The organism is Oceanicaulis sp. (assembly GCF_965249665.1).
Lineage (GTDB): Bacteria > Pseudomonadota > Alphaproteobacteria > Caulobacterales > Maricaulaceae > Oceanicaulis.
In genome coordinates this window covers 1,932,385-2,044,064 of the sequence record NZ_OZ252247.1, presented here as the reverse complement: position 1 = coordinate 2,044,064, position 111,680 = coordinate 1,932,385, and the positions used below count along the sequence as shown (strand labels likewise).

The 111,680-nt window shown below is 61.8% G+C and carries 112 protein-coding genes and 1 other RNA gene (2 of these 113 only partly in view); 53 read left to right on the top strand and 60 right to left on the bottom strand.

Annotation, left to right across the window (positions count from 1 at the left end; translation table 11 throughout):
- The 5 genes from recA to fliQ form a co-directional block, all read right to left on the bottom strand.
- Positions 1–696 carry the 5' portion of a recombinase RecA gene (recA, locus tag ACP154_RS09840; protein WP_107712816.1) on the bottom strand. Its footprint begins 387 nt before the window's first position, so only the first 696 of its 1,083 coding nucleotides appear in the window; the start codon lies at positions 694–696; the stop codon falls past the left edge of the window.
- Positions 697–841: 145 nt separating this feature from the next.
- The gene (locus tag ACP154_RS09835; RefSeq protein WP_421859602.1) at positions 842–3,439 is read right to left on the bottom strand and encodes an ATP-binding protein; all 2,598 of its coding nucleotides are present in this window, start codon (positions 3,437–3,439) and stop codon (positions 842–844) included.
- Positions 3,440–3,574: 135 nt separating this feature from the next.
- The gene (gene flhB / locus ACP154_RS09830) at positions 3,575–4,651 is read right to left on the bottom strand and encodes a flagellar biosynthesis protein FlhB (protein ID WP_107712815.1); all 1,077 of its coding nucleotides are present in this window, start codon (positions 4,649–4,651) and stop codon (positions 3,575–3,577) included.
- A gap of 10 nt (positions 4,652–4,661) precedes the next feature.
- The gene (fliR, locus tag ACP154_RS09825; protein WP_107712814.1) at positions 4,662–5,420 is read right to left on the bottom strand and encodes a flagellar biosynthetic protein FliR; all 759 of its coding nucleotides are present in this window, start codon (positions 5,418–5,420) and stop codon (positions 4,662–4,664) included.
- Positions 5,421–5,425: 5 nt separating this feature from the next.
- Positions 5,426–5,689, bottom strand: coding sequence for a flagellar biosynthesis protein FliQ (gene fliQ / locus ACP154_RS09820; RefSeq protein ID WP_107713679.1), 264 nt, complete (start codon positions 5,687–5,689; stop codon positions 5,426–5,428).
- Positions 5,690–5,892: 203 nt separating this feature from the next.
- Between fliQ and ACP154_RS09815 the strand changes: the two genes are divergently transcribed.
- Entirely contained in the window at positions 5,893–7,764 is a 1,872-nt protein-coding gene (locus ACP154_RS09815) for a DUF885 domain-containing protein (protein ID WP_421859605.1), read from the top strand.
- A gap of 220 nt (positions 7,765–7,984) precedes the next feature.
- Positions 7,985–11,086 (top strand): TonB-dependent receptor domain-containing protein, encoded by a 3,102-nt coding sequence (locus ACP154_RS09810; protein ID WP_421859607.1) that lies wholly within the window; start codon positions 7,985–7,987, stop codon positions 11,084–11,086.
- 76 nt (positions 11,087–11,162) lie between these two features.
- On the opposite strand, the gene fliE is transcribed toward ACP154_RS09810, so the two are convergent.
- The 3 genes from fliE to flgB are packed head-to-tail and all read right to left on the bottom strand — an operon-like array spanning position 11,163 to position 12,381.
- Entirely contained in the window at positions 11,163–11,480 is a 318-nt protein-coding gene (fliE, locus tag ACP154_RS09805; protein WP_107712812.1) for a flagellar hook-basal body complex protein FliE, read from the bottom strand.
- Positions 11,481–11,517: 37 nt separating this feature from the next.
- On the bottom strand, positions 11,518–11,934 hold the full coding sequence (flgC, locus tag ACP154_RS09800) for a flagellar basal body rod protein FlgC (protein WP_022699962.1): 417 nt from the start codon (positions 11,932–11,934) through the stop codon (positions 11,518–11,520).
- A 30-nt stretch (positions 11,935–11,964) separates the two neighbouring features.
- Positions 11,965–12,381: a flagellar basal body rod protein FlgB gene (gene flgB, locus ACP154_RS09795; RefSeq protein ID WP_107712811.1), complete on the bottom strand. Its 417-nt coding sequence runs from the start codon at positions 12,379–12,381 to the stop codon at positions 11,965–11,967.
- A 149-nt stretch (positions 12,382–12,530) separates the two neighbouring features.
- Here flgB and ACP154_RS09790 point away from each other — a divergent pair, with 149 nt between their 5' ends.
- The gene (locus ACP154_RS09790; protein WP_421859609.1) at positions 12,531–12,905 is read left to right on the top strand and encodes a flagellar biosynthetic protein FliO; all 375 of its coding nucleotides are present in this window, start codon (positions 12,531–12,533) and stop codon (positions 12,903–12,905) included.
- Complete coding sequence (gene fliP / locus ACP154_RS09785; RefSeq protein WP_421859611.1) at positions 12,902–13,678, top strand: flagellar type III secretion system pore protein FliP; 777 nt, start codon at positions 12,902–12,904, stop codon at positions 13,676–13,678. Before ACP154_RS09790 ends, fliP begins: the two co-directional genes overlap by 4 nt.
- On the opposite strand, the gene ACP154_RS09780 is transcribed toward fliP, so the two are convergent.
- The 5 genes from ACP154_RS09780 to ACP154_RS09760 all read right to left on the bottom strand — a co-directional run bounded on the left by ACP154_RS09780 (position 13,679) and on the right by ACP154_RS09760 (position 19,884).
- Positions 13,679–17,032 carry a tetratricopeptide repeat protein gene (locus ACP154_RS09780; protein WP_421859613.1) on the bottom strand — a complete coding sequence of 1,118 codons (3,354 nt, stop codon included), beginning with the start codon at positions 17,030–17,032 and terminating at the stop codon, positions 13,679–13,681. It abuts the gene before it with no gap.
- Positions 17,013–17,705, bottom strand: a complete 693-nt coding sequence (locus ACP154_RS09775; protein ID WP_421859615.1) for a MotE family protein — start codon at positions 17,703–17,705, stop codon at positions 17,013–17,015. The genes ACP154_RS09780 and ACP154_RS09775 overlap by 20 nt, the downstream gene beginning before the upstream one ends.
- 23 nt (positions 17,706–17,728) lie before the next feature.
- On the bottom strand, positions 17,729–18,127 hold the full coding sequence (locus tag ACP154_RS09770; RefSeq protein ID WP_107712806.1) for a DUF6468 domain-containing protein: 399 nt from the start codon (positions 18,125–18,127) through the stop codon (positions 17,729–17,731).
- Positions 18,124–19,158, bottom strand: a complete 1,035-nt coding sequence (fliM, locus tag ACP154_RS09765; protein ID WP_421861497.1) for a flagellar motor switch protein FliM — start codon at positions 19,156–19,158, stop codon at positions 18,124–18,126. Before fliM ends, ACP154_RS09770 begins: the two co-directional genes overlap by 4 nt.
- Positions 19,159–19,293: 135 nt before the next feature.
- Positions 19,294–19,884, bottom strand: coding sequence for a flagellar basal body-associated FliL family protein (locus ACP154_RS09760; protein ID WP_421859616.1), 591 nt, complete (start codon positions 19,882–19,884; stop codon positions 19,294–19,296).
- Positions 19,885–20,148: 264 nt separating this feature from the next.
- On the opposite strand from ACP154_RS09760, the gene flgF reads away from it, so the two are divergent.
- The 6 genes from flgF to ACP154_RS09730 all read left to right on the top strand — a co-directional run bounded on the left by flgF (position 20,149) and on the right by ACP154_RS09730 (position 24,352).
- Positions 20,149–20,883, top strand: a complete 735-nt coding sequence (gene flgF / locus ACP154_RS09755) for a flagellar basal-body rod protein FlgF (RefSeq protein ID WP_133725247.1) — start codon at positions 20,149–20,151, stop codon at positions 20,881–20,883.
- 27 nt (positions 20,884–20,910) lie between these two features.
- Positions 20,911–21,696, top strand: a complete 786-nt coding sequence (flgG, locus tag ACP154_RS09750; RefSeq protein ID WP_107712802.1) for a flagellar basal-body rod protein FlgG — start codon at positions 20,911–20,913, stop codon at positions 21,694–21,696.
- 14 nt (positions 21,697–21,710) lie between these two features.
- Positions 21,711–22,658: a flagellar basal body P-ring formation chaperone FlgA gene (flgA, locus tag ACP154_RS09745; RefSeq protein WP_107712801.1), complete on the top strand. Its 948-nt coding sequence runs from the start codon at positions 21,711–21,713 to the stop codon at positions 22,656–22,658.
- Positions 22,659–22,661: 3 nt separating this feature from the next.
- The gene (flgH, locus tag ACP154_RS09740; protein WP_421859618.1) at positions 22,662–23,462 is read left to right on the top strand and encodes a flagellar basal body L-ring protein FlgH; all 801 of its coding nucleotides are present in this window, start codon (positions 22,662–22,664) and stop codon (positions 23,460–23,462) included.
- 9 nt (positions 23,463–23,471) lie between these two features.
- The gene (locus tag ACP154_RS09735; protein ID WP_421859620.1) at positions 23,472–23,852 is read left to right on the top strand and encodes a hypothetical protein; all 381 of its coding nucleotides are present in this window, start codon (positions 23,472–23,474) and stop codon (positions 23,850–23,852) included.
- Positions 23,853–23,998: 146 nt separating this feature from the next.
- The gene (locus ACP154_RS09730) at positions 23,999–24,352 is read left to right on the top strand and encodes a hypothetical protein (protein WP_424993782.1); all 354 of its coding nucleotides are present in this window, start codon (positions 23,999–24,001) and stop codon (positions 24,350–24,352) included.
- Positions 24,353–24,372: 20 nt separating this feature from the next.
- On the opposite strand, the gene dksA is transcribed toward ACP154_RS09730, so the two are convergent.
- Together dksA and ACP154_RS09720 are read right to left on the bottom strand one after the other, a co-directional pair.
- The gene (dksA, locus tag ACP154_RS09725; protein WP_107712797.1) at positions 24,373–24,795 is read right to left on the bottom strand and encodes an RNA polymerase-binding protein DksA; all 423 of its coding nucleotides are present in this window, start codon (positions 24,793–24,795) and stop codon (positions 24,373–24,375) included.
- A gap of 162 nt (positions 24,796–24,957) precedes the next feature.
- Positions 24,958–25,377 (bottom strand): flagellar assembly protein FliX, encoded by a 420-nt coding sequence (locus ACP154_RS09720; protein ID WP_421859622.1) that lies wholly within the window; start codon positions 25,375–25,377, stop codon positions 24,958–24,960.
- A gap of 232 nt (positions 25,378–25,609) precedes the next feature.
- Here ACP154_RS09720 and ACP154_RS09715 point away from each other — a divergent pair, with 232 nt between their 5' ends.
- Genes ACP154_RS09715 through ACP154_RS09705 form a run of 3 tightly spaced genes read left to right on the top strand, consistent with a single transcriptional unit; the run spans position 25,610 to position 27,476 of the window.
- Positions 25,610–26,713 (top strand): flagellar basal body P-ring protein FlgI, encoded by a 1,104-nt coding sequence (locus ACP154_RS09715; RefSeq protein WP_107712795.1) that lies wholly within the window; start codon positions 25,610–25,612, stop codon positions 26,711–26,713.
- The gene (locus ACP154_RS09710; protein WP_133725242.1) at positions 26,713–27,039 is read left to right on the top strand and encodes a rod-binding protein; all 327 of its coding nucleotides are present in this window, start codon (positions 26,713–26,715) and stop codon (positions 27,037–27,039) included. Before ACP154_RS09715 ends, ACP154_RS09710 begins: the two co-directional genes overlap by 1 nt.
- Positions 27,039–27,476 carry a flagellar basal-body protein FlbY gene (locus ACP154_RS09705; protein ID WP_107712793.1) on the top strand — a complete coding sequence of 146 codons (438 nt, stop codon included), beginning with the start codon at positions 27,039–27,041 and terminating at the stop codon, positions 27,474–27,476. The genes ACP154_RS09710 and ACP154_RS09705 overlap by 1 nt, the downstream gene beginning before the upstream one ends.
- A 68-nt stretch (positions 27,477–27,544) precedes the next feature.
- Here ACP154_RS09705 and ACP154_RS09700 read toward each other — a convergent pair whose 3' ends face one another.
- Complete coding sequence (locus ACP154_RS09700; RefSeq protein WP_421859624.1) at positions 27,545–30,310, bottom strand: hypothetical protein; 2,766 nt, start codon at positions 30,308–30,310, stop codon at positions 27,545–27,547.
- A 112-nt stretch (positions 30,311–30,422) separates the two neighbouring features.
- Positions 30,423–31,208 (bottom strand): glycosyltransferase family protein, encoded by a 786-nt coding sequence (locus ACP154_RS09695; protein ID WP_166643822.1) that lies wholly within the window; start codon positions 31,206–31,208, stop codon positions 30,423–30,425.
- 134 nt (positions 31,209–31,342) lie between these two features.
- On the opposite strand from ACP154_RS09695, the gene pseB reads away from it, so the two are divergent.
- Entirely contained in the window at positions 31,343–32,434 is a 1,092-nt protein-coding gene (pseB, locus tag ACP154_RS09690) for a UDP-N-acetylglucosamine 4,6-dehydratase (inverting) (protein WP_421859626.1), read from the top strand.
- 3 nt (positions 32,435–32,437) lie between these two features.
- Positions 32,438–33,067: a pseudaminic acid biosynthesis-associated methylase gene (locus tag ACP154_RS09685; RefSeq protein WP_421859628.1), complete on the top strand. Its 630-nt coding sequence runs from the start codon at positions 32,438–32,440 to the stop codon at positions 33,065–33,067.
- Here the strand turns inward: ACP154_RS09685 and pseC are convergent.
- From pseC to flbT, 9 genes are all read right to left on the bottom strand, one after another.
- Entirely contained in the window at positions 33,064–34,239 is a 1,176-nt protein-coding gene (gene pseC, locus ACP154_RS09680; RefSeq protein WP_421859630.1) for a UDP-4-amino-4,6-dideoxy-N-acetyl-beta-L-altrosamine transaminase, read from the bottom strand. The genes ACP154_RS09685 and pseC overlap by 4 nt on opposite strands.
- Positions 34,240–34,359: 120 nt before the next feature.
- Positions 34,360–35,193: a flagellin gene (locus tag ACP154_RS09675; RefSeq protein ID WP_421859632.1), complete on the bottom strand. Its 834-nt coding sequence runs from the start codon at positions 35,191–35,193 to the stop codon at positions 34,360–34,362.
- Between the two features lie 203 nt (positions 35,194–35,396).
- Positions 35,397–35,780 carry a flagellar protein FlaG gene (locus ACP154_RS09670; protein ID WP_107712786.1) on the bottom strand — a complete coding sequence of 128 codons (384 nt, stop codon included), beginning with the start codon at positions 35,778–35,780 and terminating at the stop codon, positions 35,397–35,399.
- Positions 35,781–35,908: 128 nt separating this feature from the next.
- Positions 35,909–36,736, bottom strand: a complete 828-nt coding sequence (locus ACP154_RS09665; RefSeq protein WP_107712785.1) for a flagellin — start codon at positions 36,734–36,736, stop codon at positions 35,909–35,911.
- Positions 36,737–36,845: 109 nt separating this feature from the next.
- Entirely contained in the window at positions 36,846–37,670 is an 825-nt protein-coding gene (locus tag ACP154_RS09660; RefSeq protein ID WP_107712784.1) for a flagellin, read from the bottom strand.
- 110 nt (positions 37,671–37,780) lie between these two features.
- The gene (locus ACP154_RS09655) at positions 37,781–38,605 is read right to left on the bottom strand and encodes a flagellin (protein ID WP_107712783.1); all 825 of its coding nucleotides are present in this window, start codon (positions 38,603–38,605) and stop codon (positions 37,781–37,783) included.
- A gap of 349 nt (positions 38,606–38,954) precedes the next feature.
- The gene (locus tag ACP154_RS09650; protein WP_107712782.1) at positions 38,955–39,782 is read right to left on the bottom strand and encodes a flagellin; all 828 of its coding nucleotides are present in this window, start codon (positions 39,780–39,782) and stop codon (positions 38,955–38,957) included.
- A 226-nt stretch (positions 39,783–40,008) separates the two neighbouring features.
- Positions 40,009–40,359, bottom strand: a complete 351-nt coding sequence (gene flaF / locus ACP154_RS09645; RefSeq protein WP_107712781.1) for a flagellar biosynthesis regulator FlaF — start codon at positions 40,357–40,359, stop codon at positions 40,009–40,011.
- Between the two features lie 15 nt (positions 40,360–40,374).
- Positions 40,375–40,776 (bottom strand): flagellar biosynthesis repressor FlbT, encoded by a 402-nt coding sequence (gene flbT / locus ACP154_RS09640; protein ID WP_022699994.1) that lies wholly within the window; start codon positions 40,774–40,776, stop codon positions 40,375–40,377.
- A 167-nt stretch (positions 40,777–40,943) separates the two neighbouring features.
- Here flbT and ACP154_RS09635 point away from each other — a divergent pair, with 167 nt between their 5' ends.
- Positions 40,944–42,743: a tetratricopeptide repeat protein gene (locus tag ACP154_RS09635; RefSeq protein ID WP_421859635.1), complete on the top strand. Its 1,800-nt coding sequence runs from the start codon at positions 40,944–40,946 to the stop codon at positions 42,741–42,743.
- A 3-nt stretch (positions 42,744–42,746) separates the two neighbouring features.
- Here the strand turns inward: ACP154_RS09635 and ACP154_RS09630 are convergent, their stop codons facing one another.
- Entirely contained in the window at positions 42,747–43,394 is a 648-nt protein-coding gene (locus tag ACP154_RS09630) for a class I SAM-dependent methyltransferase (RefSeq protein ID WP_421859637.1), read from the bottom strand.
- Between the two features lie 90 nt (positions 43,395–43,484).
- Between ACP154_RS09630 and pseI the strand changes: the two genes are divergently transcribed.
- The 5 genes from pseI to hisF are packed head-to-tail and all read left to right on the top strand — an operon-like array spanning position 43,485 to position 48,045.
- Positions 43,485–44,546 carry a pseudaminic acid synthase gene (pseI, locus tag ACP154_RS09625; RefSeq protein ID WP_421859638.1) on the top strand — a complete coding sequence of 354 codons (1,062 nt, stop codon included), beginning with the start codon at positions 43,485–43,487 and terminating at the stop codon, positions 44,544–44,546.
- The gene (locus ACP154_RS09620) at positions 44,543–45,625 is read left to right on the top strand and encodes a DegT/DnrJ/EryC1/StrS family aminotransferase (protein WP_421859640.1); all 1,083 of its coding nucleotides are present in this window, start codon (positions 44,543–44,545) and stop codon (positions 45,623–45,625) included. The genes pseI and ACP154_RS09620 overlap by 4 nt, the downstream gene beginning before the upstream one ends.
- Complete coding sequence (locus tag ACP154_RS09615) at positions 45,622–46,620, top strand: hypothetical protein (RefSeq protein WP_421859641.1); 999 nt, start codon at positions 45,622–45,624, stop codon at positions 46,618–46,620. The genes ACP154_RS09620 and ACP154_RS09615 overlap by 4 nt, the downstream gene beginning before the upstream one ends.
- 13 nt (positions 46,621–46,633) lie before the next feature.
- Entirely contained in the window at positions 46,634–47,266 is a 633-nt protein-coding gene (hisH, locus tag ACP154_RS09610; protein ID WP_421859643.1) for an imidazole glycerol phosphate synthase subunit HisH, read from the top strand.
- A complete protein-coding gene (gene hisF, locus ACP154_RS09605) occupies positions 47,260–48,045 on the top strand; it encodes an imidazole glycerol phosphate synthase subunit HisF (protein WP_421859645.1) in 786 nt (261 codons plus the stop codon). Before hisH ends, hisF begins: the two co-directional genes overlap by 7 nt.
- A gap of 144 nt (positions 48,046–48,189) precedes the next feature.
- Here hisF and ACP154_RS09600 read toward each other — a convergent pair whose 3' ends face one another.
- Entirely contained in the window at positions 48,190–48,921 is a 732-nt protein-coding gene (locus tag ACP154_RS09600) for a WbqC family protein (protein ID WP_421859647.1), read from the bottom strand.
- 120 nt (positions 48,922–49,041) lie between these two features.
- Here ACP154_RS09600 and ACP154_RS09595 point away from each other — a divergent pair, with 120 nt between their 5' ends.
- The 5 genes from ACP154_RS09595 to ACP154_RS09575 all read left to right on the top strand — a co-directional run bounded on the left by ACP154_RS09595 (position 49,042) and on the right by ACP154_RS09575 (position 54,343).
- Complete coding sequence (locus ACP154_RS09595; protein WP_421859648.1) at positions 49,042–50,274, top strand: N-acetyl sugar amidotransferase; 1,233 nt, start codon at positions 49,042–49,044, stop codon at positions 50,272–50,274.
- On the top strand, positions 50,271–51,494 hold the full coding sequence (locus tag ACP154_RS09590; protein WP_421859649.1) for a DUF4915 domain-containing protein: 1,224 nt from the start codon (positions 50,271–50,273) through the stop codon (positions 51,492–51,494). The genes ACP154_RS09595 and ACP154_RS09590 overlap by 4 nt, the downstream gene beginning before the upstream one ends.
- A gap of 2 nt (positions 51,495–51,496) precedes the next feature.
- Positions 51,497–52,222 carry a pseudaminic acid cytidylyltransferase gene (gene pseF / locus ACP154_RS09585; RefSeq protein ID WP_421859651.1) on the top strand — a complete coding sequence of 242 codons (726 nt, stop codon included), beginning with the start codon at positions 51,497–51,499 and terminating at the stop codon, positions 52,220–52,222.
- A gap of 79 nt (positions 52,223–52,301) precedes the next feature.
- Positions 52,302–53,144, top strand: coding sequence for an AAA family ATPase (locus ACP154_RS09580; RefSeq protein WP_107712769.1), 843 nt, complete (start codon positions 52,302–52,304; stop codon positions 53,142–53,144).
- Positions 53,145–53,155: 11 nt separating this feature from the next.
- Positions 53,156–54,343 carry a vWA domain-containing protein gene (locus ACP154_RS09575; RefSeq protein ID WP_421859652.1) on the top strand — a complete coding sequence of 396 codons (1,188 nt, stop codon included), beginning with the start codon at positions 53,156–53,158 and terminating at the stop codon, positions 54,341–54,343.
- Here ACP154_RS09575 and ACP154_RS09570 read toward each other — a convergent pair.
- Positions 54,340–54,918: a TetR/AcrR family transcriptional regulator gene (locus tag ACP154_RS09570; RefSeq protein WP_421859653.1), complete on the bottom strand. Its 579-nt coding sequence runs from the start codon at positions 54,916–54,918 to the stop codon at positions 54,340–54,342. The two genes, ACP154_RS09575 and ACP154_RS09570, sit on opposite strands and share 4 nt — an antisense overlap.
- Before the next feature lie 118 nt (positions 54,919–55,036).
- Between ACP154_RS09570 and ACP154_RS09565 the strand changes: the two genes are divergently transcribed.
- Entirely contained in the window at positions 55,037–56,044 is a 1,008-nt protein-coding gene (locus ACP154_RS09565) for an alpha/beta fold hydrolase (protein ID WP_421859655.1), read from the top strand.
- A 61-nt stretch (positions 56,045–56,105) separates the two neighbouring features.
- Here ACP154_RS09565 and ACP154_RS09560 read toward each other — a convergent pair whose 3' ends face one another.
- Positions 56,106–56,729, bottom strand: a complete 624-nt coding sequence (locus tag ACP154_RS09560; protein WP_421859656.1) for a glutathione S-transferase family protein — start codon at positions 56,727–56,729, stop codon at positions 56,106–56,108.
- A 102-nt stretch (positions 56,730–56,831) separates the two neighbouring features.
- Here ACP154_RS09560 and ACP154_RS09555 point away from each other — a divergent pair, with 102 nt between their 5' ends.
- Complete coding sequence (locus ACP154_RS09555) at positions 56,832–57,176, top strand: chorismate mutase (RefSeq protein ID WP_421859657.1); 345 nt, start codon at positions 56,832–56,834, stop codon at positions 57,174–57,176.
- Here ACP154_RS09555 and ACP154_RS09550 read toward each other — a convergent pair.
- Complete coding sequence (locus ACP154_RS09550) at positions 57,173–57,487, bottom strand: Hpt domain-containing protein (RefSeq protein ID WP_107712766.1); 315 nt, start codon at positions 57,485–57,487, stop codon at positions 57,173–57,175. The two genes, ACP154_RS09555 and ACP154_RS09550, sit on opposite strands and share 4 nt — an antisense overlap.
- Before the next feature lie 155 nt (positions 57,488–57,642).
- On the opposite strand from ACP154_RS09550, the gene ACP154_RS09545 reads away from it, so the two are divergent.
- The gene (locus ACP154_RS09545; protein WP_421859658.1) at positions 57,643–57,903 is read left to right on the top strand and encodes a CBU_0592 family membrane protein; all 261 of its coding nucleotides are present in this window, start codon (positions 57,643–57,645) and stop codon (positions 57,901–57,903) included.
- 31 nt (positions 57,904–57,934) lie between these two features.
- Complete coding sequence (locus ACP154_RS09540; protein ID WP_421859660.1) at positions 57,935–58,387, top strand: MaoC family dehydratase; 453 nt, start codon at positions 57,935–57,937, stop codon at positions 58,385–58,387.
- Positions 58,388–58,487: 100 nt separating this feature from the next.
- Here ACP154_RS09540 and ACP154_RS09535 read toward each other — a convergent pair whose 3' ends face one another.
- Positions 58,488–58,982 (bottom strand): MarR family winged helix-turn-helix transcriptional regulator, encoded by a 495-nt coding sequence (locus ACP154_RS09535; RefSeq protein ID WP_107712763.1) that lies wholly within the window; start codon positions 58,980–58,982, stop codon positions 58,488–58,490.
- A gap of 2 nt (positions 58,983–58,984) precedes the next feature.
- Positions 58,985–60,049: a 4-hydroxyphenylpyruvate dioxygenase gene (hppD, locus tag ACP154_RS09530; protein ID WP_107712762.1), complete on the bottom strand. Its 1,065-nt coding sequence runs from the start codon at positions 60,047–60,049 to the stop codon at positions 58,985–58,987.
- Positions 60,050–60,201: 152 nt separating this feature from the next.
- Here hppD and maiA point away from each other — a divergent pair, with 152 nt between their 5' ends.
- Positions 60,202–60,846 (top strand): maleylacetoacetate isomerase, encoded by a 645-nt coding sequence (maiA, locus tag ACP154_RS09525; RefSeq protein WP_421859662.1) that lies wholly within the window; start codon positions 60,202–60,204, stop codon positions 60,844–60,846.
- Here the strand turns inward: maiA and ACP154_RS09520 are convergent.
- A complete protein-coding gene (locus tag ACP154_RS09520) occupies positions 60,843–61,238 on the bottom strand; it encodes a gamma-glutamylcyclotransferase family protein (RefSeq protein WP_421859664.1) in 396 nt (131 codons plus the stop codon). The two genes, maiA and ACP154_RS09520, sit on opposite strands and share 4 nt — an antisense overlap.
- Complete coding sequence (locus tag ACP154_RS09515) at positions 61,238–62,452, bottom strand: DUF418 domain-containing protein (protein ID WP_421859665.1); 1,215 nt, start codon at positions 62,450–62,452, stop codon at positions 61,238–61,240. Before ACP154_RS09515 ends, ACP154_RS09520 begins: the two co-directional genes overlap by 1 nt.
- 184 nt (positions 62,453–62,636) lie before the next feature.
- Between ACP154_RS09515 and ACP154_RS09510 the strand changes: the two genes are divergently transcribed.
- Entirely contained in the window at positions 62,637–62,954 is a 318-nt protein-coding gene (locus tag ACP154_RS09510) for a hypothetical protein (RefSeq protein WP_107712758.1), read from the top strand.
- A 127-nt stretch (positions 62,955–63,081) separates the two neighbouring features.
- Entirely contained in the window at positions 63,082–65,208 is a 2,127-nt protein-coding gene (locus ACP154_RS09505) for a hypothetical protein (protein ID WP_421859667.1), read from the top strand.
- Positions 65,209–65,284: 76 nt separating this feature from the next.
- Here the strand turns inward: ACP154_RS09505 and ACP154_RS09500 are convergent, their stop codons facing one another.
- Genes ACP154_RS09500 through ACP154_RS09480 form a run of 5 tightly spaced genes read right to left on the bottom strand, consistent with a single transcriptional unit; the run spans position 65,285 to position 70,041 of the window.
- On the bottom strand, positions 65,285–65,920 hold the full coding sequence (locus tag ACP154_RS09500) for an ABC-type transport auxiliary lipoprotein family protein (RefSeq protein WP_421859668.1): 636 nt from the start codon (positions 65,918–65,920) through the stop codon (positions 65,285–65,287).
- Positions 65,917–66,873: an MlaD family protein gene (locus ACP154_RS09495; RefSeq protein WP_421859670.1), complete on the bottom strand. Its 957-nt coding sequence runs from the start codon at positions 66,871–66,873 to the stop codon at positions 65,917–65,919. Before ACP154_RS09495 ends, ACP154_RS09500 begins: the two co-directional genes overlap by 4 nt.
- A gap of 9 nt (positions 66,874–66,882) precedes the next feature.
- Positions 66,883–67,659 carry an ABC transporter ATP-binding protein gene (locus tag ACP154_RS09490; protein ID WP_421859672.1) on the bottom strand — a complete coding sequence of 259 codons (777 nt, stop codon included), beginning with the start codon at positions 67,657–67,659 and terminating at the stop codon, positions 66,883–66,885.
- Positions 67,656–68,810 carry an ABC transporter permease gene (locus ACP154_RS09485; protein ID WP_107712753.1) on the bottom strand — a complete coding sequence of 385 codons (1,155 nt, stop codon included), beginning with the start codon at positions 68,808–68,810 and terminating at the stop codon, positions 67,656–67,658. Before ACP154_RS09485 ends, ACP154_RS09490 begins: the two co-directional genes overlap by 4 nt.
- Positions 68,811–68,859: 49 nt before the next feature.
- The gene (locus tag ACP154_RS09480) at positions 68,860–70,041 is read right to left on the bottom strand and encodes an MFS transporter (RefSeq protein ID WP_421859674.1); all 1,182 of its coding nucleotides are present in this window, start codon (positions 70,039–70,041) and stop codon (positions 68,860–68,862) included.
- A gap of 108 nt (positions 70,042–70,149) precedes the next feature.
- Between ACP154_RS09480 and ACP154_RS09475 the strand changes: the two genes are divergently transcribed.
- Genes ACP154_RS09475 through ACP154_RS09465 form a run of 3 tightly spaced genes read left to right on the top strand, consistent with a single transcriptional unit; the run spans position 70,150 to position 73,270 of the window.
- Positions 70,150–71,451: a glycosyltransferase family 4 protein gene (locus tag ACP154_RS09475; protein WP_421859675.1), complete on the top strand. Its 1,302-nt coding sequence runs from the start codon at positions 70,150–70,152 to the stop codon at positions 71,449–71,451.
- On the top strand, positions 71,448–72,170 hold the full coding sequence (locus ACP154_RS09470; protein ID WP_107712750.1) for a class I SAM-dependent methyltransferase: 723 nt from the start codon (positions 71,448–71,450) through the stop codon (positions 72,168–72,170). The genes ACP154_RS09475 and ACP154_RS09470 overlap by 4 nt, the downstream gene beginning before the upstream one ends.
- Entirely contained in the window at positions 72,167–73,270 is a 1,104-nt protein-coding gene (locus ACP154_RS09465) for a hypothetical protein (RefSeq protein ID WP_133725207.1), read from the top strand. Before ACP154_RS09470 ends, ACP154_RS09465 begins: the two co-directional genes overlap by 4 nt.
- On the opposite strand, the gene ACP154_RS09460 is transcribed toward ACP154_RS09465, so the two are convergent.
- Positions 73,239–73,871 carry a class I SAM-dependent methyltransferase gene (locus ACP154_RS09460; protein ID WP_107712748.1) on the bottom strand — a complete coding sequence of 211 codons (633 nt, stop codon included), beginning with the start codon at positions 73,869–73,871 and terminating at the stop codon, positions 73,239–73,241. The two genes, ACP154_RS09465 and ACP154_RS09460, sit on opposite strands and share 32 nt — an antisense overlap.
- Complete coding sequence (locus ACP154_RS09455; RefSeq protein WP_133725205.1) at positions 73,871–74,509, bottom strand: hypothetical protein; 639 nt, start codon at positions 74,507–74,509, stop codon at positions 73,871–73,873. Before ACP154_RS09455 ends, ACP154_RS09460 begins: the two co-directional genes overlap by 1 nt.
- A gap of 125 nt (positions 74,510–74,634) precedes the next feature.
- Between ACP154_RS09455 and pip the strand changes: the two genes are divergently transcribed.
- Positions 74,635–75,609, top strand: a complete 975-nt coding sequence (gene pip / locus ACP154_RS09450) for a prolyl aminopeptidase (protein ID WP_421859678.1) — start codon at positions 74,635–74,637, stop codon at positions 75,607–75,609.
- Positions 75,610–75,683: 74 nt separating this feature from the next.
- Here the strand turns inward: pip and ACP154_RS09445 are convergent, their stop codons facing one another.
- The 14 genes from ACP154_RS09445 to ACP154_RS09380 all read right to left on the bottom strand — a co-directional run bounded on the left by ACP154_RS09445 (position 75,684) and on the right by ACP154_RS09380 (position 90,661).
- Positions 75,684–77,033 (bottom strand): sodium-dependent transporter, encoded by a 1,350-nt coding sequence (locus tag ACP154_RS09445; protein ID WP_424993781.1) that lies wholly within the window; start codon positions 77,031–77,033, stop codon positions 75,684–75,686.
- A gap of 132 nt (positions 77,034–77,165) precedes the next feature.
- Positions 77,166–78,311 (bottom strand): rod shape-determining protein RodA, encoded by a 1,146-nt coding sequence (gene rodA, locus ACP154_RS09440; protein WP_107712744.1) that lies wholly within the window; start codon positions 78,309–78,311, stop codon positions 77,166–77,168.
- Positions 78,312–78,314: 3 nt separating this feature from the next.
- Positions 78,315–80,192, bottom strand: a complete 1,878-nt coding sequence (gene mrdA / locus ACP154_RS09435; RefSeq protein WP_421859680.1) for a penicillin-binding protein 2 — start codon at positions 80,190–80,192, stop codon at positions 78,315–78,317.
- A gap of 27 nt (positions 80,193–80,219) precedes the next feature.
- The gene (locus tag ACP154_RS09430; protein WP_421859682.1) at positions 80,220–80,729 is read right to left on the bottom strand and encodes a hypothetical protein; all 510 of its coding nucleotides are present in this window, start codon (positions 80,727–80,729) and stop codon (positions 80,220–80,222) included.
- Positions 80,729–81,574: a rod shape-determining protein MreC gene (gene mreC, locus ACP154_RS09425; RefSeq protein ID WP_107712741.1), complete on the bottom strand. Its 846-nt coding sequence runs from the start codon at positions 81,572–81,574 to the stop codon at positions 80,729–80,731. The genes ACP154_RS09430 and mreC overlap by 1 nt, the downstream gene beginning before the upstream one ends.
- 77 nt (positions 81,575–81,651) lie before the next feature.
- Positions 81,652–82,692 (bottom strand): rod shape-determining protein, encoded by a 1,041-nt coding sequence (locus tag ACP154_RS09420; protein WP_009801441.1) that lies wholly within the window; start codon positions 82,690–82,692, stop codon positions 81,652–81,654.
- Positions 82,693–82,748: 56 nt separating this feature from the next.
- A complete protein-coding gene (locus ACP154_RS09415) occupies positions 82,749–83,540 on the bottom strand; it encodes a TVP38/TMEM64 family protein (protein ID WP_421859684.1) in 792 nt (263 codons plus the stop codon).
- Positions 83,541–83,662: 122 nt separating this feature from the next.
- On the bottom strand, positions 83,663–84,652 hold the full coding sequence (ilvC, locus tag ACP154_RS09410; protein WP_421859685.1) for a ketol-acid reductoisomerase: 990 nt from the start codon (positions 84,650–84,652) through the stop codon (positions 83,663–83,665).
- Complete coding sequence (gene miaA, locus ACP154_RS09405; RefSeq protein WP_421859687.1) at positions 84,652–85,596, bottom strand: tRNA (adenosine(37)-N6)-dimethylallyltransferase MiaA; 945 nt, start codon at positions 85,594–85,596, stop codon at positions 84,652–84,654. The genes ilvC and miaA overlap by 1 nt, the downstream gene beginning before the upstream one ends.
- Positions 85,597–85,605: 9 nt before the next feature.
- Positions 85,606–87,012, bottom strand: a complete 1,407-nt coding sequence (locus tag ACP154_RS09400; RefSeq protein WP_421859689.1) for a Do family serine endopeptidase — start codon at positions 87,010–87,012, stop codon at positions 85,606–85,608.
- Between the two features lie 159 nt (positions 87,013–87,171).
- Positions 87,172–88,053 carry a protease modulator HflC gene (gene hflC / locus ACP154_RS09395; protein WP_107712736.1) on the bottom strand — a complete coding sequence of 294 codons (882 nt, stop codon included), beginning with the start codon at positions 88,051–88,053 and terminating at the stop codon, positions 87,172–87,174.
- Between the two features lie 2 nt (positions 88,054–88,055).
- Positions 88,056–89,222, bottom strand: coding sequence for an FtsH protease activity modulator HflK (hflK, locus tag ACP154_RS09390; RefSeq protein ID WP_107712735.1), 1,167 nt, complete (start codon positions 89,220–89,222; stop codon positions 88,056–88,058).
- Positions 89,223–89,324: 102 nt separating this feature from the next.
- Entirely contained in the window at positions 89,325–89,846 is a 522-nt protein-coding gene (locus ACP154_RS09385; protein ID WP_421859691.1) for a dihydrofolate reductase, read from the bottom strand.
- 2 nt (positions 89,847–89,848) lie between these two features.
- The gene (locus tag ACP154_RS09380) at positions 89,849–90,661 is read right to left on the bottom strand and encodes a thymidylate synthase (protein ID WP_421861500.1); all 813 of its coding nucleotides are present in this window, start codon (positions 90,659–90,661) and stop codon (positions 89,849–89,851) included.
- A 188-nt stretch (positions 90,662–90,849) separates the two neighbouring features.
- Here ACP154_RS09380 and ACP154_RS09375 point away from each other — a divergent pair, with 188 nt between their 5' ends.
- The 3 genes from ACP154_RS09375 to ssrA all read left to right on the top strand — a co-directional run bounded on the left by ACP154_RS09375 (position 90,850) and on the right by ssrA (position 93,954).
- Positions 90,850–93,105, top strand: coding sequence for a heavy metal translocating P-type ATPase (locus ACP154_RS09375; RefSeq protein ID WP_421859692.1), 2,256 nt, complete (start codon positions 90,850–90,852; stop codon positions 93,103–93,105).
- Positions 93,106–93,195: 90 nt separating this feature from the next.
- Positions 93,196–93,573, top strand: a complete 378-nt coding sequence (locus tag ACP154_RS09370; RefSeq protein WP_421859693.1) for a VOC family protein — start codon at positions 93,196–93,198, stop codon at positions 93,571–93,573.
- Positions 93,574–93,597: 24 nt separating this feature from the next.
- Positions 93,598–93,954: a transfer-messenger RNA gene (gene ssrA, locus ACP154_RS09365) on the top strand.
- Between the two features lie 377 nt (positions 93,955–94,331).
- Here the strand turns inward: ssrA and ACP154_RS09360 are convergent.
- Positions 94,332–96,083 carry an ATP-binding protein gene (locus tag ACP154_RS09360; protein ID WP_421859695.1) on the bottom strand — a complete coding sequence of 584 codons (1,752 nt, stop codon included), beginning with the start codon at positions 96,081–96,083 and terminating at the stop codon, positions 94,332–94,334.
- Between the two features lie 255 nt (positions 96,084–96,338).
- On the opposite strand from ACP154_RS09360, the gene ACP154_RS09355 reads away from it, so the two are divergent.
- The 6 genes from ACP154_RS09355 (at position 96,339) to ACP154_RS09330 (ending at position 102,461) form a co-directional block, all read left to right on the top strand.
- A complete protein-coding gene (locus tag ACP154_RS09355; RefSeq protein WP_107712730.1) occupies positions 96,339–96,797 on the top strand; it encodes a ClpXP protease specificity-enhancing factor SspB in 459 nt (152 codons plus the stop codon).
- Complete coding sequence (locus ACP154_RS09350; RefSeq protein ID WP_421859697.1) at positions 96,794–97,237, top strand: PaaI family thioesterase; 444 nt, start codon at positions 96,794–96,796, stop codon at positions 97,235–97,237. Before ACP154_RS09355 ends, ACP154_RS09350 begins: the two co-directional genes overlap by 4 nt.
- Positions 97,230–98,441, top strand: coding sequence for an MFS transporter (locus ACP154_RS09345; RefSeq protein ID WP_421859699.1), 1,212 nt, complete (start codon positions 97,230–97,232; stop codon positions 98,439–98,441). The genes ACP154_RS09350 and ACP154_RS09345 overlap by 8 nt, the downstream gene beginning before the upstream one ends.
- Before the next feature lie 123 nt (positions 98,442–98,564).
- A complete protein-coding gene (locus ACP154_RS09340; protein WP_107712727.1) occupies positions 98,565–100,238 on the top strand; it encodes a methyl-accepting chemotaxis protein in 1,674 nt (557 codons plus the stop codon).
- Positions 100,239–100,417: 179 nt separating this feature from the next.
- Positions 100,418–101,071 carry a hypothetical protein gene (locus ACP154_RS09335; protein WP_133725184.1) on the top strand — a complete coding sequence of 218 codons (654 nt, stop codon included), beginning with the start codon at positions 100,418–100,420 and terminating at the stop codon, positions 101,069–101,071.
- Positions 101,072–101,249: 178 nt separating this feature from the next.
- The gene (locus ACP154_RS09330; protein WP_421859701.1) at positions 101,250–102,461 is read left to right on the top strand and encodes an alginate export family protein; all 1,212 of its coding nucleotides are present in this window, start codon (positions 101,250–101,252) and stop codon (positions 102,459–102,461) included.
- 57 nt (positions 102,462–102,518) lie between these two features.
- On the opposite strand, the gene ACP154_RS09325 is transcribed toward ACP154_RS09330, so the two are convergent.
- On the bottom strand, positions 102,519–102,878 hold the full coding sequence (locus ACP154_RS09325) for a RusA family crossover junction endodeoxyribonuclease (protein ID WP_421859703.1): 360 nt from the start codon (positions 102,876–102,878) through the stop codon (positions 102,519–102,521).
- A 324-nt stretch (positions 102,879–103,202) separates the two neighbouring features.
- Here ACP154_RS09325 and fumC point away from each other — a divergent pair, with 324 nt between their 5' ends.
- Positions 103,203–104,594, top strand: coding sequence for a class II fumarate hydratase (gene fumC / locus ACP154_RS09320; protein WP_421859704.1), 1,392 nt, complete (start codon positions 103,203–103,205; stop codon positions 104,592–104,594).
- A gap of 53 nt (positions 104,595–104,647) precedes the next feature.
- The gene (locus ACP154_RS09315; protein WP_107712721.1) at positions 104,648–104,845 is read left to right on the top strand and encodes a DUF4169 family protein; all 198 of its coding nucleotides are present in this window, start codon (positions 104,648–104,650) and stop codon (positions 104,843–104,845) included.
- 87 nt (positions 104,846–104,932) lie between these two features.
- Here ACP154_RS09315 and ACP154_RS09310 read toward each other — a convergent pair whose 3' ends face one another.
- Together ACP154_RS09310 and ACP154_RS09305 are read right to left on the bottom strand one after the other, a co-directional pair.
- Positions 104,933–105,481 carry a cyclic nucleotide-binding/CBS domain-containing protein gene (locus tag ACP154_RS09310; RefSeq protein ID WP_421859705.1) on the bottom strand — a complete coding sequence of 183 codons (549 nt, stop codon included), beginning with the start codon at positions 105,479–105,481 and terminating at the stop codon, positions 104,933–104,935.
- 137 nt (positions 105,482–105,618) lie between these two features.
- Positions 105,619–107,733, bottom strand: a complete 2,115-nt coding sequence (locus ACP154_RS09305) for a TonB-dependent receptor (RefSeq protein WP_421859707.1) — start codon at positions 107,731–107,733, stop codon at positions 105,619–105,621.
- Positions 107,734–108,034: 301 nt separating this feature from the next.
- Between ACP154_RS09305 and ACP154_RS09300 the strand changes: the two genes are divergently transcribed.
- The 5 genes in view from ACP154_RS09300 to ACP154_RS09280 are tightly spaced (at most 42 nt apart) and all read left to right on the top strand, a layout consistent with a single transcriptional unit that may run on beyond the window.
- Positions 108,035–109,135 (top strand): NADH:flavin oxidoreductase, encoded by a 1,101-nt coding sequence (locus tag ACP154_RS09300; RefSeq protein WP_421859708.1) that lies wholly within the window; start codon positions 108,035–108,037, stop codon positions 109,133–109,135.
- A gap of 5 nt (positions 109,136–109,140) precedes the next feature.
- Positions 109,141–109,359: a ribbon-helix-helix domain-containing protein gene (locus ACP154_RS09295; RefSeq protein ID WP_107712717.1), complete on the top strand. Its 219-nt coding sequence runs from the start codon at positions 109,141–109,143 to the stop codon at positions 109,357–109,359.
- 42 nt (positions 109,360–109,401) lie between these two features.
- A complete protein-coding gene (locus ACP154_RS09290) occupies positions 109,402–111,054 on the top strand; it encodes a chloride channel protein (protein WP_421859709.1) in 1,653 nt (550 codons plus the stop codon).
- Between the two features lie 40 nt (positions 111,055–111,094).
- Complete coding sequence (locus ACP154_RS09285) at positions 111,095–111,382, top strand: type II toxin-antitoxin system RelE/ParE family toxin (RefSeq protein WP_421859710.1); 288 nt, start codon at positions 111,095–111,097, stop codon at positions 111,380–111,382.
- An 11-nt stretch (positions 111,383–111,393) separates the two neighbouring features.
- On the top strand, positions 111,394–111,680 hold the 5' portion of the coding sequence (locus ACP154_RS09280; RefSeq protein ID WP_421859711.1) for a HigA family addiction module antitoxin. It continues 28 nt past the right edge of the window; the window shows 287 of its 315 coding nt (coding positions 1–287); it begins with the start codon at positions 111,394–111,396; the stop codon falls past the right edge of the window.

Sequence of the window (111,680 nt, the reverse complement as noted above, 5' to 3'; positions counted from 1 at the left end):
GCGCACGGAGGAGTAGAATTTCAGCGCATTGCCGCCGGTCGTGGTTTCGGGGCTGCCGAACATCACGCCGATCTTCATGCGGATCTGGTTGATGAAGATCACCAGACATTTTGATTTGGAGATCGAGCCGGTGAGCTTGCGCAGCGCCTGGCTCATCAGGCGGGCCTGAAGACCGGGCAGCGAGTCGCCCATATCGCCTTCCAGCTCCGCCCGCGGGGTCAGGGCCGCCACGGAGTCGATCACCAGAACGTCAATGGCGCCCGAGCGCACCAGCGTGTCGGCGATTTCAAGCGACTGCTCGCCGGTATCAGGCTGGGAGACCAGAAGCTCGCCCACATCCACGCCCAGCTTGCGCGCATAGACCGGGTCCAGCGCGTGCTCGGCGTCCACGAACGCCGCGACGCCGCCGCTTTTCTGGGCTTCGGCGACGGTGTGCAGCGCCAGCGTGGTCTTACCGGAACTCTCCGGGCCGTAAATCTCGACGATGCGGCCTTTCGGCAGGCCGCCCACGCCCAGCGCGATATCCAGGCCCAGAGAGCCGGTGGAAATCGCCTGAATGTCCTGGTCCGGCTTGGCGCCCAGCTTCATCACCGAACCTTTGCCAAAGGCGCGATCAATTTGAGTCAGGGCCGCTTCAAGCGCTTTTTGTTTATCCATGTCGCCGTCTTTCACCACGCGCAGATTTGACTGTGCCATCAGGTCGGCCCTCCTTATTTCACGCCCGACCGAGTCGGGCAATGAAGGTGACCGTACTTATTTTGTTCCCGGAACACAAGCGGAACATTTAGCGCGAACGCCGCTTTCTCGACAGCTGAGCGCAATCAGCCGCTTAGCATGAAGACTAGGCGCGTTGCCGCGCCGCCAGCTCCTGCTTCACCCGTTCAGCCAGCTGCTGGATGTCGAAGGGCTTGGGCAGGAAAGAAATCTCGAGATCATCAGACAAAGTGTCGGAAAACTCTTCCTTGGCGTAACCGGAAATGAAGACGATTCGCGCACCGCCCAGAAGGTGACGCGCTTCTTTGAGCAGGCCGGGGCCGTCGAGCCCGGGCATCACCACGTCTGAAATCAGAAGATCAAAGCTCTCGGGCTCATTCTCCAGAATCTCGAGCGCCTCTTCGCCGTCGCACGCTTCCACAACCTCATAGCCGCGGCGCACCAGCGTCTTGGCTGCGATGGCGCGCACTGCGTCTTCATCCTCGACAAACAGGATGCGGCCGCGTCCGGCGAGATCAGAAGGTTCAGGCTCGGCGGTCTTGGCCGCTTCCTCACGGGCGAGCTCGGTTTCCTCTTCCTCGCTCGGCACATGGCCGGGCAGATAGATGTGGAAGGTCGTGCCCTTGCCCAGTTCAGAATCCACAAACAGGAAGCCGCCTGATTGCTTGACCACGCCGTACACGGTCGCCAGGCCCAGCCCGGTGCCCTGTCCGGCCTCCTTGGTGGTGAAGAACGGCTCGAAGATCTTCTTCAGCGTCGCCTCATCCATGCCCGTGCCCGTATCGGACACATGGATCGCCGCCCAGTCGCCATCTTTGGGATTGGGCGCGCCGGCGCGCGCCACGTCTTCAGCGGTGACCGCCTCGGTGATAATGGTGAGAACGCCGCCGCCCTGAGATTTCATCGCGTCACGGGCGTTGGTGGCGAGGTTAACCAGGATATTGTCGATCTGGTTGCGGTCCGCCCGCACCAGCGGCAGATCGCGGCCATGCTTGATGTCGAGCCGAACGGTCTCTTCCAGGATCTGGCCCAGCATGATCGAGCAATCAGACAAGACGTCAGAGACATCAAAGACGGTGTTGCGGAACGTTTGCTTGCGCGAGAACGCCAGCAGCTTGCGCACCAGCCCCGCCTGGCGGGTCACGGTGGAGTTGATCTGCTGCAAGTCCTGATAGGACGGATCGCCCACCGGGTGCCGGTTCAACAGCTCGCCCACATTCAGCCGGATCGCGGTGAGCATATTATTGAAATCATGCGCCACGCCGCTGGCCAGCTGGCCGACCGCCTGCATCTTGCCGGCCTGGGCGACTTGTTGCTCCAGCGCTTTCCACGACGACACGTCCACCACATAGGCGACACGCTTGCCATCGCGAGACGGAGACAGGAAAACCTGCACGGCGCGCTCGCCATCCTCGCCCGCTCTCAGGCGCACTTCGCTGGGCTCGCCCCGTCCCGCCAGCGCCGCCGCCAGCACATTGTCGATACGGCCGTCATCGCCGAAATCAAACAGGTCTTCAAACTTCGCGCCTGGCACGGCGGCGCCGCCCGAGAGCTTGAGCAAGGCCGGGTTGGCGTCTTCGATCACGGCAACCGCAGGATCGGCGTCGTCCAGACGCGCGACGCCAAACGGAGCGGTGGCGAACATTTCATCAAACGAGCCGCCCGCCAGCGCGCTGGCGCTCGACGACGCATCTCCCGGCTCAGCCGCCGCCACAGCGGGAGGCGCGCCGGTGGCGGACAGCTCATAAACCACGGCGCGCGCCCTGGATGGTCGCTCATCGCTCCAGCTGACGCAGATCACCACCGGGCTTTCCTCGCCATCCACGCGCTTGAGACGGGCGTCGAGCCGGATCACCCCGTCCGCGCCCCGCGACTGGGCAAAGGCGTCAGCGGTGTCGCCAGTGGTGATGTCTTGTAATTTCAGCGCCATGTCTTCGCCGACCCCGACCCAGCTGCGCAAGGTGGCGTTGGCGGCCAGCACCCGGCCCTCGGCATCGGCGGAGAACAGGCCGACCGGCGCATGATCGGTCCAGTCCGGCGCCGTGTCTGCGTCCAGCGAACCGTCATCGCGCAGCTCGGAGAAGCGCCAGAGGGTCGCGCCATCGTCCAGTGCCGAGATGTCGGCGCTGTAGACCACGCTTTCTCCGCCGCCCAACGGGATGCGTCCGACAATTTCATGGGCCGTTTCGCCTGCGCTCGCAGCCCGGTTGAGACGATAGACCGCCCCCGCGCCGGCGCCGCTGAACAGGCGCTCGGGCACTGCGGGCGTCCCTGCGCCCTTGGCCCCGATCAGCGTATCCGCCAATTTGACATAAGCCGGATTCGCCCAGGCCACCCGGCCTTGCGCATCCGTGATCAGAACCGGGTCAGGCCAGAGCCCCATGGCGGTGGCCGCAGCCCCGCCCGCACGCTTGCGCTCACCGCCTTCAAGCAAGGAGCGCCCCGCGGTTTCACCCGCCGCCAGCGCATACATCAAGAGCAGCGCGACAGAGGCGATGCCGGACAGCAAAATGACACCGTTCCACCCCGCGCCTGCGCCGGCGACAATCGCCACAGCCGCAGCCGCCAGCGCGCCCAGGCTCGCCACCCAGAAGATCAGCCGGGTCAGGGGCCGGGTCAGCGCCCCCTCGCCCGCCGCCGGCCTTGCAGCCGGTGCAGACGCCGGATCAGCGACGGGCTCAGCCACAGCGTCGGCGCGTTGGGCGGAAAGCGGGAGGTCTGACATGACAGGCTCCGATTGGTGCAGGCCGACACGCCAAATGACGCACCGGCGGATCCATGATTCGAACACGCAGTCTCACAGGTTAAAGTTAACCATATTTCAGCGAGACGGTACGAAATCGTGCGTTCAGCGCCCGGATCAGAACTTCGGCGCCTTGCCCGCCAGCGTCAGCACATAGCCGATGACCTTGGCCACTGCCGTGAAATGCTCGGGCGGGATCACTTCCTCAAGCTCCACGCTGGCGAACAATCCGCGCGCCAACGGCGGGTCCTCGACGATGGGGATGTTGTGCTCCTTGGCCAGTTCGCGAATGCGCAGGGCGACATCATCGGCGCCCTTGGCCACACAGATCGGCGCGGGCGTGCGGCCTTGCTCATACTCCAGCGCCACGGCGTAGTGGGTCGGGTTGGTGATCACCACAGCCGCGTCCGGCACCCGCGCCATCATGCGCCGCTGGGCGCGCTCCTGACGAATCTGGCGCAGTTTCGCGCGCACCATCGGATCGCCTTCGGTGTCCTTCATCTCATCGCGGATTTCCTTGCGGCTCATCTTGTTGCGATCGATGTACTGCTTGCGCTGAAACAGGAAGTCGAGCACGGCGATGGCGGTGTAAGCGATCAGGGCAGCGATCATCAGCTGGATGGCGGCGGTATAGACCTCTTGCAGAATACCGATGGGCGCGACGCCCGGCATCACCGCCAGCTCGTTGCGCCGCGGCCAAAGCGCCAGGGCGATGGCGAACCCGACCACCGTCATCTTGGCGACGCCCTTGAAAAAGTTCATCCAGCCTTCAGGGCCGAACATGCGGGTCAGGCCCTTCACCGGATCGAGTTTGTCGAGCTTGGGCGCGATTTTCTTGGGCGTGAACATCACGCCGGTCTGGACCAGATTGCCGAAAATCGCCGCGACCAGAAGCATGGCGAAAGCCAGCCCTGTCACCACCACCAGACGCAAGGCGGTCGCCGCCGCCAAGGTCACCGCGCCTGTGGGATCCACCGCCAGTTCATGCGGCTGCGCCAGAAACACCTGCATCATCTCCGCCAGGCTGCGTGACATCCCCGGCGCCAGAAAGGCCATCATCGCCAGGCCAGCTGTCAGGGTGAACCAGCCTGACACCTCCTGAGATTTGGGAACATCGCCTTCCTCGCGCGCCTGGCGGAGTTTTCGGTCTGTCGGTTCTTCTGTCTTTTCTGACTTGTCTTCGCCTTCCGCCATGACGCCCGCCTCAGTTCAGCGTCGCGGTGAAGCGCTCATAGCGCTCCGCCCACACCATCACCATGGCGCCCAGCGACATGGCCATAATGGAAAAGCCGATCAGGATGTTGAGCGGCATGGCGATGAAGAAGATTTGCGCCTGCGGCATCAGGCGCGACAACACGCCCAGGCCCAGATAGAACACCAGACCGAACACAATCAGCGGGCTGGCGATCTGAACCCCGATGATGAACGCGTCGATGAACAGGCCCAGCGCCCAGAAGGCCGCATCCCCCCACATCGGCGCCTCGCCAGCCGGCATCAGCTCGTAAGAGCCCGCCGCCGCCAGCAACATCTGCTGATGCAGCGGCGTGATCAGAACGATGACGATGAAGATCAGGTTCAAAAACTGGGCGGGCAGCACGCCGGCCTGACCCTGGGCGGGGTCAAAGGACTGCGCCATGGCGAGGCCGGTCTGGTAGCCGATGATCTGGCCCGCAATCGCGCCCGCAGTCAGAAGGATGCGCGACGCCGCACCGATCATCACCCCGATCAGGGTTTCAAGCGCCACAAGAACGCCGACCCCCGCCAGCGTTTCCGGCGGCGGCGGCAGCATGGGCGCTATGGACGGGCCGACCACAAACGAGAAGGCCAGCGCGAACGCCAGACGCAGGCGCACCGGGATCGAGGTTTCACCAATGCCGGGCATCAGCATCAGGATTCCGCCCATGCGCGCAAACACCATGGCGGCGGCGAAAATTGTGAGCGAAAGATCAAAACCGGCCAACATGGCCGTCAGCCTGCGATGATTCGGTCGGCAATGGTTTGCATGAAGCCGGCCAGAAGCGCGCCCATCATCGGCAGGAAGATCAGAAGCGCCAGAAAGATCACGATGATTTTCGGCACGAAGACCAAAGTCATTTCCTGCACTTGGGTCAGGGCCTGAAACAGGGCGATCAGAACGCCCACGGCCAAGCCGATCAGCATGACCGGCGCCGCCATGCCCAGCATCACCCAGATCGCTTCTGCGCCAATGTCGAGAACCTCGCCTGCGGTCATGATGGCTTCCTTTTGTTGCGCCCATAGCGCCGCACTGACTGCATGCACGGATTCTGTGCCAAAGCGCAAAACGTCCCGGGTATAGTTATATGCGTCGCGCTTCGTTTAACGATTTGTCATGTTGGCGCGCATTGGCGCAATCGCCGTCAGGGTGCAGCATGAAGCGTTATGTGGCGGGGTCTATCCGCCTTGGGGAGACATTCATGTTCAAGACACTTCTTTGCAGCGCCGCCTCGGTCGCGCTTCTGACCGCCGGGTCAGCGCTCGCCCATGACGGCGCGCACGTCAACGCCGCTCTGGTCAACGTCGCCAGCGTCACTCAACAGGCTGAGCTAACAGAAACCGAGCGCCTGTATGAGGCCTTCCAGGCAGCCTTCATGGAGGAGGTGTCGCGCTCTCCGGAAACCCAGACCTATCTGGGCCTGATCGCGGACAGCGACGCCTATGGCCGTTGGGATGACCGGTCTGACGCGCGCCAGATTGAGGATTATGAACGCGGCCAGGCCCGCGTTCAGCAGATGCAAGCCGACTTTGACCGCGATCTGCTGACCGACGCCGGCAAGGTGTCTTACGATCTCGCAATCAGCCTGGCCGAGAACGAGGCGCGCCAGTTCGCCGTACGCGACAGCCGCTATGTTTTCTCACCCATGGGCGATGCCGTTTCCGGCCTGACCACCTTCCTGATCAACAATCATCGCGTCGGCACGCAAGGACACGCCGAGGCCTATGTCTCACGCCTGGAAGGCATTGGCGCAGTGATCGACACGCTGACTGAGCGCGCCGAGGAACGCGCCGCCAACGGCGTAACCCTGCCGCTCTTCGCCTATCCACGCCTGACCGCCGCGGCCCAGTCGCAACTGACCGGCGCCCCGTTTGAAAACGGCGCCGAAGACAGCGCGCTGTTCGCCGACTTCAAAGCCAAGGTCGACGCGCTCGACATTGGCGATGACGTCAAGGCGGATCTGGTGATGCGCGCCGAAGATGCGTTGTTGAACATTTATGTGCCGGCCATGCAGCGCTATATGGCGGCGCTCGATCGCATGGAAGCGATCTCTGATGATCGCGCCGGGGTGTGGAAGCTGCCCAATGGCGAAGCCGCCTACGCCGCCTCTCTGGCGCAGTTCACCACCATTCCCGACATGACCGCCGAACAGATCCACGAGCGCGGCCTCGCAGAAGTCGAGCGCATTCATGGCGAGATGCGCGAGATCATGGCTCAGGTCGCGTTTGAAGGCAGCGTGCAGGATTTCTTCGCCTATATGCGCACCGCCGAACAGTTCCAGCTGCCCAACACGCCCGAAGGCCGCCAGGAGTATCTCGATCGCGCCACAGTCGTGATTGAAGACGTGATGGAAGTCGCGCCGCAGTATTTCGACACTCTGCCCGAAGCGCCGCTGGAAGTGCGCGCAGTCGAGCCCTGGCGTGAAGCGACAGCCACCGGCGCCTTCTATAACCCGCCCGCGCTCGATGGCTCGCGACCGGGCTATTATTACGTCAACCTGTCCCAAATGCAGGACAATCCCACCTATCTTCTGGAAAGCCTGTCGCTGCACGAAGGCGCGCCGGGCCACCACTTCCAGATCGCGCTGACCCAGGAACTCGAAGACGTGCCGATGTTCCAGCGCTTTGCGTGGAATTCCGCCTATGGCGAAGGCTGGGCGCTCTATACCGAATGGCTGGGCAAGGAGATGGGCTTTTACGAAGACCCGTATTCGGACTTTGGCCGGCTCTCTTATGAAGTCTTCCGCGCTGCGCGGCTGGTGGTCGATACCGGCATCCATCACTATCAATGGGACCGCGAGCAAGCGATTGCGTACATGCTGGACGCAACCCCGATGACCGAAGGCGACATCACCCCTGAAGTCGAGCGCTACATTGTCTGGCCTGGCCAGGCCGTGTCTTACAAAATCGGCATGATCTTCATCCAGGACCTTCTGTCCCAGGCTCAGGAAGAACTCGGTGACGATTTCAGCTGGGGCGGCTTTCATGACGCGGTTCTGACCGCAGGCCCCCTGCCCTTGCCCATGCTGGAAGACCGCGTCAACGCCTGGATCGATACTGTGCAAGCAGGCTAACCCCCTCACCCCGCCTGCTTCACAGCAGAAACCCCGCAAGGCCTGCAGCCTTGCGGGGTTTTTAATGCTCACTTTTGGAGCATATACGCATCACATTAGAGCACACATTACTGAATATTCATATTTGCGGCGGTGCACGATTGCCTCCCTGTTCCGAGTGCGCAGTCTTTTCTGGTTGGCCTGAAGTCTAAAAGACCAGGCTCTAATTGGGGAAAGACACATGAACACCTTTGTGAAAGACCGCAGCTTGCGTGCGCTTGTCCTGGCGGGGGCCTCGCTGAGCGCGCTGATGGCGGCGCCGGCATATGCACAATCTGAAGCGGAAAGCGCAGACGAGCGGTCCTCAAGCGACACGATCATCGTGACCGGCTCGCGGATCCAGACGGATAACACGCTGGACGCCCCCAGCCCGGTTGTCGCACTTGGCGGGGATGATATTCGCACGTCCGGTCAGCTGGATATCGGCGCCCTTCTGCGCGAATCTCCGCAATTGCAAGCCTCGCTGCCCGGCAGTTTCTCGGCGTTCAATGGCACGCCCCTGGGCGCCAGCCTCTTGAATTTGCGCAATCTGGGCACCGTGCGAACTCTGGTGCTCGAAGATGGTCGCCGTCATGTGTCTGCGATCGAGGGGACGGGGTCTGTCGACGTCAACACCATCTCCACCGGCCTGCTGGCCCGAACAGAAGTCCTGACGGGCGGCGCCTCGGCGGTCTATGGCGCTGACGCTGTCTCCGGTGTCGTCAACTTCATTCTGCGCGACGGCGGCTCCTTTGACGGGCTTGAGGTGCGCACTCAGGCCGGCATTTCAGGCGAAGGCGACGCTGAAGAGTTCTTTATCTCTGTCGCCAACGGCTTTGAAAGTGCGGACGGTCGCGGCTCCATGGTTTTCGCCGGCGAGTATCAAACAACCGAAGCGATTTTCGCAGGCGACCGCGACTTCGCCGGTTCCGGTCTGTTCAGTTTTGTGCCTAACAATCAGGCGACAGTGGCGGCGTTTGGTGTGGACCCTCGCTTCGCCAACACCTGGGTTCCTGATTTCCGTCTGCCGATTTCATCAGCTGGCGGCGTGATCTCGCTGTCAGGCAGCGCCTTTCTGGATGCTGCATTGTCAGGCGGGGTCCCGGGCTGTGATTTTCCCCTGGGATCGCAAAACATCCCCACCTGCCAATTCTTTGATGGTTCGACGCTGCGTCCGTACAATCCGGGCGATGTCTTCATCACGGCTTTTAACGCTAGCGGCGGTGACGGCGTACCGGCCGAACCTGATGATGAGTTGATACTGCCTGAGACCGAAAGGATGCTTTTCCAGACGGTGATGGATTACGACGTGACCGAGAACATCCGGTTCTTCGCAAACGCCAAATACGTCTTTACCGAAACCACCGAAAGCAATCAGGTCAACGGGTTCAACGACGACATTCCGATCGCTCTGGACAACCCCTTCATCCCTGCCGCGCTTTCCGCGCAGATCAGCCAGTTGCAAAGCGAAGGCGTGCCGGTCGATCTCGTCGTTTCTCGCGATGTCCTCGACACGACGGCGCGTTCAAACCCCGTAGCGGAACGCAAGATGTTCCGTATCGTCACCGGTTTTGAGGGCTATATCCCCCAACTCGGCCTCGATTACTCCGTGGCTTACAATTATGGTCGCACAGATGCGGACATCACCTCTCGCGTCCGTCTCGAGGATCGGTATTTCGCCGCGATCGACGCGGTGGTGGACCCCACAACGGGTGAAATCGTCTGCCGTTCGGATCTGGATCCGTCAGCTGTGCCGCCCACCTCGCCCTTCCCCTCCGCCAACAGCAATTTCGGCTTCAACACGTTCAATGCCGGTGACGGTCAGTGCGTGCCGATCAGCATTTTCGGGCCGAACTCCATCTCCCAGGAAGGGGCTGACTTCATCTTCCAGCCCGCCACCTCCCAGAACGAGATCGAGCAGGAAAATATCATCGCCAGCATCGCCGGCGACACATCCGCCTTCTTGACCCTTCCCGCAGGTCCTATCGGCTTTGCGGCGGGTTATGAATGGCGCAAGGAAACAAGCCGTTTCACGCCAGACAGCTATTCGTCAGCCGGTCTGACCTTCGGAACGCTCGATTCACGCTCCGGCCCCACCAACCCGTCCTCGGGCAGCTATGAGGTGACTGAGTTCTTCGGCGAATTGCTGGTGCCGGTGTTGTCGGACCTGCCATTCATTGAAGAGCTGGAGCTGACGGGCGCCTACCGTTATTCCGATTATGATCCGTTTGGAGAGACAGACACCTGGACCATTGGCGGCCGCTGGATGCCGGTGGAGACCCTGACCTTGCGAAGCACGTTCTCGCAAGCCGTGCGCGTCCCCAATATTGGTGAAGCCTTCGCCCCGACATTTGCGGCGACGCTGGGCGCGGATGACGACCCCTGCAATCAGAACTTCATCAATGCCGGGTCGCAATTCCGGGAAGCCAATTGCATCGCCCTGATCGGTAACGCCGTCGCCAACGGCACTTACGACTCCACGCAATTCCTGTCCGCTTTCGTGTCCGGCACAACGGGCGGCAACCCGGATTTGAGCCCCGAGGAAGCTGAAACGCTGACTGTCGGCGCGGTGTGGCGTCCTGATGGAGAGTTTGACGGTTTCTTCGACGGCCTGATCGTCACACTGGATTATTATGACATCCAGATTGACGGCCTGATCGACAGCCTGTCAGGCTTCGACATTGCGTCTAACTGCGTGGACGCACCCACCATCAACAATCAGTTTTGCGACGCGGTGGATCGCGACCCGACCAACGGGTTCATCACCGACTTCCGCTCGGGCTTCATCAACCTGGCGGCTGTAGAGGTCAGCGGCGTCGACTGGCGTGTGGATTACTCGTTTGATGCGCCCAGCTTCCTGCCTTTTGAGGATCCGGGTGTGATCACGCTCTCCACGTTGGGCACGCACTTCATCCAGAATGATGAAACCCGCGATGTGTCAGCACCCGAAGAAATCACCGACGTCCAAGGCACGTTCACGCGTCCGGACTGGATCTTCAACCTGAACGCAGACTGGATGATCGGCAATCTGTCTCTTGGCTGGGGCGGGCGCTATGAGGGCGACCAGCTGCTGCCGGGGCTTGGGCTTGAAGACATTGCCAACGACCCTGACTTCGTGGACCGGACTCACACCGGTTCCTCCTGGGTCCATGACTTCTCCATCGGGTATCTGATCACCGAAAAGCTTGAACTCTATGGCGGCATCAACAACGCCTTTGATGAAGAGCCCTATCTGGGCACGCTGTCGCGTCCCGCCGGGCCGCGAGGCCGCTTCTTCTATGCGGGCGTGAACGCAACCTTCTAAAGAAGGCCAGCGCACAAAAAGACACCCCCGGAGCCTTGGCTCCGGGGGTGTTTTGCATTCAGCCTTGCGAGACCGCCTAGATCGGCATGCGCAGGATTTCCTGATAGGCGCGGATGACCTGGTCGCGCACGGCGACAACGCTTTCGAGCTGAACTTCAGCGGCGGCCACAGCGGTGACCACATCCACCAGCTCCGCCTGCCCCGTGGCGGCCTGGGCGCTGAGCTGTTCAGACTGGCTCAGTGTCTCCTGAACCGATTGAACCGCGTTCATGACCATATCGCCGAAATCACCGCCCTCAGCCTGAGCAAGCTCGGCGGCGTTATTGGTCGAAGGCGTCACGCCAGCGGCCTGCTGGGCGGCGGCGGTATAGGCGCGGATAGCAGCGAGATCCATAAGTCAGCCCCTTTCTAGAGCCGGCGAAGCCAAGCGATTAACGGCGCAACAGGTCGAGCGTGCGCTCAAGCATGCGGCGCGTGCCTTCCACCATGGTCAGATTCGCCTCGTAGGAGCGCTGTGCATCACGCATGTCCATCAGTTCGACGAGCGAAGACACATTGGGATATTTCACATAGCCTTCGCCATCGGCCGCCGGGTGGCCCGGCTCATAGACCATGCGGAAATCGGACTCGTCGAGGGTGACGTCATTCATGCGCACGAGCTCGGTGCCGACCTGACGGTCAAACTCGGACTGGAACACCGGGATCTGACGCTGATACGGATCTTCATCCGCTGTCCGCGCCGTCGATTGAGCATTCGCGACGTTCTCGGCGATGACCCGCATGCGCGAGGACTGCGCGCGCAGGCCCGCTGCGGAAATCTGCAGGGTTTCAGAGACGCGATCGACCATAGCCGTCTGCCTTTCTGGCGTTGCTTAAGATCACTGACCCGGCGAGCGGCTCGCCATACGGATCATGTTCAGGCTCTTCTGATACAGGCTCAACGCCGTCTCAAACCGCATCCGGTTATCATTGGCGTCAACCATCTGCTCCTCGATGACGACCGAATTGCCGTTCGAGGTGGTTTCACTGTCCGGCGCCGTCTCGGTGCGGAATTGCCGCGAACCGGAGGCGCCGCCATCACCGCCATAATGCATGGCGTGCGTGGTGCGCAGCCCGCCTGCGGCCTGGGCCTGACCTGCGAGCACGCGTTCAAACTCGCTGCGCGGAACATCCTTTGGCGTGTATCCGGGCGTGTTGGCGTTGGCCACGTTTTCCGCAATGACGCGCTGACGGGCGCCGTGATAGCCCATCGTGTCACGCAACATGGACAAGAGCGGTATGTCGTCAGGGCGCATCGGCGCCTCCGCCAGAGTTAACTTTGCATTCATCACCCTGCGCCGCGCCGGTTAAGGAGAGCTTAACTCGCCCGCCGACTCTCGTTAGGGCTTTTGGTGAGGATGCGCCTTGGCGCCGCGCCAGCTTTTGATAACGGGACGAAGCGACTTTGGACCAGCTTGATATCATACGGTATTTCGCCGCCCTGATCTTGGTGCTCGGGCTTTTAGGCGGATTCGCGGTGGTCGCCAGACGCGCGGGCTGGATGGGACCGATGCCGGTGCTGGACCGCTGGTCCGCACCGACGCGCAAGCGACGCCTGTCCATCACCGAGTCCTTGATGCTCGATCCCCGCCGCAAGGTGGTGATCGTGCGCGTGGACGACGCCGAACATGTCTTGCTTCTGGGACCCGAGCGCGAGCAAGTGCTCGACCGCGCCCCCGTCAAAGAGGAGCCGGTCTTCGAACCGGTCGCCCCGGACGCCCTCGACGCTGAAGCGGAGAACCCCGGCGCCTCCATCACACGTCTGGGGCAGACCCCATGAAAGCCGCGCGATGGATTTATCACGGCGCCCTGATCGCGCTAGCTCTGGGGCTGGGCCTGATCGGCGCGCCGGACGCGCATGCTGCGGCCGGGCCGGGCCTGTCGATCTCGCTGGGCGGCAATGACACGGCGTTGACCGAACGCGTCCTGCAGATGATCGCGCTGTTGACGGTGCTGAGCCTGGCGCCGTCCATCCTGATCATGACCACCAGCTTCATCCGCATCGTGGTGGTGTTGTCCTTGCTGCGGACCGCGATCGGCCTTCAGCAAAGCCCGCCAAACGCCGTGCTGATCTCATTGTCGCTGTTTCTGACCGCCTTCATCATGGCGCCGGTCTTCACCCAGGCCTATCAGGACGGTGTGGAGCCGCTGCTCAATGGCCAGATCAGCAATCAGGAAGCGTTCACCGCCGCCGCTCAGCCCGTTAAGGCCTTCATGCTGGCCCATACCCGCGAAGAGGATCTGGGGCTGTTTCTGAACATTTCCGGCGAAGAGCCGGAAACCCCCGAAGCCACACCGGTCTATGTGGTGGCGCCCGCCTTCATGATTTCAGAATTGAGGCGCGCCTTCGAGATCGGGTTTTTGCTGTTCATCCCCTTCCTGATCATCGACCTGGTGGTGGCCAGCATCCTGATGTCCATGGGCATGATGATGCTGCCGCCGGTGATCATCTCACTGCCGTTCAAGCTAATCTTCTTCGTGCTTGTGGATGGCTGGACTTTGGTGATCGGCTCGCTGGTGCAAAGCTTTGACCGAATGCCGCCCGGCGGCTGATCAGCTTTCAGGGCCGGCTTGTTCGTCATACCGGCCGAACCCCGCCATTAGCGCATCGGTGCGCTGGACGTTGGCGATCTGCCCCACCAGCGAGCTCAATCGGCTGTCACCCGGCGCCACCGAGCGGTTGGCGACGGTGCTGAAGGCGGCGGCGTGTTCGGTCTCGCCCATCTGTCGGCCATAGCGCGCGACAACCCGGTCCATACCCGCCTCATCGGACACCAGCGCATAGGCGATCAGGGCGCGCAATACATCATGGGATTCTGCAGCGCTGAGCGCCCGGTCAGAGCGCCAGCGATCCCCCAGAAGCGCTTCCATCAGGCGTCCGGCTTCAGACCAGTTGCGGCCTTCCCAGGCGATATCCGCGCGTAAGCGGTCCGCTTCAGGGCCCTGATCATAGGCGACCAGCTCCAGCGCATGCTCGGTGCGGCCCAGCGCCGCCAGAGCGCGCGCCTGCAAGACGCGGCGTTCATCCACCAGCTCTGTGGGCAGCCCTGCGATGCGAGTGCTGTCGAGCGCGCGCAAGGCGTCAGAGGCGCGATTATCGATCAGATAGACCCGCGCCAGATCGGCGGCCACTTGCGCCCGCGCCAGCGACGTCATGGTGACCCGACGCTCAAACACCTGGTGCGCCAAAAGCTCGGACGCCGGCTCCAAAAGATCCACGTCCACCAGTCGGGCGGCGATGCGGCGCGCCATGCGCAAGCCATCCGGCCCAGGCGGCGTCAGATCCTGATGCTCGTACCAGAGCGCCAGCGCCTCCATCGGATCCATCCGGTCGCCCAGCCCGTTCAGGAAAATGTCGCGGAACAGAGTTTCCAGCCGCACGCTCAACCGGCGCGCCTCGGGCGTGTTGGAAAACCGCGACAAGGCGCTGGACATGGTGTTCAGCGCCTCAGGGAACCGGCCTGCATCCGCATAGACCTCGCCCAGCATGGTGGAGGCTTCAACTTCCACATCATCGCCGCGCCAGCGAAAGCGCAGACTTTCAAGGGTCTCGACCGCTTCATCGGGGGCGACGCGATCATTGGCGAACTCCAGCCGGACTTTTTCCAGCAAAGCCCGAGCGCGAGCAGGACGCCAGTCAGAGCGGCTCAGTGCGTCATAGAGCGCAATGGCCTGATCCACATCGCCTGACGCTGCGGCGAGACCGGCCTCAACCATCGCGGCTTCCGTACGCGCCTCAAGATCGAAATCTTCCGCCGCGACCACATTGAGCAAAGGCTCGACAGCACCCAGATCATTGGTCTTGAGCACCGACATGGCGTGCAGGGCCGACAGGCGCGCGCGCCAGACCGGGTCGAAGAAATAGATCGCTTCACGCCCCTGCTCGAACCGCCGTCGCGCCTGCGGCCAGTCGCCCAATTGGGCGGACACGGCGCCGCGCCAGGATTGCGCCGCAGGATCATTCAGAAGCACCGGATGGGACAAATAGCGATCCGCGTCTTCATAGCGGCCCATCATATAGCTGGCGACACCGCGCAAGGCGGCGATTTCCGGACTGGCGTCCAGCGAGGGGTTTTCCTCAACCGCCAGCTCGACCAGGCCCAGCCCTTCAGGCGCCAGCTGCCATCCCAGTTTGAAGCGCGCCAGATTGAGAATCGCCGCTGGGTCGAGCTCTGACGCCCGGCGCTGCAAGACCACCATCGTGTCGCGGTAATCGCCTTCGCCCCGATACGCCGCCAGATCCAGAAAACCCGGCGTGACGGGACGGTCGAGCGAGCCGGACAGCCCCGGCGTGGCCGCTCGCGTCAGGGCCAGCCCCCCCGGTCGGCTGAGATCGGCGCCCCCCGCGCGCACGGTGAAGATCAGATCATCCGCCAGAGGCTGCAAGGCCACGCCTTGCGTGGAGGGCAGCATGACCGCCTCCACATATTGGCGGGGTGAAATCACTCCGTATTTCTCGCCATCGCTGGTCAGCACCAGAAGATCATCGCCCACGACAGGGTCGGACACGGTGCGCACGCTGCGGGCGCCATTGAAATTGAAGCGCAGGCGCGCGGGGCGGTTCACCCCCGTCTCGCGCGTCACGCGGATCGGCGCAGGCGGCTGGTCCACAGTTTCGCTGAAGGTCAGAACCCAGCTTGTTCCCACGGGACGCACATCGGTCTGGGTGGAGTTCGGCGCTTCGATCCGCATGGCGGTGTAATCCGCCCCGCGCATCACGTCATGATCGCGAATATGACGTCCAGCCAGCGCGGCCATCTCCCCGACATCCAGCTCGGCGCTGGCGTCAAACACCACCCAGATCGCCTGGCCGCGACGAAACACGGCCGCGCCCGGCAGCGAGGCCCAGGGAATGTTGAGCACCACATCCGTACCGTTGCGCCGTGCTTCAACCTGCACGATCCCACCTTCAGGCACAGGGTCTGGGCTTGCTACGGCGTCAGGGCGCGTCAAGACCGGCGCGTCCGGCTCGGCGTTGGTCAGGAGAGCGGTCTCAGCCCCCCCATCTGCCGAAGCATCGCTTTGCGACGCGCTCGATGTCTGCGTCTCAATTTGATCGGCATAGTCTGAGAGAGCGGCCAGAACCGACTCAGCGCCGCCCGTCGCACCCATTGAGACGTCAAGCACGACCCGTCCCGGCTCATCAGACCAGACCCGCGCTTCCGCGCCCGGCCCCAGCAGAAACGCCAGCGACAGGCTGTCAGCCCGGCGTTCAGTCACAGCGTCGATGAAACGCGGCGGCGCAGCGGTCAGCGGCGCCAGATTGAGCTCGGCCGCCCGTGAAAAGGTCAGCACGGCGCGCCCATCCGCCTGTTCCAGCGAATAAGTCACCGGCTCGGGCCATTGAAACACGATGCGCGAATACTCGGCCGCTTCGCCAATGCGCATGTCCACCGGCAATGCGGGAGGCGCCGCGGCTGCGGCGGCGGCGTCTGCAGCGGCCTGGGCGCGCGCCTGACGGGCGCGTTCAATCTGGGCCAGCTCATAGGGGCTGACCACATCATCAAGCGGCGGCGCGCCGGGCGGCGCAATATCAATGGCGATGACATTGTGAGACACCGACACCCGGCTTTCCAAGGTCTGGTTCAGGGCCAGCCGCAAAGTGCGTCCATCAGGGTCCAGCCGCGCCATGGCGATGTAATCGGGCGCCGCGTCGATGATCTCGGAGACGTCCGCCTCGATCGGCTCGGACAATCGCGCCACCAGAACAGCGCCAGCGGCGACTTCCGCCTCAGCGCTCAGCCCGTCACCGTCAATTTCGGGCAGGCTGATCTGGAGGCGGGTCGTCTGGCCCTGCCTCGACACATCGATTTGCGCCGGCGACTGGGCCAGGGCCGACGCCGACAGCACGACGCCCAGCGCCGCACTCGCAAATAGAGCGAGCCGCTTATCCTGCCGCCGCGTCAAGGCCGGCCTCCGCTTCCGCGGTTGTTTCTGGCGGTTCAGCGCGCATACGCAGCATAAAGGTCAACTCGGCGGCGAAGCCGGGCTCCATCTCCGCCATGACGCTGGCGAATTTACGCGCATTTGTGGTTTGCAATTGCTCAGCGACGAGCAGCAGCGTGGTCTCATCGGTTTCACGCATGGATGTCAGAATGCGCGCTGCGGCATCCGGCTCGAGCTGGGAATAAACCGCGACGATGGCGTCCACCTGCTCTTGGCGACGGTCATCAAGCATGCCCAGCAGGCCGCGCACTTCATCGCGCAGGGCTTCCAATTCGGTCACGCGATCATCCACGCGCAACTCCGCCACGGACAATAATTGCTCGCGCGTATCAAGCTCGGCCTCGCGCTGATCCAGCGTCCGCCGGCGTTCAGCCAGGCGACGCTCCAGCCCCAGCTGGGCCGTTGTTGGCGCCGCGCGCGGCGCAGGCGCGGCCGAAGGCGGCGGCGCAGCAGGCGGCGCAGGGCCCTCATCCACTTCTTCTTCAGGCTCGTCGCCGCCCTCATCGCCATAGCCGTCGTCGGCCGGCGGCGCGGCCGCCGCCTCGGCGCGTTCGACAAACAGCGTTGACGCCTCATCCACCAGGGACAAGGCCTTCAAGCCCAGCAAGCCGCCAAGCACGACTGTCAGCAACATGAGAGGACGAACGGATCTCATGGTCAGCGCAGCGCCTTCAACGCATTCAAGCGACGACGTGAGCGTGCGGTTTCAGGATCTTCATCGTCAGCGCGCGGCGCCTCACGGCGCGGTCGCTGGGTCAGACGCTGCGCGCTCATATCCGCTTCACCAGACAGAAAGCGGAGTTCATCAGCCAGCTTTTGCGCCCGCTCAGTCTCCTTGCGCAGACTTTCCCCGCCATCACGGCTGGCGCGGTCCAACGCTCCTAAAGTGGCGCGCGCACGCTCCACCGCATCATTCAGAGCGGAGATGGTCCCTACAAGGCCGTCCTGGCCATTGCGCAAGGCGCGCAGGCGTCGGTCCACACGCCAGCACATGACGACCGCCATGGCCAAAAGGATGCAGACAAGTGCTTCAAAGGCGAAACCAGCGAGCGTCATGAGAACCCCATCAAACTTTTCTTCGCCATCGCACTCAGCGGACGATCCAGGCGAACCCCTATGTTGTGCCCGATTCGGCCCATATGACCGTGTGTCAGCGGAACATCATCACAGCGCAACTCGATCAGCCCGTCCGGGCCGGCGTCCAGCATCAAGGTATCGCCAACCTTCAGGTTCATCACTTCACCCAGAGGCTTCTGCATCTCATCAAGGACGGCGCTCACCTCCATTTTGGTGGACCACAATTCGGTGGCGAGGTGGCTTTCCCAGATATTGTCGCGGCCGAACTTCTCGCCCATGAACTGCTGCAGCAGCATTTTACGGATGGGCTCGAGCGTGGCGTAAGGCAGTAGAAGCTCGATGCGCCCGCCGCGATCTTCCATGTCGATGCGCAGCTTGACGAGGATCGCCGCGTTGGCAGGTCGGGCGATGGCGGCGAAGCGCGGATTGGTTTCGACCCGGTCGAGATCGAAATCCACCTCCGTCAGGGGCGCAAACGCCTGGCGCGCATCCGCCAGCACCACTTCGATCATCCGCTGCACCAGCGTGCGTTCAATGGTGGTGTAGGGCCGCCCTTCAACGCGCATGGCCGAGGTGCCGCGTCGTCCTCCCAGGAGAACGTCCACGATCGAATAGATCAGGTTGGAGTCCACCGTGAGCAGGCCGTAGTTGTCGAGCTGCTTGGCGCGGAACACCGCCAGGATCGCCGGCAGCGGAATTGAGTTGAGATAATCGCCGAACCGGATGGACGAGATGTTGTCGAGGCTCACTTCCACGTTGTCGGACGTGAAATTGCGCAGGCTCGTCGTCATCAACCGCACCAGGCGGTCAAAGACGATCTCCAGCATCGGCAGGCGCTCATAGGACACCAGAGCCGAATTGATGATGGCCCGGATGCCCGAGCGCTCATTGGCGTCATCGTCAGACACCGAGAAGCCCAGAAGGGAGTCGATTTCATCCTGATTGAGGATGCGCTCGGGGCCGGAAGACTGCTGGGCCGGCAGGAAGGTTTCACCATCCCCGTCGACCATGGCTTCCCATTCGGACGCCAGGTCGTCGCCGTCATCACCCAAGGAGTCAAAGTCAGGCTGTTCGCCCGCAGCAGCGGCCTCCCATTCAGCCGCCATTGCATCCTGATCGATATCGTCGTCCAACGCAGGTCTCCGCTATTGCTGCATCACGAAACTGGGCAGCAGAACGCCATCCACAGTCTTGGGGGCCAGCACCAGATTGGTGCGGCGGATCAACTCCATCCGAATGCGATGTGATCCGGTCGAGCCGTCAATGTCTTCAACCCGCAATGCGCGGAAAAAATCCACATATTCGTCGCGCAACAGGATCTGAACGTCTTCGCGCGTCAACAGCTCGGCCACATCAGGGTCGGAATAGGCGAGCGCGATCTGAACTTCCAAAAGCACCGACCTGTTGTCCGGGCCGGACATGTCCACGATCAGCGGTTCTTCAAAGCGAAACAGCTCCGCAAGATGCTCCTCGGTCGCCTCCGCGCCATAGCCTTCGCCATGACCATCAGCGGACGCTTCCCCGTGCTCTTCGCCATATTCCCCCTCGGCGGCAACCTCTTCGTCACCACCGCCCAGGAAAAACAACGCGCCCGCCACCCCGGCCAGGATGACGAGAATCACAGGCAAGCCGATGAAAAGGATCATCTTCTTGAGGCCGCCTTTCTTGGCTTCCTCCTCGCCCTCTTCACCTTCGGCGCCCTCTTCGCGCGTTTCGTCTTCGGTGTCTTCAGCCATGAAGCTGATTCCCTCGCCTTACGGATTGGCCCAATACCGCCAATGATTAATCAGTGCTGCGGTTAACGATCCGTTTGGAAACGGCTTCGGTGGGCAGATTTTTCCCCTTCCATAGGGCGCGACAGGCAAGGCTGGCCGCCCAAAAGCGCCACCCCTTCAATCACCTGTATATTTTTCAACATGTTAACCATGGCACGGTGTTTGCCATGAGTCTGGGGACGCTGCCAGAAGTCGCAGCAACCGCCTTCAGAAGGACGCCTGGCGATGGACAACACCATGCTGATCGGACTGACCCGCCAGCTGACCTTGCGTCGGCAGATGGATGTGGTCGCCAACAATATCGCCAACGCCTCCACCCAAGGCTTCAAGGCCGAGCGCATGATGCTCGAACCTGACACCGCCTTTCGCGCCCGCCATCAAGACGGCCCCGAACGCGCCCAGTTCGTCGATGAGTGGGCGATGGGTCGGGACTTCTCCCAGGGCGCGCTCACCCAGACGGGCCGCCCGCTGGACCTGGCCTTGCAAGGAGACGGCTTTTTCATGGTGGAGCAGGACGGAGTCGAGCGGTTCACCCGTGACGGCGCCTTCACCTTGAACCCTCTGGGCGAACTGGTCGCCAGCGACGGCGCGCAAGTGCTGGACGCCGGCGGCGCGCCGATTGTGCTCGACCCTAACGCCGGTCAGATCGTCATCGGCGAGACGGGCGAGATCACGCAGAACGGGCAGGTCATCGCACAAGTGGGCGTCGCCCAGTTCGCCAATCAGGGCGTTCTGACCAAAATCGGCGACAACCGGTACACCGCGCCCGAAGACGCCGAACGCGTGATCGAAGAGCTGCCGCAGATCAAGCAGGGCTTTCTGGAAAGCTCGAATGTGCGGCCCATGCTCGAAATCACCACCATGATGGAAGTGAGCCGCGCCTATGCGTCGGTCACCCGCATGATCAAAGACACCGACGAGCTCAGCCGCAAGGCGATTGACCGCCTGGGTCGTCCATAACGCTCTATTCTGAAGGAGGCCGCAGTCATGCGCGCATTGTCCACCGCCGCCACCGGGATGGAAGCCCAATCACTGGCCGTCGAGGTGATCTCTCACAACCTGGCCAACATGAACACGATCGCGTTCAAACGTCAGCGCGCCGAGTTCGAAGACCTGCTCTACCAGACGGTCTCCCAGCCCGGCGCCAATTCCTCGGACGCGGGCACCATCGTACCGACCGGCGTCCAGGTCGGCCTCGGCGTCAACGCCGGCTCGGTCTATCGCATCGCCGAACAGGGCGGCTTGAGCGAAACCGGCAACAGCTATGACGTCGCGATCTCCGGCTCTGGGTATTTCCGCGTCCAGCTGCCTGACGGCAATGACGCCTACACCCGGGCCGGCAATTTCTCCCTGAGCCCGAACGGCGAAATCGTGACCGCAGACGGCTATTCCGTCATGCCGGGCATCGTGGTGCCCGCCGAGGCGCGCCAGGTGGTGATCAACACCCAAGGCCAGGTCCAGATCCTGCTGAACGGTCAGCCGGCCCCGCAAGTGGTGGGCCAGCTTGAGCTTGCGACCTTTCCCAACGAAGCCGGCCTTGAGCAGATCGGCGACAATTTGATGCTGGAAAGCGCCGCGTCGGGCGCGCCCAATCTGGGCGCCCCCACCGATCCCGGTTTCGGGCAGGTGCGCCAGGGCTTTGTGGAAGTGTCCAATGTGGACGCCGTCACCGAAATAACGTCTCTCATCCAGGCCCAGCGCGCCTATGAGATGAACGCCCGGGTCATCACGGCCGCGGACGAGATGCTCGCAACCTCCTCCAATCTGCGCTGAGGAAAGGCTAAGCCATGCTTCGCACCCTCACCCTTGTTCTGGCGCTCTCGACGGGCGCAGCGACGGCGCAGGAGGTCAGCACGTCCGTGGTGCTCAAGGAGCGCCTGGTCAGCGCCGACGCCGTCATCACCCTGTCCGACCTGTTCGACATCACCGGCGAGGCCGGCGACATCCAGCTCGCGCGCGCTCCGGCGCCCGGTCGAGCGATTTCGCTAGACCCTGATTATGTGCGCAACGCGGCGGCGCGCGAGGGCTTTCACTGGGCGAACGCCGGCGGCGTTCTACGCGTCACCGTCGAGCGCGAGGCCCGTCCGGTCAGCGCATCCGCCATTGCCGATCTGGTTCAGGAAGCGCTCTATGTGGAGACGGGCCACGCCTATGCGGTCAATCTCTCCAATATGCGCCAGGAGTTGTTCGCGCCCGCTGACGCCCTGGGCGGACCGGAGCTGATCAGTTTTGACCATGACGCCAGCTCCAATCTGTTCCGCGCTCAGATCGCCGCCTATCCGGGCGGCGACCCCCTCACTGTGTCAGGCCGGGCGCAACGCGTCGCCAATGTGCCGGTGCTCAATCGCACCATTGCGCGCGGCGAGACCATCACCGCCGCAGACGTGGACTGGGTCCGGCTGCCTGAAAGCCAGGTGCGCGGCGAAATCCTCTTGGCTGAAGCTGATCTTGTGGGCATGTCCGCCAAGCGCGCCCTCAGCCCCGAGCGCCCCTTGCGTAGCTTTGACGTTGAGCCGCCCATCGTGGTGGCGCGCGGCGAGCTGGTCTCCCTGGTCTATCAGGTCGGCCCGCTGATGCTCAGCGCCCAGGCCCGCGCTCTGGAGAACGGCGGAGAAGGCCAGTTCATCCGTTTTCTGAACCTTCAATCGAACCGCACGGTCGAAGCCTGGGTCGAAGCCCCCGGCCGCGCCAGCATCCAAGGCGGCCGCAGCGCCGCACGCCCAAGCGAGTCCTGAGCCATGATGTCCAAACGCTTCTTGATGTGCAGCGCCGTTATTCTGGGCGCCCTGTCTCTGACCGCTTGCGCGACCACGGACCGCTTGTCCTATGTGGGGCAGACGCCGCCCATGAATGATATCAACAACGCCGCAGCGCTGACCGGTCAGGCAGGCGCCAACGGCCCCACCGCCGGCCAGGCGGAAGCGGCGCGACTGGCCCGCGCCCGCGCCATCGCCGAAGCGCGCGCCCAGTCCGCAAATCCCAACTCGCTGTGGCGCTCCACCAACTCCACCACATTCTTCGGTGATCCGCGCGCCGCGCATGTGGGGGATATTCTCACGGTGAGCATCGACATCGCCGACAGCGCGACGGTGTCCAATCAGACCACGCGCTCGCGCACCACGTCAGAAGACGCAAACCTGACCAATTTCTTTGGCGGGGAAGCCGCGCTCAACCAGTTCTTTAACGACGCTGTCGATCCCGCGAGCCTTGCGAGCTTCGGGTCCGCCTCCTCCACCCAAGGGGCCGGCAATATCAACCGCTCTGAAAGCATTTCGATGACCGCCGCAGCGATTGTTGTGGACGTATTGTGGAATGGCAATCTGGTGATCCACGGGCGTCAGGAAGTGCGCATCAACAACGAAGTGCGCGAACTTCTTATTTCCGGCATTGTCCGCCCTCAGGACATCGCGGCGGACAACACTATCGATCATGAACAGATCGCCGAAGCCCGCATCTCCTATGGCGGCCGCGGACACATCTCCGAAATGCAGCGCCCGCCCGTGGGTCAGGAACTCTACAATCTCCTCTGGCCGTTCTAGGGGCCCCGCATGAGCATGACCTTCACGCGGACCGAGCATTCAGACGGCCGCGTCTTGAGCATTCACATGACGGGCGTGAACACTGCAGCGCAGAGCCTTGCGAATGCGCCAAAGCTCGGCCAGCGCGTGCACGATCACGGCTATTCGGGGCTGATCATGAATTATCAGGGCTGCCGGTTTGACCATACGGTGGGCCAGTTCGCCAAGGTCGCGGAAGCCCTGAGCGAGGCCCTGCCCGCGCATGTCCGGGTCGCTTATGTCTATGATCACAGCAACCTCATGCATGCGGCCTATATCACGCGCCTTATGAAATCAGCAGGATTTGTCACGCGAGCGTTCGAGGACTTTGACGCGGCGCTATCTTTTGCGACGAACGAGGACGGTGAATAACGCCCCGGCCCAGGCCGCCCGATCATCTGATTAAGGAAATCGAAGCCCGGTTCGGGGCACGCTTGGCAGAGATTTTTCGCTGCCGACAGGCCTCTCTCAGAATGAGAACGTACTCACTTGAACGCATCGAGCTCCCTGAGATCGGTGTGCTGCGATATAATATTACAGGTTTGGAGACAAACGCCGAGACGGAACCCGGCTTGGTTGCGATTTGCCAGCGACTGGAGGCAGACCCTCAGTGGACTGGCGTGCTCTTTGATCACAGCCAGTCCCAAATCAGCTACACACTGACGGAATTTAATGAACGTGTGGAGTACGCGATCCGGCATTTCCCTCGGCGGGTCAAGCTCGCTTACGTCTACAATCCAAGCACGCTTGTGATCTCGGCGCGAACGACAAAACTGCTCAACGCAGCAGGCATTAACGCGCAAGCCTTCGCCCACGCCGGGGAAGCGCTCGAATTTCTCAAGAGCCGTGAAAGCTGGTCGCGTCAGGCCTGAAAGACCTGACGCCAGCGTCTCTAATTGTCGCGGTGGACACGCTCGGAGCGTTCGTGACGCTCCTGGGCCTCAAGGCTGAGCGTCGCCACAGGACGGGCGTCCAGACGCGCCAGAGAGATCGGCTCGCCAGTCTCCTCGCAATAGCCGTACTCGTCTTCCTCGATTCGGCGTATCGCCGCTTCGATCTTGGAGATCAGCTTGCGTTGGCGGTCTCGCGCCCGCAGCTCCAGCGCGCGATCGGTTTCCGTCGACGCCCGATCCGCAAGGTCGGGCAAAGCGCCAATATCTTCTTGAAGGTTTGAAAGTGTCGAACGGCTCTCACGAAGGATTTCATCCTTCCAAGCCAACAACTTCCGCCGGAAATATTCTTTCTGGCGTTCATTCATGAAGGGTTCGGACTCGCTGGGACGGTAGCCCGTCGGCAGCTCGATGCTTGAATCCATAACACTCATGAGACCGTCTCCGTATGCAGCCCCCGCCGGCCTGAGCGCGGCGGAGAATATCGACCGTCAAGTTCAAGTCAATCTGCTCATACGGTGACAGAGCAAATTCACCTCGACGATGATGAAGATGTGACGGTCGCACCGCCCCCTCTGGCAATGCGATCAGGCGCTTAGCTTGGCCAATTCAACAGCAGCGCGAATTTCCACTTCGTCCAGCGCCGCTTCCAGGCGTGGGTCATGGGTGGCGTCGCGGCGTGATTGCAGCGTCTCCATGAGCTTGACCAGCGTAGCTCGTGGCAGCACGCCGTCCAGAAGCGCCAGTTTCAAATCGTCCAGAATATCAAGAAGAGAGAAGGCCCGCTCGGTCGCCAGGCGTTTGGCGGTGACCGCGTCGCCTGCGCCCTGAAGCGCCAGCAAGGCGTCAACCGAGCCGATGGCCGAGGCCCCGCTCAGCGCTGAGGCCGAAACAGATCCGCTTGGTGACGACGCGCTCTCAGGTGAAAAACCCGACGCTTTCGACGCTTCATTTTTGCGCTTGGCGCCGGACGCCCCCTGTACGGGCCGGGATGAATTAACCTTCATGATGCCCTTCGAATCCTCTCAAAGCATGAGACAACTGTGCTTAATCAAACTTAATGAGTGCTTAAAGCGCTCACTCGGCAGGATTTGCCCTCGCCCCATGCAATACTGCGGCCTCGGCAAGGCTTTCCCAGCCACCCTCTATATTTTTCAACACGTTGACGGACAGCAAACTGGCATGGTTCTCGCAATGGGACAGGTGTAGAAACCTGACCCGTCGGAGAATTCCGCCAGCATGACCCGCCTGTTAATCGCTTGCCTCACGCTTTTCTGCCTCGCAGCGCCGCTTGCCGCGGCCAATCCGCGAATCAAGGACATCGCGGATGTGGAAGGCGTTCGCGATAACCAGCTGGTGGGCTATGGCCTGGTGGTCGGGCTGGACGGCACCGGCGATACGCTGCGCAATGCGGTGTTCACCCGGCAGGCCCTCAATTCCATGCTGGAACGCTTCAACATCAATGTGAGAGAAGCCGATCTGCGCACGGGCAATGTGGCGGCTGTGATCGTCACCGCCGAGCTGCCGCCCTTTTCCATGCAGGGCTCTCGTGTCGACGTCACGGTGTCCGCACTGGGGGATGCAGACAGCCTTCAGGGCGGGGTTCTGATCGCCACGCCGCTGATGGCCGCGAATGGCGATGTCTATGCCGTGGCGCAAGGCTCTCTGGCTGTGGGCGGGTTCGCCGCCGAGGGCGACGGGGCCTCGATCACTCGCGGCGTGCCCACCAATGGCCGGATCGCCAATGGCGGCGTGATTGAGCGGGAACTGGACTGGGATCTGGCCGGACAGGCGCAAATCCGCCTGGCGCTGCGCAATCCCGATTTCACCACCGCGCGCCGCATGGCCCAGACCATCAACGCCTTTCTGGGCGCTGAGGCCGCAGCGGCGCAGAACCCCTCCACCGTCGCGCTGACCCGCCCGCTCTATTTTGAAGGCGACATGGTTGCGCTGATCGCCGAGGTCGAACAATTGCGCGTCGAGACCGATATGCGCGCCCGCGTGGTCATCGATGAGTCCACCGGCACCATCGTGATGGGCGAAGATGTCCGCGTCTCCACCGTCGCGATCGCTCAGGGCGGACTGACCATCACGGTCACCGAGAGCCCGCAAGTCAGCCAGGCCCTGCCCTTTGCCGATGGCGGGGAAACCGTCGAAGTGCCGCGCACCAATGTGAATGTGGAAGAAGAATTGCGCGAAATGGGCGTGCTGAACGGCACGGTCAGCCTGCGTGAACTTGTGGATGGGCTCAATGCCCTCGGCGTCAGTCCGCGCGACATGATCACCATATTGCAAAGCATCAAGGCCGCCGGCGCGCTGCAAGCTGAAATCGAGGTGCTCTAATGGACGGATTGCTTGACGCCCAGATGCAAAACGCGCTGCTCGCAGCCCGCGGCCCGGCCTCCACATCCCGGTCGAGCGCGGCCCAAACCCCTGACCAGATCCGCAAGACGGCTGAGGATTTCGAAGCAGTGTTTCTGTCCCAGATGATGGAGCAGATGCTGGGGGAGACCACCGAGTCGAGCTTTGGCGGCGGCCCCGGCGAGAACGCCTTCAAATCCATGCTCAATGAAGAATACGCCAAGGTGATGGCCAAGGCGGGCGGCATCGGCCTGGCTGATTCCGTCATGCGCGAAATGCTGGCCATGCAAGAACAAGGAGGTGCGTGATGACTGAACTGGCGGCTGCAAACCCGACCGAACGCGCCCAGGCGCTGATCCAGCTGACGGGCCGGCTGACCGAGTTGCTCGATCAGGAAACCGAGCTGTTTGACGCACACATGCCTCATAAGGCTGTGGACTTTCAGGCCGAGAAAACCAAGCTGGCGACGCTCTATCGCACCGAAACCAAACTCGCCAGCAAGGACCGCTCGCGTCTGGCTGGCATTGATCCCGACCTCAAGGCCAAGCTGAAGACCTCCACCCGGGCGTTCGAAGACGCCCTGGCGCGCAACGGCGCCGCGGTTGAAGCCCTGAAAGTGCTGACTGAAGGCCTGGTCAAAGCCATTGCGGATGAAGCCGCCCGCCAGCAACAAACCCAGGTCGGCTACGGCCCTGGCGTCAAAGCAGGCGGCGTCTCCGCCCTCGCCTATAACCAGACGGTCTGATCCAAATCTGGACTACAAAAAACCCCGGAGCGCGGCTCCGGGGTTTTTTGTGTGCAGAGCAAACGCTCTTAGAACAGGCCCAGCGTGCTGCCGCCACCACCGCTCTGAAGGCGTTCCAGCCCCGCCTGATAGTTTGAGACCTGGGCTGTGAGGTAGGACGGAACCGTACCGCCGCGTTTGCCCGCTTGCGGGCCGTCCAGAAGCGCCTTCAGCGCCGGATCGGTCGTCAGATCCCGATAGGCGCGCTGGATCACGGACTGGGCCTGGGTCAGGGCTTCCAGCGCCTTCGCTGCGCTATCCTTATCCGAGATCGACAGAGAGGCAGGCAGTTCCAGCGCAAACACCTCAGGCGCATCCGAGGTGGTGTCCTCATCCAGAAGCGACGACTTGCCGATGATCGCCCCCTCAGGGAGACCCAGACCGCTCAGAGCGTTGCGGCCGTCATCCCCGGCGAACAGCTCGATCTTCACGCCTTCCTTGGGCTTGATCCGCAACATGTCGCCATTGGCCGACCGCCGCACATCAGACGTCCCGTCCAGGACCAGCACCGCGTTCAGCTTGAAGGTCAAAGACCGCATGGTCTCGTCATCATCAATGGTGATCTTCTTTTTCCGGCCGCCATCCACGGAAATGTAAAAATGGTCGCCTTCGCGCACGCTCGAGCGCGCGGTGATCACGCGGCTGTCGGCATAGCGCACTTCGCCGGTTGGAAAGCCGAGCTTGTCGAGCGCATTATCGCCCGTGGGATCAACCACCACCGCATTGGCTTCAGACAGTCCGCCGCGCCCGGACAATTGCTGGGTGAAGGTGACCGCGCCGCTGGTGGTGTCCAGCCCTGCGACGAAGGCGTTTCGGGCGCCGTTCTGGGTCTGCCCCGGCAGCGCGCCAGACGTCTTGCCGGCAATATAGGCCACGCCATTGCTGACCGTGACGGAGGTCGCGGAATTATCCTCGGCCGTGCCCAGGAAGGTCGTGAAGTCGACGCTGGCGGTCGGACCGTCAGAGATTTTGACCAGCACGGCGTCGCGTCCGCCAGCGTTCGCTTCAATCGGCGCACTGGGCGAGAAGGCGGGGCCCGCAGCGCCCGCCAGATAGATCGCGCCGTCATCGGCCACGGTGATCTCGCCGATACGGCCATCGTCCAGATCGCCCAGATCCAGCGTCCAGACCGGCGCACCCGTTCCGTCATCGCCAGCGGCGTATTTGGTGAGCACGGCGCTGCCGTTCACTTCGCTAGCGACGATCAATCCGCCGTCAGCCGCTTGGGCGATGGATTTGGCAGCGTCATTCTCGGCGCTGGCGCCCGCAGCGCGCGTATACAGAATCGCGCCGTTTTCATCGAGCGCGCGCAGATACCCGTCCGACTTGCCCGCATTGACCACACCGCCCACAGGCGCGCTGGTCTGTCCCGCGATGTAAATCGTGCCGTCCGCGCCGACGCTGACTGCCGTCGCTTCGTCATCCTTGTTGCCGCCAAAGCGCTTGGTCCACTGCTCAACGCCGTCGGCGGAGAATTTCGAGACCAGGGAATCCGTGCCGCCCAACTCGGTCGTGTCGCCCAACGCGCCCTCGACGGAGCCCGCCACCACCACATTGCCGTTGGCGTCCAGCGCAATCGAAGCGCCTTCCGCCGTGCCGCCCGCACCCAGTGTTCGCGCCCAGACCTGTTTGCCGGTGGTGTCGTAGCGCATCAGGATCAGGTCCTGCTCGCCCTTGATCGACTGGCCCGCCACGCCGTTTTCAGCATAGCCGACCACATACAGTCCGCCATCCGCGCCCTGAACGGAGTCCAGTATGCGCAGCGGATTGGATTCCGTCCGGGTGCGGGTTTCGGTTTCGCCCTCTTCTCCGCCCGGCACGGCGACGTCGGAGGTGGTCACGCTGCCGTCCGCATCGATACGACGCATGAATGCAGCATCGCCGCCATTGGCGATATCGACATATTTGGTCAGCTGGCCGCCTGCGCCGTCTGTATCGCCGGAAACGCCGGCCATATAAACAGCCGGATTGCCGGAGGCGGGCGCAAAACTGAGGGTTTCAGTCAGAATGCCCTTGATCTTGAAGCCGAAATTATTGCCCGGGATGATCCCGTTATCGTCTTCCTCGCCGATCTTCACCCGTTCGATCCGGCTGAGCATGCCCGCGTTTTCAAGCTCGGTGTTGATGAAGGCCGCGACATTGTCGAGTGTGCGCGGCGTCGCGCCCATATTGGCCAGATCTATGGCCACGGGCGTGGTCGCGCCGGACTTCTTCACACTGATGGTGAAGGAGACATCCCCCTGAAAACCGGCCACTTCAGCGTCGAAGGCGCCTGAATGAACAATCGGCGTAACGTATTCGGAAATCCCGCGCGAGATCGCCAGGCTGCTCTCCGCCTTGGATAATTCCTCGCCTTTGAGCACCGTCACCCCTTCCAGGGAGAGATCGCCAAAGAATGTGTTGAGCTGGTTCAGGCCCTCCTGAAAGCGGCGATCGAGAAAATCGCGCCGGCTGTCCGCCGTGCCCTTTTCAGCAGCTTCAGAGCCCAGCGCCTGCAAGCGGCGCAAGCCCTGATACATGGCGAAGAGCTGTTTCTCGTCCTCACCCACATCCAGGCTGGCGAAATCACCAAGCTTTTTGTCAAAGAAGACGCCGTCTGCGAGCGCGCTGCGCTTGAGCACGTCGAGGGCTTCGATCTCGCCGCGCACATCCCAGGGCGGCAACACATCGCTGGAAGACGAGCGGTTCGGGTTTTGAGCATTGGCCGCAGACTGTGAGAACGCCGTCGTCCGAGACAACGCCGTTGCATTCTGCGCGCCATACCAGGCGCTGAGAAGATTGGACGAAATGACCATGGTCTTCGGCCCGAACCTGTAAAGCGCGATACACCTTTTGCACCGACTCGCAGACTAGCGCCCGACCTGCAAACAAACCGTTAGGATTTAAGGTGAACGAGCCGCCAAACTTCTAAGCGGCGAAGGGAAACCGCATGGGCCGCGTTTCAACGCTAGCGCGTTCGGGCGACACCAGTCTCGCATAGTCCACCCGGTCGGCGTTCAATTCACTCAGATCCGGACGGCGCAGGCACAACGCCGCCATCTCGGCGGCGGTCGCCGTCAGCGCCTTCTCACCCAGCTCTGCAAAGATCGCCTGCAGGAAAGCTGCATCCTCTGGCGTCTCCAGCATCCAGCGCAAATGCTCAAGCCCGCCGCCGGGGCCTGTCAGATTGGCGCGGGTCAGATCGGGATTGCGACGCATCCAGCCGGTGACCGAGCGCCGCTCGGCCAGCGTATCCGCCTTGCGGTCCGCTTCATCGAGCAGCAGGGCGGAAAAAGCTTCGCAATCCAGCCCATGCGGGAAGCGCGCCGGCATGGTGTTAGACGCGTAATCAGCGCGCGCATCCGTCAACAGCGCCAAAACGCCGCCAGCAATGACAGGATCGATCACAGGGCACTGGCTGGTGATCCGCACGACAACAGACGCGCCGGCTTCGCGCGCCGCCTGCGCCACAAGGCCCAAGGGGTCAGCTGCGGGGCCGCGCACCACCATCACGGCGCTGTCGCACGCTTCTTCTGCGATCAGATCATGCTCGCGATCATCAGGGACGGCGCAGACCACCAGATCGGCGCCCGGAATGCGGCGGGCGCGTTCAAGCCCGCACGCCAGGGCGGTTCGATCGCCCAGATAAACAAGTTCACGATCCGGAAGGGCGCTGGGTCCGCTGCCAGCCTGAACGATCACAGTCGCGCCCATCATGTCCCCCAAGACTGGAAAGCTTTTGCTTTCTTCGAATCCCAGTATGGATTTACCGCGCCTAACGGGCCGTTAACCGACGCCCCGGATCGTGGCGTCATGAAAGTGTCCATGACCCATGGAAAGTCATCTCAATGAGCCAGCCTCCAAAAACCTCGAAAACTGCGGACGATGACGTCAACCGCCTGTTTCTGGGGCGTGACTTTCGCAATCCGCGGATTGATCTGAATGGAAAGACCATCCTGATCACCGGCGGCACGGGGTCCTTCGGACACCATTTCGTCCAGACCGTGATCAACGAATACAAGCCTAAAAAGCTGATCGTGTTCTCGCGGGACGAGCTCAAACAATATGAGATGGCGCAGCGTTTCAGCCCGGAAGAACACCGCTTTCTTCGCTATTTCATAGGCGATGTGCGCGATGAGGGCCGGCTGGATATGGCCATGCGCGGCGTTGATGTGGTGGTTCATGCCGCTGCGCTGAAACATGTCCCCATCGCGGAATACAATCCGTTTGAATGCATGCGTACTAACGTGTTTGGCGCGGAAAACGTTGTGCGCGCCGCCATCAAGCGCGGGGTGCAGCATGTGTGCGCCCTCTCCACCGACAAAGCCGCCAGCCCCATCAATCTGTACGGCGCGTCCAAGCTGGCGTCTGACAAGATTTTCACCGCCGCCCAGCATATGGGCGGCGAAGACGGGCCGACTTTCTCTGTGGTGCGCTACGGCAATGTGGTCGGCTCACGCGGCTCCGTCGTGCCATTCTTCAAGAAACTCGTTGCTCAAGGTGCGGACCATCTGCCGATCACAGACCCGCGTATGACCCGGTTCTGGATCACCCTGGATCAGGGCGTGAATTTCGTCCTGTCTGCGCTGGACATGGCCAAGGGCGGCGAAGTTTTCGTCCCCAAAATCCCCTCCATGAGCACCGTGGATCTGGCGCGCTCGATCGCGCCCAACCTGCCGCACAAGATGGTCGGCATCCGCCCGGGCGAAAAGCTGCACGAAGTCATGGTGCCCGAAGATGATTCCCGCTCCACGGTGGAGCTTGAGGATCGGTATGTGATCTTGCCGCATAATTCCGAACGGCTGCGGGCGGAATGGTTCGCCGCCGGCGCCGTGCCTGTGCCTGAAGGGTTTGAATACCAGTCGGATTCCAACCCGGAGCGCCTGGACGCGCGCGCCCTGCAGACCATCCTCAACGAAAAGCTTGCGCTGAAAGCCTGATCCATGACCCATGATCCTGTGAACACCTGGTCGGGTGCGTTTGGCGACGAATACACCCAACGCTGTAGCGCAGAAGAGTTCCGCATCCGGGCTCGCACCCGTCTTTGGGCGCGATGGCTGGATGCTTTCGGGACCCGCGAGCCGCAGACGATTTGTGAGATTGGCTGTAATCTGGGCTTAAACCAGCGCGCCCTGCAACGCGTGAGCGATGCCGAATTATTCGCGGTCGAACCCAATGACAGCGCGCGAGAAACAGTGATCCGGGACGGCGTTTTGCCTGAGACGCATGTACGCGCAGGCCGAGGCGAGGATTTGCCGTTTGATGATGCGAGCATGGATCTCGTCTTCACAAATGGCGTGCTCATTCACGTCCACCCTGACAATCTCGGCAAGGTGGCGGACGAGATGTATCGCGTCTCCAAGCGCTTCATCCTGGTGTCGGAGTATTTCAATCCCGACCCGGTCGAAATCGTCTATCGCGGCATGACCGATCATTTGTGGAAGCGTGACTTCGCCGGCTTCTTCCTGGACCGTTTCAACGATCTGGAAGTGGTGGCGGACGGGTTCAGCTGGAAGCGCACCAGAAATCTGGACAACTCGACCTGGGCGCTGTTGGAAAAGCGCCCCGCCTAGAGCCCCAACACTGATCTCAGCGCTGAAACCACCCGGTGCGGATCTGCGTCAGACATTGCCGGATAGAGCGGAAGCGACAGCGTGCGGGCGTAAAAGCGATCGGCGCCCGGCAAGGTCTGCTCGCCGTACAGGGCGATGTAATACGGGTGGTGATGGACGGGGATGTAATGGACCTGAGTCCCGACCCCGTCTGCACGCAGCGCGTCCATGACATCGGCGCGGCTCCGGCCCGCTGCGTCAAAATCGATCCGCACATTATAGAGGTGACGGCAAGGATCGACGCTCTCACGCCCAGCGGGCGACAGCACCAGCGGCGCAAGGCCGGACAGGGCCTCATCATAAAGCTGAGATAGTAAACGGCGGCGCTGCGCAAAGCGCGACAGCTTGTTGAGCTGCGACAATCCTAGCGCCGCATTGATGTCAGGCATGCGATAGTTCCAGCCCAGCGCCTGCATTTCATACCACCAGGGCTCGGCCTGGCCGTCCGCGCGTTCGAACCGGCCCGGTTCGCGCACCACGCCATGAGAGCGCGCATGGGCGATCCGATCCGCTGTCTCGGGGTTCCGCGTGGTCACCATGCCCCCCTCCCCACACGCCAGCGTCTTGACGGGATGAAACGAGAAGACGGCTGCGTCTGAATGCGGACATGCGCCCACTGGCGCACCCGTCTCATCGAGACTCCCCACGGCATGTGAAGCGTCCTCCACCACCGACAGGCCGTGATCGCGGGCCAGGGCGCTCAGCGCGGGCATATCGCAGGCGACGCCGGCCAGATGAACGGGCGCAACCAGCTTCGCCCGTCCCCGGGACCGCTGCAGAGCCTCAGCGAGCGTGTCCGGCGTCATCAAGCCCGTCTCCGGGTCCACGTCCGCGATCACCACATCCGCGCCGCAGTATCGCGCAGCGTTCGCCGTCGCCACAAAGGTCAGTGCTGGAACTATGGCGCAATCCCCCGGCCCCAGCTCCAAAGAGTCATAAGCGAGATGCAAGCCAGCCGTCGCCGAATGGCAGCTGAGGGCATGGGGCGCAGAGACCGCTTGTGCGAAAGCGTACTCGAAGGCGTCGACCCTGGGGCCGGTCGTCAGAAAATCAGAGGTGAGACAGGCGGTGACGGCGGCGATGTCGTCATCGTCGATCCATTGCCGGCCATAGGGCAGAAAACCGTCGCTCATGAATACGCTCCGCTAAGTCCGGACGACATTGTGCTGAGTCAGCCTCGCGCTGAAAACAACAAACCGCCCGACATCGGGAGAAGTCGGACGGTTCGCCGTGGTGGAGATTTCAGGACGGGGTTAGCCGTTAAACAGGTTCAGAATGATCTGAGGTTCTGAGTTGGCGATCGAAAGCGCCTGAACCCCGAGCTGCTGCTTCACCTGCAAGGCCTGTAATCGCGCGGATTCCTTGGCGAGGTCCGCATCAACGAGATTGCCTACACCTTCGGTCAGACTGTCTTCAAGTTTGCCGACGAAGGTCCGGTGCGCTTCCATCTTCTTGAGATCAGACCCCAGATTGGCCAGCGCCTGGTTGACGTTATCGAGGCTGGCCTGGATGGCGCTGACCACATTGCCGGCCAGGGTCACGGTGCCCAGGCTGGAATTGTTCGCGAGGGTGATGATGGAGCCGGAAATCGACAGATCCTGGCCTTCCAAAGTGACCGACCGCGTCGCGTCCGCATCCGCCAGGAAGGCGATGCCGTTCGTCAGGGATCCGTTCAGAAGATTCGCGCCGTCAAATTCTGCATTGGTCAGGATGACTTTCACCTGATCGAGCAGTTCCTTGAAGTCGCTGTCATAAGCCTGGCGGGAGAACGTGTCGATAGACGGATCAAGCGCGGCCGTGGCTTTCTCGCGCATCTGGATCAACAGGTCAGAGATCGACTCGCCCGCCGCAATCGCCACATCGCCAATGGAAACAGCGCGGTCGAGCGAGGATTTGACGGAGCCCAGCGCGCCAATGTCGGAACGCATGCCTTGCGCAACCGCATAGACGGAGGAGTTATCCTTCGCCCCTGTCACACGCAGGCCGGTATTGATCCGGCTCTGGACGCCCTGAATGTCCTCATTGGTTTTGTTGAGGTTTTGCAGCGCGATCATCGCTGAGGTGTTGGTATGGACGCTGAGCGCCATTGGTCTTCTCCCGATTGCATAACTGCGCCGCATTCGACGGCCGCTCGGGAGTATCAGGAGCAATCAGCGGGCCAATCAGGCCATACCGCTGAAAAATGATTTAAAACAGATATTTGCACAAATACGACGAAGCACGCCAGACCTCAGGAGGCGCTGGACGTGGTTAATTCTTGCCGCTGCAAGCGGTCAAATCTGCCGAGAGGTCAAACGCGCTCGTCAACAACGCCGCCCTGCTGGTCTTTCAGAAACGCGACCAGATCCATGTATTTTTCCGGCGGCCATTGACGCATGACTTCACCGGTTTCCGGATCAAACAGACGGTAGATGAACTGACCGCTCTCTTCCTCGCGATCAATCTGGAGCCGGGTCCGCAAGCTGGCGTTGACGCGCTCGCGCAGGGCCTCGATGCGCTCAAGGTCCGCGGATTTCTGCACCACAGCCGCGCCTTTTTCAGCGACGGATTTATCGGTTTCCTCACCGCCGATCTGACCGCGCTTGGCCATGCCGGCGACGGCTTTCTCGGATTGATCTGGCTCCGGAGCGACGCCTTGGGCGTTTGTAACCGGTATGATGTTGCCGATATTCATATCCTTTTCGTCGACGCTTTGGCGGCGTCGGCGCCTCCTATTGTCTCCCTTGCTCTGTCAGGCGTAGTCATCTGAGAAACTGGCCGGGGAGGAACCCCACGTAACGCCCCGGCCAATTCCGCTATGGATTACCGGAAGTAACCCAGGATCGAGCTCGGCGCAGAGTTCGCGATGGAAAGCGCCTGCGTACCCAGCTGCTGCTTGACCTGCAGCGACTGAAGACGGGCGGATTCTTTCGCCAGATCCGCGTCAACCAGATTGCCGATGCCTTTTTCAAGAGCGTCAGACAGTTTGCCCACAAAGCTTTTGTGAACTTCCAGAGACTTCGAACCGGTGCCCAACTTGGCCAGAGCCGTGTTGAGGTTGTCCAGAGAGGTCTCAATCGTGGCCACCAGGCCAGACGCCGCCGCCGCCGTGTCGAACGACGCGGTCGCCGCCACAGTGACATTGGTGCCGCCCAGCGACATCACTTCCTGACCGATATCCAGCGTGTTGGAGCCGTCAGCATTGGCCAGAGCCGAGATGCCGCCGGTCTGGGTGCCGTTGATCAGGTTGGTGCCGTTGAATTCGGCGTTATCGACAATGGTGCCGATCTGATCACGCAGCGCTTTGAAATCTTCGTTCAGAGCGCTCCGCGAGGCGGTGTCCAGAGAGGAGTCCGCGCCAGCCAGCGCTTTTTCCTTCATTTCCACCAGCAGATCGGAGATGGCTTCACCCGCAGCCAGAGCCACGTCCACGGTCGATTGCGCCAGGTCGAGCGACTGGCCCACAGCTGTGTAACCCGCCACGTCGGCACGCATCGATTGGGCGATAGCGAACACGCCGCCATTGTCCTTGGCCGAGCTGATCGCCAGGCCGGTGTTGATGCGCTGTTGAACCTGCTGCAGATCTTTGTTGGTCTGGTTCAGGTTCTGCAGGGCGATCATCGCCCCGGGGTTGGTATTGATCGTCGCCATTTCTTGGCTCCTTCAAATGTTCCGTTTCTACGGTTACGACGCGCTTTTTGCGCATCACTCTTCGAAGGGGCCCCCATTTTCTATGGGGCCCCCATCGAGACTTTAGGGATTACCGGAAGTAACCCAGGATCGAGCTCGGAGCCGAGTTGGCGATCGAGAGCGCCTGAGTCCCCAGCTGCTGCTTGACCTGCAGGGACTGCAAGCGAGCAGACTCTTTGGCCAGATCCGCGTCGACCAGGTTGCCGATGCCTTTTTCAAGCGCATCAGACAGCTTGTTGACGAAAGTGCCGTGGATCTCGAGGGACTTCGAACCCGTACCCAGGCGCGCCAGGGCGGAGTTCAGATTGTCCAAAGAGGTCTCGATGGCGGACACGGCCGCATTGGCCAGCGTCGTCGTGTTGATCTGAGTAGCAGCCGTAATCGTGATCGTGGTGCCGGTCAGGCTCAGATCTTCCGCGGCGATGGTGATGGTGTTGGACCCATCCGCATTCGCCAGAGCCGAGATCGCGGTGGCGCCGTTCTCAATGAGATTGGTGCCGTTGAACTCGGCGTTGGCCACAATGGTGCCGATCTGGTCGCGCAGAGCCGTGAAGTCTTCGTTCAGAGCATTGCGGGACGCTGCGTCCAGGGACGTATCAGCGGAGGCCAGGGCTTTCTCTTTCATCTCCACCAGGAGATCAGAAATCGCCTCGCCGGCAGCCAGGGCCACGTCCGTGGTGGACGTCGCCAGGTCCAGCGATTGATTGACGGCCTTGTAGCCCGCCACGTCGGCGCGCATCGACTGGGCGATAGCGAACACGCCGCCATTGTCCTTGGCCGAGCTGATCGCCAGGCCGGTGTTGATGCGCTGTTGAACCTGTTGCAGATCTTTGTTGGTCTGGTTCAGGTTCTGCAGGGCGATCATCGCCCCGGGGTTGGTATTGATCGTCGCCATTTCTTGGCTCCTTCAAGTTCCGTTTCTACGGTTACGACACGCTTTTTGCGCGCCAAGGCTCCGGCGACGGCTCCATTTTCTACGAAGCCCTCGCCGAAACTGGGGCTGAATTACCGGAAGTAACTCAGGATCGAGCTCGGCGCGGAGTTCGCGATGGAGAGCGCCTGGGTGCCCAGCTGCTGCTTGACCTGCAGCGACTGGAGACGGGCGGATTCCTTCGCCAGATCCGCGTCGACAAGGTTGCCGATGCCCCGTTCAAGGGCGTCAGACAGCTTGGTGACAAAAGTGGAGTGGATTTCCAGAGACTTGGAACCGGTGCCCAAACGCGCCAAAGCAGAGTTCAGATTGTCCAGACCGGCTTCGATCGCCGCCACAGCGGTGGATGCGTTTGCAACGCTGTCAATAGAGCTGGCCGCGCCAATCGACAGCGTACCGCCGGTCAAGCTCAGGTCTTCAGCGCCAATCGTAAGGGTGTTGGAGCCGTCAGCATTGGCGAGCGCCGTAATGTCCGCTGCACCGTTGGAGATCAGATTGGTGCCGTTGAACTCGGCATTGGCCACGATGGTGCCGATCTGATCGCGCAGGGCGGTGAAATCTTCGTTCAAAGCGTTGCGTGACGCCGTATCCAGCGACGCATCCGTGGACGCGAGCGCTTTCTCTTTCATTTCGATCATCAGATCTGAAATGGCTTCGCCAGCCGCCAACGCGACGTCGACAGTCGATTGCGCCAGATCCAGTGATTGCGACACGGCATTATAACCGGCCACGTCAGCACGCATGGACTGAGCGATGGCGAACACGCCGCCATTGTCTTTTGCAGAGGAGATCGCAAGACCCGTATTGATACGTTGCTGGACCTGCTGCAGGTCCATATTGGTCTTGTTGAGGTTCTGCAGGGCGATCATTGCGCCCGGATTGGTATTAATCGTCGCCATTTCTTGGCTCCTGTAACGTTTCTACGTTTGATGTGACGCGCCTTTTGCCCGCCAGACCTTCTGGTCCACCCCTCTAGGAGCAAACCTGGGGCCAGATTCACTCTTTGGAGCCGGGACAAGTCGCAAGCCCTTGTTTTTCTGTAATCTGATTACCTGAAAGCCGTTTACCCTACGGCCAAGGGGCGGCAGTTATTGCCGGTCGAGCTCGGCAGATAATGCCGGGTGCGGCAGTTATTGCCGGGCGGGCGGAGCGCTTCGCCCCATGATTTGGTTAATCAAATGCTGACGCTGCGGCGAGACAAGAAAAAGCCGGGGCCGCGCAGCGCGGCCCCGGCCTGTATCCGTCGCCCTAGCCGAAATAGGACAAGATCGATTGCGGCTGCTGGTTGGCGATCGAAAGCGCCTGAGTGCCCAGCTGTTGTTTGACCTGCAAAGCCTGCAAGGACGCAGACTCCTTGGCCAGATCCGCATCGACCAGATTGCCGATCCCCTTTTCCAGAGCGTCAGAAAGTTTTGTGACAAACGAGGAGTGGATCTCCAGCGCTTTGGATTTCGTGCCCAGACGCGCAAGCGCGGAGTTCACGGCGTCCAGCGAGGTGCTGATCTGAGAGGCGATATTGCTGGCCTGTGTCGCCGTCGCGAACGACGCCGTGGTGGTCACCGATACGATCGAACCGGAAAGCGACATGTTTTCCGAGCTCACAGTGATCGTGTTCGAGCCATCCTGGTTGGCCAGCGCCACGAATGAGTTGGTCGAGCCGTCAATCAGGTTGACGCCATTAAATTCAGCATTGCTTACGATCGTCGAAATCTGATCGCGCAACGCCTTGAAATCTTCATTCAGGGCGCTGCGGCTTGCTGTATCCAATGACGCGTCTGACGCCGCCAAAGCCTTCTCATTCATCTCAATCAGCAGATCCGAGATCGCTTCACCGGCAGCAAGCGCAACGTCAAGCGTCGCCTCACCCCGGTCCAAAATCTGATCAACAACCCCAAAACCGGACACCTGGGAGCGCATGCGCTGGGCGATGGCGTAGATGCCGCCATTGTCCTTCGCGCTGGAGACTTCCAGACCGGTATTGATACGGTTCTGCGTCTGTTGCAGGTCCATGTTGGTTTTGTTCAGATTCTGAAGCGCGATCATGGCTCCAGAGTTGGTGTTCACAGAAACGTTCATTGTGGGGTTCCTCCATTCTGGAAGTGAGCGGCCTATTCTCGGCCGAAGGACATTTTGTCCCGCTCAGGGCAGAGCAATCCCCATGCCGCCGCGCGCACGCGGGCGACATGTATTCAGCTAAATCTTTCAGATGCTTGGAAACAGACCATAGACCACCAGGCGCGCGTGACGCACCTTGCCGGGCAAATTTGTCCGGGCGGGGCGGAATTGCCCAATACGCGCCGGATCAGGAGGGCGACAGCCCCTGCATGATGGTGCGATTGATGTCGATCAGGGTGTCCAGATCCGTCTCACCCCGCATCGCCGAGCTCGTCTCCTTGGAGACGAAGATCGACAAGGAAATGATGCCGGCGCGCAGCGATTCAGGCAGATTATTGTGGTCGCTGGCGCAATCCGCCGCAAAGGCGGACCAAACCCGGCGATTGCGATCGAGCGCCGCCGCTTTTTTGCGGATTTCGGTCTTGGGCGCGTCCTTGACCTCCATCAATCCGCGCGTGACCTCGCCGATCAGACGGTATTCCGTCTGACGCGGGTCCTCGGTGCGCGAAGATGCAGTCTTGTAGGCCTGATACGACATGAACGCTTAGCCTCTTTATGCCTCGTCTGATCCAGCCAAAAGCTTGGCTTCATACTGGATCAGTTTTCTGCAACGCAGCAGCGCCTTGTAGAATTCGCCAGCCATCACTTCGCGGCTGACGGAGACGCACTCTGAAAGAACGTCTGACGAGCCCACTGCGTTCATGAACTCGGTCATCCTCAGAACAAACTCGTCATATAGTCCGTCCTGAGAGGTTGATGAGAGGTACATCATCATGACCGGGAAATAGATCCGCTTCGCCGGCGTATCGACTTCATGCTCATGCATGATGTCTTTCTCGCGCAACACGCTCGCCTTGTTTTGCAGGACAAGCGTCGCCCGGCGATCGCCATTTTCGACCACGGCGCCGTTCAGAACGAACTTTTCACCCGGCTTCAAGGAAAGCTTTAGCGGCATGACATGTCTGACCCTTCATTGTCGGCGCGGCCTGTCGGCATCCGACCTCGCACACTCAAGCAGGCTAGAGTGAAGAAACCGTTTCTGTGACGCCGGCTCACAGTATTAGCAGAACCTTAATCGAAGCATCCATTGTTGGCTCGGTAAACTGCAAGGGATGATGCGCGATGAGCCAATTGCTCGATCTTGATGCGGAACTGGCGGCCGGTGAAGAAGAAGCCGTCCGCACTGTGCGGGTTCGCCGTGACAGCTCCGCCTCGTCTGACGTGCAGCGGGCGCTGTCTTCCAAAAAGTCAAAAGAGGACAACCTGCCGCCCAAGGCGATCGGCCTGCTCAAGCGGGCCATGCGGATTGTCGAGGATGACCGCGAATCCGCCGCCAAGGCCGCCAAGCTGTGCCTGGACGCTGTGGATTTGGCGCCGGAAAGCGCGCTGGCCAATCACGCTCTGGCGATCAGTCTTGAGAAACTGGGGCGGCTGGCGAAGGCGTTGCAGTTTTACGAGCGCGCCTGGCGCTTTAATCCGCAAAACTCTGAAGTCTATCTCAACCTCGCCATGCTGGCGTGGAAGCTCGATATGATGGAAGCGGCGGAAAAGTTTCTGCGCCTGTTTCTTCAAATGTCGCCAAACCATCCCTCGGGCGTGATCAGCCTGTCGGGCGTGCTGCGCGACCAGGGCAAGTTTGACGATTCCGTCGAAATCCTGCGCGCCGCCATTTACGCCAATCCCGAAGAGAAAGACTTCTGGAACTCGCTTGGCACCACCTTGCTGGAAAAAGGCGAGCCCGAGCAGGCTCTGACCTTTTATTCTGAAGCGCTACGTCTGCAGTCAGACTTCGCCCGCGCCCACCACAACACGGCCTTCGCCTATGAATTGCTGGGAGAACCTGAAAAGGCCGTGCACCATTTCCGCGAAGCGCTGAAGACCGCCGCTTCGCATAAAGACGTCATCATCATGACCCATGGCTTGTCGCAATCCCTGCTGGCGATGGGCGAGCTGGAAGAAGGCTGGACCCTTTACAAGTCCCGGCTGGATCCCGATTACACCAACGCCACAAATTTTCTGATCGATGCGCCGCGATGGGATGGCGATGATGTCCAGGCCTTGCGTGGCAAGTCGCTGCTTTGGATCGGTGAACAGGGGCTGGGCGACGAAATCCTGTTCCTGCAGCTTGGTCATGACCTGCTCGACGCTCTTGGGCCGGAGGGCCAGCTCTATATTGCTGTGGAGCAACGCCTGGTGGAGATGGTCCAGCGCACCTATCCGGACGCCATCGTGGGCTCACACCGCACCATCAAACGTGAGGGCCAGGATTTGCGCGCTCCCGTGGGCTTTGATGACGCGGTGACATTTGACTACTGGACCCCCTTCGCCCAACCCGCGAGCGCCTTTCGCACGCAGACGACGCAGTTCCCGACAACCCCCGTCCTGTCTCCGCCAGAGGCGGATATCGCTCACTGGCGCGAACAGCTGGCGAAACTCCCCGACGGCTTGAAAGTCGGCATTCTGTGGAAATCGCTAAAAATGGACGCCAAGCGCTCCAAGCACTTTTCCGCCTTTGAGCTGTGGAAACCCATCCTGAAAACGCCTGGCGTCACCTTTGTGAACCTTCAATATGGCGACGCGGCCGAAGATATCGCCTTCGCCAAGTCCAAATTCGGCGTCGATGTGCATAGTCTGGACGGCATCGATCTGAAGAACGATCTCGATCAGGTGACCGCTCTGGCCAAGGCCTGCGATCTGGTGATCGGCCCGACCAACGCCACCACCTCGCTGGGCGCGGCGGCGGGCGGAAACATCTGGTACATTCACCCGCATGGCCGCATCTGGACGCATATGGGGACCGGGCGATCGCCCTGGTTCACCACGACGCGCTCTTTCTTTGGCAAGGGCTATGCGGACTGGATCAACATCATGAAGCAGGTCGCCAAGGCGCTTGCCGAAGAAACAGCCAGCGCGGACGCCTGATCGCTAAGCCGGCTTAGTCAGATAGAGCTGGAACGCCGCTTCGTCATAGACCGGTCGGCCATTGTTGAGCTCTGCGCCCTCGACCCGCGCCCGTCGGCGATCATAGACTTGGTCGAGCTGGAAATCGGCGAACAGGGTTTTGAGTTCATCCAGAGCGTAAAACACGCGATGGCCGAACACTGGATCTTCCGATCCATCCCCGCGGGCAGCATAGCCATGATCGGTGCTGGCGACTTCGAAAAAGGCGCGGCCGCCCGGCTTCAGGGCCGCATACATCTCTTGCACATAGCGCGCGGCCAGGGGTTTGGGGATGTGTTGCAGCGTGGCGCGCTCGATAATCACGTCTAGCGAGGCTGGCTTCAGCCCCAGAGCATCGCCGCTGACAAACAGGTCCAGGTCGGGGTAGAGCCGTCGCCCCGCGATGAGCGCCTCGGCGGAGACATCGCAGCCTGAAAGCTGCGCCTTGTGAAACACGCTGCGCAAAAAGCCCAGATTCTGGCCATTGCCGCAGCCAAACTCGAACACCCGCGCATCGGGATTTCTCGACAGCGCTATCAGGGCGAACACCACTGCATCCGTATAGGGAACGCGGGTCTGGGAGCTGGCGTAGAACGCATCCCACTGTTTGGCGTTATGCGCGCTTGAGGTCATCGAATGCGGTTCTCCCCCGGGTTTCATTCTTAGTGAACCAAGACTCATCATAACAGTAAACACGTCCATACAATCGGCAGGAGCGTTGTCATGACCGCCCCCTCTTCCGTGTTTGATCAGATCGAAGATCTCAGTCGCCCGCCCGTGATCGTCGCCGAGCTGTCGGCCAATCACAGCGGGGATTTGTCGCGCGCGCTAGAGATCATCTACGCCTGCGCGGAGGCGGGCGCCGATGCGCTGAAGCTGCAGACCTATACCGCCGACACCATTACGCTGGACCATGACGGGCCGGGCTTTGTGCTCGAAGGCGGTCTCTGGGACGGGCGCAAGCTGCATGAGCTTTATGAAGAGGCGCACACGCCCTGGGATTGGCACGCGGCCCTGTTTGAAGCCGGACGCAAGCACGGCATGGAGGTCTTCTCCTCGCCGTTTGATTTCACGGCGGTCGATTTTCTCGAACAGTTCGAGCCGCCTGCCTACAAAATCGCCTCGTTTGAACTGGTGGATTTGCCACTGATCGCTCATGCCGCCCGAACCGGGCGTCCGCTGGTGATGTCGACGGGCATGGCGAGTTGGGATGAGATTATCGAAGCGGTGCTGACCGCCCGTCAGTTCGGATGCGAGCGGCTCTGCATCCTTCATTGCACCTCGGGCTATCCCACGCCCATTGAGCAGGCGGATTTGAAAACCATCCCCGAGCTGATCCAGCGTCTGCAAATCCCGATCGGGCTCAGCGACCATACACCGGGTATTGCGGCGCCCGTGGCTGCGACAGCCCTTGGCGCGCGCCTGATTGAAAAGCACGTTACGTTGCGCCGGTCTGACGGCGGCCCGGACGCGGAATTTTCACTTGAGCCTGATGAGTTGGCGAGCCTTGTGAGAGAGACCCGCAACGCCCATGCGGCGCTGGGCCATGTTCGTACCGGCCTGGCGCAATCTGAAGTGCGCTCGCGCACCGTGCGCCGCTCGCTCTATGTGACCGCTGACATCAAGGCCGGAGAGGTTCTGACTGAAGCCAATGTGCGCTCGGTGCGCCCCGGCGGCGGTCTGCATCCGCGCGACTGGTCTAAAGTTCTGGGACGCACCGCCGCACGCGATCTCGAATTCGGCGAGCCTCTGGACTGGACGATGATTGTGGATGGCCGGGGATGACGACGGCCCCGGCGCTTCAGATCGCAAACGCTTTTGGCGGCGACCACGCCGTTCTGTTCGGCCGGGCGCGCTCGGCCTTGCTGGCTCTGTTTGAAACGCTGGGCCTTCATGGCCGCTCGGTCATCCTGATCCCATCAAACGCCTGCCCCAGCCTGTTCGCCAGCGCCTGGGCCAGCGGATCCGAGGTGCGGTTGGCGCCGGTCAGCGCCGAAACCGGCGTCAATGAGGACGCTGATCTGGCAACTCAAATCAAGCGCCTGGCTCGCACCGGAAGAACGGGCGCAGTGATTCTGACCCATCTGTACGGCTTTCGCCTTGATTTCACTCAGGCGCGCAAAGCCGCAAGCGATCACGGCTGGATCAGCATCGAGAACGACGCCAACGCCTCCAGCTTCACGCCCCAAGCGCCCTTGGAAGATCTGGCTCGCATTGTCAGCTTCGGAGCGGGCAAAGTGCTCGACGCCGGTGCGGGCGGCGCGGTGATCATCCGAGATGCGACTCTGGCGGCTGAACTGGCGCAGCGGGCGACGTCTTATCCAATCCTGGATGACGCCGCCGCCGAAGCCGAAGACCAGCTGATGCTGAAGCGGCGCGCCTTGCGCAATCAGGGCCGCTCTGCCGAGATAGAGCAAACCTTGGTGACTGAGCTGTCTCAGCTGCGCTTCGGGTTTGATCCCAGCGCAGCGGAACCGCTCACCCGAGCGCTCGCCCATTTGCCGGCCCGCCTGACCGAACGCCAAGACCGGCGGGCGTTCTGGCTTGCCGCGCTTCGCGGTTTCGGCCCCGCCCTCACCCCGGTCGCGCTTGATCAGACCGCGCCCTGGCGGCTGATCTTGAAAACCGCGCCGGCTCTGCGCGATCCGCTGATTGAAGCGCTTCGCGCAAACAGCTTTGACGCCGGCACCAATTACCCCGCCCTGACACAATCATTTTCCGAACTGACCGCCCAGGACGCGCACCCCGATGCGGATCTCTGGGCGCAGTCGGTCATCAATCTCTGGCTCGATGAGCGCTATGATAGCGCTAGAATCACCGCGGCCTGCGCCGCGATGGAGCCGGTTCTGGAGGCGCTGACATGACATCCTTGATCATCCGCGTGGACGCCGTCCATGAGACAGGCTTGGCCCACGCCGCGCGCTGCAGCCGCCTGATCGACCTACTGCCCCAACGCCCGCGCGTGCATGTGTTGGGTCAGGGCGAGGCGCTGTCTGAGTTTTTCCCCTACGACAAGGTCGTGCCGCTCAAAGGACCGGTGGACGTTTTCCTGAAAGCTCTGGTGATCGAGACCGAAGCCGACGCGGTTCTGGTCGACCAGCCAACGCATGACCCGGAGCTGTGGGCCGCGCTCGACGCCTTGCCTCAGCTCAAAAGGCTGATGGTGGATGATTTTGGCTCTGAAGCCCCGGCTGACCTTGTGATCAACGGCACCGTTATTGAGGCCTATCACACCTACCCCAATTTACGAGAAGGCGGGCAAGCGCTGTGTGGCGGCGAATACGCCCTGATTGCGCCGGTCTTCGCCAAATCCCGTCACAATGACGCGCGCAAAGGCCCGGTCATCGCCATTTGCGGCGGCGGCGAACGGGCCGCGGACTGGGCCATGAAACTGGCTGAGCATGGTCCGGCCCTGGCGAGGCCTCACCCTTTCATCATGATTGTGGGGTCAAGCTTTCCCGACTTTGAAAACCTCAAGCGGATGACGGTTCTGAACGGTGGAATCGCCAAGCAAGGCCTTCCTGTTCACCAGATCGCCAGTCATCTGGCGCGGGCGCCCGCCGCCATCATGACCGGGGGCATGGTCGTGTATGAAGCGCTGGCAGCGGGCGTACCCTCCATCGTCTTCCCGCAGCTTGAAAACCTCATCCCGGAAATCGACTGGCTCGCGGAACGCGGCGCGCTGATCAATCTGGGCTTCGAAAATGGTGATGGCATTCCGGCCCTGTCAGAACATCTCAAAGACTTGCTGGACGATCCTTCCAAAGCTGCCGCACTGAGTCAAAAAGGCCCAGAACTGATTGACGGGCTGGGCATGACGCGGGCGGCCGAGGCCATTACCCAGTTGCTCTCATCCTGACCGGCGACCTCACATGACAATCGCGATCATTGATTACGGCATGGGCAACCTCACCTCGGTGAGAAACGCGCTCAACCATCTGGGCGCTGATGTGGTGGTGAGCCATGATCCCGGCGTGCTGCGCGCGGCGAAGGGCGTGGTGCTGCCTGGCGTCGGGGCCTTTGGCGAAGGCATGGCGCATTTGCAGGAGCTGGGACTGGCTGCGCTTCTAAAGAACGAGATTGCAGGCGAGCACCGCCCCCTTCTGGGCATTTGCCTCGGCATGCAGCTGCTGCTCGATGAAAGCTCCGAGCATGGCCAGCATCAAGGTTTGGGCATCATTCCCGGCCAGGTGCGCCGCCTCGCCCCGCCGCCCCATGACCCGCCCTATCGCGTCCCGCATGTGGGCTGGAACCATGTGGAAGCGTCCAAAACCGCAGGGCTCTTCAAAGGGCTGCCTGAAAACGAAGCCTTCTACTTTGTTCATTCGTTTGTCTGCGAGCCTGAACGCGCTGACGACGCAGCGGGTTGGTCAGAGCATGGCGAACGCTTTGTCTGCGCGCTGGAGCATGGTTCGGTCTGGGCGGCGCAATTCCACCCGGAGAAAAGCCACAAGGCCGGCCTCGCCCTGCTCACCAACTGGCTGGAGTTCGCCTCGTCATGCTGATGCCGCGCCTGATTCCGGTCCTGTTGCTGATGAACGGCCAGCTGGTCCGGTCTGAAACCTTCACCCAACATCAGATCATTGGGGATCCGCTGCACGAAGTATCGCGCTTTAACGAGTGGAAGGTGGACGAGCTGATTTATCTCGACATCAGCCGCGAAGGCGGGCTGGCGCAGGGGCGACGCGATTCCGGTAATCGCGCCTATGCCGATTCCATGGAGGTGCTCGAAGCGGTGGCGAGCCAGTGCTTCATGCCGCTGACCTGGGGCGGGCGCATCACCTCGCTCGATCAAGTGCGCGAGATCTTTTCACGCGGCGCCGACAAGGTGGCGATCAACACCACCGCTTTCGAAACGCCGGAGCTGATCAGTCAGGTCGCCAAACGCTTTGGCGCGCAAGCCATGGTGGTCAGCGTGGATGTGCGCCAGACCGATGACGGCTATGAAGTGATGACCCGGGGCGGGCGGACCGCCACGGGCCGTGATCCGGTGAGCTGGGCGAAAGAGGCCGAAGACCGCGGTGCGGGCGAAATCCTCTTGCAGAGCCTTGATCGCGATGGTCGCGGCACAGGCTATGACACAGCGCTGGTCGAACAGGTCTCACAGGCCGTCACCATCCCCGTTATCGCCTGTTCGGGCGTCGGGGTGTACGAGCATTATTCAAAAGGCCTTAAAGCCGGCGCCGACGCTGTGGCCGCCGCCAATATCTGGCACTTCAAGGAACTGGCTGACCGGGGCGGCAAGCGCGCTTTGCAACGGGCGGGCTTTGACGTTCGGATGTAGGGCTTATCGGGTCAAGTTATTCTATTCGAACACTCATGAATTCCCGGGCGAGCGTAGCGACGACCCGGGATCTCTCTCTGCTGTAAGCGCAAAATCCTGACGAAGGCCCCGGCTCCGCGCTCCGCTTGGCCGGGGTTTCAGCTGTTATCGTATTCCCAAAGCCGCCTGAGCCACTTCCAGATCGCGTGTCATCTCTCCGCAACTACGCACCAGCTGGGCCGTCTCCGGTCCGAGATTGAACAAGGCGTCGACGATGGAGAGATTGGGCAGGAACGCCTTGCCCTGCGGGTATACAGGCGGCGTGAACGCCTGCCAGTAATGGGTCACCCCCTTGGCGGAAAAGCCCGCCTCGTCCACATAGCTCGCAGCGCCCACATTGGAGAGATAGGCGTCTGCGCCAGCGGCGTGGCACAGCGAGACCAGCCTGTCCTGACTTTCGCCTTCATGATCCAGCACGGCGCTGTCGAGGATCTGGGCCTCAAGCTCCAGAACCGCGCAGACATGCCGGATCAGCGCGCAATTAAGGTCTGAGAGGTTTTCGTACTCGGCTTCGATCAGCGCCTCTATGGCGGGAAAATACGCCTCAAAATGCGGGCGTTTCCCATAGACCTGTTTGAGCGTCGTCAGATGCTTCTTGCGCCAGGGCTCAGGCGCGATCTCGGTCTGACGGATCGTGCGGTGCAGATCGCCCGATTTTTTGACCGGGACGGAGAGAAAGATCGCATCCTTGCCATTCCTGACACGGTTGCGCTGCTGCCAGCTATGACGCTGTAACTGCACGTCCGGCAACAGCACGAACAAATCGCTGAGGGCGATCTTGTGAAACAGGATCAAGCCCGGCAGGTAGACCGGCTGGTGTGCGCTCAGGATCCGCAACGCTGCGCCCTTCCCCTTTGTGATGCATCGCTTGGGCTAAACTTAACGATTGAGGCGTTTTGTTACCCTTAAGGACGGTGATGATTCGCCGCCGCGATCGACCCAGCAAAGGGAAGCGCCATGAGTGTCCAGTTCTGCAAGACCTGTTTTTATCCCAGCTCGTCAGCCGCTCCGCTGACCTTTGACGAGAACGGGATCTGTTCAGGCTGCCGGGTCGCGGGTCAGAAAGTCGATATCGACTGGGATGAGCGTTGGACCATGCTTGAAGAGCTGGTCGATGATTATCGCAACCCCAAAGGCTATGACTGCGTCATCCCCGTCGGCGGCGGCAAGGACAGCTATTACCAGACTCACCTGGCGGTGAAAAAACTGGGCTTGCGGCCCCTGCTGGTCACCTATCACGGCAACAACTTCCTGCCCGAGGGCGAGTACAATCTCCAGCTGATGCGCGAAGCGTTCGGCGCAGATCACATTATCTATCGCCCCGGGCTCGACACGCTGATCAAGATGAACCTTCTGGGGTTCAAGCTGCATGGCGACATGAACTGGCACAACCATGCCGGCATCAAGACCTATCCGATCAAACAGGCCGTGCTGCATGACATTCCGCTGATGCTGTGGGGCGACCATGGCTGGGTCGATCTGGGCGGCATGTTCTCCTATTCCGACTTTCCTGAATTCACCGCCAAGACCCGTAAGGAGCATGATCTGCACGGGCTCGATTGGGACGACTTCACCGATGAGGGGCTGGAGCGCCATGGCCGACCAGACCTGAAAATGGGCCTGACGGAAAAAGAGCTCGATTTTGCGGTCTATCCTTCGGACGAGGAGATCGATCGGGTGGGCGTGCGCGGCGTGTATCTGGGCTTTTACGAAAAATGGAACGGCAACACCTGCGCGACTGTCGCCGAGGCTGAATACGGCTGGAAGAAAGCCGAATACCCGTTCGAGCGCACTTACCGGAAAATCTCCAATCTCGACGACATGCACGAGAACGGAATTCACGACTATCTCAAATTCATCAAGTTCGGCTATGGCCGCGCCACCGATCACGCCAGCCAGGACGTGCGCCTGGGGGTGATGGACTACAAGACCGGGCTCGAAATGGTCAGAAAGCATGACCACGTCAAACCGCGCCGCGATCTCGAACGTTGGCTCAACTATGTGGATATGAGCGAAGCCGAATTTGATCAGATTTGCGACACCTTCCGTGATCCGCGCGTGTGGCGCATCGAGAACGATCAATGGGTCAAGGATGATGTCTGGGGCGGCGCGTCGAGCTATGGCCCGGTGCATCTTGAGAAAAACGATCCGCGCCGCGAGCAGTATCAGGTCAAGGGCGTCGAAGTATGAGCCGCACCACCACAGCCGAATTCACGACCTTCGCCGATGTGAATGTGCGCGGCCGGGGCCGGCCCATCGTGCTGGCGGGCGCCGGCAATATCGCCGACAAGACCCTGCGCCGGATCTCGGGCGTGACCGCAATTGTGGACAATAATCCCAACCTTCATGGCGAGCGTCAGGCGGGTCTGCTGATCGCCGCGCCCGAAAGCCTGAAAAACGCTGCGCCGCGCCCTTTCATTGTGATCTGCACCACCTCGTTCGTGGAAGTGGGCGAGCAGCTGGTCAGCTTCGGCCTCATCCCCGGCCAGGATTTTGTCGTCACCCCGGTGCTCAATGATCTGCGCATCATCGCGGAAATGGAAAGCCTTGAAGAGACCGTGCTGTTCACCTGCGGTCTGCCGCCGCTTGAGGATCCCGAAGCCGGCGGCGGGCTGTATGAGCTGAAAATCTCAGCCGCGCAGCACAGCTTCCGCAAAGTCTTCAAGGGCAATTTCCACGGCCTGCGCCCTCATGGCGAACACTTCATCGCCATTGATGACGAGCGCGGCCTGATCCTTTTTGACCGCGACTACCAGATCCTTGAGAGTTTCGCCCTGCCCCAGGGCGCGCGCTGTCATGGCGTAAGCTGGTCCGAGGCGCGACGGCAGTATTTCATCGCCTGCTCGTATCTCGACGCCATCCTCGTTTATTCCGAACAGGGCGAAGAGATCGACCGCATCCCGATCAGCTCCAAACAGGCGCGCACGGGCTCGGCGCAACATCATTGCAATGACATTCTGGTGCTGGGCGACAGCGTTTATGTGTCCATGTTTTCGGCTACCGGCAATTGGAAGCGCGATGTGTTTGATGGCGTGGTGCTGGAATACGACCTGGCGGAGAAACGCTGGGTCGGCCCGGTCATCACGGACCTGTGGATGCCGCACTCCATCGACTTTGTGGACGGCTCTTTGGTCGTGCTCGATTCCCTGCGCGGGCGTCTTTTGAAGAATAACGCGCAGAGCGTGGGGCAATTTCCGGGTTTCGCCCGCGGCCTCGCCCATGACGGCGCGCGCTTCTTTATCGGGCAGAGCCGGAACCGGAACTATTCCGCCGCCTTGGGGGTGAGCCAGAACATCGCCATCGACACCGTGATCACCGTGTTTGACGAGCACACCAAGGTGTCCAAGAGCTTTCATTTGCCCTCCACGGTGTCTGAAATTCACGGCATCGCGCTCAACACCCGGCGCTGACCATGAAGATCGCGGTCATCCCCGCACGCGGCGGCTCCAAACGCATTCCGCGCAAAAATGTGCGCCCGTTTCATGGCCGCCCCATGATCGCCTGGCCCATCGCGGCGGCGCTGGAAACAGGCCTGTTTGATCATGTGATCGTCAGCACCGATGATCCCGAAATCGCCGAGGTCGCCATCGCGGAGGGCGCAAGCGCACCCTTTTTGCGCCCGTCCGAGCTGGCGGATGATTTTACCGGCGTCATCCCCGTGATCGCGCACGCCATGCAAGAGATGGAGCAGATCACCGGCGAGAGCGCGGAGCTCGTCTGCGCGATCTACGCCACCGCACCCTTTCTCAGCGCCGACGACATCACGCGCGGTCATGACGCCCTGATCAACGCGCCCCAGCAAGAATATGCGATCTCGGTAACGCCCTTCGCCTTTCCTGTGCAGCGCGCCCTGAGAGCCGTACACAGTGAGACCGGTCCTGGCCTCGCGCCGATGTATCCTGAATTCATCCCCTCCAGATCACAGGATCTGGAAGAGGCGTTTCATGACGCGGCGCAGTTTTTCTGGTGCCGCCCCAACGCCTTGCGAGACCACGCCCCTGTCTTTTCCCCGCGCTCCATTCCGATCCTGATCCCGCCTGAACGCGTTCAGGATATTGATACCCCATATGACTGGGACCGCGCAGAGCTTATGTTCGCTGCACTGCGCAAGGATGACGGGCGTAAACTGCAGCGTTAAAGTGCGCACAAACAAGGCTGCAACCGGGCGTGGGGAGCGCCCGGGCGGCACAGAAAACAAAACAGGGAAAACACCCGACATGCGTTTTGAAGGCACCAAGGATTACGTGGCCACCGAAGAGCTGGCCGCAGCGGTGAACGCCGCCATCATTCTCGAACGTCCGCTTCTTGTGAAAGGCGAACCCGGCACCGGCAAGACCGAGCTGGCGCGCCAGGTCGCGTCCTCTCTGGGCGCGCCGTTGATCGAATGGCATATCAAGTCCACCACCAAGGCGCATCAGGGCCTTTATGAATACGACGCCGTAGCGCGTCTGCGCGATTCCCAGCTGGGCAATGACAAGGTCAACGACGTCAAGAACTATATCCGCAAGGGCAAGCTGTGGGAGGCGTTCGACGCCGGTGTGCGCCCGGTTCTCTTGATCGACGAAATCGACAAGGCCGATATCGAATTTCCCAACGACCTCCTGCAAGAGCTCGACCGGATGGAGTTCTATGTCTACGAGACGGGCGAAACGATCAAAGCCGAACAGCGCCCGATCGTGATCATCTCCTCCAACAATGAAAAAGAACTGCCCGACGCCTTCCTGCGCCGCTGCTTCTTCCACTTCATCGCCTTCCCCGACGAGGAAACGATGGAGCAGATCGTCAATGTCCACTTCCCCGGCATCAAGTCCGAGCTGCTGGCCGAAGCGCTGGAGATGTTCTTTGAAGTGCGCAGCGCGCCGGGCCTGAAGAAGAAGCCCTCCACGTCTGAACTGCTGGACTGGCTGAAGCTCTTGCTGGCCGAGGACATCGATCCCGCCATCCTGCGCGAGCGCGACACCCGCAAGCTGATCCCGCCGCTTCATGGCGCGCTTCTGAAAAACGAGCAGGATGTTCAGCTGTTTGAACGTCTCGCCTTCATGACCCGGAGAGAAGGCTAGGAGGCGAGCGCATGGCCCTCTTCCATCGCTTCTTCACCGATCTGCGTGCGGCGAAAATTCCGGTTTCGACCCGGGAATACCTCACCCTGCTTGAAGCCCTGAAAAAGGGCGCGATCGAGCAGGAGGTGGACAGCTTTTATGCTGTCAGCCGCGCGGCACTGGTCAAAGACGAGCGCAATTTTGATAAGTTCGACAAGGTCTTCGCCCATCATTTCGAGGGCATCGAGGCTTTAGGCGATCTGTTCAAATCCGACGAGATCCCCGAAGACTGGCTGAAGGCCCAGATGCAGCGCCATCTCACCAAGGAGGAAATGGAGGCGCTGCAGGAGATGGATTTCGACCAGCTCATGAAGACGCTTCAGGACCGGCTCAAAGAGCAGGAGAAACGCCATGAGGGCGGCAATAAATGGATCGGCACCGGCGGCACGAGCCCCTATGGCAATTCTGGCTGGAGCCCGAACGGTGTGCGCATCGGCGGCAAGTCGAAAAACAAGAAAGCCAGCAAGGTCTGGGAAAACCGCCGCTTCAAGGATCTTGATTCCGAACGTGAGCTGGGCACTCGCAATCTGAAAATCGCGCTGCGTCGTCTGCGCCAGTTCGCGCGAGACGGGGCGGAAGAAGAGCTTGATCTGGACGGCACCATCCGCGCCACCGCCAACAAGGGCTATCTCGACGTACAGATGCGACCCGAGCGCCGCAATGCCGTGAAGGTCCTGGTGTTCTTTGATGTGGGCGGGTCCATGGACCCCTATATCGACCTCACTGAACGCCTGTTCTCGGCGGCGCGGGGCGTGTTCAAGAATCTTGAGTATTTCTACTTTCACAACTGCATCTATGAGGGTGTGTGGAAGTCCAATCTGCGTCGCCGCACCGAAACCCAGTCCATGTGGGATGTGCTCCATAAATACCCCAGCGACTACAAGGTGGTGATCGTGGGCGACGCCGCCATGTCTCCGTCCGAGATCACCCATCCTGGCGGCTCGGTCGAGCACTGGAACGAGGAAGCGGGCGGTGTCTGGCTACGGCGCCTGAAAGAAACCTACCCGCATCTGGTGTGGCTGAACCCGACGCCCGAAGGCTGGTGGCCGCACACCTATTCGGTGCAGCTGGTGCGCGAGATCATCGGCGAAGACCGCATGTTCTCTCTCACGCTGGCGGGCGTCGACAAGGCGATGAAGGAATTGACCAAGCGGCGTTAAACGCCCACTCGTCCTCTGAGAAGACGCTCTGGCAAAGTGCGTATGACTCGACCAAACACGTCCGGCTCATGAGTCGCTTGAGCGTAGACCAGAGCGCCCTGAATTAGCATCAGCCCATCTTCCGCCCTATGACGCGCCTCATCAGACGCCAGGCCGGTTTCTTCCAATACGCCCGAAATGGCATCCCGCAAGGCATGGAAGGCGCCGGCCACCGGGTCTGAAAACTGGTTCAGCGCGTCGGTAGATCCGGTCAGCCGATTCAGAAGACACGCGCTCGCGCCATCATCATAAAAGGCGCGCAAGGTTTGAGACATGGCGCTCAGCCGCGCCCCGGCCGATCCTTCAGCGCTTAGGTCTGCGCTCACATCTTCAGCCAGCCGCCCTACATCCCAATCAAGAATCTCGGACGCCATCTGCTCCTTTCCGCCGGGAAAGCGGTGATACAGGCTCGCCTTTTTCAGTCCGGTCGCCTCTGACAATCGCGCCAAAGACGCGCCTTCATAGCCATCCGCGCGAAAAGCGTCAGAAATTTTTTCGAAAAGTCTATCTTTATCAATCAGTGCTTTACGGCCCATTTCGGCCTCCTTGGAACGCTCAAGACACTATATAACCGAACAATCGGCAAAATAAAGCTTGACCCATGCTCACGCTTCGATATTTTACCAATCGTTCGGTCAATTATGGAGAAACAACATGACCTCCCCACGTACTGCCCTCAAAGCCGGCGTTGCAGCTCTGGCCCTTTTCGCAGCCGCCGTTCCGGTTCTCACCTCAAACACCGCGAGTGCGGTCAACACCACCACCTCTGTTGTCGCTTCGACCCTGCTGCCGGAAATGGCTCAGGTCTCTTACCGGTCTATGGAAATCGACGGCGTAAACATGGCCTATCGTGAAGCCGGAGACCCGAGCCGTCCTACGGTGCTTCTCCTGCACGGCTTTCCAACATCGTCGCATATGTTCCGCAATCTGATCCCGGTTCTGGCGACCCGTTATCACGTATTGGCTCCGGACTATCCCGGCTTCGGCGCGTCTGACATGCCCGACCGCGCACAGTTCGAGTACACGTTTGAGCAATACGCCGGAATGGTCACTGAACTCATGGACCGTAAAGGCGTAGAGAGCGCCAGCTTGTATCTGATGGATTATGGCGCGCCTGTGGGCTTCCGCGTGTTTGCAGACAATCCCGAGCGCGTTGACGGCTTCATCATCCAGAACGGCAACGCCTATGAAGAAGGGCTGGAAGAGTTCTGGGATCCAATCAAGGCGTTGTGGAATGAGCCGTCAGTCGAGCATCGCGACGCCTTGCGCCCAATTCTCGAAGTGGGCGCCACCGAATGGCAATACACCCATGGCGTCGGCGACCTTGAAACCGTGTCCTGGGACAGCTGGCACCATGATCAGCACCTTCTGGATCGTCCGGGCGCCAAGGAAATCCAGCTGGACTTGTTTTATGACTACCGCACCAATGTGGATGAATACCCGCTCTGGCAGTCGCTCTTCCGCGAACATCAGCCGCCGGCGATCATCTTGTGGGGCAAGAACGATCACATCTTTCCCGAAGCTGGTGCTCACCCGTATCTGAACGACCTCGAGACTGTAGAGTTTCACCTGCTCGACACCGGCCATTTTGCATTGGATGAATATGGCCCGCTGATGGCCCGTGAGATCGTGGAGTTCCTAGATCGGGAGGTGGATGATTAGGCCTTGCCTCTAAACGACAAGACAGGAAGGCGCCGCACCTGTAACCCGGTGCGGCGCAGGTCTATTCCGGGTCGCCGTGCACGGCGGCCTGACCGTGCTCAATCCCCAGCGCGCTTTCCACCCGGCGCACCCAGCCATTGACGGCCGGGAATTCCGACAGATCGAACCCGCCTTCATCGGCGACGCGCGTATAGGCGACGAGCGCGATATCGGCGGCGGTCATGTCTTCGCCCACCATGAAACTCTGCGACAGAAGGTTCATCTCCATCACCCCTAGGGCACGGCGTCCCTTGGCGTAGAGATCGGGATCGAGATCGGATTCAGCTGCGCCCTTGAAGCGCAGCGCGCTGCGGCGCACAGCGATATAGGGCTCGTGGGAATATTGCTCCCAGAACAGCCATTGCATCATCACGGCGCGCTGGAAGGGGTCTGCGGGGATCAAGTCCGTGCCTTCGAGAAGATACAGCAAGGTTGCATTGGACTGAGCGAGCGTGCGACCGTCCGCCATGCGCAGAACTGGAACCTGACCGGCCGGGTTGAGCGCCAGGAAGGAGTCGCTGCGCGTCTCACCGCCGAAAATGTCCACTTCCACCCAGTCATGGGGCGCGTCAGCGCATTTCGCCGCCCACAACGTCTTCAGACAATTGCCGCTTTCGATATTGCCGTAGAGGGTGACGGGCTGCATGGCGCTCTCCTGAAAACTTTTTGCGAGTTTGAGCTGCACCTCGCCGCGATGCAATGCGAGACAGGGGTTTGGGGCCGTGACACTTCAGCCTATAACGCCGTCATGTCGTCTGAAACGCCTGACCATTTTGATCTCGAAGATCTCAACGCCCGCACGGCGCCTGAGGCCTGTAAGACCATGGCCGAGGTCCGCGACGGCGTGGACCGGATGGACCGCGCCCTGGTGGCGCTGATCACCGAGCGTACGCGCTATATGCAGGCCGCAGCGCGCATCAAACCCAGCCGGGATGTGGTGCGCGACGACGCGCGGATCGAGGATGTGGTGAGCAAGGTGCTCAAAAGCGCCCAAGCCTCCGGCCTGCCGGCCGATATCGCCGAGCCGGTCTGGCGCGAACTGGTCGAGCAATCGATCGCTTACGAATTCAGGGTCTGGGACAAGACTCGCTAGCCGCGCACCGCCGCCATGGCGTCTCGCGCCCGCGCGGACGCCGTCTCCACCGCCTGCAACGCCTCAGCGTCCGGATAGCAGGCTTCCGCCTTTTCGCACGCTTCGCCCAGCTCCATCGCGCCGACGCCGCGCGCCGCGCCCTTGAGGGTGTGAACCGCTGTGCGCCAGTCGTCGTCCGATCGGGCGGCCTTCATCAGACCGACGCAGGAATCGATCTGATCGGACAGCAAGCCGAACAACTCGGTCTCCAGCGCTGCATCGCCAGCGGTATATTGCTCCAGATGATCTCGATCCAAAACGGGCGCGCTCATGGGCGTTCAAACCTCCGTATCTCGAAGTTCCCAGCCTTAGAGCCCCCATCTTAACAGACCTTCACGCAGCCGGGCGACTTGTCCGCATGCTTAAGGAGAAGTAGGGCTGGGCCTCTTGCCAATCAGACCGACCAATCCAAGGACACAACGCCGCCATGATGCTGTCAGATGTGATCGGGCTCACAGGCGTCGCCTGCGTGCTGTCCGCCTTCTTCCTTCTTCAGATCGAGAAAGTGCGCAGCGACGGGCTCGGCTATCTGCTGCTCAATCTGTGCGGCGCTCTGCTGCTGCTCGTCTCCTTGATGGTGACGTTCAATCTGGCGAGTTTCGTCATTGAAATATGCTGGCTTTCCATCTCTCTGTTCGGTCTGGCGAAATGGGCGATCCGTCGCCATAAAGCACGATCAGACGCTTGACCGTTAAGGCCTAAAGCGTTCAACTCAAGCCATGAGCTTGCTAGATACATACAAGGCCCGTGAGGGCCAATCGCATTCGTCGGACTGGTTTGAGGTCACTCAAGATCAGGTCAACACCTTCGCGGACGTGACGCTTGATCATCAGTTCATCCATGTGGACCCTGAACGCGCCAAAAACGAAAGCCCGTTCGGCGGCCCGATCGCCCACGGCTTTCTGACGCTGTCCATGCTCAGCCATTTCGCCGAGAAAGCCCTGCCGGCCTTCGAGGCAGGCGTGATCGGCATCAATTACGGCTTTGAGAAAGTGCGCTTTCTGACGCCGGTGCGTGTGGGATCCAGGATCCGCGGCACTTTCACTCTGGCCAATGTCATTGAACGCAAGCCCGGCCAGCTTCAGCTGACCCAAAACGCGACGGTGGAGATTGAAGGCTCGGACAGCCCCGCGCTGATCGCCCAATGGCTCAGCCTGGTGGTGGAAGGCTAGAAGCCTTTTTAGTGAAAGTGGGGACCGGTTACGCGGTTCGAAAAGGCGCCCAAGAATGCCTTAAAGCCGATTTGGTCGATGAAAGTCGACCGAAGAGGCCCTAGCGCTCGAACGCTTGCCCGACCTCATCAAGTTGCGCTTCCAGCTTGTCCAACAAGGTCATGAGCTGGTCGCGCTCTTCGTCTGAAAACGCGGCGAGCAGCTTTTGCTCATAATCGAGCGCCAGGGGCGCCACATCCGCGTAAATCGCCCGCCCCTCCGGCGTCAGCGACACGTCGCTGGCGCGCCGGTCCTGCGCGTTGCGGATCCGGGTCACAAGACCGCGTTCGTCCAGGGCGCGGATCGCCCGGCTGACACTGACCTTATCCATGGCAGTGGCTTCGCACACCGCTTGCGCGGTCAGAGCTGCGCCCTCGCCCAGCACCGCAATCACCCGCCATTCCCAGATCGTCAGCCCGAACCGGGCCTGATACGCCTTGGCGATCAGGCTGGACGCCTTGTTGGACGTGACCGACAGGCGATAGGGCACATAAGACGGCAGGCGAAGGCTTGCGCCCTCGCCTGCGTCCAAGGATTTACGGGCGTCGTCGGCCAAGATTACTCGGCCGCCGGCTCGGTCTTGATCACGCCGCGACGGATCTGATCCAGCTCGATGGATTCAAACAGGGCTTTGAAATTGCCCTCGCCGAAGCCTTCATTGCCCTTGCGCTGGATGATCTCAAAGAAGATCGGTCCGATATTGGTGGTGGTGAAGATCTGCAGCAGCAGTCCATCGCCGGTTTCAGGATTGCCGTCCACCAGGATGTTGTTCTTCTTCAGGCGCTCGAGATCTTCGCCATGGTTCGGCACGCGCTCGTCCACAAGCTCGTAATAGGTTTCAGGCGTGGATTGGAAGATCACGCCGTTTTCGCGCAATTGCTCGACCGTTTTGTAAATGTCCGGCGTGGTCAGGGCGATGTGCTGGATGCCTTCGCCATTATACTCACGCAGATATTCAGAGATCTGCGACTGGTCGTCCGAGCTCTCGTTCAGCGGGATTTTCAGCTTGCCGCACGGGCCGGTCATGGCGCGCGACAACAGGCCGGTATGCTGGCCCTTGATGTCGAAATAGCGGATTTCGCGGAAGTTGAAGACGTTCTCGTAAAAGCTCGCCCACTTGTTCATATTGCCGTTGATGACGTTGTGGGTCAGGTGGTCGAGCACCTCAAGGCCGACGCCCTTCTCCTCAGCGCCCGGGATCGGCTCGAACAGATCGTCATATATCGTCTTGTCGCCATAGGTATCGACCAGATAAAGCGCCGAGCCGCCAATGCCCTTGATGGCCGGAATCTCATCGGTCCACACGCCCTCGCCGAACGGTTCCGCGCCGCGCGCAATGGCGTCAGCATACGCCGCCTTGGCGTCCTTGACGCGGAAGGCCATGGCGTTGGCGCTCGGGCCATGCTCTTTGCGGAACTCCGCCGCCTGACCGGTCTCTTCTTTGTTCACCAGAAAGCTGATGTCACCTTGCTTGTAGCGGGTGATGTTCTTGGTCTTGTGCTTGGCGACCGCAGTGAAGCCGAGGCTCTCAAACAGCGCCTCGATTTTCTCCGGTTCCGGGCTCGTATACTCGACGAACTCAAAGCCGTCGGTGCCCAACGGGTTCTCAAACAGATCGGCCATGGGGGCGCTCCCTTAAATCAATCATGATGCGCCGGCGGGCTTGATCAGCCGCTCTCCGGCGCGCATCGTCGTGTGGCGGAAGATAGTATCATTTGCAACTAAATTCACCCCCAAACTCAGCAGCCCCGTCACAAACCCCGGAGACACCATCCATGAAACTCGTCCTGCACGGCTATTTTCGCTCCGGCACCAGCTATCGCACGCGCCTGGCGCTGAACTGGAAAGGCGTTGAGTATCAGTATGTCGGCGTCAATCTGGTGGACGGCGAACAGCATTCGGACGCCTACAAGGCCAAGAATCCGCAAGGTCTGGTCCCGGCGCTGGATGTGGATGGGCAGATGCTGACCCAGTCCGTCGCGATCCTGGAATGGATCGAAGAGACCTTCCCCGAGCGACCTCTGTTGCCGTCCGATCCCATGAAGCGCGCCCGTGTGCGCGCCTTCGCAGCGGCGATAGGATGTGACATCCATCCGTTGCAAAATCTGCGCATCCTGAAGAAAGCCCGCGCACTCTCAAATGATGACCCCGAGGCCGGCCCCGCCTGGGCGCGGCACTGGATCAGCCTTGGCTTTGAAGCTCTGGAAAAGCTGGTCGAGCAAGCGGATGGCCAGAACAGCTTCCTTTTCGGAGACGGGCCGAGCCTGGCGGAGATTTACTTGCTGCCGCAAATGTTCAACGCACGCAGGTTTGGCGTCGATCTGACGCCTTATCCACGGCTTGTGGCGGCGGATGAAGCGGCGCGCGCGCTGCCGGAGTTTGAACGCGCTGCGCCTGAAAACCAGCCGGACGCCGTCTAGGCCATGTCGCGTTTGAACCAGTCTCCGCTGGGGATCAGGCGGGCGCTCTCGAGACCCAGCACCCAGATGTAGACCCAGGCGTCCCGGTCGGGCTCGATGAGTCTGACCTTTTTGCGTTCATAGCGCGAGCGCGCCGGGTCTTCGGGCCAGTAATCCTCAAACGCATCCAGTTTGGGCATGACCGACGCGTCGCACACCTCAAAGAGCTCGCCCATCACCTCGCCCGGCCCATCGACCAGTCCTGGATAAGCGCCCAGATCATAAAGCTGGCCGCGCAAGGTGCAGGCCCCTAGGGGTGCGAACGCGTTCTCCAGACCGAACTGAGCGAAGCCGCTCTCCCCGGCGCGAAGCAGGCCATAGACGGCGAACGCGTCGCCCGTTTGAACCGGCATCAGGCTTTGGTCTTCAAGATGGGCTGAAGCTTGCCATAGCTGAGGCTGCGCCAAAGCCACTCAAACGGACCGAAGCGGAAGACCAGCAACCAGAGCGGCGAGATGATCAGCTGAACGAGCCAGACCGTGAGGACGATGTAGACGATCTCATGACGCTCGATCGCGCCATAAAGAGGCGCGCCGAACACGCCCGTTGACAGTGAGACCATCACGAATGTCTGGGTGAGATAATTGGTGAACGCCATGCGCCCCGCCGCAGCGAAGGGCAGACGCACGAGTTCGAGCACCTTCAGCTTGCTGATCAGCATGACCAGACTGGCATAACCGAAAGCGACGATCAGACTGGCGAACGCATTGATCGTCCCCACGATCCAGAGCGTGTCATGGGCAAAGTCCGATTGCACAACGCGCGTGCTCGCCCACCACAGAGCCGGGAGCCCCACACCGAGGCAAAGCGCCGCCAGGCCGCCATAGACGCCAACACCCCAACGGGCGAGCAGAAAGCCGGATTTGTAAAGCGCCATGCCGATCAGCATCACGCCCAGAACGCGCGGTCCGAAGAAAATGATCCCGGAAAGCTGCGCCACGACATTGCCGATCGCATTGTAAATCCGGCTGGGCCAGAAGCCCGACTGATAGGCGTTGACCCACATGTCGAGACTTTCCTGATCGGGAACCACCCCAAAGGCGCTTGGCTCCATCATGCCTGGTGTCACTGACATGGAAATCTCGTTCACGACCAGAATGAGATTGGTCAGAAGGATGAGCGCCAGTCCCCAGAGCACGAGTTTGAGCACAGACATGCGCCTGAACAGCACCGCCAGCATGCCGATCAGCGCATAAGCGGTCAGGATATCGCCGAACCAGAAGACAAAGCCGTGAACCAGCCCGAAAACCAGCAGCCAGATCATGCGCCGATAATGCAGCTTCAGGCTGGCGTTCTCGGCTTCGCCCGCAATGAGCATGATCCCTGCGCCGAACAAGGCGGAAAACAGGGTGATGAATTTTTGCTCGAAGAACACCGTCATAAGGCGCCATGCATCTGCGTTGGCGCCCGTCGCATCCATGTGTGCGGGCGGATACTCCATCGCGCCCCAATAGATGAAGAATGTCGGCGCGTTCACCATCAAAATGCCCAGCACGGCCACGCCGCGCAAAACATCAAGACTGGCAAATCGGTCTTTCGCGGCCACTGGCGCGGTGTGCAGGCTCATGACGTTCCCCCGTCTTGATAGGCGCTTCTGTTGGCAGGCTCGCCGCATTTCAGGCGAGGCGCAAGACTGTTATCAGTCCAGAGCCATTCGAGCTTACCAAGAGTTCATGAAAAACCGGGCGGTCTGCTCTTGTCTTGGCATAGGCCGAGGCGCATAAGAACAGTGTCTGAAAATGGGTTCCGCCATGTCTCTGCTGATCGATATTGCTCATCTGATACTTGCCACGGCCCTGTCTTTTCTGGGTCTGGACTATGAGCGTGAAGACGAAGCACGCGCCATTCAGCTCAATCCCGCTCAAGTGCGCACAATCGCCTTCAGCCCGGAGTTGACCCCCACATCGTTTGCAGTCTCGATCTCGGTTCAGACCGCGCAGACATATTCTGCGCCCATTGAGCGGGTGCTGCCCGTTCTCGGCGCCCCCGAAGCGGCGCCCGCACCCCAAATGGTTAGCCTTAACGATTGCGAAACCATACAGCCCGCGCAGACGCTTCCTACTCTTTGATCGACTCACGCTCTGGCGTTAAACACAAGGTCTGAACAAACAGGCCTGCAGTGCCGCGCGATTCTGTTAGGATGGTCGTTTCACGGCGATATCCGAACGGGATCTGCGCCAAACCAGACGAGACGTCATGGCTGCCAAGGATACAAAAGACGCTGAAAAGGTTGAGGAAAGCGTGATCGCCGAACCGGCGGGCGGTGCGCTGGAGGCTGTTCGCTCAACTTCTCTCGCGCCTCAGATGACCGCCCCGCCTCCCAAGACTGAGGGCGGCGGCTGGCTGGCGTTTGGCGGCGCAGCGTTTGGTTTGCTGTGGTTTGGCGGCGCAGCGGCCTATCTCGCCGGCTACACGGACCTGATCGCTTTAAGCCCGGCGCAGATGGCGGGCCTGTCTGTATTCGCGGCCGCTCCGGCGTTGCTGTTCGTGCTGGCAGGCCTGTTGGGGCGTGAAGTGTCTCGCGCCGGTTCGCGCGCCCGCCATCTGGACGCGGCGGTCTTGCGCCTCGCCACCCCGACCGAACACGCCGAGGAAGACGCTTCGCGCCTGGCCGATGCGATCACCATGCAGGTGGACCGCGTCAACAAGGCCATGGAAAGCGCTCTGGCGCGGCTTGCGGCCATGGAAGAGGTGATCACCCACCATGCTGAGAGTCTGGAGGACGGCTCCAGCCGCGCCAGGGAGCGCGCCGAACAGCTGACCCGCGCCCTGCGCGACGAACGCCTGCGCCTCAATGACGTGTCTGAAGGCCTTGATGACAAGGCCGCCATGATCGCCGCCGCCATTCAGGATCAGTCCAAAATGGTCGCGGCCGCCGCCGAGCTTGCCGACGCCAAGGCGTCAGAAGGTGAACGCCTGATCCGGTCGGGCGCCGAGCGCCTGAGCGCGGCCGGCCAGGCCGCCGAGGAAGCCGGCGACCGGGTCGCCCTGTCGCTGGACGCCCGCGCCACCGAGCTGCGCGACTTCTCTGACATGCTGCGCAATCGCACGGACGGGCTGGAAGACGCCTATGTCAAACATCGCGACCGCCTGCAGGACGTGACCGAGACCTTGCGCAAGGAGCAAGAGAAGATCGGCGCCGCGCTCGACTTCCATAAGGCTGAGCTTGAAACTATGACGCGCAAGGCGCGCGACGGGGCTGAAATCCTTGAGAGCACCGCCAAGAATTCCGGCGAAGTCTTCCTGGACGCCGTAGACAAGGCGCTGGGCCAGGCCAAGGATCTGGCCAATTCCCTGTCTGAGCGCAGCGAAGAAGCCGCCCGCGCCCAGGAGCGCGCCCTCGACCGGATGCGCGACGCCGCCCGGTCTGCGCGCGAAGCCGCCGAGGAAGCCGGTGAAAGCCTGAAAAAACAAGCCGACGACGCCGAAGCCGCGCTCGAGCGGGTCAGTGAAAGCGGGTTCGACGTGGCCCGCCGCTCTGACGACGCGTTTCAGGCTCGCCTGCGCGAGGCTGAAGATCTCACCGCTCGCGCTGAGAAAGCCGCTGAAGAGGCTGCGGAGGCGGTGCGCAAGCAAATGTCTGAAACCCTTGACGCCGCGCGCCGTGAAAGCCGCCGGATCGAGGATGAACTGTCCGCTCTCCGCAGCAAGCTTGATGACGCCCCCGACGCCGCGCGCAACGCCGCCAAGGCCATGCAGCGCACGCTTGAGGACGGGCTGAGTCAGCTCAATGAAACGGCGCAGACCGCCTCTGACCAGGCGCGCGACATTGACGCCCTGTTTCAGTCGCGTATCCGCCAGAACTATGAACTGCTCAGCGATTTCATCCTGCGTATGGGCTCTGTGGCCGGGGGCCATAAACCGCTCGATCTGAACATCAACGAATTGCCCGATCCGCTCAGCGCGCGGCGCAAGGGTGACGATGACGGCGCAACCGACACGCCGAGGCGCAAGCGCACAGAGATCGCCAATCGCGAGGCTGACGCCCGTTCCTCGGAGACTCGAGACAGCGCCGAACGCGATGAAGACTGGGAAGCCTCCAAAACAGAAGACCGCAAGGCTGAGCGCGCCCGCCGCACGGATCAAGGCAAGCCGGACCTGAAGCCTGTGCGTTCCGCCCGCTCCGACGAGGATGAAGACGAAGCGGCGCTCAATGGCGATGAAGAGGATCCGGTGCGCGACAGCATTCGCGATGGTGTCGAGAAGGCCCGCAAGGAAGCCAGCTGGCGCTGGCGCGACCTTCTGGCCAACATGGATTCAGACGAAACACCCTCATCGAGCAAGGATGACCCCAAACGCAATCGCCGCAATCGCGATAGCTAAGCGCTCGGCGGCGCGCACAAAAAGGGCCGGCCTTTGAAGGGGCCGGCCCTTTTTCGGTCAACGGTCAGGTCTGCCTCTAGCAAGCAGTCTCAGCGCAAACGATGCTCGTGGCCCAATCCGCCAGGGCATGGGCGGTTTCATTGGAGGCTTGGCTAAAGGCGTCAATCAACGCCGCCTGCCTATTATCGCTGGCCCGCACGCTGATATCAAAGCGACGCGACGCCGCCAGGGCCCGCTCATCGCGATCAATCAGGCGCGCCACCATGCGCATCTGTATGAGTGGGGCTTGAGCATCGCCCTGATCGTATTCGGCTTCAAACCGGCGCAACTCCAGCTGCAGGCGATAGCGCGCCTGCACACCGTCTTCACTGCGGGCGGGGATCAGTTCCGGCGTCTCGCTCAGGAAGACATCCAAAATGCGATCATGTAGCAGCGTCGGCGCCGGCGACAGCCAGGCCGCGCCCGCCATATAGGCCAGCTCGCCATCGCGCAGCAGCGCCACCCGGTCGACCGCCAATCCGCGCGGTGCACTGATATGGTCAATCAATATGGTCTGCGCCTGGGCGGACGGGGCCACTTCATCCGCCGTCAGACCGGTCAGGCGATAAAGCGACACCGGCTCGCTTTCCGGCAGCAAGGAGATGCAGCCCGGCGTCGCCAGAAGGCTCATCGCTCCAAGCGCGCCCAGCGCCACTTTTCCCAAAGTGCTCATCGCGGCACCTCCACTTCAGCGCCTTCAGGTTCGGCGATAAATCCGGCTGGGTCAGATTCCAGCTCCAGCGCAACCCGTTCGAGCGCAGCGACCAGGGATCGCAGATCGCGCAAGGTCGCCGTCAGCTGGGTCAGCCCGTCTTCAGAAAACTCTTCGACGCCCGGCCGCAGCGCGACCAGCGCCTCATAGGTCTCAACAGCGGTGCGATCAACTTCCTGCGCCGCGGCGGCCGTGTCCAGCGTCGCCGGCGTCAGATCATCGACGACATAGCGCTCGGTGACCTGGGCAAACTGCTGCATGGCCTGGGCGGCGACGGACACGTCTGCGCCCGCCTGCTGCACACTGTTCAGCGCCTCGCGCGCTTCGCTGATCAACACTTCGCGCTGGGCCAGATCACCGGTGATCGTCTCGATATGATTGAGCGTGTTGGTCATGCTCTCGAGGTTCTCATCGCTCAGCAGACGACCGATCCGCACAAAGCTGAGCTGGGCGGATTCCAGAAGGCTCTCGCCGCCTTCCACCAATTGCTCAATCTGGGCCTGGGTGGCGTAAATGCGCGGCGCACGATCGCCCGCCCGGCTCTCTAGCCGTTCTGCATTGGGCGAGCCCGCCGAAATCTGGATATAGGACAGCCCCGTCAGACCTTGCGGTTCCAGCTGGGCTTCAGAATCTGATTTCACCGGCGTTTCCACATTCACCCGAATGCGCGCAATCACCTGGCCGGGGTTATCGGGGTTGAGGCCCAGCTCGGTCACTTCGCCGACCTGAATGCCGTTAAAGCGAACCTCTGACGCGGGGCGCAAACCCCGGACCGCGCCGTCAAAGACAACGTCATATTCGCGAAACTCGCGGTCCAGCGCCGCCCCGGACAGCCAGAGCGACAACATCACCCCCGAAACCGTCAGGAAAACGACGAAGAAACCCACAATGGCGTGATGCGCTTTGGTTTCCATAGCGTGCCTCTAGTCCTCAGCGGCTTGTCTTAACACGGCGCGTCCGCGTGGACCGCCAAAATATTCCTGGATCCAGGGATGCGGGTTTCGGGTCAGCGCATCCAACGGCGCGTTCGCGATAATCCTTTTGTCGGCGATCACCGCCACCCGGTCACAGATGGCGTGCAGGCTGTCGAGGTCATGCGTGATCATCACCACCGTCAGATTGAGCGTCTCAGACAATTCCTTGATCAGGTCATCAAAGGCGCTGGCCCCGATCGGATCGAGTCCGGCGGTGGGTTCGTCCAGAAACAGAATGTCGGGATCCAGCGACAAGGCCCGCGCCAGCCCCGCGCGTTTTTTCATGCCGCCCGACAATTCCGCAGGAAACTTGCCGCCCGCCTCGCCGGACAATCCCACAAGCCCGATCTTCAGATCCGCCAGCTCCTTCATCAGGCTGACGGGCATGCGCACATGCTCGCGCATCGGCGCCATGACGTTTTCCTGAACCGTCAGCGAAGAGAACAGCGCGCCCGCCTGGAACAGGACGCCCCAGCGCTTTTCCAGCGCAAGTCGGTCGCGTCCCGACATGCTCGACATGGGCGCGCCGCGAAACAGGATTTCGCCGCCATCAGGCGATTTCAGCCCCAAAATGGTGTTGATCAGAACCGATTTGCCCGAGCCCGACCCCCCGACAATACCCAAAGTCTCGCCCTGCCGAATCTCGAGATCAAGATTGTCATGAACCACGTGTGAGCCGAACTGGCTGCGCAGGCCGCGCACTTCGATCAAGGGCGCGCCGCTCATATGTCGAGCTCCAGATACATCATGGCGAACAGCGCATCGATCACGATGACCGCAAAGATCGCCTGCACCACAGACGTCGTCACCCGCGCCCCAAGGCTCTCCACATCACCGCCCACCTGAAGCCCGTGACGGCATCCGACAATGGCGATCACCAGGCCAAACACCGGCGCCTTGGACATGCCGACCAGGAAGTGCTTGATATCTATGGTGTCATGCATGCGGGTCAGGAAGAAATTCGGCGAAATATCCAGCGTCCACCAACTGACCATCATGCCGCCCACCACACCCGCCACCATGGCGGACAGGGTGAGAAGCGGGGCCATGATCACACAGGCCAGAACACGCGGCAGGACCAGAACCTCATAGGGGTCCAGGCCCATCACCTTCATCGCATCGATCTCTTGCTGCATCTTCATGGAGCCGATAGCGGCGGTGAAGGCGGAATCAGACCGCCCGGCCAGCAAGATGGCGGTGATCAGCACGCCAAATTCGCGCAGCACGGCAATGCCCACCAGATCCACGGTAAAAACGGACGCGCCGAAGGTCTCAAGCAGGCTCGCGCCCATGAAGGCCACCACCGCGCCGATGAAAAAGCTGAGCACGGTGATGATCGGCAACGCATCCACACCCGCCGTCTCCATCAAATGAATGGTCGGCGTCCAGCGCATCTTGGTCGGATTGACCAACACGCTGAGTCCGGTGGTGATGGTGCGGCCGAAAAAGGCGAAGGATGCGACGGTTTCCTTCAGGCCATCCTCCACCCCGGCGCCAATCCTGGCGAAGGTGGCGATCACGCCACGCGACGCCTCTTCAGGCACAGGACAGTCCGCGAGACGTTCACGCATCTCCCCCATCAGGCGACGCGCGGTTTCATGGCTGCCGATGAAATGCCAGTCCGCATCCGGTTCACCGCACCGGCTCAGGGTTCGACCCAGCATGTATGCACCGGCGGTGTCGATCCGGCCCAGATGGGTCAGGTCAATCACCAGATCCTGCGGATCGGTCTCGGCCTCAATGCGTTTGAGTTGGCGGTTGAAACGACCGACCGCCTCGATCAGCCAATCGCCGCGCGGCTCCAGCACCAGCCGCGCGCCTTCATGGCGCGTGGTCAGCCCCGCCTGCTGGCGCTCTGTTGCGATCGCTGCTGTCATGGTCCCCGCTTCCCCTGAGCTGTGAGGCTTATATGGGAGTGTGGCTCCATTATGGCTGTGTTCGCGCGCTTTGCACGAGCCAGAATGCAAAGAGCAATCCCAGACCTGACGGAATCGCCATGACTGCAAAACCGCCCGCGCCATACGCGCTATACGCGAACCCCGATGCATAGGCCGCCAGCGCCAGGACCAGCCCGCCCGAAAACGCGGAATTGATCGCCTGCGCCATGGAAGCGAAGCGGGTGGGACTGTTATCCGCTGCATATCGCAGAAAGCCCAGATAGGTGGCGCTGAAGCTGAAGGCGTGAAGAAGCTGAAGCGGAAACAACAGCCAAAGCGGCGGGGAGGCGGCGAGCGCCAACCAGCGCACCACCGACACCGCGCCCCCCAACGCCAGCACTTTTGCCGGGCTCATCGAGCTTAGCAGCCGGGCGGACAGGGCGAAAAACACGATCTCCGCTCCCACACCGGTGGCCCAGAGCAACCCTACCGCCCCGGCGGGCACGCCCTCAGCGCGCCAGGCCACGGCGGAAAACCCGTAATAAAACCCGTGGGCGCCCTGGATCAGCGCGGACGCTGCAAAGGCCAGCGGCAATCCGTTGGACAGCATGGCCGCAACCACGCCGGTCTTCGCCGCCGGATCAGTTAGAGCCGCCTCAGGCGCTGGCGGGTTGCGCCCTTCAGGCAGCATCAGAGCGGTCAGCACCGCCAGAGCCGCGCCGATCAGCGTCCAGGCCAGGGCCGCCTCGCCGCCGAGCCAGCCGATCAGCCAGCCCGCGCCCACATTGCCCAGAATGAAGGTCGCCGAGCCGAACGCGCGCGGCGGGCCGAAGGCGAACCGGCGGCGGCTGGATTCCTGGACCGCGAAGGCGTCGATGATCGGCATGATGCCGGTGAAGGCGCCCCCGGCGAGGCCCGCCAGGATGAGAATCGCCCAAGGGTTGGTTGCGGGGATGAAAGCTGCGAAGGCGAAAAAAGAGACCAAAGCATATGTCAGGACCGCCCAGCGCTTTTTCGGCGCCCGGTCCGCCAGCATCGCCCCCAGAGGCGCCGCGAAGACCCGCCCCGCCATCGAAGCGGCAGCTGCAGCCCCGATCATTTCAGGGCTGAGCCCCCGCCCTTCATACCAGACCGGCATGTAAGGCAGGTACGCGCCGAATCCCAGATAGAACGCCCCGTAAAACAGCGCAAAGCGAACAGGACGCGGGATCGAAACGAGCACAGCGGTCATGGTCAGGGGCTTAGCGCGGCTGAACCTGTGAGGAAAGCGCGTTTGACCGCATGGTGAACACTGTTTGCTCTTGGTTTCCGGCGCGGCTGACGATAGCTTCCCGCCTTCATGAAAGACGCCGTCCTTGATCCGCCCCAGACCCGCTCCGCGCCTTTGCGCGTGCTGGTCTCCAGTTATCGCTCAGCGCCCCATGTGGGTGGCCAGGGCGTATATGTGCGCGCCCTGTCGCGCGCCCTCTCCGATCAAGGCTGCGCCGTCTCGGTGATTTCCGGCCCGCCCTATCCCGTACTTGATCGCGATGTCGAGCTGATCAAACTGCCCTCGCTCGATCTGTTCAGCGTCGACAACGCTTTTCTGACCTTGCGCTGGAACACGCTGCTGGATCGCGCGAACCGCACCGAATGGCTGGCGCACAACACTGGCGCCTTCGCTGAAATGGTCAGCTATGCGATGCGTCTGGAAGCCTGGATCGCCGAGCACGGCGACCGGTTTGACGTGGTGCATGACAATCAGACGCTCGCCCTGCCGATGACCGGTGTGGACAGTTATCTGCCGGTGATCACCACCCTGCATCACCCCATCGCCATTGATCGCGATTTCGCGGTGGCGGGCGCGGCCAACTGGTGGCGGCGCGCCCTGACCCGGCGCTGGCATTCGTTTGTGGATCATCAGGCCAAGGCCGCGCGCGCCTTGCCGCGTTTTCTGGCGGTGTCAGACGCCGCGCGGCAGTCTTACGCTCAGCGATGCGGCGTTGATCCCGCCCGCGTACGGGTGGCGTTCAACGGGCTTGATCTCGACAGCTTCAAGCCCGATCCCGGGGTGATCCGCGACGAAGACCATGTTCTGGCGCTGGCCAGCGCTGATGTGCCCATCAAGGGGCTCGACGTGCTGATCGACGCGCTGGCGAAACTGAAAGCGCGCGGTCGCACGCCGCGGCTGACCGTAATCGGAGCCTTGCGCGACGGCCCGACCAAACGCGCGCTTAAAGACACAGGATTGCTCGACAGCGTGGACTTCGTCTCCGGCCTCAGCCTGGACGAAATCGTCGCGCTCTATCGCAAGGCGACGGTGTTTGTCTCCGCCTCCCGCTTTGAAGGCTTCGGCTTTCCCGCCGCTGAAGCCATGGCGTGCGGCGCGCCGGTTATCGTGTCGCGCGGCGGCGCCTTGCCGGAAGTGGCGGGCGAAGCCGGCATCGTGACCGAAGTGGAAGATGCAGAGGGTCTCGCCGATGCGCTGGAGCGCGTCCTTTCCGATCCGGCGCTACGCCAGACAATGAGCGCCGCCTGCGCCGCCCGCGCGCACAGCGCTTTTCGCTGGGACGAGCACGCTCGCGCCAGCCTGGATCTTTATGCCCAAGCGCTTGAAGAACGCGGGCGCCTGCCTGACATAACGGAGCTTGCCGCCCAATGATGGTGACGCTGGACCTAGACGCGCTGGACCTTGAAGACGGCCAGCGCGTCCTTGACCTGGGCTGCGGGCGCGGCCGGCACAGCCATGCCTTTTACTGGCATGACAAGGCGCTGGACGTCACCATGCTCGATCTCAGCCTGGAAGACCTCAAGGGCGCGATCGACGGCTTTTTCGAACTGCCGCCGCCGCCTCAAAACCCGCCGCGCAGCGCGGTATGGAGCGTGGGAGACGCCGGACGTCTGCCCTTCGCCGATCACAGCTTTGACGTGGTGATCTGTTCTGAAGTGCTCGAGCATCTGCCCGATGTGGACGCGGCGCTGGATGAAATCACGCGCATCGTGAAGCCGGGTGGGCGCTTCGCCCTGTCCGTGCCGCGCTATTGGCCGGAAAAAATCTGCTGGGCGCTCTCTGAAGGTTATCAGAACACGCCGGGCGGCCATGTGCGCATCTTTAAGGATCATGAGCTACGCGACCGCGTCGCCCGTCGCGGGTATCGTCCCTATAAGCGCCATTGGGCGCACGCCCTGCACGCGCCCTATTGGTGGCTGCGCTGCGCCAAATGGGAGCGTCAGGAGGAGAGCCGCTCGGTCAACGCCTTCCGCAAGCTTCTCGAATGGGACCTTATGGAAAAACCGCGCCTGACCCGCTGGACCGAAGCCGCGCTCAACCCGGTGATGGGGAAATCCGTCGCGCTCTATTTCCAGAAGGACGCGGCATGAGCCATCGCCCGCAATCCATTGGCGTGGATATCGCCGCCTGCGCCGACCGGATCGAGGACCTGCAACTCCGCGACGGCTCTATCCCCTGGGTGGAGACCGGCGTCTGGGACCCCTGGAATCATGGCGAGAGCGCCATGGCGCTGGCCATTGCCGGCCGGGAGACCGCCACACACGCCGCTCTTGACGCGCTGGCCGAGCGCCAGCACGCCGACGGGTCCTGGCTGGGCGAGCTGGGCGCCGGGGTGCCGATGGATGAAGACGGCGAGCGGATTGCGCCTCCGGCTGATCCGGTCACCGCCCATGACACCAACTTCACCGGCTATGCGGCCGTGACTGTTTTGCGCTGCGCGCTGGCGCTCGACGAGCCACGCCTGATTGCGCGCCACGCCGACATGATCAGCCGCGCGCTCGACTGGGTGGTGGACCATCAGACGCCTCATGGCGACGTGGTCTGGCGCAAGCCCGACGCCGGACAGGCGCTGGAGGCGGTGGATTCGCTGAAAGCGGGCAACGCCTCGCTGTTTAAAAGTCTCGAATGCGGATTACGCATCGCCGACGCCCTGGGGCGCAAACGCAGCGACTGGGCGAAAGCGCGGCGCCAGATTGCGCACGCCTTCACCACCAAGCCGCACCGTTTTGACCGGCTGGGTGAGGACCGCTCGCGCTACGCCATGGATTGGTATTATCCCGTGCTGAGCGGCGTTGTGACGGGGCTGGAAGCCAAGGCGCACCTGCATGCGGGCTGGGACCGGTTCGTGGTCGAGGATCTGGGCTGTCGCTGCGTGACTGAAGAGCCCTGGGTCACGGCGGCGGAAACCGCTGAATTGGCGCTGGCCTGCCTGAGCATTGGCGATACGGTCCGCGCGCAAAACCTACTGGGCGCCTTGGCGCCGCTGGCGCGCGACGGCGACGGCTACTGGATGGGCTGGCAGTATGAGCTGGGTCAGGTCTGGCCCAAGGAACGCCCCAGCTGGACCGCCGGCGCGGTCATCCTGGCGGCGGACGCGCTCTACGGCCTGAGCGCCGGGTCAGACCTGCTGATCCGTCATGCGCGGGCTGACGCCTGGCTTAAAGACGGCGCAGAATCTCGAGCGTATTGATCCGCTCCACCGGTTCAAACAGCCCCGACGCTACGGCGAGTTTCCAGATTTCATAAGGCGGACGACCGCCATCTTCGGGATTGGGAAAGACGTCGTGAATGGCGAGCAATCCGCCCCGCGCCACATGCCCCGCCCAGGCGCGATAATCCGCCAGCGCCGTGTCCATGGCGTGCCCGCCATCAATAAACACAAAGCTCAGCGGACCCGACCAGCTGGCGCCAATCAAAGCGGATGGCCCCACCATCGCGATGACGTCACGTTCGAGATCGGCCAGGGCCAACGTCCGACGCAGCGCCGGCAGTGTGTCCACACGGCCCAGCTCGGCGTCATAAAGCTCAGGGTCGTGATAGCCTTCGCCCGGTTGATGCTCCTCCGAGCCGCGATGATGGTCGACAGCGAACAAAAGACGCCCCGCTTCGCGCGCGGCCCGGCCCAAATAGACGCTGGAGCGTCCGCACCAGCTGCCGATTTCAACAAAAGCGCCCGGCGCGCTGTCGGCGGCGATACGGGCGTGCCGGGCCAAAGCCTGGCCTTCATCATCGGCCAGGAAGCCCTTGACGGTTTGCGGGTCGAGCGCGTCGCCCGGAAGAGATTGGCTCATTAACTTGCAAGACCCAGATTGGAGTGCGCCGCCCAGCGGCGTTCCGCCAAGGCATCCGCTGCATTGGCGAGACGGGTTTTCTCAGCGTCGAGCGTCTGCAACGAAGGCTCATATCCGCTCAGCGCATCCGCTTCATCCAGACGGTCTGACACGGCGAGGAAGAACTCTTGCGCCCGGCGAACAGACCCCAACGCACTTTCCGCAGACGCCAGATCGCGGGTCAGGCTGGCCTGTCCCAATCTCTGCTCTGAGCTGGCGATGGCCTCGGCTGCATCAGCAATATCGCGCGTGAGGCTGATCAAACGCCCCAGATCAGAATTGAGCGCCTGGACCATCTCATCGCCCTGCGCATCCACATAAACACTGACCGGATCAGCCGCAGCCTCTTCATCGCTGGCGCCATTGATCAGTCGACCGAAAAAGGCGCGCGCTGCAGCTGCGGGCGCGGCGCTCAGCGACCAGCCCTCATCTTCCACCAGTGCGTTCACAGTTTGCGATTGCGTTCTCAGCTGTGTCTCGGCCGCCAGACCGGCCTCTGTGTCAGCGCCCAGCGCAATCGGCTGGCTGGCGCACCCTGAGGACAGGATGCAAGCGCTAAGAACGATACCGAGGCCTATAGCCCGAACGAACGCATGCATGCCGAAGCGACCCTTTTTGACGCAGACCGGTTTCCCCTCCGAACCCGGTTCCACACAGTGATAAAACGACATAGTGTCACGGTAAACAGAACTTGAGGGTTAATCGGCTGATTACCGCGCGAAAAATGGACACACTCCGCTCCCATCGACGGCTGGGCCTGTATCCGCCCACGACGCCGGTTCATACCGGCTTTCTGGACGTGGGACAGGGCCATAGCCTGTATTACGAGGATTGCGGCCGCCCCGACGGGGTGCCCGTGATTACCTTGCATGGCGGACCAGGTGGCGGCGCCGCCCCCGCCATGCGGCGGTTTTTCGACCCACGCCGGTATCGCATTATCGTGTTTGACCAGCGCGGCTGCGGGCGCTCACGCCCCTATTCCTTGCTGGAGCACAATACGACCGCCCATCTGGTCAACGATATCGAACAATTGCGGTCACATCTGGGCATCGACAAATGGCTGGTGTTCGGCGGCTCCTGGGGGGCGACGCTGGGGCTCGCCTATGCCCGCGCCTGTCCCGAACATGTGCTGGGGCTTGTGCTGCGTGGCGTCTTCGCCTGCACCAAAAAAGAGCTCGACTGGTTCTACCGCGACGGCGCGAACCGGTTGTTTCCCGACGCCTGGGCGCGGCTGACCGATCGACTGACGCCAGCCGAACGCGAGCATGTCATCTCAGCCTATTACGAACGCCTGACCTGCGGCGCCAGCATGGATGAACGTCGCGCGGACGCGCTGGCCTGGTCCAGCTGGGAAAGCGCGCTGATCTCAATGAGCGTCGCACCCCAGATGGTGAACCCCGATCCCCACCGGTCGGATGCGCTGGCCCGGATCGAAGCGCATTACTTTCATCATGGCGGATTTCTGGAGCGCGACGGGGTCCTGCTCGAGGACACGGCGCATCTCGCGGACATTCCCGGCGTCATCGTGCAGGGCCGCTATGACATGGTCACGCCGCCGCGCACCGCCTGGGAATTGTCAAAGACCTGGCCAGGCGTGCAGCTGAACTTTGTCGCGGACGCCGGTCACGCTGCGGGCGAACCGGGCACGGTGGACGGGCTGGTGCGCGCCACCGACATGTTCGCGCGGCGCTTCGGATAACGCTCACGGCTATCAACGACGCAAAAAGCCCCGGCGCGAGCACCGGGGCTTTTGTCGTCTGGTGAAACCGCCGCCTAGTTCAGGAAGGGCAGGTTGAAGCCAAAGGTGCTGGCCAGACCCGTCACGATGATCAGGCCCACAGCCACCGGCGCCAGCCAGCGAATGCTGAAACGCCAATAGGCGAAAAAGCCGGTCCCCGCATTGGGAAGCTCTTTGCGCATGAGCGCCTTGGAGACGACCCAGCCTGTAAACAGCGCGATCAGGAAGCCCCCGAGCGGCAGCAAGATTGTGCCTGACACCTTGTCGAGAATGTCGAAGAACTCTCCGGAGAAGGCCGCCGCGATGCCGAACATGTAGATGATGGCGCCAAAGAACAGCGCCGAGCCTACACGGCCGAAATCGGTATGCTCTTCGCCAAAGGCCACGATCACCTGCAAGAGGGAAATCGAGCTCGTCAGGGCCGCAATCAGCGCGAGGAAGAAGAAGGCGCCGCCCACCCATTGGCCGCCCGGCATCTGCGCGAACGCAGACGGCAGGGTCTGGAAGAACAGGCCCGGGCCGGCATCAGGGCTCAGGCCGAAAGCGAACACGAACGGGAAGATCGCGAGACCCGCGATCAGGGCCACCATGGTGTCCGCGCCCGCGATGATGACAGCCGATTGCGGCAGGTTGTCATTGCGCGAGAGGTAGGAGCCATAGGTGATCATGATCGCAGAGCCCACCCCGATGGAGAAGAAGGCCTGCCCCAGCGCTTCCAGGAAGGTCTGGGCTGTGATCTTGGAGAAGTCCGGCGCAAACAGATACTGCATCGCTGCGCCCATATCCGCCGTCAGACCGGCGTAAATCACCATGCCCACCAACATCAGGAAGAAGAGCGGCATCAAGATTGAGACCGTTCGCTCAATGCCCTTGATCACGCCAAAACACACAATGCCCACGGTCACGATCATGAAAGCGGTGTGCCACAAGACCACCGTGCGCGTGTCGCCCACCAGCTGACCAAACGCGTCAGAAACCGCAGAGGGCTCCATGCCGATCATGCCGCCCGACAGCATCTTGAACACATAGGCGGCGACCCAGCCTGCAACGACGGAATAGAAGCACAGGATCATCACGCCGCCGGCCATGCCGACCCAGCCGGTGATCGACCACATCTCTGACGCGCCGGCGTCAAACGCCATCTTGCGGGTCGAGCCCACGGCGGACCGGCGGGCATGACGACCCACGCTTAGCTCCGCCATCAGGATCGGAAAGGCGATCAACACCACACAGACCAGATAGATCAGCACGAAAGCCGCGCCGCCATTCTCGCCGGCCGTGTATGGAAACCGCCAGAAATTACCCAGTCCGACCAACGAGCCGATCGCCGCCATCAGAAAGCCGAAACGGCTGCTCCAAGTTCCGTGCGCGCTCGCGCCGCCCATGGCCATAGGTGCAGTCTCCTCCCCTCAGCCGCGCCTGTGCAGCGCGTGCATTAAATCTGAATCCGCCCTGCGGCGCTTTGGCGCGGGAGGGTGGTCGATCCGCGCCTTGCGGTCAAGTTGGGCAATGCGGTGTTAACCAAACAAACCTGCGCCCTTGGGCGGTTCAGTGTCGCGGTGGACGTGAGCGCCCAGGATCAGGCCCAAGCCGATCAGCACCGTCATCATCACCGTGCCGCCATAGGAGATCATAGGCAGCGGCACGCCCACCACGGGCAACATGCCCATGACCATGCCGACATTGATGAAGACGTAGAGCGAGAAGGTCGTCGCCACCCCCATCACCACCAGGCGCAGAAAAACCGACCGGCAGGAAGTGGCGATCATCACGCAATTGGCGAGGATCAGCGCATACAGCCCTAGCACCACCAGCCCGCCGATAAAGCCGAACTCTTCGCCCAGCATGGTGAAAATGAAATCTGTCTGTTTCTCCGGCAGGAAGTTCAGGTGCGCCTGGGTGCCTTCCATATAGCCCTTGCCGGTCATCCCGCCCGACCCCAGCGCGATCTTGGACTGCAGGATGTGATAGCCCGCGCCCATGGGATCGTCTTCAGGATTGATGAAAGTCATGATCCGCTGGCGTTGATAATCCTGCAGTCCGTACTGGAAGAAGAATCCGCCAGCGACGCCGCCCAGAACGCCTGCCCCCACGATCACCTTCCAACTCAGCCCCGCCAGAAACACGATCGCCACTCCGGTAGCCGCCAGCAAGAGCGAGGTGCCAAGATCAGGCTGTTTGACGATCAAGCCCATGGGCAAGGCGATCATCAGGGCCGGTATGATCAAGCCGCCCAGCGAGGACACTTTCTCCTCGGGCAGGTCGTGGTAGTACCGAGCCAGCGCCAGAACCAGCGCGACCTTCATGATTTCAGACGGCTGCATGCGGATCGGTCCGATATCGATCCAGCGCTGCGCGCCCATCGCCGTGGCGCCCATCAGCTCCACCCCGACCAGCAGCACAAGCGCCCCCAGATAGGCCGGATACGCCAGTCCCATCCAGAAGCGCGGCGGGAACAGCGCTATGACCACCATGATCATCAACCCCACGCCCAGGCGGAGCGCATGGCGTGAGGCGTAGGGATTCCAGGCGCCGCCCTCGACCGAATACAACATGCCGACCCCGATGAGGCCGACGAGCAGGATCAGAAGGACAAAGGCCCAGTTGATCTCAAACAGTTTGCCCCGAAAGCCACGCGGCGCGGACTGGGTGAAAACGCCCATGCTCTACCCTTCCGTGGTCGGACGCGCCGCCGAAGCGAGCATGTCAGGTCGAGCGTTGGAGGGGTCGCGCCGCACCAGATCGCGCAAGATCGCCTGGGCGGGTATTGCGGCGCGGGTGCCGCCGCCGCCATGCTCGATCACCACAGAGACCACATAGCGCGGCGCGCTGACCGGGGCGTAGGAGACAAACAGGCCGTGATTGCGCAAACGCCAGGGCAGATCGTCCTGGTCACGCACACCTGCCGCGCGCTCTTCCGTGGTGATTGAATACACTTGTGACGTGCCGGTCTTGCCCGCCATCTCGAGCCCGTCCAGATCCAGCCCGCGTGTTCCCAACGGCCAATAGGCGGAGCCGCCGGGCTCATTCACCACGCCCGACATGGAGTGTTGGACGAGCGCCAAGTGCTCGGCGCTCCACCCCATTGAGGCGAAGTTTGGAGCAGCGCCGGTCTGACGCGTCAAAGTCGGCGTCACTTGTCGGCCCGTGGCAATGCGTGCGGTCATCACCGCCAATTGCAGGGGCGACGCCAGCAAGGCGCCCTGACCGATGCCAACATTATAGGTGTCGCCGGTCGTCCAGGGTTCATTGCGACGCGCGCGCTTCCAGGCCGGACTGGGCACCAGCCCCTCGGCCCGACGCGGAAACGGCAGCTCGATGTCGAAATACTCGCCCAGACCGCAACTCAGCATCATCTCGCGATAGCGCTCAATGCCCAATCGATTGGCAATCTCGTAGAAATATACATCGCAGGATTGTTTGACCGCTTCATGCAGGTTCATGCGGCCATGCCCCTGCCGACGCCAGCAGTGAAAGTCGCGATTGCCCAGTCGGGTATGCCCCGCGCAGTACACCGTCTCTTCCGGATCGACGAGACCATGCTCCAGCGCCGCCAACGCAGAGATCAGTTTCACCGTTGAAGCCGGCGCATAAAGCCCGGTCGTCGCCTTGTTGAACAAGGGCCTGTAAGGATTGTTGTTCAATGAAGCGAAGGCTTCGGTCCCGATGCCCAGAACAAAGGCGTTCGGGTCAAAGCTCGGTGTGGAGGCCAGCACCAGGATTTCGCCGGTGACCACATCCAGCCCCACCGCCGACGCGCTTTGATCGCCCAGCGCTTCCATCGCCGTGCGTTGCGCACGGGCGTCCAGCGTCAGGGTGACATCCTGGCCAGGGATTGAGGGAATGGATTGTTCGGGGATCTCGCGCATCACCCGGCCGGTGGCGTTCACCTCGACCTTGAGCTGCCCCGCCGAGCCGCGCAAACGGTCTTCATGCTGCAGCTCCGCGCCCGTACGACCAATCCGGAAACCCGGATGCAACAAAAGCGGGTCGTCATTGGCCGCTTCAGGCGGCGCGGCCTGCACATAGCCGGTCACATGCGCAAAGTCATAAGGGCGCGGATAGGTGCGCACTTCGCCCACATCCGGGGTGATCCCCGGCAGATCGGGCAGATGAAGATTGATTCGCGCAAACGTCTCCCAGTCGAGATCCTCGGCGACAGTGACCGGAGTGAATCGCGATGTGCGCGACACGGCGCGCAAAATGCGTTCGATGCGCGTTTCGCTGATCGGCATGTAGCGAGACAGGCGTTCCAGGGCAGCGCGTGGATCACCGGCCTGATCGCGCACGATCATCAAGCGGTAGCTTTCGCGGTTTTCCGCAATCGCTTCACCAAACCGGTCCAGAAGCCGTCCCCGGGCAGGCGGTTGCAGGCGGAAATTGAACTGGTTTTGCTCAGACAGCAGCCGATAGGCGTCCTGCTCGAGCACCTGCAAGCCATACATGCGCGCGCTCAACGCGGCGAAAGCGCCCGCTCCGAGCCCTGACAACAAAAGGGACCGGCGGGTGAACTGGGCTTGGGCCTCTTGCTTGTCACGACGCATTCGGGCTCTTTCTCAGCCTGAGCTGCCTTAGGAGAAGGTGCTGCGTTCCTTTCGCCGGGCGAACAGCCAAGCGAAGATCGGAAACAGAAGGATGGTCAGGATCGCTTCAGTAATCAACGGTCCAGCCGCCACAGGGGCGCCAATCGCGAACGAGCCCGCCCCCCAGGCCGCGCCAAAAGCCACAATCGCCGTCAGGGTGAAGCGCAAGGCCAAAGGCCCGACCTCGCCGCCCGCGCCATCGGCTTCGCGCATGCGCATGACGCTGAAGGCGACCAGAAACGCAAACGCCCAGACGCCCATGGGGGCGCCCGCCAGCAAATCCTGCAAAACGCCCACCACAAGCAGAACCGGCGGGGCGATAAACCAGGGCTGACGCACCGACCAGATAAACAGGGCGATCAAAGGAAAGGCTGGCGCCAGATCAGGCCCGCCGCCCAGACGGCTGGGCAAAGCGTGCAGGATCAGCGCCCCCAGCATGGTGAGGATGAACAGAACCAGATCGGTGGTGGCGTTATTGCGGTCAACCGATGGACGCATCAATTCGCCTCCTCTTGCCCGGCGGGCGTACTGATCGGATCCGCCTCAGGCGCCTGAACCGGCTCGAACGGCCAGATCCAGATCAGATCGATCGGCGCGGTCCGGCTGAACAAGGCGACCCGCCAGCGCCCGTCCCGATCACGCACCGCCTGGCCCACCGGCACGCCGCGCGGCATGACATTGTCATCGCCGGAGGTGACGATGCGGTCGCCTTCGCGCAAATCAGGCTCGGCGCCCAGATATTCAAGACGGGGAAACTCGGTGTTATCGCCCACCAGCAAGGCGCGGGCGTTGGACCGGTCCGCCATCACAGCCACGCGTGAGTTGATGTCCGTCAGCAGCAAAATCCGGGTGGAGCTGCGCCCCACTTCCACCGTCCGCCCGACAAGGCCGTACACATTCACCGCCGGATAGCCGGGGCGCACCCCGTCTTCCCGGCCCGCATCGATCAGGCGTGAGCGCACGAAAGCGTTGGACCGGTCCGCCACCGTCCAGGCGCTGATGCGCGCCTCAGCGGCGTCCGCTTGCAGGTTCAGCGCTTCGCGGTACCGGGCGTTGCGCTCTTGCAAAGACAGGGCGGCGTCGCGCCAGGCCCGCATCTCGGCCGCCTGCATGCGCAGATTGCGGTTTTCATCAGCCAGCTCGAACTGACGCTTCCACCACGGGCCGATATTGGCGAGCCCGCGGAAGGGACGAACGCTGAGATCGAGCACTGGCGTCGCCAGATCATTAAAGCCAGCCCGCATGCCCGTCAGAGCTTGCGGTCGGCTTTCGGGCCGGTCGATATAAATGAGGAAACAGCTGACCAGAATGCAAACGATGAACAGGAGAGGCGAAAACCGCACCCCCTCGTCCTGTCTTCGTCTGGAACTTCGCCGTTGAGCCACGCTGGATAGCCTCCCTCGCAGGCTCGCTTACACGCTTAAACCGCTTCCGCCAGAATCGGACGCCACAGGCGCAGATTCTCCACCGCCTTGCCGCAGCCCAGAACCACGCAAGACAGCGGTTCGTCAGCCAGGCTGACCGGCAGGCCCGTGCGGTCACGCAGCTCGGTGTCGAGATTGCGCAGCAAGGCGCCGCCGCCCGTGAGCACGATGCCCTTGTCGACAATATCCGCCGCCAGTTCCGGCGGGGTCGCTTCCAGCGCCTGCTTGACCGCTTCCACGATCTGCTCGACCGGCTCGGAGAGCGCATCGGCGATCATGGCTTCGGTCACGACGATCTCGCGCGGCACGCCGTTCATCAGGTCCCGGCCCTTGATGTCCAGCGTCAGGCCTTCGCCCTTTTGCGGCGGGGTGGCGGAACCGATTTCCTTCTTGATCCGCTCACCCGAAGTTTCGCCGATCAGAAGGTTCGCCGAGCGACGAATGTAATTGATGATGGCTTCGTCCATCTTGTCGCCGCCCACACGGACCGAGCGCGAATAGACAATGCCGGACAGAGACATCACGGCCACTTCGGTGGTGCCGCCGCCAATGTCCACGATCATGGAGCCGGTGGGCTCGTCGATCGGCAGGCCTGCGCCCACGGCCGCCGCCATCGGCTCGTCGATCAGATAGACTTTGCGCGCGCCGGCGCCGACTGCGCTTTCGTGAATGGCGCGGCGCTCCACGGCGGTCGCGCCGGACGGCACGCAGATCACCACCTGCGGGCTGACGAAGGTCTGACGATTATGCACTTTGCGAATGAAGTGCTTGATCATCTCTTCGGCTACGTCGAAATCGGCGATCACGCCGTCACGCATGGGTCGGATGGCTTCCACATTGCCCGGTGTCTTGCCCAGCATCAGCTTGGCTTCGGCGCCGACGGCCTGCACATGCTTGCGGCCCTTGTCCACCTTGTAGGCGACGACAGAGGGCTCATTCAGAACGACGCCGCGGCCTTTGACGTAGACCAATGTGTTCGCCGTCCCCAAATCGATGGCGATATCCGCGGAAAGGAGACCGAACACGCTGGAGAACATTCTCTGCCTCTTTATCTGTCAGGCGCAGCAGGCGAGTCGCCGCGCTAGGGCAAGTATCATGACTCCTTGTGCGATGCTGCGTCACTGATTGCAAGCCGCTCGCCCGCCTCAGCCTCAGTGTTCTCTGAGTCTTCCACGGGATTCTTTAACTCTGTTTCAGGCCCGCGCAGCCAGCGGCGCGCGAGCAGCATGAAGACGATCCAAACTGCGACAATCCCAATGAGAGCAAGGACTGCGAGCCATCCGCCGCCCGACAGCAGCGCCATCAATCCGCCGCCAGCGAACACAACCAAAGCGGTTTTGGGCAGCACGCCAATGGCCAATCCGCCGATGAAGGCAAAATAACTCATGTGCGAAACACCGGCCGCCATATTGACCACAATGAAGGGCGCGCTCGGAACGATTCGCACGATCATGGAGGCGAAGAACCCGTTCCGCCCGACAAATTCAGAAATCCGATTGACCGTCTGCCCGCCATAACGGCGCACCGCGTCCGCCCCCGCCAGACGACCGGCGTAAAAGGTCACGGTCGCCGAGCAGATCGTCGCCACCCACGAGTACAAAAATCCCTGCACCGGGCCGAAGGCGAACACCGCCGCCCCAATCAGCGCAAATTGCGGCGCGCCGACAAACGCCAGCACCGTGAAGATCACGATGGTCGCGGGCAGCGCGTACCATTGATCCGCCGCGCTCTCAAACCAGGTCCCGATCTGGCCCGGTTCAATGTCCAGGACGAATTTGCCCGTCAGAAAAATCGCCAGCACCAGCGCGAACAATCCCAGCGAGATGTAGACCGCGCGAGCGGCGCGGGCGTCCATGCGGGTGAAAAAGCGAACAAGTGGATTCATGGCGGTCATATCCGAAAAAGTATCAGCGCCTGCAGGTTTGAGGCCGAGCGCAGAGCGGCGGTACGCATACGCTTTTTTACACCGCTGGCAATCGGTTGGCGCAATCAATTCGGTTAAGTGCTTCAGTCACCGAAGTTCGATGCGCGGCGGATCAGTCGTCCGGTCTCTTCCAGCTCATGCTCGGCGGCTTTGGCCCGCATGGCCTTCAATCCCGCCCGGCCCTGCTCGTAATCGGCCACCCAGCGTTGGGCGAAACCGCCTGCGGTGACATCCTTGACGATGGCTTCAAACACCGGGCGCACCGCGTCTCGGATCGGGCCTTCCACTTCATGGGCGCCAAATTCGGCGGTGTCGGAAATGGCTTCATACATACCGGCAATGCCGCGGCTCTGGATCAGATCGGCGATGTATTTGAGCTCATGGACGGTGTCGATATAGGCCATGACAGGACTGATCCCGGCGTTGACCAGCTGTTCATAGCCCTCGCGCGCCAGGGCGCACATGCCCCCCACCAGCACCGCCTGTTCACCCAGAATATCCGCCAGCGCCTCCTCACCAAAACTGGTGGCGTAGACCCCTGCCCGGCCGCAACCCAGCCCGCCCAGATAGGCTTTGGCCCGCGCCTCCGCGCGCCCGGTAAAGTCCTGATGCACCGCCCAGAACCCGATCAGCGAGCCGCCCTTTTCAAAGCTTGAGCGCACCGCGCCGCCCGGCCCCTTCGCGGCCGCGAGCACTACATCTATGTCTTCGGGCGGCTCGATCACCTTGTATTCAATGGAAAATCCGTGGCACAGCAGCAAGGTCAGGCCGGGGCGATAATGTGGCGCGATGTGCTCGCGCCAGATCTCGCCATGCGCTTCGTCCGCCGCCAGCAATGACAACATGTCCGCGCGCCGCGCGGCCTCCGCCATGGACACCACTTCAAATCCGTCCGCTTCAGCCTTGGCGCGCGAGGGGGAGCCTTCCCGCAGGGCGATCAGGACGGAGCGCGCGCCCATATCGCGCAGATTGAGCGCATGAGAGCGCCCATGATTGCCATAACCGATAATGGCGACGGTCTCGCTTTCCAGCGCACTGAGGTCAAGATCAGCCTGATACAACGGTTCAGCCATCACGCGGCTCCGAAAAAGGGTTTGAGAAGAATATCATCAAGCTCGGCGCGAGCCGTGACCGGGTCCAGCGAGTGAATGCGCGCCCAGTCCGGATGCTGGTTCGAAAACCAGGTGAACTGGCGCTTGGCGTAGCGGCGGGTGTCGCGTTTGGCGAGCTCAATGGCCTCATCAAGCTCCATCCGCCCCTGCACATGCGCGATCAGAGGCGGCAAGCCCACCGCCTTCATAGCGGGCAGGTCTGGCGGCAGGCGGCGCTCTGCGATGGCGCGGGCTTCTTCCAGCGCGCCTTGAGCCACCATCTGATCAAAGCGCGCCTCGATCCGGGCGTAAAGCGCCTCGCGGTCCGGCGCGATCACCACACCCAAACACCGGTCTGGATCAATCAGGGGGCGCGTCTCGGCCTGAATATCAGAGAGCGGACGCCCCGCCGCGCGCGCGACCGCGATCAGGCGCATCAGGCGTTGTCGGTCGCCTGCCTCAATCCGGGCGGCGCCCACAGGGTCCAGCGCGTCAGCCTCTGTGCGCAATGCCTCCAGTCCGCCGCGCTCATAAAGAACGGCAACCGCGTCGCTAATCTCTTGAGACACGTCCGGCGTTGGCGCGAGGCCCTCCATCAACGCCTTGAAATACAGCCCCGTCCCGCCGACGAAGACTGCGCGTTTGCCGCGCCCGGTAATGTCGCGCACAGCTTGGATCGCCAGCTTCGCCCATGCGCCGACCGAGCAGCGCTTTGAGGGATCCATCACGCCGAACAGGTGATGGGGCACGCCCGCCATCTCATGGGGTTCGGGACGCGCCGTGATCACGCTCAAGCCGTCATAGACCTGCATGGAATCCGCGTTGATCACTTCACCATCGAGCGCCCGCGCGGCATGAAGCGACAGCGCGCTTTTTCCAGACGCGGTCGGGCCGGCCAGCAGCAGGATGTCGGGCGTGGCGGCCATCAACGCGCTCTAGCTGCGCAAGGTTTCAAGCACGTACTGACCCTGCCGGTTCAGACTGAACAATATCGGCGCGCCGTCGGCGCCCGCGCGCGCGATCAGCTCACGGGCCTGGTCGAGGCTCTCCACCGGGGTCCAGGCGATTTCTTCCACCACATCGCCGGGGCGGACCTTGCCGGCCGCATCGCTATCGGGGTCCACAGCCGTCACAACCAGCCCGCTGGCGTCTGCATTGATGCGGTAGCGTCGCCGCAGCGCGTCTGTGATCGGTTCAAGCGTCATGCCGAACAGATCGCCGTTAAGACCATCGCCGCGGCCATCGCCGTCTTCATCCAGCTCGGCGCCCACGGGCGGGGTCGGTCGTCCTTCTTCCTCAAGGCGTTCAACCTCCAGCGCCAGGGTCAGAGATTCGCCACGGCGAAACACTTCCACATCGACGCGCGAGCCCGGCGCGGTTTCCGCGACGATGCGCGGCAGCACCCGATCATCCGCCACAGGGCGGCCATTGAACGCCAGGATCACATCTCCGGTCTCCAGCCCGCTATCCGCGGCGGGGCCGTCAGGATCGATCCGGGTCAACACGGCGCCGCGCGGAGCGTTCAGCCCCATCGCCTCGGCCATGTCGCGCGTGACTTCCAGCACGTTGACGCCAATCCAGCCGCGGCGGGTCTCGCCATATTCGATCAGCTGGTTGATCACCGGCTCGGCGATGGCGCTGGGCACGGAAAAGGAAATGCCGACCGATGTGCCCGTGGGCGAGAAGATCGCCGTGTTCACCCCGATCACATCGCCGTCCATGTTGAACAGGGGGCCGCCGGAATTGCCTCGATTGATGGCCACATCGGTTTGCAGATAATCATCATAGCGTCCGCCAATCTCGCGACCGCGTGCGCTAATCACGCCAGCGGTCAGAGAGCCGCCCAGGCCGAACGGATTGCCGATGGCGACCACCCATTCCCCCACCCGTGCCGCTTCGCTGTCGCCGAAGGCGACAACCGGGAGGGGCGTTTCAGATTGCACGCGCAAGACGGCGATGTCGGTGGCCGGGTCGCTGCCGACAACCGTCGCAGAGAGAATGCGGCCGTTTTGCAAAACAACCTCCACCTCGTCCGCGCCGTCAATGACGTGGTGATTGGTGATCACCACGCCGTCCGCGTCGATGATGAAGCCAGACCCCAGCGAGCGCTGCATGCGCAGACGATTGCCCGACAGATCGTTATAGCGCTCCAGCGGTGTGCCCGGCGCAAACAGGGGCGAGCCATCCTCATCGCCAACCCGCTGGGCGGTGGCGATATTGACCACGGCGGGACTCAGCCGGTCATTGAGATCGGCGAAGCCCTCATTGGGCTGGGCTGCGGCCTGTACGGCGCAAGCCGCCATAAGGGCCAGAGCAAAGATCACAGCGCCAAGCACGCGCATCGGCATTCCCCGTTGTCAGTTTGGTCTTTCGATCAGGCCAAGAGTCTTAACGGCGCCGCCCCGGCGCCGCCAAGCGCTGACCTGTGTTTGAGCGCCAAAAAGTGAAACGGCCGAGCGTTTTGCGCCCGGCCGGTCCAGTGTCTGCTCTCAGGAAACCCGTTAACGGCCGCCTTGAGATCCGAAATAGTCAAAGAAAGCGCCGTCCGGTCCCATGACAATGGGTGTGCCGTCCCGCAGCGCCGTCTCATAGGCGATCATGGAGCGATAGAAGCGGAAAAACTCCTCGTCCTGCCCATAGGCCGCCGCATAGATGGCGTTCCGCTGGGCGTCGCCCTCACCGCGGATCCGGTCTGCGTCAGCGCGGGCGTTGGCGAGAATAACCGTCGCTTCACGATCCGCCGCAGCGCGAATCTCACGCGAGCGTTCTTCACCTTCAGCGCGGATGCGCGCCGCTTCCTGCTGACGTTCCGAGCGCATGCGCAAGAACACCCGCTCTTCCACTTCATTGGGCAGATCGGCGCGCAGGATGCGCACGTCAATGACCTCAATGCCCAGATCAGCGCGGGTCACAGCGGCGTCCACCGAACGCTCCACCCGATCCATCAGCTCGGCGCGTTGGCCGGAGATGACGTCCTGAGAGGAAATCGAGCCGACCACGGCGCGCAGCGCGTCTTCCATGATCGATCCCAAACGGGCGTTGGCGCCAGCTTCATTCCGCACGGTCTGGAAATAGCGCAGCGGATTGATGATGCGGTAGCGCAAGAAAGCGTCCACTTCGAGACGCTCCTGGTCGCCCGCCTGAAGCTGTTGCGGACGCATGTCGAATTCGACATTGCGGCGGTCAAACAGCAAGACCTCTTCCCAGGGCAGCTTGAAATGCAGACCGGCTTCGTCATCGCCAATATCGTTGATGACGCGAACCGGGTCACCAAACCGCAAAACCAGGGCGGAGCGCGTTTCGGAAACCGTGTAGGTGGCGGTGGCGACGGCGATCAGAAGACCACCCAATACGACCACCAGGGCGATTGTAAGAAATCTCATGATTAACCTCCCTGCCCCGAGCCTGCGGCGCGATTGACGTCACCTCGGTTGCGACCCAGCTGATCCAGCGGCAGATAAGGAATGGCCCCGTTCGCGGCGCCGTCCTGATCAAGAATGATCAGCTCGGACCGGCCCAGAATCTGTTCCATGGTTTCAAGATACATCCGCTCACGCGTCACGGTCGGCGCCTGGGCGTATTCAGCGTAAATTGCATTGAAGCGATCCGCCTGACCCTGAGCCTCTGCGACCACCTGATCACGATAACCGCGCGATTCTTCCAAAAGACGCACGGCGTCACCGCGGGCCTCGGGAACAACGCGGTTGGCGTAAGCTGTGGCTTGCAGAGCAATGGCCTCGGCGTCCTGCTCGGCGCTGATCACGTCCTGGAAGGCCGCGATCACCTCTTCAGGCGGCGCGGATTCCTGCAATTGCAGACCCACAAGCTGAATGCCGGATTCATAGAGGTTCAGCGTGTCCTGAATGATCTCTTCGGCGCGCTGGGCCACTTCGCCCCGGCCCGTGCCGATGATCGGCTGCAGGTCGGAGGTGCCCACCACTTCACGCATGGCGCTTTCAGACACTGCACGCACCATGGACGCCTGGTCGCGGACGTTGAACACAAAGTCGCGAACCCGGGTCGGATCAACTTGCCACTGAACGGTGAAGGACAGGTCCACGATGTTTTCATCGCGGGTGACCATCAGCGCTTCTTGCGGGGTCGAGCCGATCGTCACGGAGCGGATCTCGGTGACGTTGACGGTTTCAACCGTCTCGATCGGATAGGGCAGCTTGATGCGCAGACCGGCGCCGGTCGTGCGGACGTATTCGCCAAAGCGTTGCACGACGCCCGCTTCACCCGGGCCCACCTGATAGACAGAGGCTGCGGTGATGACGCCGATGGCGATCAGACCCGCCACCACGCCGACCAGGCCTCCGCCTGAGCCGCCTTTGCCGGAGCCGCCACGGCCACCGCCGCGCGGACCCTTGCCGCCGAGCCATTGCTGGAACCGGCGCACCAATTCCTCAAGGTCAGGCTCCTGCCCCCCGCCGGACGGGCCACGGCCCGGCCCGTTGGGGCCGCGGCCCCAGGGGTTGTTATTATTGTTATTCTGACCGCCGCCGCCGGAGCCCCATGGGCCGCCGCCGCCTGCATTGTCGTTCCAGGGCATGTATCTCCCCGCTGGTTAAGTGGTTTTCTAGGGTCTTAGGTATGCCAATATGTGGCGGCTCGCACGCTCAGGTTCAAGTAAAACCGGTATCAGAGTGCTGCGCTAAACCGCCGCCTTGCGATCAAGCACCCTCAGGGTGAACCCCGCATCGTCCTTCTCAGTCGCCTCGACGCGGTCGGCGCTGATCTCGCGCCAGTCCGCCTCATCAAGCGTCGGGAAACGCGCATCGCCTTCAGGCTCAAGGTCCACCTCGGTAAGATAGATGCGGTCCACGCGCGGCAACAGATCGGCGTAGAGCTGTGCGCCGCCGATCAGGCAGACCTCATCGGTTCCTGCATCCACAGCCGCGGCGCGCGCTTCATCGAGACACGCGTCGACATCGGCGAACACATACGCGCCCGCCGCCGCGCCCAGAGAGCGACTGATCACGAAATTCGCCCGCCCCGGCAAAGGCTTTCGCGGCAGGCTGTCCCAGGTCTTGCGTCCCATGACCACCGGCTTGCCAAAGGTCACTTGCTTGAACCGCTTGAGGTCAGACGGAATGCGCCAGGGCAGATCGCCGTTCCGGCCGATCACGCCGTTCCTGGCGACCGCGACGACAATGGCGAGCTTGGCGTGGGTCATCGCTATACCGCCACCGGGGCGGAAATCCGCGCATGGGGATCATAGCCCTCGAGCGTGATGTCCTCGTATTCGAAGGCGAAGAGATCGGTGACATTCGGGTTGAGCGTCAGCGTCGGCAAGGCGCGCGGGGTGCGTGAGAGCTGTTCGCGCACCTGATCGAAATGGTTTGAGTAGATGTGGGCGTCGCCGAAGGTGTGGACGTACTCGCCCGGCTCATAGCCAGTCGCCTGCGCGACCATGGCCAGCAGCAGCGCATAACTGGCGATATTGAACGGCACCCCGAGGAACATGTCTGCGCTGCGCTGATAGAGCTGCAGATGCAGTCGTCCGCCCAGCACCTTGAACTGGAACAGCGTATGACAGGGCGGCAGCGCCATGGACGGCACGTCGGCGGGGTTCCAGGCGCTGATGATGTGACGACGGCTGTCGGGGCTGTGTTTGATCTGGTCGATCAAGCCCTGAAGCTGGTCGATCTCCTCGCCATCAGGGCCTTCCCAGCGGCGCCATTGCTTGCCGTAAACCGGGCCCAGCTCGCCGTTTTCGTCCGCCCATTCATCCCAGATGCTGACGCCGCGCTCTTGCAGCCATTTGACGTTGGTGATGCCCTTGATGAACCACAACAGCTCCACCGCGATGGATTTGAAATGGACCTTCTTGGTGGTCAGCAGCGGAAACCCGTCACGGAGATCACAGCGGATCTGACGCCCGAACACGCCCCGCGTGCCGGTGCCGGTGCGGTCGGTCTGATCCTCGCCCGTCTCCATGATCTCGTGCAGCAGATCAAGATAGGCGCGCTCGATGGGGGAGCCGATCATCGGCGTCGGAGTTTCGGCTAGCGCCATGGCGGCCTCCTGAAATCCAGTGTCGGGACGGAGTGTAACCCGGCAGCCGATTCGGGAAAGGCCAGCGGCGCATCCCTGACCCGGTCTTGCGCGGATAAACCGCAGCCGGTCCGCATCTCCAGACACTTGCAAGCCGGCCGCGCAGAGGCGATCTGAGGAGTATGACCGAAACCACTGCGCCCTCCGCCCTCACCTTGTCCCTGTCCGGCCTGACTTGCGCAGGCTGCGTCCGAAAGGTGGAGGCGGCGCTGTCCAAGACGAACGGCGTGCAAAGCGCGAATGTGAACTTCGCCACCTCTCGCGCGCAGCTTGTGGGCGAAAACCTCGACGAAGACGCGCTGATCGCCGCGGTCGAGAGCGTGGGCTTTCAGGCCGAGCGCTATGACCCGGCCCCGGATCGCGCCGCCCGCGAGGAGGCCGACAAAGCGCGCGAACGCGCGGATCTCAAACGCCAGTTCATCTTTGCGGCCAATCTAACCCTGCCTGTTTTCGTGCTGGAAATGGGCGGCCATATGATCCCGGGCTTCCATCATTACATCATGAACACGCTGGGACAGACGCTCAGCTGGTCGATCCAGTTCGTGCTGACCACGCTTGTGCTCGCCTTCCCCGGTCGCCGCTTCTTCACGCTGGGCGGCCAGGCCCTGTTCCGGCTTGCGCCCGAAATGAACGCGCTGGTCGCGCTCGGCGCAGGCGCGGCTTGGGCCTATTCCACGCTGGTCTTGCTGGCGCCCGCCCTGTTTCCGGTCGACGCGCGCCACGTCTATTTTGAAGCCGCCGCAATGATCACCACGCTGATCCTGGCGGGCCGCTACATGGAAGCGCGCGCCAAGGGGCGCACCAGCGCCGCCATCCGTACGCTGATCGGTCTGCGCCCCCAAACCGCGCGGGTGGAACGTGACGGCGAAATCGTCGAGCGGGCGCTGGACGCGATCCTCCCCGGCGATCCGGTTCATGTGCGCCCTGGCGAACGCCTGCCGGTGGATGGCGTGGTGACAGCGGGCCAGTCCTATGTGGATGAATCCATGCTCACAGGCGAACCGGTTCCGGTGCTCAAATCAGAAGGCGACGCCGTGGTCGGCGGCACAATGAACACCAATGGCGCGCTGACAATCCGCACCGAGCGAACCGGCGCTGACACCGTGCTGAGCCAGATCATCGCCATGGTCGAGCACGCCCAGGGCGCCAAACTGCCCATCCAGTCCCTGGTGGATCGGGTGACGAGCTATTTCGTGCCCGCCGTGATCGCCATCTCGGCTGTCACGTTCCTCGCCTGGCTAACGCTGGCCCCCGAAGCGGGATTGAGCGAGGCGCTGGTGAAGTCTGTCGCGGTCCTGATCATCGCTTGCCCCTGCGCGATGGGACTGGCGACACCCACTTCGATCATGGTGGGCGCAGGCCGCGGCGCCGAGCTGGGCGTCTTGTTCCGGCAAGGCGAGGCGCTGCAAGGCCTGGCGGGCATCCGCGTCGCCGCATTTGACAAGACCGGCACCCTGACCGAAGGCCGTCCGACGCTGACGACAATCCAGACTACAGGCGATGTCAGCGAAGACGACGCGCTCGCCCTCGCCGCAGCGCTTGAGCACGACAGCGAACACCCGATCGCCCGCGCCGTTCTCAAAGCTGCCGATGATCGCGCACTGTCCTTGCCCGCGCTAAAGGACTGGCGCGCCGAAGCCGGGTTTGGCGTGATCGCAACGCTGGACGATTACAGCGTCGCGCTTGGCTCCAAACGCTTTATGAAGCGGCTGGGCGTGGCTCTCGATCCGCTGGAATCCGCGATCAAGACGATGGATGAGGCCGGTGACACTGTCATTCTTCTGGCGCGGGGCACGCAAGTACAAGCCGCCTTCGGCGTCTCAGACCCGATCCGGCCCGGCGCTCGTGAGGCTTTAGAGGCTTTACGGCGTCAGGGAGTCAAAATCGCGATGATCACCGGAGATGGCGACGCGCCCGCGCATGCGGTGGGGCGCGCTCTCGGAATTGACGATATCCGCGCTGAAACCCCGCCCGATGAAAAATTCCAGGCCGTAGCGTCCTTGCGCAAAGCCTATGGCCCGGTCGCTTTTATCGGCGACGGCATCAATGACGCCGCCGCCCTCGCCGAAGCAGATGTGGGAATCGCCATGGGGTCCGGATCTGATGTCGCCGTAGACAGCGCGGATGTCGTCCTGATGCGTGACGACCCCGCCAAAGTGGCCTCCGCCCTCGGCCTCAGCCGGGCGACCCTGAACAATATCAAGCAAAACCTGGTCTGGGCGTTCGGTTATAATGCACTGCTGATCCCTGTCGCGGCGGGGGTGTTTACACCCGTCTTCGGATGGTCGCTGTCGCCGATCTTCGCCGCCGCCGCCATGGCCGCTTCCAGCGTCTGCGTGCTGACCAATGCGCTGAGGCTGCGCGGCTTCAAGGGCTGAGGGGAGTATTCTCTCGGGTAACCTGAATTTCACTTGCGGCGATCAGAGCGGCATGGTTCATTGGTGATCCGAACAAATGGGGAACATGTTATGATTGGTTATGTGACTGTCGGTACGAATGATATTGAGAAGGCGGCCGTGTTTTATGACCGTATCGCGGAGCTGCTCGATACGCCGCGCATGATGGAGGATCCGGGCAATTTCATCGCCTGGGGCAAACTTGACGGCGGCGCCGGGATCGGGCTGACCAAGCCGTTCAATGGCGAACCGGCCACTGTCGGCAATGGCGTCATGGTGGCGTTGGCCGCCCGTGACGAAGACCATGTAAAAGCGATCTATGACGCCGCGATTGAACTGGGCGGAACCTGCGAGGGCGAGCCAGGCTGGCGCGGCGACAGCTTTTACGCGGCCTATTTCCGCGATCTCGATGGCAACAAGCTCAATGCTTTCATCATGAAAATGGGCTGATGACATCTTCGGGCGATGCGCCCGCCCCTTTAACGGAGCAGTCGCATCGCCTATATTCATAGTGTTCGCTTCGGCGGACTATGGCGATAAACGCGCGTGTAATAACTAGACCGGACCCGGGTGCGAATCCCGGCGGCTCCACCAATCTTCCTCCGCACGTTGGGCGGCGAGCATGGGGCCGAATAGGATCGACGGATGGCTAAAGACGTAGCTTTCGCCCGAATGGGCTTCGTTACCAGCCCATATATAGTAGTTGCCAACGACAACTATGCTGAAGAGGTCGCTCTCGCTGCCTAGCAGCGCGGGTATCTCGCACTTAAGTCCTAATCTCTAGCAAGGTTAGGCGGGGTTCGGAGGCGCCTGGCAACAGAAGCCTCCACTTTCCCGGCGACATGGTCTGCGCCACCGCCTGAAGGAAGGGGACGTGTTTCGCGTCTGACCACTCAGCGGCAGGCCCCGTTTGACGCGGTCTTTACGCCCGTCGCAGGAGCAGACCTGCAACACTCCAGCCCCCGCTTCACAGCTCTGACAGACAGCTTGCTGCCGCCCGCACAGCACGCCGTCCAGTATCGCAATAGCTTCAGGCGACCGCGTGGGATAACGCGCCGGTCAGACTACAAAGTCCGCACTGTGCAGAGCTATGACAGGGAGGTGAGGGCTGTACGGCATGTGATGACCAAGGATCTCAGCGCGCCGGTCATCATTTAGGGCCACGACTGGGGCGAGCTCAGTCTGGCCTGTCGGATGGCGTCACATGCCTAGGCGGAGCGGGCGCGCATCGCAGCACTGTGTTCAGTGAGGGCGTCAGACACCGCCTGCATCAACACATCTTGCCGCAAGGGCTTGGCGAGGGTGTCGCAAAAACCGGCTTCGATATAGCCCTCTACCTGATGGGCCATGATGTTGGCCGTCATTGCGATCACGGGGGGCATGGTGCGGTTGTCTTGCTGCCGCGCCGCCTTCATATCCCCAAACACCTGGACGCCATCGCGTCCCGGCATACGGATATCCAGAAGCACCAGATCAAAATCATGCGTCTGGGACTGGGTCAGCGCCGCCTCTCCGCTATCGGCCAGAACCACGTCGACATCGCAAGCGCGCAGCAAGCCTGCAGCAACGGCCTGATTGGTCTCGCAATCGTCGACCACAAGCACTTTCAGCCCTTTGGGGATCAGGCCGTTGCATTCGCAGTCATGACTGATCGCGGCGTGACGGTCTTGCGCATTGGCCGAGCGAAACGGCAGATGGACGGTGAACAGCGTGCCGATATCCGGTTCGCTTTCGACGTCAATGCGGCCCTTCATGATTTCCAGCAAGCGCTTGACGATCGACAAACCCAGACCCGTGCCGCCGTATTCACGCGATGTGGACGCATCCGCCTGGGTAAAGGGCATAAAGACGCGATCAAGTTGTGAGGCCGTCATCCCGCAGCCCGTGTCACGCACGCGCAAGATCAGCTCATCGGTCGCCTCATCCTGAGAGAAAATCAGGCGCACGCCGCCCTTGCGCGTGAACTTGATGGCGTTCGATACAAGGTTATGAACAATCTGGCTGAGACGTGTCGGGTCCCCGATACGCAAGCTCTGTGCGCTCACGCCGTTTTCATAGCGCAGGGAAAAGCTGAGACTGGCGTCTTCAGCCTGTGGCGCGTAAAGCGACTCAATCTGCTCAGCGACCTCGCCCAGCGTGAATTCCACGGTTTCAACGTCCATCTGGCCTGCATCAATCTTGGCCAGGTCAAGAATGTCATTGAGCGTCGAGAGCAAATGGTCACCCGAGGTGCGGATCACCTCGACGGCCTTGCGCTGGCGATCATCAAGCTTGGACAGCGCCAGCACGGCGGTCATCCCGAGAACGCCATTCAGCGGTGTCCGGATTTCATGGCTCATATTGGCCAGAAAGTGGGATTTCGCCTGATTGGCCTGCTCGGCCTTGAGCTTTTCAGACTTCAGCGCGGCCACAGCCGTCATCATGCTAGCGCGGAAAAAACACGCCGACAGAAACACAAACACCTGCGTCAGCACCATGCCCGCATAAAGCGTCGGCAGCGATAATCCGGCATCTCCGCCAGAGCGGGTGATCAAGTAAGTGATTGTGTAAATACCAATGCTGAATAGGGCGATCATCAGCCCATCCACCAGCCCCAGCACCAGGCAAAACGTCAGCACCGCCGGCACCAGGCCCAGATTACTGACATTGATCAACTCGCCGTTCAGCAGCGACAGCAAGCCTAGAAACCCAACGAACGTGATGCCGACGAACCGCATTCGAAGCTGGTAATGCGACCGGCCGTTGATCAGGTAAGGCCCGGTCAGCACAAAGATAGACAACGCCGTACCCGTAATAATTTCAAAGGCGTATTCGGGAAGAAAATGCATGTTGAGGACGTTGATCGCCAGGCAGCTCAGCCCGCCCAGCACACAGAAGACCGTCAACACGCGCGCCGAGGCCACGCTTAAGGGCTCAGTCGCGTCCGATGACGGCCAATAGCGCCTAAATGCAGCTCGCATCGATAGTCTCCCCATCATCCAGCCCCGCGCAAAGGCCTGACCTCGTCGATGATGCGTAAACCCTATACCAAAGACCTTAGGGTTTGGTTGCCAAAAACTTATTCAGGTGTGTATGCGCTCTGAACGGTGGCGCCCCGTCTTGCGCACGACGAATTGAGGCGGACGCCGGACAGGTGTGTCTGACCGCCACGACCGATTGACGCACCGCTGGGAACAAGTACGCTCCTGACTGATTGCCGCGGCTGGGAAAGGGCGATGCAGGTGACGAAAGACCTGATGCAATATGAACGGCTCGCACAAGATGCTTTGCGCGACGTGGTTCGAAAGTCTCTTGAACGGGCGGCAGGTGACGGCCTTCCGGGGGCGCACCATTTTTACATCACCTTTCGCACAACCGATCCAGGCTGCGATATCGATGAATCCCTGGCCAGCGCCTATCCAGAAGAGATGACCATCGTCCTGGAGCACCAGTTCTGGGATCTGGAAATTGATGATGTAGGGTTCGAAGTGACGCTGAAGTTCGGCGGCGTTCCGAAATACCTCAAGGTTCCCTGGCGCGCGGTGACCCGCTTTCACGACCCCAGCGTCGGCTTCCGGCTTCATTTTGACTACGCGTCGCCTGCACCGGGCGATACGCCGGGTAAAGGGTCTGATGATGAGGAAGTCAATGAAGGCACCGTGGTCAGCCTAGAAGCGTTCCGGAATAAAGAGTGAGCGCGTCTCAATCCCGTCGGGACGAGCTCGCGACACTCTTCTCTGATCCCGCTCACTTGCCTGCGGTCACACGGCATTTCGGCTTTTCGCTGATTGATCTCGACCCGGATGCGCATTGGGTGGAGGCCTGGTTTGAAGCCCGGCCGGACTTTCGCAATCCCAATGGCTCCGTACAGGGCGGCATCGTAACCGGTTTCCTCGACGAAGCCATGAGCCTGTCCGCCTTCATCGCCGGTGACCTGAAGGCCGCCGTGCCCACGCTGGAAATGAAAACCAGCTTTTTGCGGCCCTTGATGACGGACCGGGCGCGCGCACGCGGCCAGGTGGTGCGGCTGGGCTCCAGCGTCGCCTTTACCGAAGGCTGGTTGTGGAATTCCGACGGCGTCCTGTGCGCTACTGCGACCGCCACGGCGGCGTTGCGCCCCTTCGAGCATGGCTGACCTGTCCGGCAAACCGCGCCATCTGGCGTTGATCGCCCTGTCTCAAGTGTTGGCGTTGTCGGTCTGGTTCGCGGGCGCCGCCGCCCTTCCCGGCTTGCAAGACACAGGATCCTTGAGCCCGTTCGTCGGCGCCGCCCTCTCCAGCGCTGTCCAGCTCGGGTTTGTTCTCGGCGCTCTGACCAGCGCCATTCTGGGCGTCGCAGACCGATATGACGCGCGCCATGTCTTCGCAGCCGGCGCGAGCATCGCCGCCTTGATGAGCGGAGCCGCCGTCCTGCTGGACCCCGGCTCGCTCTGGATGCCGGTGACACGGCTGGGCGCGGGCGCAGCCCTCGCCTTTGTCTATCCCGTAGGCATGAAACTCGCGGCCAGCTGGGCCAAAGGCGATACCGGGCTGTTGATCGGCTTGCTGGTCGGGGCCCTGACCCTGGGCTCTGCCAGCCCGCACCTAGCGCCGGTGGTCACCGAGTCTTTGGGGTGGCGCGCTCCCTTCGCCCTGTCTGGCCTGGCGGCGCTAGCAAGCGCTGTCTTGATCCTGTGCGCCCGCACAGGCCCCGCCTTTAAACGCGCTGCCCGGTTTGATCCCCGCGCGATACGCCTCAGCCTCACCGATCCGGCTCTGGCCCGCGTTAATCTGGGCTATCTGGGCCATATGTGGGAGCTCTATGCCTTTTGGGCTTGGGTGGGCGTTTTTCTCGCCGTCTGGGCCGAGCAGACCGCCCTCTCTTCCTCCTTTTCGGTTCCGATCACGACCTTTGTCATTGTGGGCGTCGGCGCTGTAGGGGCGCTCGGAGCGGGCTGGATCGCCGATCGGGTCGGCCGCACGCTGGTGGCCAGCGTCGCCATGGCCCTCAGTGGCGCGTGCGCCCTGCTCAGCGCCTTGGCCTGGTCCGGCCCTGCCGCGCTGATGATCGGCTTGCTAGTCGTATATGGCGTCACCGTCATCGCGGACTCTGCGCAATTTTCCGCCGCCGCCGCCGAATTGGCGCCGCCTGACAAGGCGGGCTCCATCCTGACCTTGCAAACCGCTCTGGGCTTCGCCCTGACGCTGATTACGGTTCAGCTTCTTCCCGTCTGGGCGGAGTATACGGGATGGCGCTTCGCCTTCTGGCCGCTGGCGCTTGGACCGATGGTGGGCGTCTGGGCGATGCTCAGTCTGAGAGGTCAGCGCGACGCCGCGAAAATGGCTGGCGGTCGCCGATAAAGCCTCCCTCTTGCGCAAACTTATCTTAACGCGCCAATGGCAAGTCATGTTTAAGGATTGCGCACACGACCGCCTGAATTGAGCAAACATCGCGCAATCATGCAGCCAGTTAAGGGGCAAGCCATGATCCAGCATTTAGATCAGTTCTCCATGACGACCCGGCTTCGCATGATCGCCGGCGCGTCCATTATTCTGATGCTGGGTTATGTGGGCGCGAACTTCGTCACGGGCATATTCAGCCAACGCGCTGACCATCGCGCGACCCAGGCCACAGAAAACCTCGTGGCGGCCAGCGGCCTTGAAAAGGACCTCACATCGCTTCTGCGCGACACCTATCTCATGGCGAGCTCGCCCACGGCTGAACGCCGGGACGCTGCGCTTGGAAATCTGACAGATTTTGAAATCGCCCTGTCGGATGTGGAAGGTATCGTCACAGAGCCGCAATTCAGGGCCGCGCTCGCCGCGATCCGTGCAGACGTGCCTGGACTCAACTCACTGATCGAAGGCGCCGCGACGAATATCGCCACGTATTCCGACATTGAAATGCAGCGCTTTATTGAAGAACTGGCCGTCTATGACGACCGGATGGACACCAATATCGAAGTGGTGCGTGACGGTGAACGCGCGCTGCTGGAAGCCGCTTGGGCCAGCCGCGACCAGATGGCGACCGCTTCGCAATGGGTCAGCCTGATCGCCTTGATCCTGACGGCGGCGGGTCTGATGGCCATGACCCAGGTCATCGGCGGCAGCATTCGGCGCTCGGTCAATTCGATCCAGTCTCTGGTCGGCAAGCTGGCTGACGGCGAGCGCGACATGGCGATTTCAGAGACATCACGCAAGGATGTGTTTGGCGATCTCGGGCGGGCCATTGCGACCTTGCAAGACGCGCTGAGCAATGCGGACCAGGTCCACGCCAATCAGGCCGCTGACGCCTCGAAACGACTGGAGCGCCAAAAGGATATCGAAGACGCTGTACTGCGCTTTGAAACCAGCTCCACTGAACTGCTGAGCTCGGTGATGTCGGCCTCCCAGCAATTGTCGTCCTCCGCGTCTCAAATGCAAAGCTCGTCCAGCGAGGCGTCCGGCCTGTCGCGTAACGCTCAAACCGCCTCAGGCGCTGCGGCGTCTGGCATCCAGGCTGTTGCGGCGGCCTCGGAAGAGCTCGCGGCGTCGATCCGCGAAGTCTCCGAGCAGGTGACGCGCACCAGCGAGCTGTCAAATGAAGCCAGCTCGGAAACCGAGCAAAGCTCGACCGTGGTGACTCAACTGTCTGAAGCCGCTCAGGCCATCGGCGAGATCGTCACCCTGATCGAAACGATTGCGGACCAGACCAATCTTCTGGCGCTGAACGCCACGATCGAAGCGGCGCGCGCCGGCGAGGCGGGCAAGGGCTTCGCCGTGGTGGCCAGCGAGGTCAAGGAATTGGCCGAGCAGACCAGCAGCGCAACCCAACAGATTTCCGCCCAGATCAACGCCATTCAATCCGCATCCGAGAAAACGGCGGCGTCCACAGACCGCACCTTGCAGGCCGTGCGTCAGCTGGGCGAGCTGGCCACAAGCTGTGCGGCGGCTATTGATCAGCAGCGTGTCGCGACGACCGAGATCGCGGAATCCGCCCAGCGCGCGGATTCTGGCTCCAGCGACGCCGCCTCCAGCGTGGCGCAAGTGGTGGAGTTCACACACCAGACCGACGAGATTTCAAAATCCGTGCTGTCCGCCGCACAGGAAATGGCGGATCGCCACGAGGCCTGGAAAGAAGAATTCGAAAGCTTCGTACAAACCATGCGCGCTTCGTAACGCACCTCAGTCAGGGATTGAAAAGGGGCGCTCGTGCGCCCCTTTTTTGTTCACGTCCCGCTTTAGGGGAGTCAGCCACACGTTAAAGAATGCATTAAACAAGTCAGGATCAGTGTGGGCGAATATTAGTCGCGCGCTCTTGTCACAGGAGAATCGCGCGTCTCAACGGAGATGCCGCCATGCCTGCCTTGAAGTCTGTTCTCTCTCCCGCCTCAGGTAAGGCGCTGCCAAGTCTCGCCCTGTTGTTCTTGCTGGTTTATGCCGTGCTCAGCATCGTGATCGGCGCATCCCTTCGACAGTTTGAAACCCAGTCACGGCTTTCAGTCGAGCGCATCTACGCCGCCTCGACACTGGACAAAGAGCTCAGCTCTTTGATGCGCGACGCCCACGCGATGATCAGCGCGCCCTCGCAATTGAGGATGCAAGCTGTGCTGATCAATCTTGATGAGTACGAAGCCGGCGTGGACGTCATGAGCGCTCTGGCGACGCCGCGGTCAGATCTTGACGCGCCCCTCGCGGCTCTGGAGCAAGCCCTCCCCGCCATTCGCAGCCTGACCTTGCAAGCCGCACGGCTGGATACAGACCGCTCAGCCACGGCCATTCAGGATCAGGCCTTGGCGATGACCCGGCTCGACACTGAAATGCGCGCACAAATCGCTGAAATCAATGAAACGCTCGCCAACACACCCATGATCTCATCCGCCATGGCGGATCGACTGCGTGTGGTGTCCTGGCTCATCAACATCCTGGCCGTGATTGCGGTCCTGGGGTTGATCTACAGTGCATTCAAGTCAGCGCGCCCTCCCCTCAACTCCGCACAAATGGTGGAATAGACCTGCCCTGTACCCGCGCAGACCGACACGAAAGTCCCAGTCCAGATAAAGGCGTGTATTCCTTCTGTACACCTGACTAACAAAAATTGAAGTATTTTTAGCCTTAATCGCTCCAGACACAGGCCGTCCCAAATCGGACCGCCAAGTATTTTTTAGTTTTCGAACTATGGGGCTAGACATGACTTCCAACAAACTTTGCCTGTTGCTGGGCGCGGGCGTGGCTCTGGTTCCCCAGGCCGCCTTCGCCCAGTCCGCTGAAGTCTTCGGCGAATTTCGCGCCCGATACGAAACGGTCGAGCAGACCGGCAAGCTGGATGCGGACTCCCTGACCCTGCGCAGCCGGATCGGCGTGCGCTTCAAACCTGCGGATGACCGATTCACGTTTCTGGCGGAAGCTGAAAACAACATCACGCTCTCGGGCGATGACCGGAACACCAGTTTTGATCCGCGGCCCCAGTTCGCGACGATCAACGACCCTGACTTCACTGAGCTGAACCGCGCCCAGCTGACGTTTGCGCCGAACGACGCGCTGACCTTCACCCTGGGCCGTCAGTATCTCGGCTTTGATGGCAACCGCATTATCGGTTCTCCCGGCTGGCGTCAGGACAAGAACTCCCATGACGCCGTGATGGCCACCTATGAAAATGGCGCGTTTGAAGCCAGCTATGTCTATCACTGGCAGCTCAATAAAGGGCCGGACACCAATTTTGACTGGGAGACCGACGCCCATCTCTTCAACGCCAGCTTTGAAGCAAGCGACGCCTTCAAGATCGCAGGCTTTGTCTATCTGATCGACATCCCTGAAGCTGGCCGCGAAAACCTGTCCAACACCACCTATGGCGCACGCGTAACCGGCTCGACAGATCTGGGCGAAATCGGCGTCAGTTATGACCTGATGGTCGCGGCGCAAAACGATTCCGGCTCCGCCACAACCAGCTTTGACAACACGCTTGTGGATAGCGGCGTCGCGTTCGCCTATGGCGGCGCCCGCTTCGCGCTTGGGTATGATGTGGTCTCTGGCGACGGCAATGTCGCTTTCGCCAACCCGCTGGCTTCCAATCACGGCACCGCTGGCTGGGCGGATGTCTTCCATGGCGGCGGTCGCGCCGCGCCCGCGGACGGTCTGGAAGATTTCAACGTTGAGGTGAGCTATGGCGCCAGTGTTGAGTCTTCAGCCATTGAAAGCTGGCGCGCGGGCCTGATCTGGCGGGATTTCAGCTCTGAGAACACCAGCAATGATCTGGGTGAAGAGCTGGACGCCTTTGTCAATGTCAACTTTGCAAACAATGTGTCGCTGTCCGTGCAGATGGCCGATTATGACGGCCCTGACGCCAGCTACGCCCCTGCGGACAAGACCAAATTCTGGGTCATGCTGGGCTATAAATTCTAGGATCTCAATTCATACGCAGTCGGGAACGCCAGGGCTTCGGCCCTGGCGTTTGACATTTCAGGCGGCGTCCGCGCGCGCCTCTTCAAACTGATCGCCAATGGGCCGCGCACGCACTTTGACGCGGTCGCGCTCACCCGCCGTCTTCTCCAGATGCAGACGCTGCACCTGGCTGTCATCGTGAAAAACAATGCCGGTCAAAGCCTCGACCACGGCCCGGGCCACGCTGTCCACGTCATGAACGGGGCCGTCTGGGCCATGCTCGATCTCGATCTCGATTTCAAACGCGCCATATCTGGGGCCGACGCGCTTGAACTCGGTGCGGAAATACGCAGCGATCAGATCCTTGAACTGACGCGATTGCGAGGTCGACGCGTCGACGCGCACATTCAGTGAGCCTTCAGAGGCGGATGCTTGCATGATCGCGCTCCACTCAATCGATCTGTCCCCATGCGTCACATGGCGCTGATGCGAAACGTGACATGGGGGTCTGCACACGACGATCGTTAGGATGATTCGCCATGTCCGCCCTCACCCTGAGGCGTCGTCCAGTGCAGAGATCACCAACATGAATCTACACCCGGTCACCATGGACATGAAGAGGCTGTCTGATCAAAACAGGCCCACATGCGACAGGTCAGGTGCAGTTCGGTCGAGACGCGACCACGCGGCGCCTTGCCTGTCTTCGCTATGCGGGCCTATAGACGCCCCACACATGGCCCACGCCGAACTGGAGAAAGACCGATGACCGAGATGCGCGTTGAAACCGATTCCTTCGGCCCCCTCGAAGTCCCTGCCGACAAGCTGTGGGGCGCGCAGACCGCGCGATCGCTGATGAACTTCAAGATCGGCGGCCAGACCCAGCCGCTGCCGCTCGTTCGGGCGCTCGGCGTGGTCAAGCATTGCGCCGCCAAGGCGAACATGGCGCTTGATAATCTCGAGCCGAAACTGGGCGACGCCATCGCGGCGGCGGCGCTGGAAGTGGCGGACGGCAAGCTGAACGATCACTTCCCGCTGGTGGTCTGGCAGACGGGCTCGGGCACCCAGTCGAACATGAACGCCAACGAGGTCATCTCCAATCGCGCCATCCAGATTCTGGGCGGGGAAGTCGGCTCCAAGGATCCGGTCCACCCCAACGACCATGTGAACCGCTCGCAATCGTCCAACGACACCTTCCCCACCGCCATGCATATCGCGGCGGCGGAAGTGTTTGTGCATACGCTGGTCCCGGCGCTCGAAACGTTGCGTGACGCCCTTCATGACAAGGCCGAGGCCTTCGGCGACATCATCAAGATTGGCCGCACGCACCTGATGGACGCGACGCCGCTGACCCTCGGTCAGGAATTCTCCGCCTATGTGCATATGCTCGACAACGCCATCCGCCGGGTCGAAGCGGCCCTGCCCGCGCTTTACGAGCTGGCCCAGGGCGGCACGGCTGTGGGCACCGGCCTGAACGCCAAGGTGGGTTTTGCGGATACGTTCGCCGAGGCCGTGGCCGAGCTGACCGAACTGCCGTTCATTACGGCGCCCAACAAGTTCGAGGCGCTCTCCACCAAGGACGCGATGGTCGAGGCGCATGGCGCGCTGAACTCGGCGGCGGTGTCTTTGTTCAAGATTGCCAATGACATCCGTCTTCTGGGCTCCGGCCCGCGCTGCGGCATTGGCGAGATCGCCCTGCCTGCGAACGAGCCGGGCTCTTCGATCATGCCGGGCAAGGTGAACCCCACCCAGTGCGAAGCCATGACCATGGTCTGCGCCCAGGTGATGGGCCACAATTCCGCCGTCAGCTTCGCGGGCAGCCAGGGCCAGTTCCAGCTCAACGTCTTCAAGCCGATGATGTCTTACAACGTGCTGACCAGCGCCCAGCTGATCGCGGATGCGTGCCATTCCTTCACCGACAAATGCGTGGTGGGCATCGAGGCCAATGAGCAGCGCATCGCCGACATCATGGAGCGTTCGCTGATGCTGGTGACGGCGCTGGCGCCGAGCATCGGCTATGACAACGCCACCAAGGTCGCCAAGACCGCCCATGAGAACGGCACCACCTTGCGCGAAGAAGCGATCAAGCTCGGCTTCGTCACCGAGGAGGAGTTTGACCGCGTGGTGCGTCCCGAAGACATGATCGGCCCCAAGTAAGGCCGCTCGTTTTTTGGCTCCGCCGCTGCGGCGGCGGAGTCCAAGAGGCTCCCATGACCCAGCCGATCAATTTGCGTCAGGCCCGCAAACAAAAGGCGCGCGCGGACAAGGCCAAACAGGCCGAGATCAATCGCGTCCAGTTTGGCGCCCCCAAGGCCCAGCGCGATCTTGAAAAGGCGCGCGAAGCCAAGCGCCAAGCGGCGCTCGAAGCGCACAAGCGGGATGCGGACAAGGGCTCACAAGACAGCTGAATTCCCGAATTGAAAACGGCGGCTCATTGAGCGGCCGTTTTCAATTCGGGACGTGCCATTTCGGCGAAAGATCCGGGCAAGCGAGTTCTAGAAGAGCGCGATGCCTGCCGCCAGGACCAGCGGATAGATCAGCAGCCCGACGCCGATCAGCACCAGAGGGAAATTGCGCATGACCGTCGCCCTGCCCAGCGAGGACGCCTGGCTAAGCAAATCCGGCCATGTATAGCTGACGAAGTCGCCCTGGGTGAGCACCTGAACCAGGCGCCCATCCTCGTCCACCACCGGCAGGCGGCGAAAGCGCTCATTGCTCATCATTCGTAGCCATTCGAGCATGTCGTCATCAGCGCGTGCGGTGCGCGGATTGGCGGTCATGATGTCAGACAGAGGCGTCGTCGCGGGATCGCGACCTTCGTTGACCAGGCGACGCAGGATGTCGCGCTCGGTCACCACGCCTTCCACCTTGTTCTCGGCGTCCACGATGATGACCGAACCGAAATTGCGCGCAGCCATTTCAGTCACCGCATCCTTGACCATCGAGCTCGACGCCATGGTCAGCGGGGCTGACTTGCGTGAAAACTCCGGCCGGTCACGCAGGCGCAATCCGTGACGAGCGGCTTCCTGTTTTGTCGGTGTCATGTCGCGTCTCCTTTTGTTGACGGCATGACACTCCACCTAGTGCGACTTCCGGTCGCGGCGAACTTGCCCCCATGGAGAAAAGGCGGTGAAGCCATGCTCCACCGCCTTGGTTCCGCCATGTCTGTGAGCTTGCGAGCCTAGAACCGGTGACGCACCGTGAAGCGCGCATTGAGCGGCTTGCCGGTGGTGATATTGTCGTTGGAGTGCGCGTCGGGGAAGTATTCCTCGTCGAACAGGTTTTCGACATTGAGCTGCAGGCGGGTCTGATCGGTGAGATCATAGAACACCGCCGCATCCACCCGGGTGAAGTCGGGGACTTCCACCGCATTGTCTTCACGCACGAAATAGCTGTCCTGATAGGTCACGCCCAGCGCCAGCGCGAGCTGGTCGGTGGCCTGGTATTCGTTCCAGATCGAGATCATGTGCTCGGGCGTTTGCAAAGTGCGATTGCCGTCAAACGCGCCGCCATCCACCGTGCTGTCGAGATAGCTATAACCAGCGTTCACGGTCCAGGCGTCCGTCAGCTGACCGGTCAGCTGGGCTTCGAAACCGTCCGTCACGCTGCCCGGAATGGTGATGACCTGGGACACATTGTTGGGATCCACAGAGGTGAACAGGCCCCGCTCAACGCGGAACACCGCCGTGGTCAGGCTGAGATTGGGATTGAAGTCCCATTTCAGGCCTACTTCGGTGTTCTCGAACCGCTGCGGCTGCACGTCTTCGGTCGTGCGGGTCAGGGTCAGGAACTGGTCCCCCGCGCTCGGCAGGAAGGATTCCGCATAGCTGGCGTAGACCGACACGTTTTCCATGGGCTTGTAGATCAGGCCCAGGCGCGGGGAGACTTCCTCGTCCACGCGGGCGCGTCGACCGTCATCGGTCGCAGACACCGCTTCACGGTCCAGAACGCTGACGTCAAACCGGTCGAAGCGCAGGCCGAGCACCAGCTTGAGCTGCTCGGTCAGATCGATCTGGTCCTGCAGATAGAGCGAGGTGAACTGCACATCGGAATCGCGGTCGCGCAGCGTGTCTATGAATGCGTAGTCGGGCACATTGACCGGCGTTGTGAAATCGATGGTGATCCGGTCGTCATTGCTAGCCGCAAACGTATTGTCGATGCGGGCGTTGCTGGTGGACTGGTCGCCATATTCCGCGCCCAGAAGCACAGTGTGGCGGAACGGACCGGTCTGGAACTCACCCACCAGATTGCCTTGCGCAATGAAGTTCTCACGCGTGGTGTCATCCGCATACCCGTCCAGCGTCAGCTGTTGCGGGCTGGCGCTCGCATCAAAGCCGGCGGCGTAGATGTTCTGATAGTATTTGTCGTAATCGGCGTACTGCACCGTCACATTGCCGCGCAGAGCGTCCGAGAAGGTATGCTCCAGACGGCTGCGGAAGATGCTGGCTTCCAGCGTCGTGTAATTGCCGTCAGCGGATCCGAAAAAGGTGTCGCGGAAGCCTTCAAGCGGCACATCCGGGCCGTTGGCGACCGTGACCGACGGCACGCCGCGATCCACGACCCGGTCGTCATTGACATACTCATAGCTAAGAAACAGCTGGGTCTGCGGGGCCAGCTCGACCGTGAAGGTCGGGTTGATGGCGTAGCGGTCGCCGTCAAACGCATCGCGATGGTTATCCATATGCTCGGCGAAGGCGTTGACGCGGAACGCCACTGTGTCCGAGAGCACGGAGTTCACGTCGCCAGCCACCTGATGGGCGCCGAAGGTATCAAGGCTCGCCGTCAGGCTGGCGAAATCCTCGTCCAGCTGGCCGGTCTTGGTGACGCGATTGACCACGCCGCCGCCGCCGCCGCGGCCGAACAGCAGCGCGTTGGCGCCGCGCAGAATTTCGACCTGCTCAAGATTGTAGAGCGGACGGTAGTACTGAACATCGTCCCGGAGACCGTCGAGGAAGAAGTCCGCCGTGCTCTGATTGCCGCGAATGATGATGGCGTCGCGATGGCCCTCACCCTGGCTGACCGCCAGACCCGGCGTATAACGCAGGATATCGGCGATGGAGGTAAAGCCCTGATCCTCGATCTGCGCGCGCGGTACAATGGACAGGCTTTGCGGCACGTTCAGCACCGGCGTCGGCGTTTTCACCGCGTTCAGACGGTCGATCGACAAAAAGCGCCCTGTCACCGTGATGGTGTCGACGGCAGCCTGCTCGGTCGTCTCCGTCGCCCAGACAGGCGCCGTGCCGAGGGTGAAGAGCGTGGCCAGCGCGGTCATCATCCGCGCACTTTTGATCAGCATACTGGTCAGTTCCGATTTGAAATTGAGAATGCGTTGCGTTGATGGGCGTTATAGAGACACCCAATCGATAATCAATCTCATTATCAGTCGCATCTTCAGGCGTCCGCGCCCGCTTGCAGCGCTAACTCGCCGCCAAGTTCAGTAAGCTGCTGGCTAGGGTTATCTGCGTATTGCTCTGATATGGCTCAAGAATATGCTGGCTGAGCCGGTACAGGCATAACCCTATTCAAAATGGCGCCTTGATTGTCGCGCACGATATATCCAACTGGGTGCGATGATTTCGCGCAGTCAGGAGACCCCCATGCTCGATACCCACACCTTGTACCAACCGTTCGAGCTTGGCTCGCTGGCTTTGAAAAACCGCATCGTCATGGCGCCGATGACCCGCTCGAAAAGTCCGGGCGGCGCGCCCAATGAAGATGTGGTCGGCTATTATGAACGCCGCGCGGCGAATGATGTGGGCCTGATCATCACTGAAGGCACGACCGTCGACCGGCCCGGCGCCAGCTTTGATCCTGCGATCCCGAACTTTCACACCGACGAGGCCCTCGCGGGCTGGAAAAAGGTTGTGGACGCGGTCCACGCGAAGGGCGGCAAGATCGCGCCCCAGCTCTGGCATGTGGGCCTGGCGCGCAAACCCGGTACCGGCCCGCACCCAGAAGCGCCGTCCGACAGCCCGTCAGGCATCATGCCCGGTGGCAAACAGGTCGGTGAGCCCATGACCCAGGCCGAGATCGACGACACCGTTCGCGCCTTCGCCGAAGCCGCGGAGAACGCCGCCAAGATCGGTTTTGACGCCATCGAGCTTCACGGCGCCCACGGCTATCTGATCGACCAGTTCTTCTGGGAGGGCATGAACCAGCGCGACGATAAATATGGCGGCGACATGATTTCACGCACCGAGTTTGCGCAAGAGATCATCCGTGCCGTCCGCGCCCGTATCCCGGCCGACCTGCCTGTTATTCTGCGGTACTCGCAATGGAAGCAGCAGGACTATAACGCGAAACTCGCCCAGACCCCGGCCGAGCTTGAAGCCTTCCTGGCGCCGCTGTCTGACGCGGGCGTTGATATTTTCCATGCCTCCACCCGCCGCTTCTGGCTGCCCGAGTTTGAAGGGTCTGACCTCAACCTCGCGGGTTGGACGAAAAAACTCACCGGCAAACCCGCCATCACCGTGGGCTCGGTCGGCCTTAATAGTGACTTCATCGGCGCGTTTATGGGGGAAGCCTCTGAAAAGTCCGGCCTGGACAAGCTGATCGAGCGTTTGGACGCAGGCGAGTTCGACCTGGTCGGTGTTGGCCGGGCGCTGCTCTCTGATTACGCCTGGGCGCGCAAGGTCAAGGACGGTCGCTTTGACGAGCTCGAAGATTTCAACGCTGAAGCCCTGAAAGAACTGGCCTAGACACCATGCTCAAGAAACGTTCAGTCACCTTGAAAGGACACGCGACCTCTCTGGCGCTCGAGCCGGAATTCTGGTCCGTGATCGATAAAGAGCTGAGCGTTATCGGCGGATCGCTGGCCGGGCTCGTGACTTCGATTGACGAGAGCCGCGAGCCCGACCAGCCCCTGTCGAGCGCCTGCCGTGTCTGGGCGCTCAAGCGCGTTCAGGGCGCTGATCAGGATTGATCCGCAGTTGACGGCTTAGCCTGTGCGGGGTTTGAAGGTGGTATGAGCAGCGCCATCAACCCGCCCCCGCCATCGCCGTTTGGCAAGCTTCTTCGCTATCTCCAGAACAGCTTCGCGGACGGGCGCTCTCCGGCGCTCTGGCTCTTGGCGCTGGTGGTCGGCGTGGTGGCGGGCTATGCCGCCATCGGGCTGAGACTGGCGATCCAATCCGTGCAATTCGTCGCCTTTGGCGAATTTCATGAACGCCTGGCCAGCACGGCCTCTGGCCTTCCGGCACATCATATTCTTCTGGCGCCCGTCGCTGGCGGCTGCATCGTCTCGCTCTTGCTCTATGTGGGGCTGAAAACGAACTGGCTGCCTGAAACCCGGGCTGAAGGCGTCGCCGACGTGATGGAAGCGCGCGCCGCGCAGGGCGGAAAAATGCCGCTCCTGCCCGGCCTCTGGTCCGCCCTGATCCATGCGGTCTCCGTCGGCGCCGGCGGCTCGACCGGGCGCGAAGGCCCCTCTGTCCATCTGGGGGCCTCGCTCGCCAGCTTCATCAGCCGTCCCTTGAACCTGCCCGCCCGCGGCGCCCGGATCATGCTGGCCTGCGGCGCGGCGGCGGCGGTGGCGGCAAGCTTTAATGCGCCAGTCGCCGGGGCTCTGTTCGCGTTCGAGGTGGTGCTGGGCCATTACGCCCTGCGTTCGATCGGTCCCGTGGCCGCCGCCAGCGTGATCGGCGCCATCCTGTCGCGCATTCATTTCGGCGCCAGTCCGGCCTTTACCGTGCCAGACATCCCGCCCGCCAGCCTGGCGGACTTCATCGCCATCATCCCCTTGGGGCTGGCGTCTGCGGGGGTGGCCATCGCCTGCATCTTGTTGTCATTCAATGCGCCGCGTCTGGTCGCAAACCGGGCGCAGGCCCTGTCGGTCCCGCTCTGGGTCCTGCCGCCTTTCGGGGGCCTCGTCATTGGCGCTCTCGGCGTACTGGCGCCGGAAGTGCTGGGCGTGGGGTATGAAGCGACGTCGGTAGCGCTGGCGGGCGGCTACGCCATCGCCACGCTCGCGGCGTTGATCGGGCTCAAGCTGATCGCCACCATGGCCACCATGGCGTTCCGGTTCGGCGGCGGGATCTTCGCCCCCTCGCTTTATCTCGGGGCCATGCTGGGCGCGCTCTATGGCGCGCTGGTGGCGCCCCTGATCGGCCCGGACAGCGCCGGTCCGGCCTATTTTGCCGTCATTGGCATGGGCGCGGTCGGCGGGGCGGTTCTGGGCGCGCCGCTGTCGACCACGCTGATCGTGTTCGAGCTGACCGCCAGTTATGAAGCCTCGATCGCGCTTCTGGTCTGCGTGTCGCTGGCGAGCGTGATCACCACGTCTGTCACCAAGGGCAGCTTCTTTCACAAACAGGTGGAGCGGCACGGCTATGACCTCACCCAGGGCGATGCCCGCGTCATCCTGCAAACGATCCGTGCACGCGACATCATGACCCCGCTCGACAGCCATGACGCAGCGATCGCGCTCGATGAATCGTGCGTCTATGACGATGATTATCTGGGCCGGGTTATGGGTTTCTTCTCAGCGGAAAAACTCGACGGCGCCCAGGTCCGCTCCCGACATGGCGACCAGCCCATTGTGGGCTACATCACCAAGGCCGACGCCCACGCCGCCTATGCCAGCGCGCTCCAGGCCCGGCATGAGGAAGAGCATCGGTAACGCGGCTTGAAACGTTGCGCGTTACGTATTACGTTACATCATGATCCAGAGCTTTGCTGACAAGGTGAGCCGCGGCTTCTTTCTGACCGGAAAGCCACCAAAAGGGTGCGGGTGGACAGATGTGCAGCGTGTAGTGGCGCGTAAACTTCTGGCGATCCATGCCGCAACAACGCTTGATGACTTGAAAGCCCCGCCTGGCAACCGGCTTGAAGCCCTGAAAGGCGACCGCAAAGGCCAGCATTCGATCCGGGTCAATGATCAATGGCGCGTCTGTTTCGTCTGGACGGCGCAAGGACCTGAAGATGTGTGCGTCACAGATTACCATTAGGGAGCCCTGTAATGACCAACACTGATACTCCCCTGGCCCCAGGGCTGACCGTACACCCCGGGGAATATCTGGCCGAGGAATTCCTTGAGCCTCTGGGCCTGTCCATGCGCCGGGCCGCCACGGCCCTCAATATCAGCGCCGCCAACCTGTCCCGGTTTGTAGCCGGCAAACAATCTGTCTCCACCGAGCTGGCTGTGCGACTGGCGGCAGCCTTTGGAACCTCGGCGCAATTCTGGCTGAACCTGCAGCAGGCCTATGATCTGGCAGAGCTGCGCGCCGGGCGCTGGACAGACATCGA

Bases quoted from the DNA above. Each gene is read 5' to 3' on its own strand.
- ACP154_RS09835 (WP_421859602.1), bottom strand. From the start codon at position 3,439: ATGTCAGACCTCCCGCTTTCCGCCCAACGCGCCGACGCTGTGGCTGAG.
- flhB (WP_107712815.1), bottom strand. From the start codon at position 4,651: ATGGCGGAAGGCGAAGACAAGTCAGAAAAGACAGAAGAACCGACAGAC.
- fliR (WP_107712814.1), bottom strand. From the start codon at position 5,420: ATGTTGGCCGGTTTTGATCTTTCGCTCACAATTTTCGCCGCCGCCATG.
- fliQ (WP_107713679.1), bottom strand. From the start codon at position 5,689: ATGACCGCAGGCGAGGTTCTCGACATTGGCGCAGAAGCGATCTGGGTG.
- ACP154_RS09815 (WP_421859605.1), top strand. From the start codon at position 5,893: ATGTTCAAGACACTTCTTTGCAGCGCCGCCTCGGTCGCGCTTCTGACC.
- ACP154_RS09810 (WP_421859607.1), top strand. From the start codon at position 7,985: ATGAACACCTTTGTGAAAGACCGCAGCTTGCGTGCGCTTGTCCTGGCG.
- fliE (WP_107712812.1), bottom strand. From the start codon at position 11,480: ATGGATCTCGCTGCTATCCGCGCCTATACCGCCGCCGCCCAGCAGGCC.
- flgC (WP_022699962.1), bottom strand. From the start codon at position 11,934: ATGGTCGATCGCGTCTCTGAAACCCTGCAGATTTCCGCAGCGGGCCTG.
- flgB (WP_107712811.1), bottom strand. From the start codon at position 12,381: ATGCGCCCTGACGACATACCGCTCTTGTCCATGTTGCGTGACACGATG.
- fliP (WP_421859611.1), top strand. From the start codon at position 12,902: ATGAAAGCCGCGCGATGGATTTATCACGGCGCCCTGATCGCGCTAGCT.
- ACP154_RS09775 (WP_421859615.1), bottom strand. From the start codon at position 17,705: ATGTTGCTGACAGTCGTGCTTGGCGGCTTGCTGGGCTTGAAGGCCTTG.
- ACP154_RS09770 (WP_107712806.1), bottom strand. From the start codon at position 18,127: ATGACGCTCGCTGGTTTCGCCTTTGAAGCACTTGTCTGCATCCTTTTG.
- fliM (WP_421861497.1), bottom strand. From the start codon at position 19,158: ATGGTCGACGGGGATGGTGAAACCTTCCTGCCGGCCCAGCAGTCTTCC.
- ACP154_RS09760 (WP_421859616.1), bottom strand. From the start codon at position 19,884: ATGGCTGAAGACACCGAAGACGAAACGCGCGAAGAGGGCGCCGAAGGT.
- flgF (WP_133725247.1), top strand. From the start codon at position 20,149: ATGGACAACACCATGCTGATCGGACTGACCCGCCAGCTGACCTTGCGT.
- flgG (WP_107712802.1), top strand. From the start codon at position 20,911: ATGCGCGCATTGTCCACCGCCGCCACCGGGATGGAAGCCCAATCACTG.
- flgA (WP_107712801.1), top strand. From the start codon at position 21,711: ATGCTTCGCACCCTCACCCTTGTTCTGGCGCTCTCGACGGGCGCAGCG.
- flgH (WP_421859618.1), top strand. From the start codon at position 22,662: ATGATGTCCAAACGCTTCTTGATGTGCAGCGCCGTTATTCTGGGCGCC.
- ACP154_RS09735 (WP_421859620.1), top strand. From the start codon at position 23,472: ATGAGCATGACCTTCACGCGGACCGAGCATTCAGACGGCCGCGTCTTG.
- dksA (WP_107712797.1), bottom strand. From the start codon at position 24,795: ATGGATTCAAGCATCGAGCTGCCGACGGGCTACCGTCCCAGCGAGTCC.
- ACP154_RS09720 (WP_421859622.1), bottom strand. From the start codon at position 25,377: ATGAAGGTTAATTCATCCCGGCCCGTACAGGGGGCGTCCGGCGCCAAG.
- ACP154_RS09715 (WP_107712795.1), top strand. From the start codon at position 25,610: ATGACCCGCCTGTTAATCGCTTGCCTCACGCTTTTCTGCCTCGCAGCG.
- ACP154_RS09710 (WP_133725242.1), top strand. From the start codon at position 26,713: ATGGACGGATTGCTTGACGCCCAGATGCAAAACGCGCTGCTCGCAGCC.
- ACP154_RS09705 (WP_107712793.1), top strand. From the start codon at position 27,039: ATGACTGAACTGGCGGCTGCAAACCCGACCGAACGCGCCCAGGCGCTG.
- ACP154_RS09700 (WP_421859624.1), bottom strand. From the start codon at position 30,310: ATGGTCATTTCGTCCAATCTTCTCAGCGCCTGGTATGGCGCGCAGAAT.
- ACP154_RS09695 (WP_166643822.1), bottom strand. From the start codon at position 31,208: ATGGGCGCGACTGTGATCGTTCAGGCTGGCAGCGGACCCAGCGCCCTT.
- pseB (WP_421859626.1), top strand. From the start codon at position 31,343: ATGAGCCAGCCTCCAAAAACCTCGAAAACTGCGGACGATGACGTCAAC.
- ACP154_RS09685 (WP_421859628.1), top strand. From the start codon at position 32,438: ATGACCCATGATCCTGTGAACACCTGGTCGGGTGCGTTTGGCGACGAA.
- pseC (WP_421859630.1), bottom strand. From the start codon at position 34,239: ATGAGCGACGGTTTTCTGCCCTATGGCCGGCAATGGATCGACGATGAC.
- ACP154_RS09675 (WP_421859632.1), bottom strand. From the start codon at position 35,193: ATGGCGCTCAGCGTCCATACCAACACCTCAGCGATGATCGCGCTGCAA.
- ACP154_RS09670 (WP_107712786.1), bottom strand. From the start codon at position 35,780: ATGAATATCGGCAACATCATACCGGTTACAAACGCCCAAGGCGTCGCT.
- ACP154_RS09665 (WP_107712785.1), bottom strand. From the start codon at position 36,736: ATGGCGACGATCAATACCAACCCCGGGGCGATGATCGCCCTGCAGAAC.
- ACP154_RS09660 (WP_107712784.1), bottom strand. From the start codon at position 37,670: ATGGCGACGATCAATACCAACCCCGGGGCGATGATCGCCCTGCAGAAC.
- ACP154_RS09655 (WP_107712783.1), bottom strand. From the start codon at position 38,605: ATGGCGACGATTAATACCAATCCGGGCGCAATGATCGCCCTGCAGAAC.
- ACP154_RS09650 (WP_107712782.1), bottom strand. From the start codon at position 39,782: ATGAACGTTTCTGTGAACACCAACTCTGGAGCCATGATCGCGCTTCAG.
- flaF (WP_107712781.1), bottom strand. From the start codon at position 40,359: ATGTCGTATCAGGCCTACAAGACTGCATCTTCGCGCACCGAGGACCCG.
- flbT (WP_022699994.1), bottom strand. From the start codon at position 40,776: ATGCCGCTAAAGCTTTCCTTGAAGCCGGGTGAAAAGTTCGTTCTGAAC.
- ACP154_RS09635 (WP_421859635.1), top strand. From the start codon at position 40,944: ATGAGCCAATTGCTCGATCTTGATGCGGAACTGGCGGCCGGTGAAGAA.
- ACP154_RS09630 (WP_421859637.1), bottom strand. From the start codon at position 43,394: ATGACCTCAAGCGCGCATAACGCCAAACAGTGGGATGCGTTCTACGCC.
- pseI (WP_421859638.1), top strand. From the start codon at position 43,485: ATGACCGCCCCCTCTTCCGTGTTTGATCAGATCGAAGATCTCAGTCGC.
- ACP154_RS09620 (WP_421859640.1), top strand. From the start codon at position 44,543: ATGACGACGGCCCCGGCGCTTCAGATCGCAAACGCTTTTGGCGGCGAC.
- ACP154_RS09615 (WP_421859641.1), top strand. From the start codon at position 45,622: ATGACATCCTTGATCATCCGCGTGGACGCCGTCCATGAGACAGGCTTG.
- hisH (WP_421859643.1), top strand. From the start codon at position 46,634: ATGACAATCGCGATCATTGATTACGGCATGGGCAACCTCACCTCGGTG.
- hisF (WP_421859645.1), top strand. From the start codon at position 47,260: ATGCTGATGCCGCGCCTGATTCCGGTCCTGTTGCTGATGAACGGCCAG.
- ACP154_RS09595 (WP_421859648.1), top strand. From the start codon at position 49,042: ATGAGTGTCCAGTTCTGCAAGACCTGTTTTTATCCCAGCTCGTCAGCC.
- ACP154_RS09590 (WP_421859649.1), top strand. From the start codon at position 50,271: ATGAGCCGCACCACCACAGCCGAATTCACGACCTTCGCCGATGTGAAT.
- pseF (WP_421859651.1), top strand. From the start codon at position 51,497: ATGAAGATCGCGGTCATCCCCGCACGCGGCGGCTCCAAACGCATTCCG.
- ACP154_RS09580 (WP_107712769.1), top strand. From the start codon at position 52,302: ATGCGTTTTGAAGGCACCAAGGATTACGTGGCCACCGAAGAGCTGGCC.
- ACP154_RS09575 (WP_421859652.1), top strand. From the start codon at position 53,156: ATGGCCCTCTTCCATCGCTTCTTCACCGATCTGCGTGCGGCGAAAATT.
- ACP154_RS09570 (WP_421859653.1), bottom strand. From the start codon at position 54,918: ATGGGCCGTAAAGCACTGATTGATAAAGATAGACTTTTCGAAAAAATT.
- ACP154_RS09565 (WP_421859655.1), top strand. From the start codon at position 55,037: ATGACCTCCCCACGTACTGCCCTCAAAGCCGGCGTTGCAGCTCTGGCC.
- ACP154_RS09560 (WP_421859656.1), bottom strand. From the start codon at position 56,729: ATGCAGCCCGTCACCCTCTACGGCAATATCGAAAGCGGCAATTGTCTG.
- ACP154_RS09555 (WP_421859657.1), top strand. From the start codon at position 56,832: ATGTCGTCTGAAACGCCTGACCATTTTGATCTCGAAGATCTCAACGCC.
- ACP154_RS09550 (WP_107712766.1), bottom strand. From the start codon at position 57,487: ATGAGCGCGCCCGTTTTGGATCGAGATCATCTGGAGCAATATACCGCT.
- ACP154_RS09545 (WP_421859658.1), top strand. From the start codon at position 57,643: ATGATGCTGTCAGATGTGATCGGGCTCACAGGCGTCGCCTGCGTGCTG.
- ACP154_RS09540 (WP_421859660.1), top strand. From the start codon at position 57,935: ATGAGCTTGCTAGATACATACAAGGCCCGTGAGGGCCAATCGCATTCG.
- hppD (WP_107712762.1), bottom strand. From the start codon at position 60,049: ATGGCCGATCTGTTTGAGAACCCGTTGGGCACCGACGGCTTTGAGTTC.
- maiA (WP_421859662.1), top strand. From the start codon at position 60,202: ATGAAACTCGTCCTGCACGGCTATTTTCGCTCCGGCACCAGCTATCGC.
- ACP154_RS09520 (WP_421859664.1), bottom strand. From the start codon at position 61,238: ATGCCGGTTCAAACGGGCGACGCGTTCGCCGTCTATGGCCTGCTTCGC.
- ACP154_RS09515 (WP_421859665.1), bottom strand. From the start codon at position 62,452: ATGAGCCTGCACACCGCGCCAGTGGCCGCGAAAGACCGATTTGCCAGT.
- ACP154_RS09510 (WP_107712758.1), top strand. From the start codon at position 62,637: ATGTCTCTGCTGATCGATATTGCTCATCTGATACTTGCCACGGCCCTG.
- ACP154_RS09505 (WP_421859667.1), top strand. From the start codon at position 63,082: ATGGCTGCCAAGGATACAAAAGACGCTGAAAAGGTTGAGGAAAGCGTG.
- ACP154_RS09500 (WP_421859668.1), bottom strand. From the start codon at position 65,920: ATGAGCACTTTGGGAAAAGTGGCGCTGGGCGCGCTTGGAGCGATGAGC.
- ACP154_RS09495 (WP_421859670.1), bottom strand. From the start codon at position 66,873: ATGGAAACCAAAGCGCATCACGCCATTGTGGGTTTCTTCGTCGTTTTC.
- ACP154_RS09490 (WP_421859672.1), bottom strand. From the start codon at position 67,659: ATGAGCGGCGCGCCCTTGATCGAAGTGCGCGGCCTGCGCAGCCAGTTC.
- ACP154_RS09485 (WP_107712753.1), bottom strand. From the start codon at position 68,810: ATGACAGCAGCGATCGCAACAGAGCGCCAGCAGGCGGGGCTGACCACG.
- ACP154_RS09480 (WP_421859674.1), bottom strand. From the start codon at position 70,041: ATGACCGCTGTGCTCGTTTCGATCCCGCGTCCTGTTCGCTTTGCGCTG.
- ACP154_RS09475 (WP_421859675.1), top strand. From the start codon at position 70,150: ATGAAAGACGCCGTCCTTGATCCGCCCCAGACCCGCTCCGCGCCTTTG.
- ACP154_RS09470 (WP_107712750.1), top strand. From the start codon at position 71,448: ATGATGGTGACGCTGGACCTAGACGCGCTGGACCTTGAAGACGGCCAG.
- ACP154_RS09465 (WP_133725207.1), top strand. From the start codon at position 72,167: ATGAGCCATCGCCCGCAATCCATTGGCGTGGATATCGCCGCCTGCGCC.
- ACP154_RS09460 (WP_107712748.1), bottom strand. From the start codon at position 73,871: ATGAGCCAATCTCTTCCGGGCGACGCGCTCGACCCGCAAACCGTCAAG.
- ACP154_RS09455 (WP_133725205.1), bottom strand. From the start codon at position 74,509: ATGCATGCGTTCGTTCGGGCTATAGGCCTCGGTATCGTTCTTAGCGCT.
- pip (WP_421859678.1), top strand. From the start codon at position 74,635: ATGGACACACTCCGCTCCCATCGACGGCTGGGCCTGTATCCGCCCACG.
- ACP154_RS09445 (WP_424993781.1), bottom strand. From the start codon at position 77,033: ATGGGCGGCGCGAGCGCGCACGGAACTTGGAGCAGCCGTTTCGGCTTT.
- rodA (WP_107712744.1), bottom strand. From the start codon at position 78,311: ATGGGCGTTTTCACCCAGTCCGCGCCGCGTGGCTTTCGGGGCAAACTG.
- mrdA (WP_421859680.1), bottom strand. From the start codon at position 80,192: ATGCGTCGTGACAAGCAAGAGGCCCAAGCCCAGTTCACCCGCCGGTCC.
- ACP154_RS09430 (WP_421859682.1), bottom strand. From the start codon at position 80,729: ATGCGTCCATCGGTTGACCGCAATAACGCCACCACCGATCTGGTTCTG.
- ACP154_RS09420 (WP_009801441.1), bottom strand. From the start codon at position 82,692: ATGTTCTCCAGCGTGTTCGGTCTCCTTTCCGCGGATATCGCCATCGAT.
- ACP154_RS09415 (WP_421859684.1), bottom strand. From the start codon at position 83,540: ATGAATCCACTTGTTCGCTTTTTCACCCGCATGGACGCCCGCGCCGCT.
- ilvC (WP_421859685.1), bottom strand. From the start codon at position 84,652: ATGGCTGAACCGTTGTATCAGGCTGATCTTGACCTCAGTGCGCTGGAA.
- miaA (WP_421859687.1), bottom strand. From the start codon at position 85,596: ATGGCCGCCACGCCCGACATCCTGCTGCTGGCCGGCCCGACCGCGTCT.
- ACP154_RS09400 (WP_421859689.1), bottom strand. From the start codon at position 87,012: ATGCGCGTGCTTGGCGCTGTGATCTTTGCTCTGGCCCTTATGGCGGCT.
- hflC (WP_107712736.1), bottom strand. From the start codon at position 88,053: ATGAGATTTCTTACAATCGCCCTGGTGGTCGTATTGGGTGGTCTTCTG.
- hflK (WP_107712735.1), bottom strand. From the start codon at position 89,222: ATGCCCTGGAACGACAATGCAGGCGGCGGCGGCCCATGGGGCTCCGGC.
- ACP154_RS09385 (WP_421859691.1), bottom strand. From the start codon at position 89,846: ATGACCCACGCCAAGCTCGCCATTGTCGTCGCGGTCGCCAGGAACGGC.
- ACP154_RS09380 (WP_421861500.1), bottom strand. From the start codon at position 90,661: ATGATCGGCTCCCCCATCGAGCGCGCCTATCTTGATCTGCTGCACGAG.
- ACP154_RS09375 (WP_421859692.1), top strand. From the start codon at position 90,850: ATGACCGAAACCACTGCGCCCTCCGCCCTCACCTTGTCCCTGTCCGGC.
- ACP154_RS09370 (WP_421859693.1), top strand. From the start codon at position 93,196: ATGATTGGTTATGTGACTGTCGGTACGAATGATATTGAGAAGGCGGCC.
- ACP154_RS09360 (WP_421859695.1), bottom strand. From the start codon at position 96,083: ATGCGAGCTGCATTTAGGCGCTATTGGCCGTCATCGGACGCGACTGAG.
- ACP154_RS09355 (WP_107712730.1), top strand. From the start codon at position 96,339: ATGCAGGTGACGAAAGACCTGATGCAATATGAACGGCTCGCACAAGAT.
- ACP154_RS09345 (WP_421859699.1), top strand. From the start codon at position 97,230: ATGGCTGACCTGTCCGGCAAACCGCGCCATCTGGCGTTGATCGCCCTG.
- ACP154_RS09340 (WP_107712727.1), top strand. From the start codon at position 98,565: ATGATCCAGCATTTAGATCAGTTCTCCATGACGACCCGGCTTCGCATG.
- ACP154_RS09335 (WP_133725184.1), top strand. From the start codon at position 100,418: ATGCCTGCCTTGAAGTCTGTTCTCTCTCCCGCCTCAGGTAAGGCGCTG.
- ACP154_RS09330 (WP_421859701.1), top strand. From the start codon at position 101,250: ATGACTTCCAACAAACTTTGCCTGTTGCTGGGCGCGGGCGTGGCTCTG.
- ACP154_RS09325 (WP_421859703.1), bottom strand. From the start codon at position 102,878: ATGCAAGCATCCGCCTCTGAAGGCTCACTGAATGTGCGCGTCGACGCG.
- fumC (WP_421859704.1), top strand. From the start codon at position 103,203: ATGACCGAGATGCGCGTTGAAACCGATTCCTTCGGCCCCCTCGAAGTC.
- ACP154_RS09315 (WP_107712721.1), top strand. From the start codon at position 104,648: ATGACCCAGCCGATCAATTTGCGTCAGGCCCGCAAACAAAAGGCGCGC.
- ACP154_RS09310 (WP_421859705.1), bottom strand. From the start codon at position 105,481: ATGACACCGACAAAACAGGAAGCCGCTCGTCACGGATTGCGCCTGCGT.
- ACP154_RS09305 (WP_421859707.1), bottom strand. From the start codon at position 107,733: ATGCTGATCAAAAGTGCGCGGATGATGACCGCGCTGGCCACGCTCTTC.
- ACP154_RS09300 (WP_421859708.1), top strand. From the start codon at position 108,035: ATGCTCGATACCCACACCTTGTACCAACCGTTCGAGCTTGGCTCGCTG.
- ACP154_RS09295 (WP_107712717.1), top strand. From the start codon at position 109,141: ATGCTCAAGAAACGTTCAGTCACCTTGAAAGGACACGCGACCTCTCTG.
- ACP154_RS09290 (WP_421859709.1), top strand. From the start codon at position 109,402: ATGAGCAGCGCCATCAACCCGCCCCCGCCATCGCCGTTTGGCAAGCTT.
- ACP154_RS09285 (WP_421859710.1), top strand. From the start codon at position 111,095: ATGATCCAGAGCTTTGCTGACAAGGTGAGCCGCGGCTTCTTTCTGACC.